We start from the raw sequence: 115343 nt of genomic DNA on the forward strand, positions 1-115343 counted from the left end.
GGCGGCGGGTTACGTCTAGTTCGGCACTCATGCGAAGGTTTTCTACTTTTAGCCGATCGTTCAAAACCAATATTTCTGCATTAGCTTGGGCTAATTGGGCGGTTCTATCTTCTACTTTTTGCTCTAAAGTTCGGTTGTAATCTTCTAATTTTTCGTAGAGAGTTGCATTTTCAATCGAGATCGCGGCTTGAGCGGCAATGATTTTTAAAGTTTCCACTCTTTCCGAGGTAAATGCGCCGATCGCCAAATTATTTTCTAAGTATAAAATACCACCTAGTTTGCCTTGATTGAGTAGGGGGGTGCAGAGGATCGATTTGGGTTGAGTAGCGGTAATGTAAGAATCCCCAGTAAATAGTCCTTCATCGGTGGCGTTATTTAATACTACATTTTCGTGGCTGCGAGCGACGTAGTTAACTATGGCGGTTGATAGCAGGGGAATTCCAGTTGCAGGAGCTACAGAATCTACGGGAAGGGATTGCATAATGGTAATGCTCTCGCATTCTACTGCTGCTTCGGCTTCAATCGCCCAATTCCCGCCTTGATCCAGAATCAGAAAACCTTTTTGGGCGCCTGCGTTTTCAATTACAGTTTTCATCACCTGGTTTAACAATTGTTCGAGAACGATTTCACCGGAGATAGCTTGGGATGCTTTCATTACTGCGGCAAAATCTAGCGCTTCGCCGGAATTGCTACCAGTTGTGGTGATTGGATTGATGATATTATTTTCAGTATCTGTTCGGGTTGAACTAAGCGACTGAATGGCTAAAAATTGCGGGTATCGCGATTCCAAATCTTTGACTTTAGCTACAGCCCCCCAGCGCTGATAAGCATAGTGGGCATCTTGCAGGTAGTGACGGGCAACATGATTTTGATTTTTGGCTAAATAAAACCTGCCTGCTAGTTCGTAGGCGAGGGCTTCTTCGTTGAGATATTCGTTTTCGCGGGCTAAGATGATGGCTTTGTCGTAATATTCTCTGGCATCTTTATCGTTGCCTAATACGCGATCGCGTTCCGCTTCGACTAGATAGAATTTGTGCAGGTAATTCATGGGAGCCTGCTTTGCCCATGTTTCCATTTTTTCTTGTTTAGCAGCTACCTTTGCCAGGATTTCTTCTTTTTCCGTCTCTGAGGAATTAGGATATAGCGCCAGTCGGGCTAACATATCATACAAATAGGCGGTAGTGAGAATAAACGAAGAACCTGCATTAGCTGAGTATTCTTCAAAACGGTCTGCATTCTCCACAGCTTGCTGAAAATCCTCGAAAAGATAACACAGGGGAAGTTTATGGGAATAAGCGTGCATGAGCGCAGTTCGATCGCCACCTGCTTGATGAACTGGTATCATCTTTTGTTCGTCGTATACTTCACCAATCAAACAGCAGGGATTTTCTGCTTGTCCCATTAAGTTCAGGATCGCCTGCATATAGATTTCAGCCCAATGAATGTATGCTTTCTGCTGAGTTTGATAAGTAACTTTAAGGGCTTTCGCCATCTCTTTCTTGGCATCGCTCAGCTCCACACCGCTGAGGTACAAAGTGTAAGCATAGCTATGCCTAACACTAGCAGCACATTCAATATCTCCAGTTTCTATCCCATTTTGATAGGCTTCCATGCAAAAAGAAGATGTGTCTCTAAGAGGTTCATTCCAATGCTTGATAAATCCCTTATATATTGCATAAATTCTTGCTTTAAATGTTCTATCTTTGAATTGTTCTAGTAGCTTCAAAGCAAGTTGACCAAATTGATAGCCAGTGTCAAGCTCTCCTGATAAGCAGAGAATCAGTCCGTAACCTACATACGGAAAAGCCGAGTTAGCAGAATTACCATACTGAATCGATAAATTTACCTGTCGGCACCACATTAACAAGCTCAGTTGATTAAGTGCTATGAACGCAGGGCTCGACAAGTAGTTCATCACCCGCATAGCTGCTAGTTTATACGGATCGGTCATTGGCGGTAAGTGGATTAATTCCTGGGCTTGTCTGCCCGCTAAAGCAGATTTTATCTGCTCTATCTCTCGCATCAGATCGGATTGGTTCGGTCGTTGCGGTAATTCTACTCCAAGTAATTTCAGAACTTCGAGCCCAATGTCGATCGCCTCTAGGAATTTCATTTGGGCGCAATAAGCTTGTATTTTAATTTCATAGACTTTTACTTGGTCTAACAGCGTTTTTGCTTTTTGCAAAACTACCCCAGCTAAGCGCTCCATTTCATCGTAGTTGCCAATTGTATAAGCTGTTTCTGCTGCTTCTAAATACAAATCTAAGGTAAGGTTGTACTGCTGTGACCAACTCTTGTTATTTAACAAACTTAAGCCGATTTGAAGGTAATTAAAAGCTGGTTGGCTAGCTGCTGAAGATTTGGCTTTTTTACCTGCCTGTAAATTTAATCTAGCTAATTCGTATCGCTCTATTTGTCGAGCGATCAGCGCACGACCTTTGTTTAAATGATTGACAATATCAAACACCTTCTGTGCCAATTCTTCAGATGGTGTATTTTGAAGTAACAACCTGCCCACGCGCAGATGTACTGACTGTCTATCTGCGTCCGAGATGAGAGAGTAAACTGCTTGTTGAATGCGATCGTGGGCAAATTTGTATTCTGCAACTAACAGATCGGACAAACCTGCTACATCAAGTTCCGCCAACTGATAGGCATGGCTGAGGGGTATAATTAGACCGGATTGGAGTCCTGAGCGTAAATGGGTTGCTGTTTCTTGGAGAGATTTTTCGTAGATAATCGCCAGTGTTTTCAAGTCAAACTGATTTCCTACGCAAGCTGCTAATTTTAAGACTGCCTGAGTTGCTGTCGGGAGTTTTTTTACATTTTTGCTCGTTAGTTCTAAAACGTTATCTGTAAGTGGTTGCGCTTTGATTTGTTCTAAGTCCCACTGCCATTTCTGAGATTCGTAGTTAAAATACAACCATGCTTCAGAATGCAGTGATTTTAAGAATTCATTGATAAAAAACGGATTACCGCCAGTTTTTTGCTGAAGCAATTCGGCAAGTGGCTTAGCATTTTTTGATTCCGCAAAAAGCGTATCAACTAAAAGTTGCGTAATATCGGTTAAGGCTAAAGGTGCCAGCAATATTTTATTAATGGTTGTTACTTTTGCTTTGGCAATATTTTCCAAAATTTGAGTTAGCGGATGTGCCGAGCTTACTTCATTATCGCGATAGGCGCCCATGAGAAATAGATATTTATTATCTGCTACTGTCATCAGCAGTTGGATTAATTCCAGCGATGCTCCATCTGCCCACTGCAAGTCATCTAAGAAAATTACTAACGGATGTTGGGGCTGAGTAAATGTATTAATAAATTTTTGGAAAACCAGATTAAAGCGATTCCTCTGTTCTGCTGGTGGCATATCTGGTAGGGGTGGTTGCGAACCAATAATTAGTTCTAATTCAGGAATAAATTCAACGATTACCCCTCCAGCTTCCCCTAATTCTGCTTGGAGCTTCTCTCGCCACTTGCTAATTTTGGCATCGCTTTCTGTTAGTAACTGCCGTACTAATGAACGAAATGCCTGAATTAAGGATGCGTAGGGAGTATCTCGTTGAAACTGGTCAAATTTACCAGAAATAAAATAACCGCGTTGTTGAGTCAGCGGCTTATATATCTCCTGGATTAATACTGTTTTTCCAATCCCAGAATATCCTGAAACCAGCATCATTTCACTGGCTCCTTGACTAACTCGCTCAAAAGCAGCTAATAGGGCAGAAATTTCCCGCTCTCGCCCGTACAGTTTTTGGGGAATTTGAAATCGATCGGAAATCTCGTGCCGATCAATCGGGAAAGGGTCAATTTGCTCTTTGCTCTGCCATTGTCTGAGACATTCTTGTAAATCGGCTTTTAGCTGATATGCCGATAAGTAGCGTTCCTCAGCATTTTTTGCCATTAATTTCAACACGATCGCCGAAATAATTGGTGGAACTTCTGGTTTGAGTTCGTGCGGTGGGGTAGGTTGTTTAGCAATATGACAATGGACTAATTCCAAAACATCATTCGTGGGGAAGGGTAACTGTCCGGTTAGTAATTCATAAAAAGTTATCCCTAGCGAGTAAAAATCAGTGCGATAATCGATTGTTCGATTCATGCGACCTGTTTGTTCTGGCGAGATATAAGCCAGCGTTCCTTCTAATACGTTCGGGTTAAAAAAAGTTGGGTTTTCTCGCGACAGTGTTGTGGAAATTCCAAAATCAATTAGCTTCAGCTTACCTGTCTGCTGATTTAAAACAATATTTGATGGATTAATATCTTTATGAATGATGTGCTGCTGGTGAACCTGACCGAGAATGTCAACAATCTCAATTGCCAGATGGAGAAATTCAGCAATTGTAAATTGTTTCTTAGCGATTATCTGATTGAGGGATTCGGCACCAAAATATTCTAACTCAATTACCCACTGATTTTCTAGGTTTTGGAAGCTGTAAACATCTATTACGCCTGGTAAGTTAATGTTTTGGGTTATTTCATACTCTCGCTTAAACCAGGCAATTTTTTCAGGGGAAGGATAGGCTTGTTTGAGCATTTTGAGGATAACAGGCAGATTGTCTGCTTGCCGATATCCGCGATAGACTAACGAGTTACTGCTCTCATGCAGTTTTTCAGTAATTTGGTAATTTTGCATAGTTAGGTTTTTATGACAAAAAACCGCAACAAGTGCGGTTTGAGTTGATGAAATATCAATCTACTTTTCCAAGTGTAGAAAATTATGAGCGATTTGACTTCAATCCCACATCCTCATCAGAGTCAGGTTCGGGTTCTGGCGGTGGAGAAGGAGGAAAAGGGTCTGGATCTGGCAAGGGATCGGGGCCGGGATCGAAAAAAGTAGTAGCAAACGTAACTTGTTCTTCTGCAAAGATTGCGGCAATTTTAGCATTTTCACCACTCATAATTGCAGTCTGTTCTGCTTCAGTTAAACCCATTTCTTCCATTAAGGAACTGGGGTTGTTGAGGAAAGCACTTTGTTTCTTCGTGTCAAGTGCTAAATCTGTTAACAAATCCAATAGGTTACTCATGGGATATTCTCCTAAATCTCTAAGGTCGCGAACAGTGAAGAACTAAACTAATCGTCATTGATTTTTTCAGTTGATTTTCTGGCCATTAAGGGTTTCATTAATTGGGTTCAGAAAATTTTAACACTATTCCATCATCGTGCAACTTTTTAAATATCTTTACTCTGTCTTCATGTGAAAACACTGGAGTTTGATAAAGCCTTTCTGTAACGTAGTAAGGATTGATGAGGAATGCAAGCTCTAGATAAGCCGTTTCTGTACCAATATTACTTTTGTTTCCCAGAAGATGGCTTACTTCGCCAAGAAAGAAAAGAATATAACTCCACATTTCTGTCAGTTCAAAGTTTTTCCATAGCCATAATTGAGGCTCTTTTTCAACACCTGATGTAGGGTTCTTTATCACCTCTTCCAAAACAAGCTTCTTTAATTTATGTCCCTCCTCAGCATGACTATTTATCCATTGCAACTGCTCTATACTAACTGACGGTTTTGGAACATTAATTTGATGTCGTAATACCTTTTTAATTTTTTGACAAAACTCCACTTCTGTATCTTCAAAAAACTGCTCTAATTTTCTTTGAATCTTTTTAATGTCGTTTGGTTTTAATGACCCTCTTTCTTCCTTCTTTTGGTTAGCCTCAATTATGGTGAGAATTAGCTTAGCCATCAAGTCCCCTGGACTAAGTATCAAAGCTTGTTGGAGAAAAGCGATCGCCCTAATGTAGTGTCTTTTTTTATCCTCTGGGTCTGAGTGTTTCTTGGTCAAATAAAAAGACAAGAAAGCGTGTTCGTAAAGATTTACCCTGCCACTTTTCAAGAATGGAACGGGAGAAGAAGACTGTTGCATAATCTCCATACTGGGAGCTATTACAGCTTCAACTCCCAGATCCCAGAATGAATTTTTGTAGTCTTGAGTCAATCTGTAAACTGTCGATCGCATACCCCATGCCCAAGCGTATGTAGGCATGAGTTCAATCGCTCTGTTAAGGCATTTCAAAGCGTCTTCTGCGTGTTGTTGTATTTTTTCTTGTCCGCAAGAATTCTCTGGATTAGGTTGCTGAGATATCGGCTCATGCAGGAATTGGCTGATACCCTTAGTTATATACAGGCGATGGGTTGCCCCCAAGTGAGCTAATGCCCACACATAGTTGCAGTCTTCTGGCGATTTAGCATCAAGCGCTTTTTGGAAATGCTCGATCGCCTTTTCAACATATTTTGGCCTTCTGTTATTTTCCGTAATTGCTCGAAGACGATAGGTTTCACCTAGCTGTGCATGAGCCCAGAAATACCTATCGTTTTTGTCGAGCGCTTTCTTTAAATAATGTTTTGCTTTACCATAATCCATCAAATGGTAATAGGTTGATCCTAAGTGAGCATTAACCCAAGCATTGTCAGGATACATTTGGAGTTGTTCAAAAATCTCGATCGCCTGTTCGTAAGCCCCTGACAAGCGAAGAGTCTCTGCTTGTTGGGCCATCATCATATCGCTGGTATCCATCTGCATAAAATTATCCTGAAAAGACACTTGATGTTTAATTACTTGAAATTTGTTTTCTCAAACACTTAACTAGCGAGTAATGCCTGAGTTATCGGGTCGTCCCGCCAATCCAACCAAGCTGGATCATGACCGACTAACTCAATGGCTTCATCGTTGATAGGAATAGCTTCTCGCAGATATTCCCATGCTTGTTCGCAGTTACCTGTCAAGATTGCTAAACCGCAGAGTCGGTAGAGAATATCTCCCCGATCGCCCGTTTCCCATTGAGCAAGTAATGCTGTCCGCGATCGCTCAATTTCGCTTGCTGCTTTGTCCAATCCCTGCCAACGCGCCTTAGATACTGCGATACAGTACAAAGCTGTAGTCTCATCAGCAATTTGTTGCAACCTCTGTTCGCAACAGGCGATCGCCTCAGAATATTGGCCATCATAACAAAGGATCAACCCTTTCTCAATTTGCCAATTTTTCCCCGCAAATATGGTTTCGTCAAGGGCGATCGCTCGATCGAAGTCAATCAGGGATTGCTTGTAGCACTTCATCAACTCATAGATGCGGCTGCGATAAGCGATCGCCCAAACGTAATCCGGCTGACGCTCAATTGCTCGATCCAAGTCAGCCAGCGCCTTTGGGTAATAGGCTTCCCCCAGAAAGCGGTAGGTTACGCCTCGGTGTGCGATCGCCCAATTATAATCAGGGTTCAGTTCAATGGCGCGGTTAAAATCTGCCCAAGCCTCCTGATAGCGTTTCATCAAATAATAAGTTTCGCCCCGGTGTGCGATCGCCCAAGCATTGTTAGGTTCCAAGTCGAGCGATCGGTTGAAATCATCTAACGCAGCTTCAAAATTTCCCGTCAGCCGATGAGTTTCACCCCGATGAGCCAGAGCCTTCCCATCGTCAGGATTTTCTTCTATATAAAGCGACATTACCACATTTTTTCTCCTCTAACACATACACTTTTTATCTGCTGGACAAAGAATGTAGTTTTTACTACATTCTCTTGGCAAAATACATTAACTTTCCTTAACAAAAGACATACCCAACCGTGCCATCATTTCACTGTCTACAGGTGCAGACGCTTGAGGGGGAACATAAAGTGTCGAAACTAGAGTAACACGACTTTCAGCCAGTTTGGACACAGGAATATGCTGGATAACTGGCTCGCAAACCGGGTAATAAACTGCTGCTTCGTAAACAATTACTTCGTGGTCAGAACCATAGTGCATTTCTAACACTTCAGTTAACACCTTTAGACCGCGCAATTGAATCTCTTCTTGATAAAAACCCAGATTGCCGATCGTCGCAATCTGCCACAAAATTAAAGCACTGGTGGGGTCAAATTTACGCCCCCGAATCAGAAAGTCAGTGGCTTCAAAACTTTGACATCCGTTGCGTCCTGGGTCAAGACCCAAGTCAGCAAATAAGCAATCTTCCGCTGAAATTCCTGGTAACATTTGCGCCCTAAAACCTTCCCGACGCGCCTGTTTAATTGCTTCATGGGTAGGGTAAGCGAAAACGCCGGGATGACCGTAAAAAACTGCACATACATTCAACCCCTGACGAACTTCAGCCAAAATGCGATCGACCATTTCTCGATAAGTTTCTCTACGCCGCTGATTGTTAGTATTGTAAGGTAAGGCTTCTGCCGTGACATTGAGTGTCTGTAGCCATTTAGCAGTAACAGGATCGGCTACGGCGAACAGAACTTTGTCAGCTTGCTCGATCGACGCCTTTGCTGCTAAGGTCAGATGACCAACTAATTGAATTCCCGTCCCGACAACAGTTAAAGATCCCGTTTTCAAATGTAACTTCCTCCAAGCGATCGCAAGACGATTTCACTAGACCTTTTGCAAAAGTCCTTTTCATAAATTTATTGGATGGGCTCTTCGGCCCATCCCACAAGAAAAAATAACTCTTGTGGGATGGGCCGAAGAGCCCGTCCTAGTTATTTTTGCAAGACGATTTCACTGGCGTTTCAGACATGGGGGCAGCCCCTAAAAGAGAATGAAACAGACATCTCCTGTGCGGTGTACTCGCACAGGAGATGTTGTGAACCGGGGTTTAGTCCTGACCAACTTTATTGCTAAATTCTCACTGCAAAAGATGCTGCTAATTCCCGTTCTGGTTCCATACCAACTGTAGGCGGCATGGAACGATTTGCTACTTGCTCGATCAGTTGTAGATGTTGCGGCAGCATTTTAGCTAAACTGTAGCGTTCTAGGGCGGTTTGACGGGCTTTGATGCGAATTTCTGCCATGCGGGTAGGATGGTCTAAAACTTCATCAATGCGATCGGCTACTTGTTTCGGTGAGAAGTAATCGACTAGCAAACCGTTTTCTCCGTCGCGGATAACTTCTCTCACCGGCCCGGTGTCGGAACCGATTACTAAACATCCGGTTGATAGAGATTCAATCATCGACCAAGATAGCACAAAAGGTCTGGTCAAATAAACGTGTACGTCGGATGCTTGAATTACTTTTAAATACAGTCCGTAAGGTAGGGGCCCGACAAAGTGAACTCGCGACAAATCTAGGGGTACTTTTTTGAGCATATAGTCTTTGTAAGACTCGCCGTTGGGTAAAGAACGCCCATAACAAACTCTTTCTGAACCAACGATTACGACGTGACAATTGGGGCGGCGTTCTTGTACATAGGCGATCGACTCAATGAATTCAGGAAAACCCCGGTAAGGTTCCATTCCCCGCGATACGTAGGTGACAATTTCATCAACGCCAGACAAGTCTAAGTTAGGCAAGACCAGTTTAGCACCGGGGTCTGGTTTGAAGTAATCGGTATCTACGCCGTCGTGGAGTGTGGATAATTTTTGTTGTAGTTCTGGCGGAAATTGCGATCTCTGCCAATAAGTGGGCGACAAACCCCAATCACAAGAGTATAAATCGATCAGAATCGGCGCATTTTTGATTCTAATTCTGGCCATATCGTCAACTGTTAAAGGTTCCGCTGGGTCAAAATCTGCGTCGGAACCAATAGCATGATAGAACCACTCGAAATAGCACAAAAGTGGCGTATTTGGAAAAGCTTCTTTGACAAATAATGTCGGGCCCCAACCAGAATGTCCGCAGATAATATCGGGGACAAAACCATCGGCTTTGAGTTGTTCTGCCATTCTAAATACGGCTTGTCCGTAGATGACGGCACTTTCTAAAGGGCGGACGTATTGGTGAGTCTGGGCGTGGGGTTCGCGGCTGGGTGTAAATGCTGCTTTGCGAACGCCGGGAATGTTCCATTCGGGACGCTCGTTTTTAGTGCCGAAAACAATTTGATTTTTGGGATCTGCGCCTAAAGCCGTGATAATGTGGCGGTATTGGGCGGGGAAGTTGGGATGGAGAAATAATGCTTTCATTGTCAGTTGTCTGTTGACTGTTGACTGTTGACTGTTGACTGTTGACTGTTGGAATAAAATATTTTGAAGCGGCTAAAAAGCTTTTCTTTTATTCATTGGGGGTTGGTGCTTTGCAGATCCAGACACAATCTCGCGGTACTGAAGATGTATTTTTCAGGATGATTTCATAGTTTAAATGATGGAGAAATTTTTCCATAATTGTATCAGTCATAACTGAAAATGCTGTGCCGTCTCTGTGTCCTAGCAAGTTTTTGTCCCACTCGCTGGCGAATTTTTGCCACCCTAATTCGCTAAAAATATTTGTGTGGTGAAAAACGCAAATTCGATCGCCCTGCAGCAGTTTGGGAATTCGAGTCAGGTAGTTGAATATATCTACCGGCTCTACGTGTACCATTGTATCGTAACAAAAGCAGACATCGGCTGAACTTGGAGCGATGCCGTCTAATGTTAAACCGTCGAGTTTGACGTAAGAAACGCGATCGTCTCCCAAGCGCGATCGCGCCGCTTGCAGCATTTGACTGGAAATGTCTGCACAAATTAGTCGATCGCAATATTTCAGCAGCAGCGAACCGGTTTTTCCGCCGCCGATACCAATTTCTAAAACCGTATGTTCTTTTTTGATGTACGGTGCAATAAATTGCTGTTCTATTAGCGCTTCGTATTCGGCTAATGAGTTGGCGGCACCGGCAGCTTTACCTATCCATTCGTCGCCAATATGGGCAAGTTCGGCATTAGTTTTTTGCCACTGTTGGGCGTAACTGTCCCAGGCCCTTTCATAATCTACTCTTGGGCGATCGGTCATTTTATCATCGTTCATTTTTGATTATTTTATAGTATTGATGGCTCAATTTTCAATATGTTCCGCAATTCTTGGCAAATTATATTAAATCCTGCCAAAAGTCTACGAGGTGAGTTACTGCCCTTCACTGGGGCCGAGGCTGGCACTGTAAGATGACTAATGACGGCTGAAATATGCTTCGCAGAAAATCTCTGCATAAGCTTGAGTCATTTCCTCAAAAGTATTAAGTGAAGCCAAGACATATTTAGCGTTTTCAGCTAACTGCTGCCGCAACGATTTATCCTCCAATAAACTTATCAAAGCTGCCACTAATTCGTCCGGGCGATCGGGCGTATAAAACAAACCATTAATTCCAGGCCTCACTTGTTCTCTAATTCCAAAAACAGGCGTTGTAATAATTGGCAAATCGCAGGCCATCGCCTCCAAAATCACTCTTGGAAAACTTTCGACGCGAGAAGTGCAAACAAAAATATCAGCCGATTTGTAATATTTTCCCGTCTCCCCAGTTTCCGGGACTACTGTCACCCTTTGTCGCAACTCTGCTGGCAATTCCCCCACCAACTCGGCTAATTTATTGCTGTAAATACTCGGGCGATCGCCCACAATAAAACACCTAATCTTATTGTGCCATTTATCAGGTAAAAGTGAAAGTGCCTTAACTAAATCCTGCTGTCCTTTGCGTTCGCATACCGTTCCCAGCAGCAAAATTACCACCTCTTCCGCTGCAACACCTAAACTTTTTCTAGCCAATTCAGAATTGTCCGAATTTTCCAGTTTGCTCAAATCTAAGCCGTTGTGAATCACGCTAAAATTGTGGTGGCTGTTGAGAGACAAATACCTATCCCGCGTTGCATCCGCCACAAAAATTACCTTGTAAGGATAGCGAAAACACTCTAAAGCTCTCGCCGCAATCTCCGAACCAAACCTGTTAAAATAAGTTTGCCAAGGTTCGCTTTCGTGCACGTTCCACACCACAGGAATTCCGATTTGGTGCGCCGCATCAACTACAAAAAAATTTTCTAAAGTATTGGCATAAATTGCATCTACTTTTAAACTAGCAATTTCTGTGCTAAAACTGCGGATGGCTTCATCATAAGCATCGCGCTGGTAGATGTGTTCGAGAGGATTGTCGCGCACAATTACTTCAATTCCCTGCTGTTCGTAAGCTTGACGCAGGGGCCCGTCTGTTGTGCAAAGTACGATCGGCTTAATCATACTCTCAGCCGCCAATTTCACCGCGATTTCGTACTGATGCAGCGGCGCACCAGTGAAATCCAGCGAATTGCTGCACATCAAAACTTTGATAGGATTAACAAAACCATTGGCTGCTTCCAACCAACCAGAATCACTAAATTTGCGTTCTTCCTTCTCGGTTACATCCGTTACATCCGTTACATCCGTTGCCGAACCTTCTTCTTTCATAAAAACCCGTCGGGGTTGAATATGAAAATACTCATCTTCTAAAGACAAATGAGGACTGTAAAAACTGTCATTTTTCCCCGCATACTTGCGCCTAAAAGCCGCCACTTCTTGAGGATTGTCGGTAAAACCCCTAGAAGTTCCCTCTTTGTGCAACAACTCGGCATCGGGACAATATACGCACCGATAACCCCGTTCTAACAGTCGGTATCCATAATCTGCATCATTGTAAGCAACAGCAAAATTCTCCTCATCAAAACCGCCCAATTCTAAGAACAATTGACGCGGAGTAATCGTGCAAGCGGCTGTTACCGCAGAGTAATTTCGCGTTACCATCGCTTGAGAAAGATAGCCTCGATTATTCTTGTCAATCAGCTTAAAAGCATGACCAGCTAAACCGTGATGCAGCCCGTGAATTACGCCCGCGTGCTGAATTCTGCCGTCGGGATATAACAGCCGCGCGCCGACTGCCCCCACGCCCGCGATTTGAGCGTATCCCACCATTTGACTCAGCCAGCGCGGGTTAATTACTTCAGTATCGTTGTTCAAAAACAACACATATTCGCTGTCAACTTGTTCCGCAGCGCGGTTGTTAATTGCTGCAAAACTAAACTTGCCGCCAGGATTTTTTATCCGCAAAACTTGGCAACTTAATTCCTTTAAGTATTCCAGAGTTTTCGGGTCGTCGCTTTCGTTGTCGATGACGGCAACTTGATAATTTTTGTATGTTGTAGTTTGTAAAGAATCCAGACAGGCTTTCAGCAATTTGAGCTGATTTTTAGTAGGAATAATTACCGTTACTGATGGGCCGTTATCCGGGAAATCCTGGGCAAATATCCCCAAATTTTCTTTAATCGCCCATGCGTGCTGAGCGACATTGCCGTTAATTTGGCGGCGGTTTAGTGCGTCTTGAATGGCTTTTTGACCTGCGGAAAAACTGGCGGGTTTCGCGGCCCCAGATATGGCGGTAGAACCGGGTGCGGTTCGCCAGTGATACAGCACTAGCGGCAGGTGCGCGACGTGGCGAGAAATTTCGGTGGCTCTCAAGGCAAAATCGTAATCTTGGGAGCCTTCAAAACCTAGCCGTAAACCGCCTATTTCTTCAAAAATGTGTCTTCTCACCGCGCACAAATGACCGAGATACATATAGGAAAGCAGCAGTTCCGGCGACCATTCCGGTTTGAATTGCGGGGCGAATCGGCGACCTTTAGTGTCGATTTTGTCGTCGTCGGAATAGAGAAAATCGGTGGCTGGATGGGTGGCAAAATATAGGGCGACTTCGCCTAATGCGTCGGGAGTGAGTTCGTCGTCGTTGTCTAAAAACAGGATGATGTCGCCTGTTGCGAGGGCGGCGGCACTGTTGGTGGCTGCGCTGATGTTGCCGTTTTCTGTGCGAAATGTGATGCGGATACGATCGTCCTTTTGAACCCAGCTTTTCAAAGTGTCAGCAACAGTGAAATCGGTGCTGCAATCGTCGGCAATGCAGAGTTCCCAGTTGGCATAAACTTGATTGATTACGCTGTCGATCGCACTTTCGAGAAAATCTATCTGCGGATTGTAAACTGGCATTACTACCGAAATTTTTGGCAGGGGTTCCCGGCAGAATTTTAACCGAGAAATCAAGTAATCGCGCGCGCGATCGTTCCACTGATTCACCTCCAGCCAAGCGTCGTACCTATCAATGGGTTGAGGCACCACAAAACCTGCAGGTGGCAGTAAATCTCCCGGCGCACTAAACTGTTTTTGCTGCCGATAAATCTTCCCCAACTGGCGGATCACTTTCACAATTTCCCAAGGCATCGGCACAATCCTGCCCAGACGCTGTTTTCTTTCCCTCGCCCGCTGCTGGATTGCGGCTATAAACCTTGATAACTCCTCAAATTTATCAGCACTTCGTTGCCAAATATGGTAGCGCCGCACAGTCAATTTTTTCGGCGCTTGAAAAGACAAAATTTCCCCGGTTTCTAACTCAGCTTGCAGAGAAACGTGCCATTCCCCTGGCAGCAAATCGACAAGGGCCTCAAAACCGCTTTCCGAACTGTTAACCCAGTCGGGAAACACTTCGCCGACATCTTTTCGCCGTAAACCGTAGGCGCATTCTACAGAAGTATCGCCGCACAACAAGCTTAATTTAGCAATTTTGCGATCGTGGTGGCAGCACCAACCTGCAAACAAAATTTGGCCCTGACGCTGTTCCCACACCACTGGTACATCTAACGATGCTTGAATCGTTGAAACTAACAACGGATAAGCTGCCAAAAGATGCCATTTACCTCGATCGTCTTGGGCTTCCAGTAGCACTTCGTGTCGTCCGGCAGGCGCTTCCAATTGAATTGTAAAACCAGATTTCTTCGCAGCGGGAATATTAGAGTGTGCTAGCGCTATATCACTTCTCTCTATGCCGTAAACGCCTACGAAACTCTGGTTTTTAATTCTGACGCGGACTGCTGTAGTCTCTCTTTTTTGGTTAAAAACCCAGCCAACAATTAGCAGGTTGGAATCACAAACTTGCCAAGTAGTGGGTTGATCTAACGAAAAAATAAATTTAGGGAACAAGTCGCGGATTTTTCGCTGAACTTCCCACAACTTTTCTCTCACTTGCCACCATATTGAAGACTTGATTATAGCAAGTTCTGCCCGAAAAATTTCATTTTCATGGCGGGAGTTTTCTAATCTTTCCTGAGTTTGACTTTGTGCTGTTTCTAGCTGAATTAACTCAGCTAACTTTTGCTGCAATATAAATTCAGTCTCTTCAAATTGTACCTGAGTTTCCCCTAATTCTGCTTCTAATTTTAAGACTTTTGCTAAAGCTATTTGAAATTGCGATTCTTTGCCTGCAAGCTGTACCTGAGTTTGTCCTAATTCTGTTTCTAATCCGAGGAGTTTCGCTAACGCTTCTTGAAATTGCGATTCTTTGCCTGCAAGCTGTACCTGAGTTTGCCCTAATTCTGCTTCTAATTTTAAGACTTTTGTTAAAGCTTCTTGAAATTGTGATTCTTTGCCTGCAAGCTGTACCTGAGTTTGTCCTAATTCTGTTTCTAATCCGAGGAGTTTTGCTAAAGCTTCTTGAAAATTTGATTCTTTGCCTGCAAGCTGTACTTGAGTTGCTCCTAATTCTGTCTCTAATCCCAACACTTTCGCCTGGGCCTGGTGAAATTGTTCTTGCCACTGTTTGAGTTCGGAAGAGCTAGTTTTTTGCTGTTTTTCCAGCAAGCGGATTTTTAGCCAATCTTCAAATGGCCAGATTGGAGATGCTGGGAAATGAATAACTTGATCGATCGCACCTTTCGATTCGCTGCTGAGATTGCCAGCTTGGGTTTCCAAAAGTTCATAGAGTTCTAATGCTTCGGGAAAATATTTTTCTATTAAACTCGGTCTGTGACTTTTGACAATATCGTTGACTAATAAAGATTCTTCAAAATTGTCGCCCGGTATCGCACCTAAGTTAACGTTAAATTTTTCGTTGACTCGATCGATGAAAACTTCAGGAGTGTTGCCGATGGGGTAAACGTTGGCTAGGAGACAGCGATGGGGGAAACGTTCGTAAAGTTCTAAAACTTTTTGATTGTAGTGAATCCACATTTTTACTGCCATTTCGGGATTTTGCAGCAAGCTGACATCGGTTCCCCGGCGGTAAAGGGAATCGACTACTTCCCAGGGCGATCGATAAACACAGATAAAATTAGCTTCGGGGAGTAAAGTCAGCCAAAAATCCCAAAAAAGGGCTGTTCGCGGGTCTTTCCAACCCCAATGTTTGTGAGTTTGTTGATTTTGGTCGATCGCCCTTTTGGCGATTTCCACGTATTCTGCTGCTACCGGAATCGTTTTTTCAAACGTACAGCCGAGTTCATCAATACCGTGCGATCGTAAAACACTTTTGTGAAACTCCACAAAATCAACATTCTCGAAATGACCTTTCACATTTCCGTCGGCCGGGCCCACTAACTTTTTGCCAATATCAACCCCAACTTTCTGAAACAAAGAAGCTGTTAAAGACGTACCGGAACGGTGCATTCCGGTAACAATAAAAACCGACGGTTTGCTGTCATTTGTACTCACAATTTATCTCCCTCGCCCTAATACCCACACCAACCAAATTTACTCACTACTCTCCTGCTAAGCCCAGGGAGCGCCTGACTTGAAACCACGCGCTTCTAATCTTCCAGAACTTACTGCTTTCCATTGCTAAAACTCGACACTTTGCTTGCTCTAGTTCTTGCTTGAGATTAATTAGTTGATTTTCAGTTTTTTCCAACTGCATTTGCACAGCTACTAACTGATTTTGAGTTTGCTCCAATTGCGTTTGAGCTGAAACTAATTGAGTTTGAGCTTCTTGCAAACTTGTTTGAGATTCTTCCAACTTTGTTTCAGTAATCATTAACTTACTTTGATTTTGCTCCGATTCTATCCTAGCCGACTCTAACTGAGTCTCAAGTAATTTGAGTTTTGTCTGAGTAGAACCCAACAAAGACTGCGATTGTCTTTGGTTAACCAGCGATTTAACAGTGCAAGTTTCCAGAATCCATTCCCAGCCATAGTTATTGATTGCTTTGACTATTAACACATCCTGCAGCCCTACAGTGTTTTTGGGTAAATAACAGCTCCAACCCGACTGCAAAGCCCCATCAGTTTCAAAATATCCAGCCACATCCGGGCGATCGTAAAAAGGCTCGCACCTCTGTACAACCTCGCCGTTTACCAGCACTTGCAGCTCCTCAATTCGACCGTTGAGGTTCACATCAGCTACCCATCCTTCTAGATACAAATTCTCCTTATTCGTAAAAGCAGCAACATCAATATATCCTTCCGGGTGATGATTGAAATTCAACTCCGAAAAATCTCTAGCTAGCTCATTAGTAACAACATACAAATCCTGAAATCTGCAGATGCCTTTTTTGATGCGATGAACAAAAGCTTTGCCTCCGCTAACTCGCGCGACACATTCTCTCACAAACTTTTCAGTTACATAAGTTGTGCCGTATTCCTCCTTATCTAAAGACTGGCTTTCGCTTTGAGGACTAAACAAAATACCATTGGCCGGCATTTCTATACTGGCTAGGCGCAAACACTCATCGTGAACGCTGAACATTAAAATGCCGTTAGGAGTCAACAAATCGTACAAATTTTGTAACCAATTTGTAAAAGTTCTTTCCGGCATATGGCTGAAAAAAGAATTAGCCAGAATGCAGTCAAACTTGCGGTCAATTAAATAATTTTCTGGTTTCCCAGTTGAGACAATACCGTTAACGCCCAAGTATTCAGTTTGAAACTTAACCGCATTAGCATAAATATCAGAAACCCAAATTCGTTCCGGCGGTATTTCCTGAATCAAAAACCTGGTAAATCTACCGTAACCGCAGGCAAAATCTAGAAAAGAGGGTACTTTTTCAAAACTACCAAAATGCCATTCCACAACTTGTTTAACCGTATCCAAGATGCGACGCCCGATCGAATAATAGCGCACCAAAGCCCGATCGCGATCGTCTTTGACGTTGTTCAAGCTGAACAAATACATTTCATCGTCTTCGCAGATATTCAGTTTAAAATTTTCGGGAAACTTAGTTTGATCTTGAATAAATGCTTTGATTACGGGATTTTCGACTAAATCTAAATTGATATCGCTCATTGTTTTTACAGAATTTTAGATAACCTCTGTTGACTGCTCTTTTACTAGAGCATCAGCATTAACAACAGTTAAACACGGTTCGATCAGCAAGTCAACGATGCCGTTACCGCAAGACTCAGTACAAGACTGAACTCTAAACATCGCCACATCAACACAGCGATCCAGATAAGTTAAATCTCCATCTACCGTTCCCACAACTCCAGCATTCAGAAAATAAACACCGGGATTCAGCAAACATTTAAAATGAAACTTTACTACAATTGTCGTTCCTGCTTCCACGTACCTAACTGACTGAGTAGAAGCCTTCAAAGAAGCACCCGCCAACTCAAAACCGCTAATTGTTTTAATCAACATTCCAAACCTAACCTTGGAAGTTGACCGCGAGAAAGTGACAGAGTAAGTATAAATATAATCTTGACGACCTAGCAAGTGATTTACCACCTTTCCCTTCAGCGTCTCGATGTGGGGGTTGATAATTTCCGCTCCACGAGACGGATACCTTACGGTATTCGACGGTATCATCCCCGGATCGTAAAATTCATCGTAATATTCCTGGGGTTTAGAAAGATGTTGCTCCGGTTTAACTTCCCTCTTTGTGCTTTCTAAATTAGCATCCTGAAGCTGGTCTTGACTTTCCTGTTTTGTCAGTTGGTTCAGAGTTCGAATATCTGACTTCAACCCCAGAACCTGATCCGGATCAGCATAAATCAGCTTTTGATACTTAGAAATTACCACTTTCGGCGTGTGAGCGAGCAGCAATTCACCGCTATCCATTAAAATTGCGGAGGTACAAAGTTGCACAACAGAAGTAGCAGCGTGAGAAACAAATAAAATCGTTCCGCCACCTTCCTGAATGCTTTGCAAGCGGGCAAAACACTTGCGTTGAAAAGCTTCGTCGCCCACCGAAAGCGCCTCGTCAACCACCAAAATATCTGGTTCGACGCTAGTCGCTACGGCAAAAGCTAGTCTGACAAACATACCACTAGAATAAGTTTTGACTGGCTGTTCAATGAAATCGCCAATATCAGCAAAAGCAGCTATATCGTCAAACTTTTCTTCAGTTTCTTTTTGATTGAATCCCAGTAACTGAGCGTTAAAAAACACATTTTGCCGCCCAGTAAATTCCGGGTTAAACCCGCTTCCGAGTTCCAACAAAGCGGAGACTCGCCCTTTAACATCCACGCTTCCTGTGGTAGGAGTCAGCGTCCCTACAATTATTTGCAGGAGAGTGCTTTTTCCCGAACCGTTGCGACCGACGATTCCCAGAGTTTGTCCTTGAGGAATTTCCAGATTGATGTCGTGTAGGGCCCAAAATTCGTCAGCCAGTTTTTTGCTGGGGTAAATAATTTCCTTTAAGCGGTCTCCTGGACGATCGTACCGCTTAAAGCATTTGGAAACATTTTTTAGTGAAATTACATTTTCTGTCATTGGCGGCAGTCAATCGATTTTAGATTTTAGATTTTAGATTTTAGATTGACTTCAAATCTCAAACATATTTACAGCACAATCGATTTTAGATTTTAGATTTTAGATTTTAGATTGACTGTAGATCTCAAACAAATTTACAGTACGTCAGCAAAAGCGGGACGCAAACGCCGATAAACAGCCAAACCTCCACAAAATATAGCAGCAGAAATTAGCGTGGCGACACCCCATTCGCCCCAATGCTTAACTTCTCCAAGCAGTATGAGGTCTCGATAAACCTCCGAGATGGTGGCCATTGGATTCAGCCAAAATATCCACGCTCGCCACTCTTGGGGGATGATTGATGCTGGGTAGACGATCGGCGTCAAATAAAACCAAAAATTTAGAATAACACCTAATGTCTGAGGAATGTCTCGCAAAAATACAGTCAAGCCCGCTGTCAAATATCCCAAACCAGCAGTTATCAGCAACTGAGGTATCCACACCAGCGGCAGTAAGCATAAAGTAGCGTTGAGCTTTTGCGACGACACTGCTACTATCACAATCAAAGCTGCTAAACCCAGAGAACTTTCAAGAAAAGCTGTAAAAATGGGCACTAGGGGCAGCAAACCGAGAGGAAATACCACTTTTTTTACTAAATTCGGCTGCCCCACCACCGATACTGCCGACTTGATCAAACCGCTGGTGAAGGCAGTCCAAGGCAGCAAACCTGCAAACAACCAGACTCCAAATGTAATGTCGCTGTTTTCTGGGAAGCCTGCAAGGCTGAGCTTTACCTTGAGGACGATCGAAAATACGTATGTGTAAATCACCAATTGCGATAGCTGATTCAGCAGCGGCCACAAATTGCCCAGAATCGAGCCTTTGTATTGAGCTTCCAAGTCCCGGCGCACCAATGTTGCCAGCAGATTCAGCTTCGCCCACCGCCGGGGCGTATTTGCCGGCCGCCGGCCGCCCAGCCTTCGGACCTTTTGGGCAACTCCTTTCACAGTTCTCTGCAATTTTTTCGCCCTCGTTCACTAGCTTCACACCTAAATCAACTCAAGCTACAATTATGCAGCTTTTGTTAAACCGCAATTATTCCACAGCCCCGCCGCTTTGATCAAGGATCTGCCACCCTGGCTTGGGCTTCTTCGTTCTTTCTTCTTTCCCCTTCCTTCGGAGGTTATTTTAGCCGATCACCGATCGAACTGCCGAACCCATCGCTAGTTTTTGCTCGTCGTCGTAGCCCCACCGCTGGAAAAACTTTTCATACTTGCCGTTGGCACTCTGCAAACTTTCTAGCATTTGCGACGCTATAGTTTGACAGGCTGGCATTTGCAGCATTTGAATTAAATTGCGCGATCGCTCCTGCACTCTAGCAGAATCGGCCGCCATTTCCTCCTTTTGCTGGCGCGAATGATGTACAACCATTGCCGCCGACATCGCCAAATTTTTCACCAGCAGTTCTGCTACGATCTCAGGAGCCGATCGCAGCGCCTCGACTACTCCGGGTGACGGGTGATCTGCCTCCTGTCGATCGTCCGTTAGATAGGTGACAAAAAACCCCCTAGCACCATTTTGTGTTTTCACCAAAGATGTAACAGCTTGCTGGATGTCGGCTTGTAAAAGTCGATCAGCCTCAATGAACGACAGTAAAGATTGAGTCAGCTCGATCGCCCCCTCAAAAGTTATGCTTTCCGATGCTAATAAAGAAGATGGAATACTCATAACGAACTCAATAATTGTCAAGATTCTGCCAATAATTGTAAACAATTCCCGCTGCCCGAGCGCAGATAAATATGGCTATTATCTCCTCCAAACAACAGCCCTCCGACCAAAATCTACCCGAAGACATAGCCCCAGCCCGTCGCAAAAAAGCCGCCAAACCCCAGGCGGAATCTTTGCTAGAATCGCAAGAACTACCCGACGAAATAAACAGCAAACAAGACGACAAAATCCGACCCCAGCGCTTAGCTGAATACATCGGACAAAAAGACTTGAGAGAAGTTTTGGCGATCGCAATTGCAGCAGCTAAATCTCGCGGCGAACCTATGGATCACCTGTTACTCTACGGGCCTCCAGGGTTGGGAAAAACCACAATGTCGCTAATTCTAGCAGCAGAAATGGAAGTTGAATGCAAAATTACCACCGCCCCAGCGTTAGAAAAACCGCGAGATATTGTCGGATTGCTGATCAACCTCAAAGCAGGCGACGTGCTGTTTATCGACGAAATTCACCGTTTATCTAAAGTAACAGAAGAAATCCTCTATCCGGCGATGGAAGACTGCCGCTTAGATATTACGATCGGTCAAGGCAAAAGCGCCAAAATTCGCAGCATTCCCCTGAAACCATTTACCTTAGTAGGAGCAACCACAAAAGTCGGATCGCTGACATCTCCATTGCGCGATCGTTTCGGCTTGATCCAAAGATTGCGGTACTACGAAATAGACGAACTCAGTCTAATTGTCCAAAGAAGTGCCCAAGTTCTCGACACTCAAATCACCCCAGAAGGAGCCACAGAAATTGCGCGCCGAGCTCGCGGAACGCCCCGGATCGCTAACCGCTTGCTGCGACGAGTTAGAGACTACAGCGAAGTCAAAAAATTAAAGCCAATTAATGGCGAAGTTGCCTCAGTTGCCCTCGAACTGTTCAACGTCGATCCGCTAGGTTTGGATTGGACTGATCGATGCCTTTTGACAGCAATGATCGAAAACTTTAACGGCGGCCCGGTGGGTTTAGAAACTCTCGCAGCTTCCACAGGAGAAGACACTCAAACAATTGAGGATGTATACGAACCGTATTTAATGCAAATCGGATTTTTGCAGCGCACAAGTCGGGGCAGAATTGCCACAGCCGCTGCTTGGAAACACTTAGGCTTCGTCGGCTCAAAGGAGTAGAAACTGCTGAATTACGCAGCCATTCCGTTTGTAGTTGCGCTTTAGGAATTAGAATTAATCTCAACTACAAACTTTGGGGCGTAACGATCGCAACTACGAACCTCTAGGGGTTCAAGCCCAAGTGCCAACGAGAAATATAAATTAAATCTCCCGTTCTTTGATAAGAGTGGCATCAGATTCTACACAATTGGAAACAAACTGCACATTCCGCAGAATTTTTTCTCGTTCCCCTGCAATCTTAATCGCAGTTTCCCAAGTAAAAGTAAAAGATTGAAAAGATTCAGAATCAATCCGATCTTCATCCAAATCCACAATCACTTGATTAAAAATATTAAATAACTCTGCTTGCAACCGATCGATTTCTTCCAAAGCTTTCGCTTGGCGAATTTGTTGGATCAAACTTAAAATATCCAAATTAAATTTATCAGCTCGGTTTTTTTGTTTCTGCAAAAAGCGCGATCGCAACTGCCAAAGCCAAGAAGCCAAAAGAGTGCCGATGGAGACAAACAAACCGATAGCATCAGAATTAGCAGCAACAAAATCCGGCTTTTCGCGATCGTAATAAGCCTGAGCGCCCTCATGAACGGGCAAAGACAAACTCCCGCTGCCTCCCGGCTGACTAATCATAGCTCCCAGGGAATTAGCAGCTACCAAGTTGCGGCGGTAATCGAACAGAATTCGCGTAATTTCCTTGACGATTATCGGATCTAGATCCTCACCAGCCAGCAGATTAGCCTGCACTCCAACGCTGGGTAAATCCGCATCGGGAACCGCAGGATCAGCCTTGTAAGTACCCTTGGGAATCATATCAGCTTCCAGATAAGGTACTTTAATTCTCATCGCAGCTCCTTGGTCAATCGGCACCAACTTGCCCCGGGTATTTTTCAACAAATCTCTAACAACATCGCTCCCCGGAGGTAGCACCCTAAAAATAGCATCAACCTCGCCGCTAGCAAACAACTTAGTAGCATCATCCCAAGAGCCAGCAGTAAATTTAAAATCGCTTTCTTTCAAACCGTAATGTTTGCTGACCAACCAAAAAGAAGTGTAAGAACCGCTACCTTCAGCCATCAGCGCAATATTTTTTCCCTGCAAATCAGCAACATTTTGAATACCAGACTTTTCCGAAACAATTAAGTGAAAAACCTCCTTAAACAAAGCAGCCACTACCCTCGCCGAGGGCCCCCCCTCTGTATTGTTCTGCACGATCGCTAACTGCACCTCATTTGCCTCAAGCCGGCGCATATTTTCCTCAGCACCTTGACTCTCAATAACTCGAATTCGCAAACGCGGATTTTGTTGCGTAACTACCTCAGCAATTGCCTGCCCGAAAGGATAATAATTTCCGCTTTTCGTTCCAGTCGCAAGGGTTAATTCATGGACTCGCTGCTTGTCTTGGTGCAGATTCCACCCAAAAGCTCCAATTAAGACAACACTTAATAGAGCAATGGGAAACAGAAATTTATTTTGCATTAAGGTTGAGACTCCATCAATAATGGCAAAATCAAAAGTATTCTAGTTAAAAATGAAAATTGGACTCGGAGAATTCGACGCGCCCGATAGTGGAGGAGCCAATCCCCGATGCCCGATGCCCGATGCCCGATGCCCAATTCCCGATGCCCAATTCCCGATGCCCGATGCCCGATGCCCAATTCCCAATCCCCCATCTTCCATGTTAATATCCCTCAGAATAGAAAACTTTGCCTTAATTGACTGCCTCGACTTAGAATTTGGCCCGAGTTTGAACGTATTTACAGGGGAAACCGGCGCTGGTAAATCGATTATCCTAGATGCGATCGATGCAGTTTTGGGCGGGAAAGTTGATCGCCGATCGATTCGCACCGGAGCAACGCGGGCAATACTGGAAGCTACCTTTGAATTGGACAAAGCCGCAGCTTTGTGGCTGGGCGAGCAAGAAATTGAACCCATAGACGGAAATTTAGCCGTTTGCAGCCGGGAAATTAACGCATCAAGCGGTGCTCTACGCACCAGATCCCGGTTGAACGGAATTCTCGTCAACCGCCAGTTAATGGACCAACTGCGCGATCGCCTGGTCGAAATTACCGCCCAAGGCCAAACCGTCCACCTCGGACAAGAAACCCTCCAGCGAGAATGGCTCGATTTATACGGCGGCAAAAAGCTCACTGAAGCTCGATCGATCATCGCCTCCGCGTGGCTGGGAGCCAACAACGCCAAAACAGCCCTCAAACGCAGGCGTCAGTCGGAACAGCAGCGACTACAAAGACTTGATTTGTTAGAATACCAAGTCCGAGAACTCGGCGAAGCCCACATCGAAGACGCCGACGAACTCGAACAGCTAGAACACGAATCAATCCGCCTCGGCCACGTCGTCGAATTGCAGCAGCAGAGTTACCAAGTCCACCAAGCCCTGTACCAAAACGATGGCGACACCGCATCAGCCGCCGACTTGTTGAGCAAAGCCGAAGTAATTTTAAGCGACATGGCTGTTTACGATGTGCAGTTGCAACCAATCCTAGAAATGGTCAGCGATGCTTTAGCTCAAGCCACAGAAGCCAGCCGACAAATTAGCAGCTACGGCGAACAATTAGAAGCAGATCCCGAAAGACTCGAAGAAGTAGAAGATCGGATTCGGGAGCTCAAACAAATTTGCCGCAAATACGGGCCGCTCAAAGAAGCGATCGCCTACTACCAAAGCATTCAAAACGAACTAAATGAACTTTTAGAAGGAGGCGAGTCAATGGAAGCCTTAGAACTCGCATATCAGAACGCTTTAGAGCAATTAAAAGACGCTTGCAGCCACCTCACCACCCTGCGGCGCGAAGCAGCCCTCAAACTAGAAACGCACCTCGTAGGAGAACTTAAGCCATTAGCAATGGAAAAAGTGCAATTTCAAGTCGAGATCTCGCCTTGTACTCCAACCGCGACCGGTGCCGACCAAATCGCCTTTTGTTTCAGCCCCAATCCGGGCGAACCTCTGCAACCTCTGGGCGCGATCGCCTCCGGGGGAGAAATGAGCCGCTTTCTACTCGCTATCAAAGCCTGTTTTTCCCAAATAGAAAGTGCCGGTACGCTGATTTTTGACGAAATCGACGCCGGAGTCTCCGGGAGAGTCGCCGGGGCGATCGCCAAAAAACTCTACCAACTTTCAGACAAACATCAAGTTCTCTGTGTCACCCACCAGCCGCTGATCGCCGCCATGGCTGATTTTCATTTTCGCGTCAACAAACAGACGATCGAAGCAGAACCAAGTATCGAGGAACCTGCAGCCAACTCCGAACCAGTCGAACGTACAGTAGTCAGAGTTGCCGCTCTCAACAGTGAGCAGCGGCGGGAAGAACTCGCCCAACTCGCCAGTGGCCGGTCAGCAACAGAAGCCATCGCCTTCGCCGAATCCCTGCTTGTCGAAGCCGCCGGATTGCGCCAAACTCAGTCGGCCCAACCCTGATCAGACCCTCAAGCCGATCGGGGGGTTAAAAGGCGGAGTTTTTTCAGAGTCGGAGGTTACACTAAAAATATCAACCGCAAATTTTACACAAAAAAGCTGAAAACCCCGTTAATTTAGTGGGATGAAAGCTAAGAGCAGCAAAATAGAGAGAAATTCGAGTTAAAAACCACAATTGTGTAGAGAAGGGCACACATCACTAGCAACTGGTAGTGTCACAATTGCAGCGAGTCCCACAAGGCCACCCCTCTTTCAGTAGTCCTCCCGCCAGTACGCTTTCCTGTTCCTGCGGGCGATCGGCTCAAAGCTCGGTAGAACATACTTAAACCAGGCACGCACAATGTCAAAATCAGTTAATAAACCCTTTAAACAAGATTGGCGCTCTGTAAAAAGATTGCAGCACTCCCACCGCCTCGTTACTCTCCCACCCTCCGTTCAGCAACAAGGTCAACTTAATTTCCCTTGTCTTGTGGCCGGAGTTCTGTAAACTGGGAAATACTTTCACACATACTTGAGTCTTGTGCGACAAGTGACTCACTAATCAACTTCCCCGCTCTCTTGGCTTAGAGACTAACCCTTACACTTAAGCTTCTGTAAAGGTCTATGAAATCTGCATCTTCCACCAATTACTCTTCTCTGGACAACGTGATTGATGTCGCTGTTGTCGGCGGTGAAAATCATCATCAGGAAAATTATTCTCCCCCGGAAATTAGGAGCAGTGCAATTATCCCGCGCCAAGGAAACCTCTCTGGCATTCTCGACCTTCTAAATAAGCAAAGTTTCACAGTAGTAGTTAAGGAAGTAGAAGACAAACTTAAGGTTGTCAATCAAACGCTGGGAATGCTCGACAATATCCTGGAGAGCGAGGGATTTGATGCCATACTCAACGAGATGTTGCAGTCGATCACCCTCAAAACAGGGGAATTGCTGAATGCCGATCGCACCACGATATTTTTATTAGACGACGAAAAAAATGAACTCTGGGCGATCGTTGCTAAAGACGAAAATGGCAAAAACCTAGAAATCAGAGTTCCCGCCCATGTAGGCATTGCCGGAGAAGTAGCCACGTTCCAAAAAGTGGTTAATATCCCTTACGATTTTTACAACGACGAACGATCGGCTAACGCCAAAAAATTTGACGAAAAAACGGGCTACCGCACTTATACAATGCTGGCAATGCCCCTGATTAATGAAGACACAAAAGAGTTAGTAGCAGTTGTTCAACTGATTAATAAATTAAGACCAAATCACGAAAAATACCCAACTTTAGACGAACAAATAGACAGGCACGGATTTACTAAAGAAGACGAACAAGTTTTTAAAGAATTTGCTCCCTCGATTCGCCTAATTCTAGAATCGTCCAAATCTTTCTACGCAGCAACTCAGAGACAACGAGCAGCAACGGCGCTGATGAATGCCGTCAACGCTCTTTCTCAGAGCAGTTTAGACTTAGAAGATACCCTAAAAAGGGTGATGGATCAGGCCCAAGAACTCATGAACGCCGATCGCAGCACCCTGTGGCTGATCGACGAAGAGAAAGACGAACTGTGGACGAAAATCCCGATGGGCGGCAACTTGAAAGAAATTCGCATACCCAGAACCGCCGGTTTTGCAGGCATCGTCGCCCAATCTAGCGAACCGCTGCTGATTCCCTTTGACGTGTACGACGACCCCCGCGCCGCCACTTCCAAAGAAGTCGATCAAAAGTCGGGCTACCGCACTTGCAGTATGCTTTGTATGCCAGTCTTTAACTCGGACAAAAAATTGATTGGCGTCACCCAATTAGTTAATAAAAAACGACAAGGAGAATTCCCCCCCTACAACCCGGAAGATTGGCCCCACGCCCCCGAACAGTGGAAAGCGAGTTTCAATCGCAACGACATGGAATTTATGAAGGCGTTTAACATCCAAGCAGGAGTCGCGCTGCAAAACGCCAAACTGTTTGCCGAAGTCAAACAGCAAGAACAAAGACAAAAAGATATGCTGCACGCCTTGACTAACGGCGTGATTTCTACAGATAAAAAAGGCAATATAGTAGCGACGAATCCCAGTGCCCAAAAATTACTGGGTGTCAGCGAGGCAGAATTAGCCGAAGGTCAATCTTTGCGCGAGTTAATTAAGTTAGAAAAAGGCGATTTTGCCAAATGGTTTGATGCGTCTTTGTCTCCAGAAGACGAGAAAGACCGCCAGCAGTATTACCCGGATCAAGTTTTGCTCTCCTGTGAAGCAAAATCCCAGAGTATCAATCTCTCGATTAATTCAATGACCGACGCTACCGACCCCAGCAAGGTCAACGGCGCGTTAGTAGTAATGGAAGATATTAGCAGCGCTAAGCAAGTCAAAAACTTGATGTACCGTTACATGACCCCAGAAGTAGCCGAAGCTTTGTTAGCTTCAGGCGATACTGGATTGGGCGGTAAGCGCAAAAACGTTTCGGTGCTGTTCTCAGATATTCGCAGCTATACCACACTTACGGAAAAATTGCAAGCCGAAGAAGTGGTAGTGATGCTGAATAAATATTTTGAAGTGATGGTAGATGTCGTATTCGAGTACGGAGGGACTCTCGACAAATACATCGGTGACGCTCTGATGGCAGTTTTTGGCTCTCCAGCGCCCCTAGAGGATCATGCTTGGTGCGCCATGCAAACGGCGGTGAAAATGCGGGAAAAACTGGCCCAGTTCAATCGAGAGCGTATGGCACATGGCGAATTGCCGATCGGCATCGGTATGGGCGTACATTCTGATGAAGTTGTCAGCGGCAACATCGGTAGTAGCAAACGCATGGAATTGACTTCTATAGGAGACGGCGTAAACCTCGCCTCTCGGTTAGAAGGCGCTAGCAAGCAGTACGGCACCGACTTGATCATCAGCGACAATACTTACAGAGATTATGCCGATCGGCTGTACGTGCGAGAACTCGACTTTATTACTGTCAAAGGCAAAAGCGAACCCGTAATCGTTTACGAACTCATTGGCATCCGCGAGGGATACTCGCCAGTGGGCAAGTCACTCACCGAAACACAGCAACAAATTGTAGAACATTACACCAAGGGGCGCGAACATTACAAAACTCCAGTTAGCCAAAGACTCTCAGAAAGTGAGGTGAAAAACATCTTAAAGGATGTCGCCGAAATGCCGGAGGCAGAGATTAAGAAACTGTCCTACAATCTAGAGCAACAGTTGGAACACGAACTCAAGAACCTGTTATATCAACTGAAAAAGCTGTCAGAGTACGACCCAAAAAACCTGTCCGAAGCAGACAAACTCATCGTACTGTTGCAGCCAGAAATCCAACTGCTGAAATTGGAAGGCATCAAAAACCTCTCGGAAGACGAAGCCAAAATGCTGCTGCAAGCAAAAATCAAGCCCCTATCAGCAGATGATATTAAATACTTGCAAGAAGGCGAAGTCAAAAAGCTGTTGGAAGCAGACATCTTAGAACCATCAAATCCCCAAATCAAGCGGCTGAAACCGGCAGAGATCAGGCAGCTATTGCAGGCGAAAATTAAAAGTCGGGCTTGCGAGACAGTTGCAGAAATGTTAGATGAGGAATTTGAAAACCTGGGACTTGATCGAGTGAAAAAACTGCTGAGCGAGTTTAAGAAATCCTTAGAACCAAAAGCCAAACAAGCCTTTAAAGACGCTGAACGCGAATTTAACGCCGTTCTGGAAGTTGACCCGAAAAACAAGGCAGCTAAATTGCACGTCGATCGCTGTATGTTATTTCAACATCGGTTTTCAGACGTACTCAACTGGGATGGTGTGTGGAATCTCACAGAAAAATAGCAGTAGCCCACAGCAAATGCTGGCGGTGGCGTCAGGGTTCCGGATGGGGGCGATCGCGATCGGGGGTGCGGCTCCCATCCCACCACCAATTAACCTGAATATCCTATTGAGGTAATGGTAAATAAGCTCCAACAGGTATTATGGTTATATAACCGGATTTGAATTTGCCAGCGAGATGCGGGGGTTTCGCCCTAGGTGTTTCGTTCGCACTACCTACCGCAACAAAATTAGCACTTCTATTATTTGAAGCGCTTAAAAATAGTTAGGACTGGCAGCAGCGTTACCCGGTTTCTGAGAAAAATCTGGGAGAAAGGCGACGAAACATCCGCTCAAAAACCGGGTTTCTCACCCCGCCCGCTTAAGTCTTAATAGCGTTAGCGGCTCCTAAAAAGAGCTGCCTTCGCAGATAGTCAATGTTTTAGTCTTAGATATAGAAAACCACTAGCGTCAGTTATGAATAATTGGAATTCGCAATCGGGAGATGTTGAGTGGGTAGATCAGGTTTACCAACTATTGCTGGAGATTGCTCGGAGCTCCCTGTCAGATATCCCCAGAATCCCGGAAAACATCACTGTTAAGGCTATCCCTCTGATCCAGAAGGTACAAAGCATTCAGCAAAGACCTGACGGGCAAGTGTTCAAATCAGGTTCCTTTTCAGTAAACGATCACGAATGGGTCGATCGAGTCTGCCAACTATTGGTAGAACTAACCAGCGCGTCTTTGTCCGAACAGCCCAAAATGCCGGAAAACCTTGCAGGCAGATCTTTAGCCCTCGCAGATCGAGCACAAAAAATTAAAGAAGATATCGAAGAAAATGCAGCCCAAACCCCAGCAGATGATGAGGACAATTCCTTACAGTCTCCAGACGCGCTGCTTTCCCTCTTGCACCACAGTTTGAAAACTCAGCGCGCCAAAAGCTACAACCCCGATGCCCCCGAATGGCAGCAAGTCTTGAGCCTGCTCGACGTAGTGCAGTCAATTTACAAGCAAATCCAAAATTAAATTCAAGCTTAACTCAGGCCGATCTTTATGGTGTGCGATCGCTGGCTATTAAAGGCAGTTGCTATTTGACATAAAAATTTTTTTGCCCTAGCCCGAACATTTCCGATTATTGCACTTTTGTCAACTACACTAGGTTTAATCGGTTCTAGGGCAAAAGAACATGAGCGGAGAAAACATCGGCGATTTGTCAAAAGAAATATTAGCCGATCGCTATCAGTGCGATCGGCGGCTCGGCAAGCAAGCAGGACGGCAAACTTTACTCGCCCGCGACTTAAAAACGCAACAGCAAGTAGTAGTCAAACTCCTGTCATTCAGCAGCGACTTTAACTGGGAAGACTTAAAACTGTTCGAGCGAGAAGTCGAAACCTTAAAATCCCTATCCCATCCCGCAATTCCCCGATATCTCGACTCCTTTGAAATCGACACGCCCAAGCGCAAAGGATTCGCCCTAGTTCAGAGTTACATCGAAGCCAAATCCCTACAAGAATATCTTTCAGACGGCCGCACCTTCAGCGAAAGCGAAGTCAAACAATTAGCAACAGCATTATTAGACATCCTCGCATACCTGCACCAGCGACAGCCCCCGGTGATTCACCGCGACATTAAACCCAGCAATATTTTACTCAAGAATCGATCGGGCAACAGCGTCGGCAAAGTCTACCTAGTCGATTTTGGTGCAGTTCAAACCCTAGCAACCCAACAAGGAAAAACAGTCACCGTTGTCGGAACTTATGGCTATATGCCGCCCGAACAATTTGGCGGCAGGGCAGTTCCCGCTTCCGACTTGTACAGCGTGGGAGCAACATTAATCGCCTTAATTACCAAGCAGCATCCAGCCGATTTGCCGCAGCAAGATTTGCAGATCGAGTTCGAGCAATTGACCAAACTCAGTCCCGGTTTTACCAATTGGCTGAAGTGGATGACGCATCCGAGTTTAGAATGCCGTCCCGCCTCAGTCCAGAGCGCAAAAGAAGTTCTAGAAAAACCACAGGAAATAAATAAATATTCCCAGACATTGAGACTGGGAAAAACGCTAGATACCTCTAGGTTGTTCAAGAATGCGATCGGGCGCAGCACTTGGATGGGCACTCTAGGTGTAGGAGCTTGTGCAGCAATTTACGGCACCTTTCTTTTGCCGATAGTGGCGACAATTTTCGGAGGATTTATCGGTCTTTTTCTGGGCTTGCTGCTGGGGTTGGGAAACGGAATAATCGTAGGAATTGTGACGCGCTTGTGGTTTTTTCCCCTAACTAATCCCAAACTTCACCGACAGGTTTTAACTGCAATTAGTATTGTACTCTGTACCTCGATAAGCATCGTCTACTTTCGGATAATGGGTTGGAATAAGCTAAACGATTTGAGTTTTGAGATTATTTTCGTGCTAGCACCGTCGCTAATTGCAGGACTGTCAATGGGGGCAAGTAGCAAGTCTATTGCCCGGTGGTATCAAAAAGAAAGTGGACTGTAATCTAAAATTTACAGTTCTGGACTCACTCCGAGCAAATAAACCGGGTTTTTACGAAAAGACGCATTACAACCGCCAGACTCGCTAAACAACCCGGTTTCTGAACCCCGACGCTCCCCTCACACTCAAATTCATGTAAAAAAATATGACTAGCAAAATATTAGCAGAACGCTACGAAGTGCAGCGACAACTAGGAAAACAAACTGGTCGCCAAACGCTGCTGGCTCGTGACTTACAAACTCACGAATTAGTTGTTATCAAACAGCTATTCCTCGGCAGCGATTTTGAATGGCAAGACCTCAAGCTATTTGAACGGGAAGCGGAAACTTTAAAAGCACTTTCTCACCCAGCAATTCCGCGCTACCTCGACTACCTGGAAATTGACGAACTAAACAGTAAAAGCTTTGCCCTGGTACAGACTTATGTAGAGGGAAAAACTTTGCAAGAGCATTTGCGATCGGGGCGTACTTTTAGCGAAAGCGAAGTGAAAGAATTAACTAAATCGCTGTTAGCAATTTTGAATTATTTGCACAAGCAAAATCCGCCTGTTATTCACCGCGATATTAAACCTAGCAATATTTTACTGCATAGCAGATCAGGTAACTCGGTTGGACAAGTTTATTTAGTTGATTTCGGTTCGGTGCAAAACCAAGCTGCAAAATTTGGCGGCACAATTACAGTAGTGGGAACTTACGGATATATGGCACCGGAACAATTTGGCGGGCGCTCGGTTCCGGCTTCTGACCTCTACGGTTTAGGTGCAACTTTAATTTATTTGGTAACGGGTTTGCATCCGACCGAACTGTCGCAGCAGGATTTGAAAATTCAATTTTCCGATCGGGTACCGCAGATCAATCCTACTTTAATAGATTGGCTGGAGTGGATGACAGAACCAAGTTTGTCCAAACGGTTATCTTCGGCTGGGGAAGCATGGCGAGGGCTTAAAAATCCCCGCCTTATCAACAAAAGTCCTATGGTGGTGCTGCAGCCACAAGGCAGCGATATTAAACTTACAAGAAATTCGGAGTTTATAGAAATTGTAATTCCGCCACAAGGCATCGGTTTTGGTTTAATTGCCACGCTTTCGGCTGTGGTATCTGCGAGTCCTGTCTCATTTATAGCAAGGGATATGTTGAGCGATGCGTTAAAGATAAATCCCCAATTTTTTATAATAATATCAGGAAGTTTGTTATGTATGGCAGGATTAAAGTTGATATTTGCACTATTTAGGGAAAGGCGCCTCAGAATTGATCGGCTGCAAATCTCGCATACAAGCAATCTGCTGGGGTTGAGATGGAATCATGCCAAGCCATCTCCCAGAAACGAGATTGGCCAGTTGAAAATTCAACAACGTGAATATAGAAACAGCGGTATTGGTGTAAAAGTTATAAAACTTATGATTTTTGCTTTTTCAATCCCTAGAGAGTTATATCAAACGGCATCATTACTTATGCAGAAGAGCTACTCGGAAGTGAAATTAGGGAAAGTCTATCAGATGATTGTTCAAGCCGGCAACCACAAATATCAGTTAGGACTGAAGGAGGGACTAAGTGAATCAGAAATCAAGTGGTTAGCAACAGAACTAAGCCTGTGGTTGGGTTTGAAAATTAAAATAATTTTGACAGACGGTAAACAGAATAAATGGTTCTGAAAATATCTGTCGATCGCCCAAACAAAGCATTCTCCTCTCAACCTGTGGGATGGGCGTCCAGCCCGTACCTCTCAAACTGTGGGATGGGCGTCTCGCCCGTCGAGTGTATTCTTCCCCCAGCCGGCGACACACTCCCCCGCTTTCGGTCAATCTCATGCAGTATCGATCCCGATCGCCCGTAAAATGCTATCAAAGGGATTTGGCAAGTAGCACTCATCCCAATCATCTGTTAACTTGGAGATATTGTTGTGGACTTATCGCTAATTCCGGCACAGCCGAAACCAGGACTGCTCAACGTCCTCATCGAAATTACCGCCGGTAGCAAAAACAAGTACGAATTTGATAAAGACTTGCAAGCCTTTGCTCTCGATCGGGTGCTTTCTTCCTCAGTCCAATATCCGTGCGACTACGGCTTCATACCCAACACCTTAGCCGATGATGGCGACCCCCTCGACGGCATGGTGATGATGGATGAGCCCACATTTCCAGGGTGCATAATCGCAGCCCGTCCGATCGGAATGCTGGAAATGATCGACGGAGGCGACAGGGACGAAAAACTTTTGTGCGTTCCCGACAAAGACCCCCGCTACGCTCACTATAAGTCCCTCAAAGACGTAGCCCCCCACCGCTTGGACGAAATAGCCGAATTTTTTAGAACCTACAAAAATTTGGAGAAAAAAGTCACGGAAATTCTGGGTTGGCAAGATGTCGATCAAGTCATGCCCTTAGTGGAAAAGTGCATCGCAGCCGATCGCAAATAAGCCCCTAGCCCGCACTCCTCGACTGCAACCCGACTAAAAACTCAGGGGGCCGAACTTAAGGCGCTGCTGCACGTCTAGGGATGTAGTCGAGGAACGGGTAGCTAGAAGGTCAAATCCGTCGTCAATGCTGAGTCACCGGAATAGCATTTCTAAAAACCCCGCCCCGGCCCCAATCTTGAAAAAAATACTACTCCTAGAGTAAGATTAAGCGCAAATTATACCGCTGGGGAATGCGTTCTACGTTTGAGGAAGTTTTACCCGAACAACTCTGGTTCGGCGCTATCTTAATTTCAGAACAAAGAACACGACGGGCAGCCCGCATGATGCAAAAAATAATCTCTCAAGCGTGACATCTCCTACACGAATCGGTAAGGTTGAGAATTCTAACAGCCCAAGTATTAGGTACTCGAATGGTTTCCCGATCAAGGGCTTTATTATAGTACAGATTGCTAAAAAGTAAAAACTAAAAACTAAGATTTCAACTCCCAAGTTCCAGCCCCCAAAGCAAAAAAAAATGCCAGATTCCGCACCCTCTCTACCCAATCCACAGCCTTCCGATCACAAAGCCACTATGGAAAATAGTCCTTTGACCGAGTTTGTCGTTCAGTTTTGGGGCGTGCGGGGCAGCATCGCCACCCCCGGCACCAAAACACTGCGCTACGGAGGCAACACCTCCTGTGTAGAAATGCGCTTGGGCAAAAAACGTTTGATTTTTGACGGTGGTACGGGCCTGCGAGTTCTGGGCCTCAATCTGCTGCGGCAAATGCCGGTGGAAGCCCATATGTTTTTCAGCCACACTCACTGGGATCACATTCAAGGGTTTCCGTTCTTTACTCCCGCCTTTATCCCAGGGAACTGCTTTCACATTTACGGTGCGATCGCCCCCAACGGCACTACAATCAAACACCGTCTTGCCGACCAAATGGTGCACCCCAATTTTCCCGTCCCCATCCAGGTGATGCAGTCAGACCTCAAATTCAACGATTTGACCCCTGGGGATATTCTCGAACTCGACGATGTGAAAATCGAAACTGCACTGCTGAACCATCCCAACACCGCGATCGGATATCGAGTCACCTGGGAGGGACACACAGCCGTCTACTGCACCGATACAGAACACTTTCCCGATCGCCTGGACGACAACGTGTTACACCTAGCTCGCAACGCCGACGTGCTGATTTACGACGCCAACTACACCAACGAAGAGTATTACGACTTCAAAACCCCAAAAGTCGGCTGGGGACACTCGACTTGGCAAGCAGGAGTAGAAATAGCCAAAGCTGCTGGAGTCAAAAAAATTGTGATGTTTCACCATGATCCGGGTCACGACGACAATTTTCTCGATCGTACAGAAGCAGAGGTGCAGGCAGTTTTCGCCAATAGCTGCTTAGCCCGCGAAGGCATGAGCATACCAGTGATTTAACCAAAAATAAATTCAGAATTATGAAACACGAAAAACCCCGCAAACGTCGCAGAGTAGGCTTGCGAGGGCTTTACTCAACGTTGCTAGTATTGATAATTATCTGTTGTACCTGCGGCGGATGGGTTGCAGCTCAGACTGCCTATTCTGGTACTCCCGCGCGACTTGCTCAGGTTTCTTCGATCGAGGATACTGGTACGGTCGATCGTATCCCCGAACGCTACCAACTCGGACAGCAACTGTATTTAGAAAACTGCGCCACCTGTCACATCGCTTTACCGCCGCAAGTATTACCTACAGAAACTTGGCGCAGATTGCTGCAAGATCCCCAACACTACGGACAAACCCTCAAACTGCTAGTAGACCCGCCCCGCATCCTAGTATGGAACTACCTGCAAACTTTTTCCCGTCCCCAAGCAAAAGACGAAGAACTCGCCTACCGAGTCGCCAGTTCTCGCTATTTCAAAGCACTGCACCCCAAAGTCAAGCTGTCACAACCCGCAAATATCAGCAGTTGCGTTACTTGTCACCCCGGTGCATCTCAATACAATTTCCGCAAGCTTACCGCCGAGTGGCAAAACTCTCCGTAACGAAGATTAAGTTCGTAATTATATCCGAGTGCGAGCGAGACGATCGCACTAACCAGAAAACGGCGATCGCATTCTGACCTAGAGACTTATCCAAAGTGTGGGTGCGATCTTTCAATTTGTGCTTACTGGGCATCGCACCTTACAAATAACCTCTGGCTTTACCCTCATCAATAACTCTGACGGCTAACGGTGAAGTTGTGCGACTGCCGATAACGTCTGTTGCCAAACCGACCAAACTTGCTAGTGGATTCCCAGCGAGTGGTTAGCTGCTGCTTGAGTGGCATACAAGTAAAAAATCTGTGCCTTTAACTACTTTTTGAGCAATTGTTATGATATCTTAACTTTACCGGAGGCTAGTTCCGACAATTTAAGAAGCCTGGTTATCAAGTAACCTAATTTATGATTGACAGTAAAAAAATTAAACTGAAATGGGAAAGTTATTGGTTTAAAACCTTTGGGAGATGGCGATCGTGTCCATTGAGCTGCCCCGTAGACAGACCTCATCCTAGGCATATTGTTTGGAGTTGGATTGGCAGTTTTTTGGCAATTACTGCAACGTCCTATCTTGCTGTAAAAACTAATTCTCCTTTACTAATGGCTCCGTTTGGCGCTACAAGCGTTCTGATCTTTGGTGTCCCTGACAGCCCTTTGGCTCAACCCCGGAATGTCATTGGGGGCAATTTCTTCGCTGCTCTCACCAGTTTAATGATTCTGCATTTTCTTGGTTCTTCTCCCTGGGCGATGGGAATGGCTGTTTCTAGTGCGATCGGAATTATGCAGCTTACCAGAACTCTACATCCGCCTTCGGGAGCAGTTGCCTTAGTCGTCATGATGACCCAACCAGACTGGAAATTTTTGCTAACACCTGCTTTTGAGGGCTCAATAATCTTGGTCTTGTGCGCCGTCATCTTTAATAATTTAGCGGCAGAAAGGACGTATCCCAACCACTGGTTATAGCATTGTCTTTAATTTTCTCATCCTTCTCTCGGGAGCACTACCCAAAATCTGGATGCTCCCTCGATTCCGACTTCCTTCTTCCTTCTTTCTTCCATCCGTTACATCCCGATTCACTGCGAGTTGCCGAACTTCCTGCTGCTAGATCAATCAAAAAACACTGATTTGTCCGGCGTTGGTCGAGATCCCTTTTGAAAGCGTTCCCAGGACTCCTTTAACTGAGTCGGCGCTGGATATTCTTTATCGTAAACCACCAGGACATTCGTCAAATTCCGTCCCGGCGGCAATAAAATCTCCCCTTGATGAGCCAAACCCACCGAAGCGCCCCCGTCCAAATTCATCGCTTCAAAACAGCCGATAGCTTGCATAACTTTAGCTTCTGCTTCCAAAGACAAACTATCCAGAAAAGTCACCAACAATAACTTATCTCTGGAAGCCGGAAAGCCGATCGCCGTTCTCGATCCTACGCCCAAAACATGAGAATCTTTAAAACCTTCCGATAAAGGAGACAGCCAAACTTTCCCCCCTTTAACCAATCTTGGCCCGCAAGTCAGAGAAAACCACTGTTGACTCCAATCCGGCTTACCTTCAGTTCTAGCCGTCACCATTTCCAATTGATTTCCCGCTTTAATTCCCAAAGTCGTGCCGTAATTTTCCCATCGACTATATTTCAGATACTTACCGGCCGCCACCATATTTCCCAGCACAGATTTCTGCTCATCTTTACCAAAAAAAGTTCCGTTAGCAACAACAGCAGCCCGGTAACGCGACACCATACTTTCAAAAGGTTCGTCGCCCCGCGTGACTTTAGAAGTATTTGCAAAGTCTGCATTATTAGCTAGCCAAATTGTGATATAAATTTCTGGGTCTGCGAGGTCAATAGTTGTTAGATAAAAACTTGCGCCAGCTACATTTTGGCTGCTGACTTGTACAGATTTTGCTTGCTTAGCAGAACGTTTGATAATTTGAGGTTGAGACGGTTGCGTAGGCGGAGAATTTTCGGGCGATTTTACAATAGGATTACTCGGCAGAGGTTGATGGGTTTTTGCCGATTTTACAATGGGATTGTTAGGGAGATGTGGAGGAGTTTGATTTGATTGTATACTTGATACAAAAGCGAGTGACTTTTGCCACAGTTGACCCGCCAGAGTCAAGAAACTATCTCGGTTTTGGGCGATCGCAAAATAGTCAGCCACAACCCGCGCCAAAGCGATGCCCGTTAAAAATAAAAAAGTGCGCCGCAGCATCGGGCGACAACCTTCAGACTGTTTGGGTTTAGACATAAAAAATCTCAGCTAGGATAGCGAACAGTTTCCTATGGCTGTGACTACAATGGGCGGGCGATCGCCTGAATTCTGAAACTACCAGTAGCAAGGTGCTCCATCGCGCACCTCACCACTAATTCACAACTCAAAACTATTTGCCTAGCCGGTATTCCGCATCCCCGCAGCAATTCCATTAATCGTCAGCAGAGCTCCCCGCAACAATTCACCCTTGCTGTAACGCGAGTGAATCACCCCCGGAACCCCGCCACTACCGTGCTGCCGCAAGCGTTTCAGCAACGAAACCTGCAACAAACCCAAAGGCACAATCGTCGCATTTCGCAACTGCACCGATCGCTGCAGCGATGGATCTTCGTCCAACAAACGTTGGTGTCCGGTAATCGTTAAAACCAAATCGCGAATCAAGTGAAATTCGGCAGCAATTTGATCAAATAAAGCCTTAAAACGCTCCTTATCAGCCGGCAAACCTAACTCCTGCACGTAGTGTTCTGCAATCTGCAAATCCACCTTAGATAAAGTCATTTCCACCTTAGAAATTACCATTCTAAAAAATGGCCATTTCAAGTAGAAATACTGCAAAAGTTTCATGTGTTCTTCCGGTTCCTCCAGCAAAAACTCTTGCAAAGCTGTGCCGACACCGTACCAAGAAGGCAGCAAAAAGCGGCTTTGAGTCCAGCTAAACACCCACGGAATTGCTCGCAAACCGCTGATGTCTTTTTTGCCACCGCGCCGGGCCGGACGAGAACTAATTTGCAACTGGCTGATTTCTTGAATCGGGGTAACTTGGTGGAAGAAATCAACTAAATCCGGCTGCTCGTAGATTAAATGGCGGTAGTGCGATCGCGATTTCGCCGACAACTCCTCCATAATCTCATTCCAAGGGTCGATGCCATCAAAACCAGTGTGCAGCAAACTAGCTTGAATTACCGCCGCCGCCACAGTTTCCAAATTGTAAAGCGCCAACTCCGGCAAAGAATATTTAGAAGCCAAAACCTCGCCTTGTTCGGTAATCTTAATTCGCCCGCTAATACTCTTTCCAGGCTGAGCCAAAATTGCCTTGTAAGCAGGCCCGCCGCCTCGCCCTACAGAACCGCCTCGGCCGTGAAAAATCCGCAACTCTACATTGTATTTTTCCGCAACCATTTGCAAAGCCTTTTGAGCTTTGTGGATTTCCCAATTGCTGCTGAGAAAACCCGAATCTTTATTGCTATCGGAATATCCCAGCATCACCTCTTGCAATTTGAGAATTTCGATTGGGCATTTGAGATTTTCTGCGTTTTTTACCGCTAGTTCCTGCGCGTATCCTCCTGCTAGCAAAGCTCGATAAAGTGGCAAATCAAATATTTGCTGCATAACTTCCGGCGCTTTTTTCAAATCTTCCACAGTTTCAAACAGGGGAACTACTTGAATGCTGCTAATTCCTGTCGCCGGATCGTAAATTCCGGCTTCTTTTGCTAACAACAAAACCGCCAGTAAATCGCTGACATCGTGGCTCATGCTAATGACGTAAGTTTCACAAATTTCAGGACCAAACTCCTGCTGCATTTGCCGCAATATTCGGAAGGTATTGATGGTCTCGCAAGTTTTGGGAGAAAAGGGCAATTCTGCTGGAATTAAAGGGCGGCGAGTTTGCAGCTCCGTTGCCAGCCAAATAATTCGATCGCATTCCGACATTTGATTGTAAGGCTTGGGCAAAATTTGCAAGTATTCAGCAATTTCGCTCAAAGCGTCGGAGTGTACTGTTGACTCTTGGCGGATATCTAGGTAAGCCAAATTAAATCCGTAAATTTCTACTTGGCACAGCAGATTTTCCAAGTCCCGACAGCTCAAACCTGTTTCCACTAAATTGCGCTCGATGAGCTGCAACTCGGTCAAAAACTCAGTACCAGATCGATAAAGCCCCGACATTCCGGGATGTTCTGACAAAGCTTCGCGTTCCCGCTGCAACTCGTCTCCTTTGTAGAGTCGCCAATTGCGATCACGCGTATTTTCCAGTCGCTGCTGCACGTAGGCCAGCTTCAACCGATAAGGTTCTTGGCGGTAGCGAATTGCCCATTGCTCGTAAACCTCCGGGAATTCCGATTTGTCGCGATCGAGAGATTCGAGCAATTCCGGCAGCACGTCGCTCCAGTGCAGCGACAAACTCAAAAGTTCGTTCAGCCGCTTCACGGCGTTGATGTACTTACACAGCACCAAATGGCGCTGATAACAAGCGGTTTGCCAAGTAACTTTCGGAGTCACAGAAGGATTGCCGTCTCTGTCGGAACCTACCCAAGAACCAAATTTGCAAAAATTGTAACTCGGCGGTTTCAGATAAGGATAAGAAGCTTGCAGCGCTTGCTTGAGTCGGTGGTAGAGTTCTGGAATTGCATCAAACAACACTTCATCAAAGTAGTGCAGAGTGTACTCCACCTCGTCAAGCACAGTCGGCTTGAACTGGTGCAGTTCATCAGTGCGCCACCATAGGCGAATTTCTTCCATCAGTTGCTCTTGGAGAGCGGCTGCTTCCCAGCAAGACACCGGATAGGGGCTTTGAGAGTCGGCCCCCAGTACCTGAAATTTCTCGTCAACTTGGTCTAGCTGTTGGAGAATCTTCGCCATTCGTCGCTGTTTGGTGCGGATCGTGTGGCGAACAATTTCCGTCGGGTGAGCAGTGAATACCAAGCGGATGTCTAACTGATCGATCAAGCGCTGGATTTGCTGGCTGGGCACGTTCAAGCGCAGCAGCATCGGGAACAGTTGGTGAAAAGTGCCGGCATCACGAGTGATCATCTCGTTGCTGTCTGCCTTGCTCAAAGCCATTTGAGCTGGGACTGGGCCTTCCCGGTGGCGCGGGCGATCGGGGGCATCAGTTGCTTGTCCGGGCAGCTTAGAAAACATCCGCCCACCAGCATCGTTGCTGCTAACGTAAGCTAGCTGTTGGTCTCGCTGTTCGTAGTGCTGTTCGACAATGTTGATCAACTGAAAATACAGTGCAAAAGCCCTAGCGGCCCGGATGGCGGCGTTGAGGTCGAGCTTTTCGATTAGCTGTACGACATTCGACTCGCGAAAGTGAGTGGCCTGTCCCTCGGCGGAATTGACCGATCGCATTTGTTGGAGCAAATCCACCAATTCCTGCCCGCACTCCTGTCGCAGCACCGATTCCCACAAGTCCTCTACAACTTTGAGGCGATTTCGCAGAAACAGGTCTGATTTTGAGTAAGCGGGAGAATGGGAAATAGATGTTGTATCAATAGCCTGTTCTGAAGACTGGAGGACTGAACTCATCGGGCTGTTCCTCAATAGCTGCGGGTGTCAAGAAAATTGTATGGTTTAGTTTCGCCTAAAACACTTTTGTTTGCAGTCAAATTTGAGACAACTTATTGCAACGTAGAAAGTAGAAGGCACTTATGTAGAAAGTATAAGGAAAGATTAATTTTTAAACCACAGATTGTACCTATTGTCAAGCTTTTATATCAGTTGACTGGCGATTTTAGATTTTAGACGCTCGGCCTGAGACGTTCGGCGAGCGGTCAGTTGAGTCGCGCTAAGTCGAACAATTTGAGATTTACTCCCAAGATGAATCTGGGAAGTTGAAATTGGGTCGAAAATTTTTCTCTCTCCCCGACAAAAGTCGGGGACTGGTATCCGTTTTTGGGCGGGGTCAAAAAAATTAACTTCTAGCAGCAGCATCCTTCCTTGGGCTTTCTAATCCTGTGATTGAGGAAAGTTGAGTACGGGAAGGCGCGAACCCCGAAAGACTTCTTCGCTTTCAACGCCGATCGACGCAACAAACTCAGCAGCAGCTTTAGCCGCCACCAACCCGCCCAGCATGGGTAAAGCGACCAAGCTCAACAAAATATCTGAGGGAACTGGCAATTTTGGACTCTCAGGTGTTTGATTTTTGAGCAAGTCTTGGTTTTCCGACGGCATAAATTCCTCCTGTGTCAATCCATAATCCTCAGTTTACAAGCCAAATAATGATCTTGACCGCTGCTTTCTGACTAATAACTTCTGAGATCAAATCCGGTGACATCCGACGAAAGATATCCTGCAAGCGATCGTCCCCGCGTAGCCAAGTCTATAAATATCTTCTCGCGAGATATTAAGCTCGCACTCGGAAAAAACGCTTTGTATAAAATCGGGATACTCCCCGAATGCGATCGTCGATCGTGCGACTCTCTCCGCGGAGCATGACGAAACCACAGCACTACAGTCGGAAAATAATAGACATTTCCGGAAAAGCCAGTCTTGAACAGGCAGGATGCCTGTTCCACAAGAATTATGAGAGAGATCTAATTATTATTCGGATGCAAACGGAAACGATATGACTAATAACGAATAACTTGTTGCTTGGCTTAATTTGGGCCTATCTGTGCCAAAATGTCGAGGTATTATCAAAAAAATATTCCCCAACGGCTCGAAGCCGAGGGGATAGAAGGCAAGACACTGAGTCCAGCATGGCTTAAACCAGACCAAACGGTTAGGCTCGGCAAATCCAATAATTGTCCGTAAAATCTGTAACTGTGCTATTTCTAGAAAACAAAACCAGCTTTGGCAAAATTTAGAGTTTCATGTTGAATGCGAACGGGAGCATATTGGCAGACAATCCATCAAGCGCCTCGCAGTGGGCGCAAGAAGCTTTAGGGCTTCCCGAAGTTCAAGTACAAGCGCGTTTGCGGGGAAATCACCTGCACATTTTGTGCGAAGCAGCGCAGTGTCCGTCTCAAGAATTGGTGACGGCGAGATTTACCAACGCCCTCGAACACACTGATTTAACGCAACTGCTGCCCGATCGACCTAAAATTTATCAGTTGTTTCTGTGCGGCCGCAAAATCGGTTCGCGACAAAATGACTGGACAGTCCGGCTCGATTGCAGCAGTCCCAAGCGACAGCAACAGCAACAGCCACAGCAACCGGAACCAAAAGTTGCTGAAGTGCCGCCGCCAGCGAGTTCCCCCGACGAACCGCCAGCAAGCCTTAAAAGAGGCGGATTTTTCGGCAAATTTAAGAATGACAACCAGAAACTCAAACAGACACCAAAACCGATAGAAACAGCAGCCCACCCGCCGCAAGTACGGGAAGAACTGGATTTTGACGCCGAAAGTCTGCCCATCGCCTCCCGCATTCAATACCCAGAAGCTTTTGAAACTTCCCCCGTGACGATCGACACTTCCGCTGCTGCGACGAGGGAAGTTGTCGGTTCCGCCGTTCCCCCGCAGCAGAAAGCGAACCGTGGCGCGGTGGCTTTGATTCAATCCCCCCAAGCTGACTCAGGCGAGGGCGATCCTGATGGAACATTGACAGTTTCGCCGGAAACGTTGGCGCGCCGGGGCTATCCAGATGCGATCGCCAGCTATCTCAGCGAAATCCTCGGGCCGATGGGAGTTTCGGTGAAAGTCAGCATTCGCGAAAAAGAACTCAAAACCAGCCGAGAAACCCTGCCGGTGAATGGGCCGGAAAATATCCAGCCCAAAGAACGCCGACTGCTGGTGCTGTGCGAGTCAGCCTACAGCCCCGACCCCTCATTGCTGGCCGAACCCATCGCCGGCCGGCTGCGGAAACTGCAACTAGAGGATTTCCGGGAAGCAGTCATAGCCAGCCAAGTCAGCGGCGAAGCGAAGCCGGACTGGCTGCTGCGAGTGGATTTGACTTCGCCCGACAAAATTCTCAAGGAATGGGCCAGGTGGGGAGACGTACAGTCGATCGCCAAACTGCTAAATCAACACTTGGCTGCATCAAGAGTCGAAGTGCGGGCCACCCTCAAAGAAGCAACCCTCCACCTGTTTTGCAGCAAAACTGCCAAAAAAGGACAAAAGCCTAAACGGCAAGAATACCCCGACAAGCAGCAAACCACCGACGCGATCGCCCCTTTGTTAGCCTCCTTTGCGCCCCAAGGCATCCGCGCTGCTACTATCTACGGCGTAGAACCCGCCAAGGACTCTCAGGCGGCGCCGGAGTCCCCGGTGTGGATAGACTGGGTGGACTTGCCTGCCGCCCACCACCCCGACTTGGCGGCAAACGCTAGAACGCTGGCAGTCGAGGGCGACCAATTGGCTTTGACTTTTTTATTGAACAGGTTGCTCAACCCCAATCTCAGACGCAAGCTCGAAACAGGAGGGATTCGGGCTGTCGTGCTGCAAAAAGCTAACGTGCTGCACGTCATGACAGAAGCTCTGACTTGCCCTTCTCAGTCGAAGGTAGGCCCGCCGGTGGTCAAATTTTTGCGGCACTTACAAATTCCGGGAGTGGCAGGGGTGCGAGTGTACGGACGCCGCGCCGGCCAGAAACTGCCCCTGTGGCGCTACGCCATCGATCTCAGAACGGTTGTTGACGAGGAATCAGCGGCACCTGCACCGGTTCCCTCGCAAGTGGCTGTGTTGGAAAAGGAACCGGTGCCGGAGTTTGCGCCGGCGGAGGATGGGAGTTTTTCGGGCTTGGGCGACAATTTGGTGTTCGATGCTCCAGCGCCCAATTCCTGGCGGCCCCGCTTCAAAATCAGACTCCCCGGATACAATCTGGGCGAGCAGTTAGTTCAAGCTGCGGTGCAACCGCTTGTCGCTTCGGGTTTGTTTGTTCCCAACGATGGTTTATCAACGAATGCTGCTGCGCCCGGTGGCGTGAGAGCCGATCGCGCGGCGCGAATGGCTTTGATTTGGGCGATCGCCGGCTGTCTGCTGACTTTCAATACCGATTGGCTCCTCGGTCAATTTCTGCAATCTGCGACGGTCAGTCAAGCTCCTAGCGCTTCCGAAGTTTGCAGCGGCCCAAATTGTCAAAATTCATCCCCCAAGGCTGTGGAAGACGTTACAGCCCAACTTCCGAAGGCAAACCCGAAACCAATTCCCGCTGCTGAGGAGGTGAATTTGCCTCAAACTCCGTTGCAGCAGTCGCCGGAAGCCAACCGGGAAGAAGCTTTTAATGGCTCTGGGTTTACGAAACCCGGCAATACTAGCGTTCCTGTAGCTGATGTTTCTGCTCCTCCGGTGTTCCCGACTTTGAGGAGCGAGCAGCTTGACGACCAAATAGCGCGCTATCAAGAGTATATCCACCTGCACAAAAAACCGCCGGATATTTTAATCGTCGGTAGTTCGAGGGCGCTGCGCGGTATCGACCCGGCGGTTTTGGAAACCGCTTTGGCAGCTTCGGGCTATCCGGGGCTGAGGGCTTACAATTTTGGGGTTAATGGAGCTACTCTCCAAGTTGTAGATTCGCTCATCCGCCGGATTTTGCCGCCGCAACAACTGCCGAAATTGCTGGTGTTGGCTGACGGGGCGAGGGCTCTCAACAGCGGGCGGCCGGATTTGACTTTTAGTGCGATCGCTTCTTCGGAAGGTTACAGGCAATTGAGCCGGGGTAGTTTTCTGATCCGCACCAATCAATTAGAATCCGAAACATCGAAGGAAAGCGCCAACAATCCGGTGGCGACTGCGACTGAATTGGTGAACAATTTGGGAGAAGCTCAAGCTAATGTTCAGCAATTGGTGAGTCAAAAGTTGGTTGAGGGTTCTGCAACTTACAAAAAGCGCGATCGACTTAAAGGGTTTTTGCGATCGATCGTTAATCCCTCAGCCCCTGTTGCAACCGACAGCCCCCAAACCGCAGCCCTGGGTGAACAAACAAGGGAAAATAATGCCCAGCCAACTGCTGTGAGTAAACCAGTCAGCGAGTATCAACCAAATGGCTTTTTGCCGATCGATATACGCTTCAATCCCGAAACTTACTTTCAGAAGCACCCGAAAGTATCTGGTTATTACGACTCCGACTATCAAAATTTTAAATTGGTAGGGGAACAAGCTCTAGCACTCAAAAATCTGATCGAATTTACCAAAGTTCGCAACATCAATCTCGTGTTTGTGAATATGCCTCTGACTGAAGATTATTTAGACCCTGTGCGGACAGGTTACGAACAAGAATTCCGGCAATATATGCAAGAATTAGCAGCTCAAAGCGGACTAATTTTTCTAGATAAGAGTTTATTGTGGCCCCAGGCGCGGGAATCTTTTTCCGACCCCAGCCACCTCAACCGTTACGGTGCTGTTGCAGTTTCTAAGCGCTTGGCTCAAGATCCCATGATTCCCTGGCCGGCGAAACAGTAGTTTTGACTTTAGAGTTGTGAGTTATTTTAGAAGTTAAATGAACCCAGCGTGTCGAGTGCTGCGCGACTATCTCAAAACTATTCTTTCCTGCGGCTGGATAATGAAAATGAAAAGATTGATATTTCCAGAAAATAGCAAAAATCAACAGATCAAAAGTCTAAGAAAAAATTGGCCTTTGATATTTTTTATATTATCTTTAGCATTTTTCTGTTTCAGTTTGTATAAAGGTTTCTTTTTACCTTTAGCTTTATCATCTGGGCCGCCCAGCAACGAACAAAGTAGCGAACAGCCAACTCTGGCCCCCTTTGAAGAGGTTGTCAAAGACGCGCAAAAGTTAGAGGGATTATTTACTCTTTACCGCAATCAAGCAACTGATAAAGTATATCTGGAAATTAAACCGCAACAACTCGACAAAAAGTTCCTGTGCTTTGTGACATTGGCATCGGGTTTGGGGGAGTCGGGCATTTTGAGCGGAATGCCGATCGGCGATTTCTTGTTTCAACTGCGGCGCGTCCAAAATAACGTGCAGTTTGTGATCCCAAATATAAATTTTCGCACAAGTCCGGGCGACCCGCAAGCAGGTTCCGTAGCGCGGGGATTTAGCGACTCGATTCTCTATTCTTTGCCTCTCAAAAGCATTCATCCGCAAAGACAAACTCTGCTGATCGATTTAGGCGATTTGCTGATGAGCGAAAAACGCGATTTACCAGGGGTAAAAGCGATTTTGCCGATGCTTTTGGGTTCTTCTTACTCGATCGATGCAGACAAGTCTTCTTTTAAAGATGTTAAAGCGTTTCCGCTGAATGTGGAGATTGCTTCTGTCTATGGTTTTTCTAGCGATAATGACAGTGAAGTTAACTATTTACCTTCGATTCCTGACAGTCGGGCTTTTAACCTCCGCATTCACTACAGCTTCTCGGAAGTGCCACTAAATAACGGCTACCGCCCCAGACTGGCGGACGAGCGAGTGGGCTATTTTCTTACAGCATATAAGGACTTTTCTGACAAGAGCAGCCGGGAGCCTTTTGTGCGCTATATCAATCGCTGGCATTTGCAAAAGCAAATCCCGACAGCGCCGATGTCGCCTCCGGTACAGCCGATCGTCTTTTGGATTGAAAATAATGTGCCTCCCGAATACCGAAACGCAATTCGCGAGGGCGTTTTGGAGTGGAACAAAGCTTTTGAAAAGGCAGGTTTTAGTGAGGCAATTCAGGTTAAACAAATGCCGGACAATGCTAAATGGGACCCGGCTGACGTTCGCTACAATACTATCCGCTGGTCGAGTTCTTTTGAGCCTCAGTTTGCCGGCATCGGGCCGTCTCGCACTAACCCGCTGACGGGGGAAATTTTGGATGCTGACATTCTGTTGGATGCTAATGTTGTCCGGGAAATCAAACAGGGTTATCGGGCTTTGGTGGAACAAAATAGATCGCTATCTAAGAGTTTTCAAGGCCGAAACGGTTCTAATACCAATCCCTGTCAGTTTGGGATGTATTCTCGCTATTTAAATGTGCTAGAAAATGGGAATTTAGGAAAAAATGGCGGGGAAAATGATCGAGGTGGAATGGCTGATGATTTGCCGACTTTGGTAGAAAGATACCAAGAGCAAAAGCGCTCGCCTTTATCGCGGTTGATGTCGAGTTCGGATATGTGTTTTGGGTTGGAATCTAGCCGCCAATTTGCGATGGGGGCCATGTCGATGGATCTGTTGCAAAATGCAGCGCCTAGCAGTCCGACAATTGACAATTATGTGAATGAATATATCCGATTTTTGACAGCCCACGAAGTCGGTCACACTCTCGGTTTGAGGCACAATTTTCACGGGAGTACGATGCTGCAACCGGAGGATTTGAACAATACTCAGGTAACTCGCACCCAAGGTATGGTGGCGTCGGTGATGGATTATGTGCCGATTAATTTGGCACCTGCCGGAACTGTCCAGGGCGACTATTTTCCAACGATTGTAGGGCCTTACGACGATTGGGCGATCGAGTACGGTTACAAGGTGATTGGCGGCGTAAACCCGAACAGCGACTTACCAGCGCTGCAACAAATTGCCAGCCGCGCTGCGGAACAGCAATTAGCTTACGCGCCGGATGAGGATTCTGTTGATATTCTCGATCCCGCTGCAAATACTTTCGATCTCAGCGCGAATATGCTGAGGTATTCGCAATGGCAATTGGATAATGCGAGGGCGATGTGGAAGCGTTTAGAACAGCGAACTCCGGTTGGGGAAGACGGTTATAACGAACTGCGGGTGATGTTTGATTCGGTGTTCGGGTATTATGTCAACCAGGTGATGAATGCGACTTTGTATGTGGGAGGACAGTCGTTTAATCGGATTCGCCCTGGAGATACTAATGCGAAGTTGCCGTTTGTGCCGATCGAACTTTCTCAGCAGCGAGAAGCTTTAGCAACCCTTGAAAAGTACGTTTTTGCACCGGATGCGTTTAGTTTTGCGCCGGAGTTGCTCAACAAATTGGCGCCTTCGCGCTGGGAGCACTGGGGAAGTCCGGCTTTGGTGTTTCCTCTAGATTACCCGATCGGCGATCGAATTACTTTTTTGCAGCGGTTTGTGTTGCGGGTTTTGCTATCTCCGATGCGCTTGGCGAGGCTGCGGGATGCGGAGTTGAAATCAGCACCGGAAACTGCTTTGAGGTTGCCGGAAGTGTTGGATACTGTGCAAAAGGATATCTGGCAAGAGGTTTTGCAGCCGGAAAAGAAGATGCAAATTTCGACTTTTCGCCGTTCTTTGCAACGGGAACATTTAGCGATTTTGATCGGAATGGTGCTGCGAAAAACCAGTGTTCCAGAGGATGCGCGAAGTTTGGCTTGGTATGAGTTGCGGCAGTTGCGGGAGGGTTTGAGCAAGAGTATTCGCAATTTGGATCGGAATGCGGATGCTTATACCCGGGCTCATTTGGAGGAAACGCGCGATCGAATTTCTAAGGTTTTGAATTCGCAAATTCAGTCGAATTAATCTTATAGTTAGGTTCTCGTCGCAGTAATTCTGTGACGAGTTCCTAATTCAAGTCCGCATCAGTTTGGTAGCGCACATTCACGATCGCCAATGCGCTTTCGTCGCTTATCGCTTAGCTAGTTGTTGCTTTAAATCCCGGATCGCAGCGCTGGTGTTGCGTTGCTCAGCAATTTCTACACAGCGGGCGATCGCACTTCTCGGTTGCGATACTTCAGACGCGGAATTGAGCCGTCTCCCGGGCGATCGTACAAACTCTGATAATCTTGCCCGGTTTCAGGTAAGCGTATTACAGAACGCGCAAACCATTGAATTTTTTATGGTGAGACGAGGGCAACCATGGTCTAAGCTCGCTTTTACAGCCATTGATTTTAATGATAACAAGAGTGGTGCGGGCGATCGTAAGGCATTGAGTGCGATGGAGCTTCACCTGTCGTTCAAACAGGATCACGGAAAAGGGGAATTTTTTAACCTTCTCCTTTACCGGATGCAGAGAAATTTTGCATCTCAAGGATAGCTTAGATCCATGCCGATGCACCCTTAGAGGTTATCGAACCATTTATCTTTAATTGCCGTCTCGCCCACAGGAACTACTTTAAGGGCAACTTTCTCTTTCATTTTCATCTCAGCAACAGCAACTAAGAATCCTGGATAACTACTAGGGTTAGATGCGATCTCTAGAGCTATTTCGTCCGGAATAGTCCGACTCGTAATTTCTCGGTTAAGCCGATGAAAAGCATAAGGTTCAAATATTACTCCTTTGGCATAACTTCTTTGAATAACATCACGAACTTCATCCCAAAGTGAATAATCATTCACTAAAAACTCTAGAGACATATCTTGGCAAATCTTGAGAATTAATGCGTCTGAGCTATCATACTCCTTCAAGTATTTTGAATAGAGCAATTTGCGAGTCTTAGGTTTTGCTCTAAGACTAATCAAAACAGCCGTTCTCGGAGTCAAAAAATCATCCATTTGATTAGGCTCAAGAGAGACATCTTGATGTGAAGATTGCTTTAAAGTAAGAGCTTCTTCTACAGAACGATAAACATTTTTCCAGATTACATCAGGGAGGTTCTGAATGAACTTATCTAACTGAGGGATTATCTTCTCTAAAGTTTTAGGACTTGCCCATGTAACCAATATAAGTAAAGTAAATGCTCTATCGCTCTCACTCTTAGAACCTTCAATTTGCTTTATCCACCACGCATACTGTCCTGCTCGAAGTCTTGCATATCTTGCTCTCCTACATAACTCTTTTGAGTGATCTAGCAAATCGGAATAATCTACATACGTTTCTGTAGAAGACTTAATTCCACTCGCAATATTAGCCAAATGAAAGCAAACCCACACATCTCCCCAGCATTGACGGATGGTCTCGACTAAGTTATCCCAAGGAGTAAGATTTGTTGCCCATAAATAAGCATCAAGTTGTTTATTCCGTTTGACTACTTCAATAACCTTCAGGCATTTTCCAGCATCTTCAAATTTAGGATAATAGGTATTTTCTGGAGCATCTATACTTTCTTCCAAATAATTTTCTTCAAGATATAAATGACTTGGCCTCACCTTTGAGAGAGGAACAGGACGAGAGTTTTGGAATGCATAAGCATATTGCGTAACATTAACTGCATAACTTACTCTCTCTAAAATAGAAGTCTTTTTCTGATTACGATTATGACGGGGCATGAGGTCTAAACTGCCAGTTAATATTACTTTTAAGGCAGCTTTAAATCGTTCTTCTTCAGCTTCAAAATAATCAAAACGGCGTGCCTTATAAAGCAAGTTTAATCTGCACTGATCTTGAGGTGAATCAGAACAGATATTTTCTAACTGAGTTGGGGATAAAATAGAAGGTTGCGTAAGAAGTCCAAGATAGAGTCCATATTCTAATGCTTTAGTACGTGCCTCTCCATGTTGTGCTACTATTCCGCCAAACCATAAATCGGAAACTTCTTTAGGAGATGAGGTATTTGCCGATATTAAGCTAATAATATCTAAAGCAAAATCGAGAGGGGGCTGATTTCCCAAGAGGCTAAAGCAATATTTTACTAATTCACCACGCCCACATTCTGGAGGAAGAATCATCGGCTCGCTCTGACCCATGCGACGGCTAGCAGAGGGTAAAACGTAGCGCAAACCAATACCATCTAAAATCAAATTCATTACTTTTTTAACTGACTTGGGATGTTGAGAAAACACCCAATCACTCAGAAGAGTTGCAGCCAGGATTCTAGGATGACTGATCAGACAATAGCCTTCTGAGCCTATTAGGTCTTCTAATCGATCTATTAGTGAAGGAAGTTCCCCCACGTCATAACATCCAGCATAAAACCTTGTCACATTTAGCCAGTAAAAATTGCGGGCTATTGCATCGAAACGATCTGGCTTCGTACCCGAATATTGCATTCCTGGTGAAGAGTGGCGAGCTGTTTCATAAAGATATCGTGCTGCGAAATATTCACGTAATGGTTGAACTTCAAATTCATACGTTCCTTCGACACGAGAGACTAATGCAACAATACGCTCAAGTGCCCCAGTAACTAATTCACGAGCGAGGTCAACTTCGTAACCTTGGTCCTCAAGATATACCTGAATACTATTATGAAGCTCAATCTGAGTGATGCGGCCATTCTTATCATGTTGCTCAGCTTCCGAATGAAGCACCCAGGCAATATATTTGTGAATACCTAATAAAAGGTCACGATATTTTTTGACAACTGGTGTTTTTTCTGCTTCACGATTAAAAAATAAATCCACATAATTATCGTATAAAGCAGTTCTTTTGTCGGGCAAAGATGAACCACGATTGTAAATCAAGCTTAAGAAAATGGTAAGTTGCATCGGATTCTTTGCCAGCTCCTTTAGATGTGGCTGATCCAATTTATCTCGCAATATCCTTTTTACTTCTGAACGATCTCGTTGATCGAGTTTCTTTGCATCCATCCATTTGTTTGCATACTCATCAATTAATGGCTTAGTTAATGAGTCCAAATAATATCTAGGAAAGTCACTTTCTGGTAGTCCTGGTGAATTGGCAAAAGCTGCTGGGCGACTTGTAACAATTACTTGAAATGATAATGCGTTAGCTTTTAATCGTCGACATCCTGTATGAATTGCATTGACGACTTCGCGACGTTTCTCAATATCTGCTACTTCATCTAACCCATCAAAAACCAAAAGGACGCGACTTTTTTTAAATACCGCAATTAAATCTGCTGCTGAAAACCCAAGACCTCCTGAGAATTTGTTGACCAAAAAAGCTAAAAACTCCTCAAGGGATTTGTGTGTATTTGAGATGTTGCTTCTCTCATCTTCAGGAGAGAAGGGATTGTATCCCGATAACCAAGATGCTAAATCTCGAAGGTCAATTCTCAATGGAAGACAGGCATGAGAAGTCATATGGTGCTTTGGAATAGCACCCAATCCCTCGGATTCTTTGTAGGCTTCTAGTAAATGTTTTTTGATTTCCTCCGAACCCAAAAGACGCATACGGTGAACTTGGCATAAATATTGCGTAATGGTTGACTTGCCTTGTCCTGGTGCGCCCTCAAGTACAATCCACGGCGTTTCTTTCTGGATAAGAGGATGAAGAAATAGAGTAGCAGAGCCGATTACTCTATTAGTATCGTTAATGTAAGCAAAGTGCTGTTCATCGAACGTAGTTCCTCCTCTATTGCGTAATTTATAAGCAATATATTCATACACCCGATGATAATTCAGCACTTTTTTGCCAGTTTCAGCATTTTGAGGTGGTAAAGCTGGAACATCAATAAATAACTCAAGAAGCCTATTTTGTAAATCTACCTGCTTGAATTTAACGACTTGATCCGCATTGAACTGGTCTATAACAAAAGCCGTTATTGCATTGGCACGTCTCTCTTTATCTTCTGACAAGCCAGATTCTATAATTGACCGAATGAGATCTGGACCTGTCATTAACTCTGGGTAGCTCCATTTTAGATTCCATGCGTCATCCATTTTTCGGTTGAGATCATCCCTCCACCAACATCGTGAGGGAAGACCAAGTTCACTCTCTAAAAGTTGATTCATTTGATCGATTGAACCTACATCAGGATGCGCTGTCCCTGGAACATTCGTAATGAGAAAAAATTGCTGAGCACCTTTTTCGATGAGTGCCTTTACTTTAGGGGCTTCACCCTTAATAATTTCAAGCAGCCACTTGTGAGTATCCTTTTCAGCCAAAGGTCTCCTGACGTATTTGACTTGATAAACAGCAAAGCTATGTGATGGAATCCCATACTCATAAGTTAGGATATCTCTTCCTCCATCTGGCTGTGCTACTGGAAAGCATTGCAAATCAGGAAATTCCTTAACCAATAATGCCTGAGCAAACTCCTGAAACTTTTCGGGATTCAGGTTTTCAAAGGGATAATCCATAGGATGTGTGCGTTGTAGGCTTGCCTTGAAGTTTTTCTACATATTACCTGTAATTTTGACAACACTTTCCCCAGAACGTAAAAGCTCTATCGCATAGGGTAATGTTGCTGTCAGAATTTGGTTGAGACCATTGACAGATGCTGGCATTGGTTAGAAGGGTCTAAAACCTGTGTCTCTAGCTTACTTCATTTATCGCCCCCAACTCACACCGCGATATAATTCCTCGATCGCTATGCTGTAATAGAGATCAGTCCATTCAAACTTCCATAGTTTATGACCGCAGCAGTATCTATTGACATTGGTACGCTCATTACACGCACTCCCGGACTGCATGGTGGATGTCCCCACATCTTCGGTAAAGGCGTTACCGTTCGTCGCATCGTAACCTGATACAAGCGAGGATTGAATGCTGAAGAGATTTGCGATCGCATCCGACATCTCACCCTCGCCGAAGTTTACGCCACACTCACCTACTATCATGCCAACACCCAAGAACTTGAAACTTATTTGCTCCATCAAGCAGCAGAACTTAAGCGTCTTGAAGCTTGGCACAGCAACTTTGGTAAATATGAAATGCTAAGATAATAAATAATACATCGCCAACAGAAAAATCTTCTAGATAAGCACTATCCTCAAACTGGGAAAGAGAAACTGATTTTTACCGGGTAAAATTAGCGGGTGTAGGAGCAATATCGGCAATGAAGTAAAGTTTTATAACAAAACTCAACATCTGTGCTTCTTGAGTAAACCGTAAAGTTCGATCTCTTTAAACTGCCCTCGGTGAAAAACACACTGTTTTTGGCTACCTTCCTGCGTCATTCCCAGCTTTTGTAGCGCCTTAGCCGAGGCTATATTCCGCCTGAGACAAGTTGCATAAATGCGATCGAGCTTTAATGTTTCAAATATTCAAGACTGATTTAGTGTAATTGATTCGTTTTTTTTCTCAAAAATTATGTCTGCTAACACTGCAAAAAATCATTACTTCCGATTGGCATTGTTCTGGGCGTTTCTGGGTAGTTTGGGAAGCTTGGCGGTGTTCCCTTATGCGCTGTCTCTGAATCCGGCACTAAGTCAATTGCCTGCACCACTACCTGTTTTGGGGATCGCCTCCGCCCTGCAAACCGGAATTTTTCTAATTCTCTTTTGTTGGATTGGGCTCCGCCTCGGTAAGTCGATCGCACTTGATTCGCCCATAGCTCGTGCTTTGGTATATCGACAGCCTTTCGGGCTAATATCTAAATCTGCCCTTAACACGGCGCTAATTGTAGGCTGCATCGGTGGAATCATCCTGATAGGATTGAGTTTAGCTTTCCAACCTTGGATGCCCCCCACGGTAACTCCAACAACCCTCGAAATTGACCTCTGGAAACGCATATTAGCTTCCTTCTACGGAGGCATCACCGAAGAGCTCTTGCTGCGACTGTTCGGTATGACAGTGATTGCGTGGCTACTTTGGAAGATTTTTGAGCGAGACAAACCGCAACCCTCTACATTGATTTTTTGGCTGGCAATTGTGGTGGCGGCGATTCTGTTTGGTGTGGGTCATTTGCCGGCCGCTGCCAATCTCTGGGGGCTAACCCCAATCGTCATTTTCCGAACGATTTTGCTCAATGCCCTCTTAGGGATTCCCTTTGGTTTTCTTTACTGGCGTTGGGGATTAGAATACGCTATGTTATCTCATTTTGTGGCCGATTTGGTACTGCACGGAATTGGAGGAAGTTAGCAGGAGATGGAAACAATGCAATGGTACAACGAACCTTTACAATGGCATGAGGATAACGATGTTATCCACATTACCGCAGGCGCAAAGACTGACTTTTGGCGGCAAACTCATTACGGATTCATTCGCGATAACGGCAACTTTTACTACCGTCAAGTGTCAGGCGACTTTACAGCGGAGGTCAAAATTACTGGTTGCTATGGATCGCTCTACGATCAAGCAGGATTGATGATTCGAGAGAGCGAAAATGTCTGGCTCAAGTGCGGCATTGAGTTTGTTGAGGGAGTGCAAAACGTGAGTGCGGTTGTGACACGAGACTATTCCGATTGGTCTGTTATGCCGCTTGAAGTGCCACCAGTTTCCCTGTGGCTGCGGGTAAAGCGCCGAGCTGAAACGGTGGAAGTACAATACTCTTTGAATGGGTCAGACTATTCAATGATGCGATTGGCATATCTAACTGAGTCGCCAATCGTTCAAGTTGGGTTAATGTGTGCGGCTCCCCAAGGTGAAGGCTTTGCAGTCGAGTTTGAAGGGTTTAAGCATAGTAACCTGATCTAATGGGGGTGGTGAAAAACCGATTTCTGCGCCACTCCATATATAAAATTAAAATTAGGGGTGAGTGCTTTTCACTTACCCCTACCATTTTTTTGGCGCTTTTGAACCTACTAAAAAATGTAGCAATAAATTACCACAAAAGCTACGCTCTTTATTCTAAAAATATTTGTCGAGGTTGAGGGTCAAAATCATGAATGCTCCGAGCAAATGACCTGCGCTCATGCAAGCCAGAAATGCTGGTACGCTAACATTGTTGAACAAAGAGGGGAAGGGCAAAGGCATTTTCGGCCCGACGTGGGGATACCAAATGCGGCGGCTGAGAACTAGCAATGCTAAGATATTGCAAACAAACATCACTATTGGTTTTTGCCAATTTCCTGATGCTGTGTCAGCCAGAGTCGATTCTACTACTGCAAGTAAATTTGAGTTAATCATTGTTGATGCTCCTATTTTTCATAAATTATCAGAAATGCTCGATGAGATTTCTTGCCAAAAATACAGCAGGGGCGATCGCCGTTACGCAATAAATATCTGTTGCTGTCAATCTTCACCGCGCCAGCGACAGCGCCCCCACTCCTAATCATCAATTCACAGCAAGAAGTCTTTTAATGCCATTCAAAAGTAACGCAAGATACAAAGGGACAAAATCATACTCGCTGCCATTTGTAACTTTTAGCCTGTCTGGCAGTGGTGGCATTTACTCACGCTGCCAGACAGGAAATACAGCTACTCATTACTGAGCAATGTAGGTAGGCAGAAAGTGAAGTATGTCACGGAGAACACTATATCCAGCGGCGTCCCAAAGCAAATAAGCTAAGAAACCGATCATCGCTAAGCGACCGTTCCAAAGTTCTGCTTGCGGGTTGAAGCCAAACAAAAAGGCATTCCGATCTTTGCCGTTGTAAGCATTAGCTGTAGGAGGCAAGTTAGTAGGACGAGTTTCCATGTTTTTACATTCCTTAACAATGTTTCGCTTCTCATGGTAGCGGCCTAATTTCTGCTTTGCTATCTGCCTGTAGGCTCAAGATAAACACAAGTCTAAAGGAGGATTTTGAAACCGAAAATAAAGTGTTAAGTTTTGTTGAGGGAGATTTTTTAAGCGATCGCCTGTATCTGTAGATACTAAATACAACTGCAAGTTGATATGGCCGCTGTGAAAGGCTCCATCGCCCCGTAGCGACAAACAACGGCGCTGGTGACTCGACAATACTGAATCCGCGAGCTCGTAGATGCAAGAAAATTTAGTAAATTTCAACTCAAAAGCCGAACACATCGCGCGGGAGTTAATTAAAATAGGAGATAAACAGAGCGATCGGGAGAAACAGTTATCGAAACCATCTACGGCAATCTTCAAGGTTTAAAGTCCAGCCAGCTCAAGCAACTCGAAAAGCTGTACCACCAGCGACTACCGGGCGATCGCATCACCACTGCAGAATTCGCCCAGCGCGTCGCGGCGATCAGCACGGAAATAGACAAACCAATCTGCACCTACATCAACCGCCGCGGACAAGTCATTCGCGTCGGCGTGGGTTCACCCCGGCAAACGCAGATTGCGCCCCTAGAATTGCCCCGTTACGGGGGAGGTCGCCTCAGCGGCATTCGCTGCATCGCCACCCACCTGAAGCCAGAAACCCCAAGCGAAGCAGCCCTCACAGCAATGGCAATTCAGCGCCTGGATGCCCTGGTTTGGCTGACACTGAGCGGCGGAGGATTTCAGCGTCGCGGCGGCGGTGCGACTGGTTACATCCAAGAAACTTATCTCGCTCACCTGATACCCCAGGGAGATCAGCCAAATTTTGAGTTCTCTGTTTTGAGCGCTCAGTTAGAACCAGATGCAACTGATGAAATAGAAGAGCCTTCTATTCCAAAGTCACTAATTCAAACTCCACACTTTCCCTGGAAAATATCAGAACCGCTGAATTTGGACGAACTCGCCGACCAAGACTTTCTAGATTTGGTGGAAGGACTCGAAGCAGAGTTTGAAGCAGAGTTTGTCGCTAAGCAGGTCGATGCAGACCAAGATAAAGTGCTGTTGGTAGGTGTAATGACTCAGCACATGACTCAGTTGGAGTTTGAGGACGGACTCGCAGAAATCACGCGGCTGGTTGAAAGCGCTGGGGGTCAGGTGCTACAAACAGTGCGCCAAAAACGATCGCGCCCCCATCCGCAAACCGTAGTCGGCGAAGGCAAAGTTCAGGAAATTTCCCTCACCGCTCAGACGATTAGCGCTAACCTCGTGGTATTCGATCGCGACCTAGCCCCCGCACAAATACGGAACTTGGAAACTCAGATAGGTCTTCGCGTTGTCGATCGAACAGAGGTAATTCTCGACATCTTTGCCCAAAGAGCTCGAACGAGCGAGGGTAAATTGCAAGTCGAACTCGCTCAGCTAGAGTACGCCCTGCCCCGGCTCCGAGGGCGCGGTCAGGCAATGTCGAGACAGGGTGGCGGCATCGGTACCAGAGGCCCTGGGGAAACCAAGCTAGAAACCGAACGGCGGACGATCGCCAAACGCATTTCTCGATTGCAGCAAGAAGTAAATCAACTGCTGGCGCACCGCTTCCGGCTGCGACAGAACCGCCATCATCACGATGTACCCTCAGTGGCGATCGTTGGATACACCAACGCCGGTAAATCGACTCTGCTTAACCTGCTCACCAATTCCGAGGTGTACGCCGCCGACCAGTTATTTGCCACCCTCGACCCCACAACTCGACGGTTGACCCTTCCCGGCACTGTCACCAGGGAGCCTCTGTCGATCGTCCTCACAGATACAGTGGGCTTTATTCGCGAACTGCCCCCCGCCTTGATCGACGCTTTCCGGGCTACCCTCGAAGAAGTCACTGACGCTGATGCTTTGCTGCATCTCGTCGATCTCTCCCATCCCGCGTGGCAGAGCCAAATTCGATCGGTGATGAATATTTTGACCGATATGCCCGTAACTCCCGGCCCAGCCCTTGTAGTTTTTAACAAAATCGATGCCGTAGATGGAGAGACTCTCGCCCTTGCCAGAGAAGAATTTCCTCAAGCAGTATTTATTTCGGCCGCCAAAGGTCTTGGGATGGAAACTCTCCGCGACAGACTTGCTCAGCTCATTCAATACGTCCTCTACCCTCGGTAAATACTTAAATATTCCTTTTGAATAGTTGACATCGGGGAATATACGTACATATACTGAGGACAGATCTAGTCGAACTATGAGATTATAAAAGAGTAGTCAGATTGTGCATTGCAAAGTACAATACAGCATCTCTATTTTGCGCTCGGTTAAATAAATAATTTCCCGAGACCGCGGTCAAGGTAAAAAGACTCTTTGTTAATGGCTGTAAGGGCTGTTGCTTCAGAGGTTGCAAAAAGATGTTGCTTCACTCTGGCCCAACCACGGTACGGAATGTCAAGGTGAAAGAGAATAATATTATTAAAGTGTTTGGGCACTCATCTCAAGCGCTATACTATCTTTTACAGGCGTCCGCGAGAGAATACATCCATTTATTGTAAGAACTCTAAAATCCTTGCCCGTCGTACAGCGCTAATCTCTAGGACTATTTCTATTTTTCGATTTTACCACTGTTTAACTAAATAGTTATGTGTACGCCACTGGCAAAACTAGCAATTGGACTCTCTGCCACAATGGCAACAGCGTTTTACTATCTAGCTGCCGCCCCTCCGGCAGCAGCAGTAGATGTCTGCGGTCCGGGAAATTATTCTACTGCCTGTGCCTCCAGCCAGACATCAACAGCAACGACATCCGACCCGCAATTGGCGACCGAGGGGAGTTTGTCCCAAATATACATCACACCTTCGAGAAGCTCAACTTCTATTCCTGAACCGGGTACTGCGATCGCAGTCCTACTGACAGGTGCAGGAATGATCGGTTCGTGCAGAAAGCGAAACAAGCAGGTTGGTCCGCAGCGCTAGGCAGGCTGATGACCAACCTGTTTGCCTTTACCTGTTTGCCTTTACAATGTCTCCGTTTTTTTAAGCATGGGTATTTGTTTACTTAAATTTATATAAAAAATAAAAAATTGTATAAAAAATAACTTGACACATCGCTTCGCTTGTGAACTGCAAATAGATCCGGATGTTGAAGGAAGAAAGCGATAGCGACTTCAGTCAGGGTAAAAAAATGAAGAAGGCAGATGCACTGCCCGGCAATGGTTTCAGCAATGAATAACCTCCGGTACAAAAGATAAGGTTGCTATATTTTGCTATATATAATAAAAATTAAAATATAAAAATTAAAATAAGATTGGTTAAGATCAATTCTTCGGACAGTTTCTTATATGCAACCGTAGAATAAGGTTTTCAAGGTTCCAAGGCAATTTGGCTACCAAGGAAAAATCGAGGGTTTCAGCCGAGGAACTAAAAACAGTCCGCACTATGGTTAAGATTACAATTAAAAAATATTGTTATTTTTTGAGCGTCCTATGACCCCTAAAGTAGAAATTTACACTTGGAGAACCTGCCCGTTTTGCGTTCGTGCCAAAGCACTGCTGAAGCGAAAAGGGATTGATTTTACAGAGTACGCGATCGATGGAGATGAAGCAGCACGGGCTCAAATGAGCGATCGAGCCAACGGAGGCCGCACCCTGCCCCAGATATTCATTAACGACCAACACATAGGCGGCTGCGACGACATCCACAGACTGGATGCTCTAGGCCAGCTAGACCCCATGCTAGCAGCAAAATGAGCCATTCCCTGTCGAATTTTCCGTTAGCCCAAATTTGCCTGCGACCAATTCTTAATTTTAATTGACAATGAAATTTGCATTCATCATCGATCCCCTCGCGCGACTAATTCCAGGACACGATACCAGCGTAGCCCTGATGGAAGCGGCTCAAGAGTTGGGTCACGAAGTCTGGGCGACTCAAGCCAACGAACTAAGCGTCATCGGCGGCAAAACCTGGGCAATGCTGAGTCGGGTAGCCCTGACCCCAGTAAAAGTGGTAGATGGACGCTGGGAGGCTGCTGAGGCTTGGTACGAGGTGGAACAGCCTACTTTGCAGCCTCTGGAAGCAATGGACGCAGTATTTATGCGGACAGACCCCCCAGTCAACACTGCTTACCTCTACGCTACTTACCTTTTAGATGGCATCGATCCCACTAAAACTTTGGTAGTTAACAGTCCCAAAGGATTGCGGGCGGCGAATGAAAAGATGTATGCTTTGCAATTTGAGGGAGCGATCCCAGAGACAATTGTTTCTCAAAACAAGCAGGTAATTCGGCAATTTGTGGAGAAAAAAGGAGCAGCAGTTCTTAAACCCTTGGGTGGCAAAGCAGGCGAGGGGATTTTGTTCTTGGAGGCGGGCGATCGCAATCTCAACTCCCTGGTCGAAATTAGCACTCAACAAGGGCAAATTCCAGTGATGGTTCAGACTTATCTGCCGGAAGCCAAAGAGGGAGATAAACGGATTATATTGTTGAACGGCAAGCCCATCGGTGCTATCAACCGCATTCCCACCGGCAATGAATTTCGTGGCAACATGGCCGTCGGCGGCCGAGTCGCAAAAACAGAAATTACCGATCGCGAACTGCAAATTTGTGCTCAGTTAGAACCAGTGCTGCAACGGGACGGACTGTACTTTGTCGGCATTGATATTATTGGCGGCTATCTCACAGAAGTTAATGTCACCAGCCCTACAGGGATCAGAGAAATTGACTTGTTTGACGGCGTTAGTTTGGGCAAACAAGTAATTGAATGGGTGGAGAAGGAAGAAGGAAGAAGGAAGAAGGAAGAAGGATGAGGGAAGAAGCCAAGCACGACACAGATTAAGACACGGATACACGGATTAATTATCGACCGTCAGGCAGATGTTGCAGTGATTAGTTATTGGTTAGTTGCTACCAATTCCCAATTCCATGTTTGGCCGATTCCCAATTCCCAATTCCCAATTCCCAATTCCCAATTATTAAATTATTAAATTATTAAATTATGTCAAAAATAGGCGTAGCAGTAGTCGGTACAGGTTTCGGTCAAAAAGTGCACCTTCCCGGATTCCAGGCCCATCACCGGACAGAGGTTGTGGCTGTTTACCACCGGAATTTAGACAAAGCAAAGGATCTCGCCTCTACGCACAATATCCCCTACGCTTGCGACTCGATCGCAGATATAGTAGCGATCCCAGAAGTGGCGGGCGTCAGCATTTCCACGCCGCCATTTTTGCATTTTGAAATGGCAAAAACCGTTTTGGAAGCAGGCAAGCATTTATTATTAGAAAAACCCACAGCCCTGACAGCAAATGAAGCCAGGAAACTTTACCTATTGGCAAACAACGAATCTCCAACCGATTTTAAAAATGGTGGTTCCAGAGCAATTGCCACAATGGACTTTGAGTTTCGCTTCATCCCCGCATGGCAAATGCTAGCAGAATTATTGGCAGCAGAATATGTGGGAGAGAATCGTTTAATTAAGATTGATTGGCTGGTGTCGAGCCGCGCTGATGCTAATCGCCCCTGGAATTGGTACGCGCAAAAAGAACGAGGCGGCGGAGTTTTGGGCGCGACTGGTTCTCACGTTTTTGATTATATTAGCTGGCTGTTCGGCCCGCCCCAAAGGCTTTCTGGGCATTTGATTACAGGAATTTCGCGGCGGCCCGATCCGAATGATTCAGGAAATTTAAAATTAGTTGATGCAGATGATTCGTGCACGTTGATGTTGGAATTAGCCGGGGGAACTCCTTGTCAAGTTTGTTTGAGCTCTGTTACTTATCAAGGGCGGGGACACTGGGTGGAAATATACGGGAGTAAGGGTACGTTGGTGTTGGGAAGTGACAACCAGCAAGATTACGTCCACGGATTTCGCTTGTGGGGTTCCCAAGGTGGAGAACCTTTAGCTGAAATCAAAATTCCTCAAAGATTGGAGTTTCCTCAAGTTTATTCAGACGGGAGGATTGCACCGTTTATTCGAGTAGTAGATAGGTGGGTAGAAGCAATAGATGCCGGTAAATCTTTGATACCGTCCCTCAGAGAAGGGGTTTACTCGCAGTTGTTGATGGATTTGACCCAGGAGTCGAATGCTACGGGAACTTGGGTAGATTTACCTAATATAGATAAATTTTTGGGCACTCAGTAAAAGTAAAAACTGCCAAAGCAATCTCACGCACTCGATCGCACCCCAAACCCGATAAACTACAAATAGAGAAACTCAATCCCACCCTATATCCAGAGTCGGTAGTTGTGAATGGCGCGCCCTGAAAGTCCTTGCCTCAGTATAGCGATCGCTCGCCTGAGAACCGCTGGGGCAAACCATTTTGCCACTTGGGTTCTACAAGCTCCTTATCCCAGCGGGTACGTTCACCACGACTGTATGTGGCCCGATACCCTCTCCCAATCTTGGAAAGCTTGGCAGGAAATGTTTTCGCCCTCCGGGACAATTCACGAATTGCCCCTAAATCCTGATGGCAGTTTCGTCTCGCCGGAAAACAACCAGAATATACTGGCAGAAACTGAACAACGAAGTCCTCAGTCGCTCCACCTCGCTCCAGCGATCCCCTCTGTGCCGCTCCACCTCGGTCAACAGGGGTGGGGCGACAAAGGGGATCAGCATCCGCCTCGGCCACCGGCAAGCTACAGCAGCCGGCTGATGCAGCATTTGGGGATTAATCTTTGGCAGTGGCTGTTTGAAGGGCCGATTCAGGGTAGTCTCCAGGAAAGTAAAGGTATCGCGATCGGGCAAAATCTACCTCTGCGAGTGCGCGTAGACTTGCGCGAACCGTATTTAATTGCTTTACCTTGGGAAATTATGCAGCCTCAAGCCGGTCAACCGGCAATTTCTCTGTCGCAGCAACTGCTGTTCAGCCGAACTACCAGCAATGTTGAACCTTTGCCACCCCTGCAGCCTGCGGAGTCGCTCAACATTTTGCTAGTTTTGGGACAAGCAGAACCCGGCGGCGGTGCTAATTCTCAATTTTCCAAGAGTAATAACGGTCATTTGCAGTTGGGAGAAGAAGCACTCGCCCTAGCTGGCGTTCTGGAAAGTGCTTTTCAAACCGACGACAGCGACAAATATTTTGACATCAGCGTTCCGACTCGCGTCGATACTCTGATCGAACCTACTCCGGCGGAACTCATTTCTCGGCTGGAAACGCAAGCTTACAACATTCTGTTTTACGCAGGCCACGGGATACCGGGCCCCGACGGCGGTTTGCTGTTTTTGGGGCCGGAAACGGCGATTAATGGCACTGAACTGGCTCAGGTTTTAGTTCGGTGCCGCGTGACTCTGGCGGTGTTTAATGCCTGCTGGGGAGCTCAGCCGGCGGTGGAGAGGCTGCACTCAACTAACGGTCAGCAACAGGCGATCGCCCGCAGCAGTTTGGCTGAGGTACTGATCCATCACGGGGTGCCGGCGGTGTTGGGGATGCGGGACTCGATCGCCGATCGCGAGGCCCGGAGTTTTATCCAAACTTTTGCCCAAGCTTTGGCCGGACGGATGTCGATCGATCGGGCAGTCGCCGTCGCCAGACAGCAGTTATTGACCCTCTACAAGTTCAATCAACCAGCTTGGACGCTGCCTGTGCTTTATATGCACCCTGAGTTTGACGGTCAGCTAACTGAGCCGGTAGATGACCTCAAAACAGAATTGCCTTTAAATTCTTCTACTTGGTTGGGACGGTTGCCGTCTTGTGCTTATTTGCGGGGGCGCGATCGACCAAATGCCAAATCCACCGAATCGATTAATCAGGTTTGGCCGATTCGCGCAGGTATGGTTCGAGTCGGACGCTGGGAAGAAAATGACGTAGTGATTCGAGAACAGTGGGTTTCTCAAAAACACGCCGAGATTTTCTGCCGGAACACTATCGGAGATAGCCGGGAAGAACCTAGCTACTTCCTGCGCGATTTTTCTCGCTACGGGACTCTAGTTTTGGGATCTGAGGGATGGCAGAGAGTTCACCACCAAGAATTTCTGCTACGCAGCGGGACTCAGCTAAAATTTGGCAGTTCTCAAGGTCAGATTTTTGAGTTCACTATTGAGGTTCCTAAAACTTCGGGGTACAGTGAGACTGATTGCGGAACGAATTAAGGTGCGGGTGTAGCTAATGAAGACAAGCGGCGAGTTGCACAGCAAAGTTCTGTTGAGTGTCCAGTCTGAATTTAAAAGAGTTACTCACCACTGATGGCTCGCAACTAGCTCTTGGCACAGTCCCCCTTCTGTCTTTTCATTTTCCCACCTAGGTATTACATCATGGCTACCCAATCTACTGATTCTGAATATTTTCGCGACTCACAAACTCAAGCCCAGATGGAACTTCTCGCCACAATTGTTCAGACTGATGTTGCTTATCCCTGGAATCCTGCACAGCTGGAATCCGAATCTTATTTAGCTGCCCTAGAGCAGGAATTTGCGCTATCTGATTCCTTCAGCGACAGCGATATTGCTTTGAAGTCGCAAGTTTTATTCTCGCAATTAGAACAAGTTTGGCTGACGACTGCTCTGCAAAAGTCTTTGCGCGAGAAATTTGCTCGCGTTCCTCAAGATTTTCTGGCCAGCATCGCTCAAAGCGTGCAAAACGCCACTGTTAAGTATCAATCTTTAGCTGACCAAATGGTAGAGTGCGTCTTAGATATTTTGCCTCAGTGGGCTGAGGAAGATTTGCAGGTGTTGGCACGTCCTTTGGCTTATGCCATGCGAGATGTTGATTCGGAAGGGGGGGAATTAGTCATGGCTACTACAAGACCTTGGGCCCAATTGTCGGAAATAGAACAAGCCAGAGTTAGTTTGGCTGTCGCCCGCTATGCAATCTCGCAATTAGAAATGGCTGATTAGTTTTTGGATGGCTAAATTTTTGTGCTGCGATCGCGGTAATTTTTTTAAATTAATATAAAATTAATCTACCTTTAGTTAGATGTCAAATTCATCTAATTGCTAAATTTTCTGGATTGCTATAGTGTGATATAGCAATCCTATTTGATTTGTAGACAAGATATAGCCTTGCTCAGTAATATGAGGTCCACGCTTAATAAGCGGGCATAGGCCTTCGTGGACATAAACCTCCGTGGGCATAGGGCATACCTCACCAAGATAGAGAACTGCTGTAATTTTTTTTGAACTATAGCAAGCGCGCCCGACGTTTATGACCCCGATGTGGCAGTATTTTCAATCAGCTTTTTATGGGGGGCGTTGCAGAAACGGCCCACAAGAATTATTTTTTATTATGGAATAGGCCCGAAAGCCTGTTGCCGACATTGCTGAAATCCTTGCCTAAGATTGCTTCTGATATCTTTTCCGGTTGAGTGGGAATGATAAAGTCAAGGTCAATAATTCCACATTCCCCGACTCCCCACTCCCCATCATTCCAGTGTTACCGGAATTCATATGACTTCTCTCCTTGGTAACTCAAACCTTCTTCCTTCTGCTATATTTTGCCAGGTTTGGACTGGCTAAGCAGTTTGGCAACAGCAAGCAAGATGAATTATCATACAATGGTCAGAATGTTAAAAAATGTAAATATACTAATGGGGGTGTGTCGGAATTTTCCACAGAATTAAAAAGTGGACAGCAGGAAACCCTTACTGTTGCATGCACGATCGGGACTTTAAAATTATTTTATGACAACTTCAAGATTTGATTTTCAAGACTTGAAACGCCGCTTTGGGCGGATTTCGCGGGTGCCGATGGCAACGCTAGTCGTGTTGGGGGCGGTTGCTTTCGCAGGTGCGATCGCCGCAGCCTGGTTTGGCAGTGAAGGTACAGTCAGCGGTATTTTTGCCACAATCAACACTTGGCAGCAAAACCCGCCTGTGTGGCTGCAAGTGCCTGCTACGAGCAAGATGTATTTGTTAGTGCCGACTATCGTGCTTGTCTCCGTTGCTTTAGCTGCAATTAAAATTTCGCCTCAACCGCAGAAATGGTCGCGCGCTGTGGTAGTTGCAATTGTTCTGGCTTTAACCATTCGCTACGTTTTATGGCGATCGCTCGCTACTCTAAATTTAACCGATCCCCTCAACGGTATCTTTAGTTTGGGGCTGTTTTTCCTAGAAATGTTACTAGTTTTCAACACCAGTATTCAACTGTATTTAATGCTGAGAATGAAAGACCGGCGTCGAGAAGCCGATCGCATGGCAGTTGCAGTTGAAGCTGGAAACTTCACCCCGCCAGTAGATATTTTCATCCCAACCTACAATGAACCGGCTTTCATTTTACGGCGCAGTGTAATCGGCTGTCAAGCATTAGATTATCCCAACAAAAAAGTATATTTGCTTGACGATACTAAGCGGTCTGAAATCAAGTTGCTGGCAAAAGAACTGGGATGCGAGTATATAACCAGACCAGATAATATTCACGCCAAAGCTGGAAACATTAATCATGCCACAGCCATTACAAATGGAGAACTAATTGTAGTTTTCGATGCGGATTTTATTCCCACTAAAAACTTTTTAACTCGCACAGTTGGATTTTTTCAAAATCCCGAAATCGCCCTCGTTCAAACACCGCAAAGCTTTTACAATCACGACCCCATCTCTCGTAATTTAGGTTTAGAAAATGTGCTGGCGCCGGAAGAAGAAATCTTTTATCGGCAAATTGAAATCATCAAAGACAGCGCCGACAGTGTGGTTTGTTGCGGTACATCTTTTGTTGTGAGGCGGAGTGCTTTAGAAGCAGCGGGAGGCTTGGTCACAGATTCAATCTGCGAAGATTATTTTACCGGAATTCGGCTGTCAGCAACCGGATATCGGTTAGTTTATTTAGATGAAAAATTGAGTGCTGGTTTGGCGGCTGAAAATATAGAAGCTCATCTAAATCAAAGGCTACGCTGGGCGCGAGGCACTCTTCAGGCATTTTTTATTGATTCCAATCCTTTAACAATTCGCGGTCTCAGATTTGTACAAAGGCTGTCTCATTTGGAAGGATTGCTGCACTGGTTTACCAGTTTAACCAAGGTTTTATATCTGTTGATACCTTTAGCTTATTCGTTTTTCGGCATCATTCCTTTGCGGGCAAGTGCGCGGGAATTGCTGTACTTTTTCCTGCCTTACTATTTGGTGCAACTTACTGTGTTTTCTTGGCTAAACCGCAGATCGGGATCGGCTTTGCTTTCCGATGTTTATTCGTTTGTCCAGTGTATTCCTTTAGCGGTGACGGTGGTGAGTTCCATGCTGAATCCCTTTGGGAAAGGGTTTCAGGTGACGCCAAAAGGAATGGCGAGCGATCGCTTTCGTTTTAACTGGAATTTGGGATGGCCTTTGATTGTATTGTTCGCAGCTACAGCAGTCAGTTTGTGGCACAATTTAAACATTAATTTAGTTAAAAATGTTGGCATAGTACAGTCAATATCCGAAAGTGCACATCTGTCAAAAGGAATGAGTTTGGGATGGATTTGGAGCGGGTACAACCTGCTGATGATCGGGATTGCATTGCTGATTTTGGTGGATATTCCTAAGCCGGACATTTACGAATGGTTCAATTTACGCAGGGTTGTACAATTGAATATTGGCGGTAAAAGTTTTTGGGGTATAACCACTGTAATTTCGGAAAGTGGCGCGGAAGTTGCTTTGACGCAGTGGCCAAGTTTTGCGGTGAAAAACCAAGGCAGTAAAGAAAGTTTTACAGCAGCAGAGATTTCGCAAAAATATGCCTTTGAGACAAGTTTATCCCAGGGTAAAATGAAACCACTCTCTCGCAGTGCGGCAGTCAAACCAAGGAGATCGGTAGCGCCGTCTGTTGTTGAGTTGGGCACAGAGCCTCGTTTAGCCAAAGGTTTAATTGATTGCGATTCTGCGACTGTGGAAATCATGGAAGAGAACTGTTTTATTCCTGTGGCTAAGATTGAGTTGGTGAGCGATAAATCTCAGTTTGAGTCAAGTTTTCGGGATGGAAAAGAGTGCAGTTTTGTGGAATTTCCCACTGTGCGAATTGCGTTCGATCGCCTGAACATTAGCCAGCACCGCTGTTTGATCGAAATGCTGTACTGTCGGCCGGGCCAGTGGCAGCGCCAGGAAACTCCCGGAGAATGGCGAGCGCTGTGGCTATTGTTGAGAATTGCTTTGAAACCGAGGGCTGTTTTTGAGAGGAATAGGTCAGTTAGACCGATCGCAGTTTCGCAACTTTAGCCATATCTCGCTGTTATAGCGCTCGCAAATCATTCGTAAATTAATTAAGGGTTCGATCGAGCAGCAGTTCCCTTGAGTTTTGGTTCAAAAATACCAAATTTGTGTAATACCAATTTAATATGAAGCTGCATAGAACAAAGCTTCCAGAATGAAAGTGTAAGAAGATAGTGAACTCATTTCTTCAGGTGTGATTTGTTGCAGAACCTGATCCAGTCGTTCGCGCAATTCCTTAAGAGTCAGAAACACTTCTTTCTTGAATTGTTGTTTGATAAATTGCCACACTCGTTCAATGGGATTGATTTCAGGGCTATGGGCTGGTTGACAAACGGGAATCAAGTTATCAGGCCAGTGCAGAGCACTGGTCACATGAGCCCCCGCCAGGGGAGAGTTGAATAAGTGCGATGTCATCTCCCAGTTGATGTGAGAGGGCATCAATAAACTCCTGAAATCTTTGAGTATTGAGGCGATCGTATTCTTGACAAAAATGCCAGCCGCTCAAAGGTTCGACCACCCCGTAGAGCCAAAAATTGTCACGTTTCCAGAGTACCAGTGCGTAAGGTTTCACTCCAAACGCCATAATCACTTTCCCTGTTTCTGTTTTAAGTCCCAAGCGGGTCTCGTCTTGACACAAGTAACGCAGCCGTTGTCCCTTTCCTTTCCAAGCGTTGATAGGTCAACAGGGCTGGGGCGATGTTTTTTTAAAACGCTGATCGGCATTGGGTTCTTGCTTCCCGCTTTTGGGGCGTGGCACTTTTAATTTAGCTTTAAGTCGATAGTGTACCCAATGATAGACTGTGGGGTATGTCAGGTTCAGTTGATAAGTCTCATTGAGCCACTCCACGATTTCTCCGTAACTTTTGAAGCCTGGTGGCTGTTCCAGTCTTTTTTGTAATCCGGCAAGAGCCTCTGGACTCAAGTGGGGCAATTTTCCGGGTGCACTCTTGACTGCCAACAATTCGGACAATCCTCCCTGACGATACTTTTGCAACCACCGAGTTACCGTTGAACCATCACGTCCCAGACGTTTGGCCAGGATTTGATGCTGAGTGATTTGTCCAGTTTTTAGCCACCACAACATTTGCAACCGTTCTTTCTGACTGGCGGTACGACTGTTTTTTAGTTGTTGCTCCAAACTCTCTGCACTTTCTGCGATCGCCACCATCAGTTGACGTGCCATAACTCATCACCTCTCAACAGTATCTTTATGCTATGCAACTTCATGTAAAATTGGTATAACTTGAGAAAGTCAAAGCTTTGTGACTGTATGGTAAAATTGAAAAACCATTTAACCCAGGGTAAGCGCATCTCAAAGGCTATTGACAAGCGGGTTGAGAGGCATCATCATGGGGAAATAAACAAGCAGCGAGAATAGTCAGCATATAGTTATTATCCATAGCGGCGCGATTGGATTTTTGGCGATTACTACGTTTGGAAGATTGCTCCAGATTTAAAGCATTAAGAGCAATTCGTCGCAGCAATGCTAAGTTTTGTGGCCCATGACCAGTACGGACGCGACAAGCATCTTCATTCCAGGTGACATCTAAAGTCCCATGCAGACCATTTTCAATACCCCAATGTAGACGTATAGCTTGCCCCAATTTATGAGCATTACATTCCAAACTCGTTAAATAAAACTGAGCTTCATGGGTAGTTTTATTCCAAAGATGTCTGACCCTGACTACCATGACAACACATTGAAGATCAACCCAATCTTTTTGGTTATGTAAAGTTGGTAATTGACAAATAGGAACACACCAACAGGAACGTTTTTCAGTCCGATGGTGACCTCGCTCTACTCGTTGGTCATAACTATGGATAATACCTTCAAACCCTTGAGATAATTGTTGCTCAAACCAATCTTTTACTTGTCCGTGAAGTTTAGGATGATTAGCTTTCAGGGCTAAAATGTAATCAGCTGTGTTCATAAAAAATTTGGGAGGCAATGGCTGTTTGCGTACCCATTTCATCAATCGTAATCATACATCCCGCCATATGTAATAATTCTAATAACGCAGGAATTGCAGTAATTTCATTAGATTTATCTGCTACCTTCACTTGTCCTAAAACAAGACGATATTGACTCGACCAAGCGCTCACTAGATGTAAAGCTGATTTCCCCTGCTCTCTATCATATGAGCCTTTGATAGTCTTACCATCAATGGGAATTACCTGCGCCCCTACTACCTCAACTATCGATTCTATCCAACGTCGAAAGCATTGCTCAAATACTTTGGGATTAATGCGTTAACTCGACGATTCGAAATGTATCTGCACTTGGGATACCTCCTGGTAAAGCTAAAAACTGCTCCAACCATTCACATTTACTTAATCCATAATTTTCCATGTCTTCCCATCCATTACCTCCTGCAATTACTGACAATATTCCCACGCTCAAAATATCTGTTAATATATGGACACGCGTTCTTTCTACACGAGGGTCTTTGATATCACCAAATACTAATGCCATTTTTTCTGTCAGTGCCGTCGCCTGAGCTATACTCAATCTTTTTGAGCTTTTAATCCTGTGTTTTCGAGATTTGAAACCTGATGCCATAAGACTAACCTGTTAAGTAAGATAGACACTTTATTCTTACAAGAATACTACCTAACATCTTTGATACTCAAATTGTCTCTATCAATCTACAAGTGGGTTCAATAATCTGTATTTTTAAATACAAAATTAGATGCGCTTACCCTGCCATTTAACCAAGGCATTGATAGCTGAGCCGATTCCCAAATTTTCTCACCCAAGTCTTGGCATGAAGCCAAATATCTTCGACTGGATTCTGCTCCGGAGCATTAGGAGCAAACAGGACACAAGTTAAAGACCATTCATCCCGCTCCTTACCTTGATTAATTTCTTCTAGGTAAGCTTTCATTTATTTATATTTGTGATAGCTGGCTCCATCCCAAATAATCAAATGTCTGGCTTCGGGATTTAAAGATTGTAAGTCTTTTAAGAAAGCCACTGTATTCTCAGAATTTGCCGTTGCATATTCTCGCAGAACAAACTGTTTTGTTAAATAATTTACTGCGCCATAATAAGTTTGTTTTTCTCTCTGATTCACGCCTTGGTATTTCTATTCTCTCGTTGCACCTTCCCGAAAGATAACCACAGACATCTCCCCACAATAGGTGACACTCATCAATCAAATACACCACAAGCTTTCTCGCTTCTATAGCTGAGCGGTGTTCTTCCAGACTTTCACAGATTTCTTGGTGCTTTTTTTTTGACGAGTTCTTCATCACATTTAGGATTTTTTTTGAGATTTTTTCCAGCTAATTCCCGCTGAATTAAAAAGTTCGTAGTAGCTAGTTTTTGATTGAAATTCAATCTGATATCGCTCGGCTATATAATTAATTTGACAATTCGGATAAATCCCACTGGTTTTTATTGGTTAACTATTGGATGACTTCCGCTCGTTCTTCAGGCTTAAGTTGTCCCCGCGAACCCTGATAATTTAAGCGCAACCCTTCAATTCCATGCAACGCATAATTGATTTTCCACTTACTGATAAATGGAGATAATACTCCCAATATATTTTGAATAGTTTCACGGGGAACTCCTTCAATTAAAATGCCGATAGAAGCAGCTCTTTTAAGTTCTCTTGGGTCGGGATTGCTGGCAATAAAATTTTCGAGTTACAATAAAGCTTTGACTTCATGCTCCACAAATTTTTCTGCCAATTTCTTTTGGGACATCTCAACTCCTACTGAGATTTACGTCCTCATTATTATACATGATTTGTGATTTACAATTCATTTGCGATCGCTATATATCCTGATTAAAACATCACAGTATGAATATTGAGGTAACATAAAGTTAGTTATTTCTCTCTAAATTACCCAATCCATGAAAGTCAACTCATCTTTGTTTTATAAAGCGGTTTTAGTGGCAAATTTGCTCCTAGCATCTGTCACCGGTGTGAGTGTCGGTGTTCAAGCCGAAACCAAAAACCATCCTGAGAATTATCGCTCTAAATACAGTTTTTACGGACAGAATCAACGACAAGCACAAACAATAGGCTGTTCAGTCAAGCAGAATCCCAACAAAATTACAATAGTATCATCTAAAAACACGCTCATTGTTTGGGTCGATATGTGTGACTTTTCCCCAATACTCTAACCTTAACTTCATGACTCTTTCTGTTCCGGCTTGGCTACTTCTCACTGTTTTTTTTTACGATTTAATCCCAACTTTTTTAAGGCGTTACACATAGCTGTTCTACCCACCGAATTTCCCGTCTTCTGGGCCAATAACTCACACAATTCTAGTAAGGTTGCATCGGGATGTGCTGCCACTATTTCTCTCAAAGAAGCTGTGGAATTATTCAAATGACTGTATCTCGGTTTCCCCCTGGGTTTCGGCTGTAAATTACCCTCTATTTTTTGTTGCTTGACCAGTTTTTGAACTAAACTTTTACTGACGGAAAATATCGCTGCTGTTTTTCTGCTAGACAGCTTCTGCTCGATATGGGCTGCTACTATTTTTGTTTGCAAATCTACGGAATATGCTTTCATTGGTGTATTTTTTTAATCTATTCTTATTGTACCTCATAACACCCGGAAGTGCTGTATATAGATTTCCTTTGGGAAAGAATGTTCGTGCAACAGTTGCTGTCATTTCTGGAATTGACGAGCAGTCGCGGGGGTTAAGAGTCATAATAAATTATTTAATAGGCTGCGTGATTACACAACCATTCTGCCTATTCAGGACGGCGATGTCTGAGGGGTGAAACCCCTCAGACATCGCCAACAGTCTCAAAAAATCCACACTACACTGTGCTAAATTCATTAGAAACTATGAACCCTAGTCTAGGAATAAACATCGCCGGCTACATTAACGGCGAATTTGGTATAGGAGAAGGTGTCAGAGCTAATATCAGAGCTGCAGAAGCCGCCGGGATTCCCTTCGCCATAAACAATTTTACCCGCAGTCCTCACCGCAAACAAGACACCACATATCAAAACTTTAGCCTAGACAATCCCCATCCCGTAAACTTAATTCAAGTCAACGCCGATCAAGTTGCAGCCTTTATCAAACATACAGGTTCCACCTATTTTGAAAACAAATACAATATCGGCTTTTGGGCCTGGGAACTTCCCGCATTTCCCCCAGAATGGCAGCCAGCATTTAATCACTTTCACGAAATATGGACTTACAGCAACTATTGCGCCGAGGCAATTTCTGCACTGGCGCCAATTCCCGTCATTAAAATCATGCCAAGTATTGATATTCCCGCACATTCCCTGAACAGAGAAGCACTGAATTTACCGAAAAATAAATTTATTTTCTTGTTTGTATTCGACTTTTCCAGCCGCATTGAGCGCAAAAATACTTTAGCGACAATTCAAGCATTTAAACAAGCTTTTGGCGAAGATGACCGCCTCTTGTTGATTATCAAATCTTCTAATTCAAACAAACATTTAGAGGAGCAAAATTTATTAAAATCTGCCATAGCTAATTATTCAAATATCAAACATCTAGACGGGTATTTGTCCAAAAATAAACTTAACGGTTTGCTGTATAATTGCGACTGTTATGTATCCCTGCACCGCTGCGAAGGATTTGGCTTAACAATGGCTGAAGCCATGTTTTACGGGAAACCCGTAATTGCCACCGGCTATTCATCAAATACAGAATTTATGAATGTCGGCAATAGCTATTTAGTCAAGTATAAGTTAATCCCAATTGAGCAAGATTGCGGGCCTTACAAAAAAGGCAATGTTTGGGCCGAAGCAGATGTCGAACACGCTGCAGATTTAATGCGGTACGTCTTTAACAATTACCGGGAAGCTCAACAAATGGGAGCGGTGGCGGCAGAAGAAATTAAGACTTTACTCAACCCGCAAGTTACAGGTAATAAAATTAGCAAACGTCTCGAATATATTGCCGAGATTACCGATAACTTTCAAAGCATACCTCTGTCAGGAACAGCCAAAGCGAAGTCGGGAAAAATTAGGGCTAACTTGCCACCATCACAGCAACAAAGTCAATTAAAAGGAGAACTGCCAAACGAGCAGCCGAAGGTTAGCATTTGCATTCCGACATACAACGGAGAAGCATTTATTGGGGAAGCAATTCAAAGTGCTTTGGCCCAAACATACCCTAACATAGAACTGATTATATCCGATGACGGCTCCACAGACCGCACAATTGCGATCGCCCAATCATTCCAATTACAAACCTCAGTTGATTTCCGCATCGTACTGCACCGCAACTACGGTTTATCACAAAACTGGAATTTTTGCATATCTCAAGCAAAAGGTCAATACATTAAGTTTTTGTTTCAAGACGACTTGCTCGCACCAGAATGTATTGAAAAAATGGTCGCCGTCGCCCAACAAAACCCAGAAATAGGTATGGTTTTCTCCCCGCGCGGCATCACCATAGCTGACGATGAATCTAACCCGATTTTGCGCCTAGCTTCCCAATCAATTAAAGATTTGCATAAAAGTTGGTCGAATTTAAAATCTATTCAGCCCGGAAAAGAGTTACTGGCTGATACTAACTGCTTGATCAACCCCATAAATAAAATTGGCGAGCCGAGTACCGTCTTAATTGCCGCGCGAGTTTTTGCAGAAATAGGATTATTTGATTCGGGATTATCTCAGTATGTAGACTTAGATATGTGGTGGCGAATCATGGGAAACTATCACATCGGATTTGTAGACGAAAAACTCTCGTCGCTGCGGATTCATCCCGAACAACAAACTTGGAAAAACTTCGCTGCTGGGGAAAATCATAAGGATGTAGTCAGATTTTATAAAAAACTACTAAATAGTCCTGATTACAGTTTCCTGGATCAACAAATCAAACAGACAATCCGCCAAAAGTTGGCATTGAGAACCCAGCCGAGTTTATCCGAATTGTCACCACTGCTTGATCAATACAATAAATTTCCCTCAAAACAGCCTCTGCTCGCGCTGCGCCCATACCGCCAACAGCTAGCTGAATATTGGCTGAATTTGCCAGCGGAAAAATTAGAAACTGCTTACTCGAAAGATATGGGGAAAGCTCATAAATTGCTACTAGATAGCGCCCTCAAAAATGAAAGTTTAACTGAGTCAGAACAAAGTTTTGTTCAGCAGTTATCCTCGAAACTTGATGAAGGAGGAGAAATTGCCGAGAAGATGCAATATCTCCTCGCAGCGATGCTGTACCGCGACGCTTATCAGTTGCCACTTGAATATAACAATGCAGCGATTCCTCAGTGGTTTTTTGACGATTTTCTGAAATTTATATTTCAGTCTCCCGGTTATTTTAAACAAAACTGGGAAGTAGAAAGGTACTCTGAATATTTCCAGCAGTTAATCAAGTACGTCGCTGCTAATATCGCTAGTTTTCCCGATTCAGAAGTTTGGCGTTATTTGGGGGATTTTATTGCGAAAAATGTTAGATTCCAACTTTTGTATTTTAGCGAGGTCAATCTACTCAATATATTGAGTCAGAGAGCTGATATTCTGGAATTTTATTTGAAAAATATCGGCTGTCAAATAGAATGGAATTTTCCTCATAGAGAACCTGAAAGAACTAAAATCCGAGTTGGGTTTTTGCTTGATAAAATTAGTGATGAATGCGAGACTCGTGCTGCCATTTCGAGTTTTGAATATTTAGACAGAAGCAAATTTGAAATAATCGTGTACTATTTCCAGGTACAAGACGAGCGACTGGGGAAATATTGCGAAAATTGCGCCGACAAACTGGTGCAACTGTCAGAAGATTTGCCCAATCAAGTTCGAGAAATGCGATCGCACGATTTAGATATTCTGCTAATCTGCACCAATACTACCGACACTTCCCAACCAAGCGCCCTCCTGTGCCTGCACCGACTAGCGCGAGTGCAAATAGCTACCGGTGTATCAACCCCCGCAACCACCGGAAGCCGAAATATCGATTATTTCATTGCTGGAGATTTGACATTGCCCGCAGGTGCAGCAGCAGAGTATCGCGAAAAATTAATTACTTTAAAAGGTTCGGGAGTTTGTTTAAGCTATACTTTAGGATCAGCACCTGGCAGAGTTGAACCGACTCGCAGGAGTTGGGGAGCTACAGACGAATCTGTAGTGTTCATGTCCGGCGCTCCAGCTTTGACAATTATCCCTGAATTGAGAGAAACTTGGGCAAAAATTATTGCTGCCGTACCGAATTCTATTTTAGTTTTGTATCCCTTTAGTTCGCGCAATGGAAACTATCCGACGGTGCCTTTTTACAACCAAATTCGATCGCTCTTTGCCGAATTTGGGATTGACAAAAAGCGCTTAGTTGTGATTAAGGCGCTGCCATCTCGCGCAGATTGCATAAAATGTCTGGAATTGGCTGATATATATTTAGACTCATATCCATACAGCAGTGCCTGCTCCTTAGCAGAACCTCTGTTGGTGGGGTTGCCTGTAGTGGTAAGAAAAGGGCAAACAACTCGATCGCGACAATCAGCCGCCGTGCTCGAAGAACTGCTATTTCCGGAACTGGTAGCAAACAGCGAGAACTCTTATTTAGAGCTGAGCACAGCACTGGGTACCAACCCAGAACTGCGTCGGCACTACCGCGATCAAATCCAGCAAAAAATGGCGGCAAACCCCAAATATCTCGACAGTCGCGCTTGCTCGACCCAACTCGAAACACTCTTTGAAAGACTATTCCGAGAGTGAAGGAAGAAGGAAGTTCAGCAACTAAGGAGTGTACGGGATTTAACGGATGGATGTTGAGGGAACAAGGAAGATGGCAGAAGTAAAGATTTTCCCACTCTCCCACTCTCGCATCCCGCTACCATTATGAGACCCGTGGGGAACCCCTCGCTAGGCAGAGCGTCAAGAAATAGACAGCAATAGCGCTAGCCCACTGACGGTCTGCTATCATCGGGAAATCGAGGGGTTAGTGGTTGTCGCTCTTTTCCTGCCACAGCTAAATTAAAAGGGGAAGCGCAAGTCAGTTGGAGATAAAAAAATGACAGGACTTTTTCAAATAGGCGATAAATTACTGCAAGCTCAGGATATGCCATCGCTCCTGAAGCGCTACCAGTTGATGCCGCAATTCTTGCGGGGTGTAATAGTAGACCAAGCGATCGCATCCTTTAGTTGCAGCGACGAAGAACGCCAATCCGCCGTCGAGAACTTTCTGGCACAACACCAACTGACAGCCCCCGAAGCCAAAGAAGCTTGGCTGCGCGGCCAAAATATGACGGAAGAAGAACTTCAAGAGATGGCCGTTAGGCCCTTGCTGATCGAAAAATTTAAGCAAGCCACTTGGAGACCTAAAGTAGATAATTATTTTTTAACCCGCAAAGCCAGCCTAGACCACGTAGTCTATTCCCTGGTACGCACCAAAAATCCAGCACTGGCAAACGAACTTTACTTTCGCATCCTCGAAGGGGAACAAACCTTTGCTGAAGTGGCCCGCGACTATTCCGAAGGGCCCGAGTCCAAGTCAGGTGGCTTGTTGGGCCCAGTACCCCTGAGCCAGCCCCACCCGGCAATCAGCAAACTTTTGTCCGTCAGCCAGCCAAATCAACTCTGGACGCCGCGTCCTCTGGCAGAATGGATGGTAATTATTCGACTAGAAAAGTTCATGCCGGCCCAGCTCGATGAATCGATGCGGCTGCACTTGATTAACGAACTCTTTGAAAGCTGGCTCGCCGAACAGATATCGCAAATAGGCCCGCTACAGCCCCTCTCCTCCGTGTCTTCAATATCATGACAATCCAGCAATTGGGTCAGGGGCCCCCGGATTTATCCGTGGAGACTTGAAAAAGCGTAGCATCCTGACAAAAACCCCCTGGATTCATCTGTGGATTCAATCTAAAATCTAAAATCTAAAATCTAAAATTGGATGACTTCTTCCGCTGTTTCCCTCTCCCAAATTCAGGATTTCCTAGCTCAAACACCTCCCTTTGACAGACTGTCAGAGACGGCTCTGACAGCCTTGGTGGCTAAATGCCAACTCCTTGGCTACCGGACGGGGCAACCCCTGTTTGAACGGGAAAAAATGCCGACTCAGGTGGCAATTATCTATCAAGGCCAGGCCCGGCTGCTGGGCTTTGACCAGCGCTCGCAGCGCCACGTAAGTTTACGCTTGGTGCAGTCGAAGGAAATCCTGGGCTGGGCTGGCTTGCTCAGGGGAGTTCCCTGCGAAACGGCGATTGCTTCTACAGATGTGATCGCGATCGTCCTACCCGCCGAAGATTTCCTGAGCGTACTGGAAAAACAGCCGACTTTTGGAGAAGCCTTTCGCGAACACTGTTCCTTGAGCGAAGTATTTGAACTGTTGAGCCTGGAGTTGCAGCGCCAAGCCGACGGCACTTCCAATCTCAAGGAACTCACCCTGCAAGCTTGGCAAGATGCGACAGTTGTCAACGTACCAAACGGCAACAAAAAAACTCAAGACATCGCCAAAGAGCTAGATGCCGATCGAATTTGGCTTGTCAGCAGCGGCGTCTTGGGCGACTTTCCCACCGGCAGCCGCTTCTCTGTGGAAAACGCCGCCAAATCCTTAAAAGTAGAAGGCCGCCTCGGCGCCCGCTTGGTTGGCTTCCGGGAACCCTCAGAACCCCAACCCGAAACAGACTCATTAAATGGCACGACAGATACAGTAGGCTCAGGGAAAAAGCCACCCATCACTTTTGAGGATGTACCCCCCGCCCCCGATCGTCCTCCAGAACGCATAATCGACCAACCAAAGGATGCGGGGAGATACCCAGTTTTCCGCGCCAAAGGGCAGATTGAGGGCCCGCTTGCTTGCTTCCAAATGTTGAGCAAGTATTTTGGCCTCAAATTTCGTCGAGATATCATCCGCAAAGTTCTAGAAAATCAGTTAAAAACGGCTGGTTCTATCAGTATGCAAGCCTGCGGGGCGATCGCCCAAAGCATCGGCCTCACGCCCCAATTGGCGCAAGTGCCCGCAGAAGCAATCAACCGCATCAAAGCTCCCGTAATGATTAAATGGCAAGATAGCTTTGCCATTATTTACAGCATCACCGAGCAAGAATTGGTGATGGCCACGCCCGAACAGGGGCTGATGCGGAAGCGGATACCTCAGTTTAAAGAAATCTGGGGCGAACAGGGAGAAGTCCTGCTCCTGCAAGCTCCGCAAGTCGAACAAAAAGAGCAGTTCAGCTTCTGGTGGTTTGTGCCGGCGCTGATGGAACACAAGACAGTGTTTTTTGAGGTGTTGCTCGCTTCGTTTTTTGTACAGTTATTTGGTCTTGCCAACCCATTAATCAGCCAAATAATTATTGATAAGGTCTTAGGTCAGCGTAGCATTGACACTTTGGATATTTTGGGTGCCTTTCTGTTAGGTGTTGCCCTGTTTGAAGGACTTCTCAACGGTTTGCGTACCTTTTTGTTTATAGATACCTCAAACCGCATTGATGTCAAATTAAGTGCGGAGGTGATCGACCACTTGCTCCGGCTGCCCCAAAATTACTTTGACAACCGGCGCGTCGGAGATTTGGTCTACAAATTCAGCATGATGGGCCAGATTCGGGAATTCATGACGAGTACAGCTCTGACAGTGGTTCTTGATGCGGTATTTTCGGTGGTTTACGTCGCCGTTATGCTCTCCTACAGTGTGCAGCTAACGTTTGTATCTTTGGCAGTGGTACCGATACTGGGGCTGATGATTATTCTAATCAATCCGCTGGTGCTGCGCCTGATCAAACAAAGAAATATGCGTTTTGCTGACTCTCAATCTTATCTAGTAGAAGTAGTCAGCGGGATTCAAACTGTTAAGGCTCAAAATATTGAATTGAAATCCCGATGGGAGTGGTCGAGCCGCTACGCAAAATACATTACAGCCAGTTTTAAAACCATTATCACGGGGACTACCGCCGGTACGATTAGCGGCTTTTTAAACCAGGTGGGTAACTTAGCTCAGTTGTGGGTGGGAGCTTATTTGGTACTGGGAAATGAGATTACTTTGGGTCAGTTGATTGCTTTCCGAATTATTTCCGGGAACGTGACTGGTTCGCTGCTGCGTTTTGTGAGCGTCTGGCAAAGTTTCCAAGAAGTCTCAATGTCGATCGATATGCTTAAGGATGTGGTCGATACGCCGACGGAAACCAGCGATGAAGACCGGAGCAATATCCCGCTGCCGGCAATTCAAGGGCAGGTTACCTATGAGGAGGTTTCCTTCCGATTCCTAGAAAGCGGGGCACTGCAATTAGCTAATGTTAATTTGGAATTTCCCGCTGGCAGTTTTGTGGGAATCGTGGGGGGAAGCGGTTCCGGTAAAAGTACGGCGATGAAGCTGTTGCAGCGTCTTTATCCGCCGTTGTCGGGCCGGATTTTTATTGACGGATACGACATTTCTAAGGTGGAACTGTACTCGCTCCGCAGCCAACTTGGGGTGGTGTTGCAAGATACTTTGCTGTTTAACTGTACTGTGCAGGAAAATATTGCTCTGAGTAATCCCGATGCGAGTACGGATGAGATTGTGCGAGCTGCAAAATTAGCGGTAGCTCACGATTTTATTATGGGCTTACCTGCTGGCTACAATACGGTGGTGGGAGAGCGGGGTTCGTCGCTTTCTGGGGGTCAAAGGCAGCGTTTGGCGATCGCCCGCACGATTTTGCAAAACCCGAAACTGCTGATTTTGGACGAAGCTACAAGCGCCCTCGACTACCATTCCGAACGCCAAGTTTGCAATAACTTAGCAGAAGCTTTTGCCGGCCGCACGGTGTTTTTCATTACTCACCGCCTGACTACCATCCAAAACGCCGATGTAATTATTATGATGGATCAAGGTTCTGTAGTCGAGCGGGGAACTCATAAAGAATTAATGGCTCTTAAAGGGCGTTACTACTGCCTCTTCCAACAACAAGAGTCATCGAATACCTGATCTCTAACAACTCACAACTGATCACTAACGCTTAACAACTGAGAACTAACAAATGGCTATGAAATCGTTAATACTTTCTGAGCAACCAGTCATTCTCGAAAAACCAGCGATTTGGTCGCACTTGTTTTTGTGGATGATCATGCTGATGACCACTTCTGCTGTAGTTTGGGCTTATTTTGCTAGCGTAGAGCAAGCTGTCCCTGCTGTCGGCCAATTGGAACTCAAAGATGGTGCTAGAGACATCCAAGCACCTGCTACGGGCGCTGTGGTGAGACTTCACGTTGAAAATGGCGATCGCGTGGAAAAAAACCAGCCTCTGCTCACTTTCAACCCCCTTGCACCCAGTGCCGATTTAACATCGATACAGAAAACTAAAGAAGCTCTGGAAAAGGAAAATAAATTTTACGAAGATGTTGTCAACGGCAAAATTCAAGGCGCTGTTCCTTCTAACCTAGAATCAACAATCAAGGACAGACAGAGCCTCACGGCACAAAATCAAGTGCTGCAAGCTTTGATTGACGAACTGTACCTCAATCGGGGAGCTAGCGGAAATTTTGATGCTGCTCAGCAAGGACTTTATGTTAATTATCGATCGGAATTTCTGTCTCGCGTCGCTGCAGCTCAAGGCCAAGTTCAGGAGTTGGAAAAACAACTGAAGCAAGCTCAGGATGCTGAGAAAGCCGCCGGCGATCAAATGACAGTGGCACAGCAACAATTGGGTTTTGCCCAGAACCAATTAAATTATGCTCAGCAGCAGTTAGCTTCTTCGCAAGAGCAAGTAAAATCCGCCCTGGCTCAGAGAGATTTGGCTCAAGAACAGTTAGCGAAATCCCAACAAGTATTGAAGTCGAATCAAAACATTCTAGGCAGACTCGCCCCCCTGGTGGAGGAAGGAGCCATCGCTGAACTGCAAAAAGAACGTCAAGAGCAAGATGTTTTCAGAGGCCAAAGCGACGTTCTCAAACAGCAAGATCAAATCAAGCAGCGCGAAGGTGAAATCAACTCTCGCAAAGGCGAAATTAACACACGCCTCGGTGAAATCAATACGCGCCGAGGCGAAATTAACGCGCGTCAAGGTGACATCCAAAAAATTAGTGCTGACATACAGCGCCAGCAAGGAGAGCAAGCGCGCATTCAGGAGTCTATCGCCCGCGCCCAAGAACAGTTAAAAAACACCAAGGATTCCTGGGCAAAAGAACTTTACAGCAAAATTGCTGAAAACGAGAAACAAATTGCCAGCAGCGATTCTCAGCTAAGCCGCTTCAAAGTGGAAAACCTGAAAAAGTTGTCCGAGGTGAACGCTCAGCTAGAAAAGGCTCAACAAAACCGCGACACTCAAGTGATGAAGGCTCCGGTATCGGGGGTAATCTTTGATTTGAAGCCTTCTACGAAGGAGAAAGCTAAGTTGGATATGGCGAAAGATCCGATATGCCAATCCATTATTAATACGGTGCTGAAACCGGGCGAACCGCGCCCAGCACGCTGCGAAGAAGCTTATTACGAAGCGCAGCAAACTGAAAAGCTGCTCAAAGTTTTGGATGACGACAACGGTCTGGAAGCAGTGGTTTACCTAGAAAACAGCAATGTGGCTCTGGTATTGGATGCTTTGAGACAGAAGCGGGCAAAATTGGAGCAGTATCACGGCAAGCAATTAGACGGAGAAAAGATTGACTGCGAAACAGGTAAAAGTTGCGTTTGTCCAGAGAAGGAAGTCAACAGAGAGAAACTGGGTTTGACGAAATACCAATGTGTGCCTGTGGAAGTGAATGTAGAAGCTTTCCCGGCGATGGAGTTTGGTACTGCTGAGGGTGAAGTGATAGAGATTAGCAGCGATGCTGAGCCTCCTACTGAACTGCGGAAATACTACGCTTTCAAAACCAAAATTAAGCTCAAGAATCAGAAGTTTGTTTTGAACAAAGGCAAGGCGAATGAAGTGGAGGTTAACTTGCAGTCGGGAATGTCCGTGAGTTCTAATATTAATATCGGCAAGCGGACTGTTTTGCAGATGTTTATCAACCGATTTACTGGGAAAATGGATACGTTCAAGACTATTAAGTAGCGAACTGTTGACGGTTGACTGTTGACTGTCAGTAGAAAAGCTGATGATAAGCTGTCGCGCATTTAAATTGTATGTTCAGGGCGGGCGGGACGCCCAACCCCTATTCCCCACAAGACTTGGATTTTTTTTGACATACAATTTAAATGCACAGCTTATCATCTCCGGTCGAGCGACCGCGATTTTTGTAGGGGCGCGTTCACCAACAATACCTGCGAATAATTGACAATATCAAAAACCCGCCCCCACCTGGATATTATGGTTAATCGATTCGGACATGATATGACTAGATTTTACAATTCCGATGCTACCGGATTGGATATTAATGAAAAAAATCATATTATTTACTTTATATCTAATTCCTGTCCTCTTATTAATCGGATTTGTAGCGAATTTTAGCGTTAACGTTCCCGTTGATGACGAGTGGAGGTTAGCTAGCCTTTTTGAAAAAATAGCTGCAGGAAATGTAACTTTTAAGGATTTTTGGGCTTTGCACAGCAACCACCGCATACTTTTCCCTAAAATAATTATTGCGGTGCTGGCTTTTGCTTCCCGATGGAATATTAATTCTCAGTTGTGTCTCAGCATAGGTTTGGCTGCGATCACTTTTATTGCTATGTACAAGTTATCCTCGATGCAAGTTAAGAATGTCGCGGATGATTTGTGGCATTTAGCTAATATTTTAACTTGTATTTTGCTTTTCTCGCTAGTTCAGCACGAAAACTGGCTTTGGGGATTTCAATTGGCTTGGTTTTTTGTAAATTTATGTTTTGTAGCTGCGGTTTATGCACTGGTTTCACATCACAAATTATTGCCTAATATTAGAATCTCTATTGCTGCTGTATTCTGCTTTTTTGCGAGTTTTTCGCTCGCTCAAGGCTTGCTGTCTTGGTTGGCTGTGATTCCGGCTGTGGTGGCTTTGGAGGGAAATGCAGCGCAGAAACGAAAAAGACTTATTGTCTGGATGCTGCTCTTTGTGGCAACTTGTGCTGTTTACTCAATAGATTATCATCCGAGTCGGAAAGCAAGTATTATTTCATTGTTGAATAAGCCCTTTGTGGTGATTGATTACTTTTTAAGTTTGCTGGGTTCGCCCATTGTGCGATCGCCTGGAATTTCAGCATTCGTTGGATTGCTAATATTTGCAACTTTCTTATTTTTGGGATTCCACTTTGGGAGAAAGATTACCGAGCACCGTGAGGCTTTACCTTGGCTGTCCATAGGTTTGTTTTCGGTTTTATCGGCTCTGTTTATTACGGCTGGAAGGGCAGAATTTGGGGCGATTCAGGCGATAGAATCGTCTAGATATACGACTAATTCGATTTTGCTGTTAATTGCTTTGTTTCAGCTCGGTCAAGTGTTTGTCCGAGGTAAGATTGCCACCATAAATCGCCACTATAAATTTGTTTATCGGGTAGTTGCAGGGCTATTAATTGCTACAATTATTGTTAACTCTCAACAGGCGATCGCCCAAACTCGATCGGCAATTATTTACAAACAAGGCGCTCAAGATTGTTTGCAGTTAATTAACTATCTGGAACCATCTGATTTTTTCAATAATTCACCGGAAAGCTGTGTGAGGGTGCTGAGCCAAAAAACTTGGCTGGTGAGAGAAGGCGCTGCAATTATCGACAAAATAGGTTGGCTCAAGTTCGCGAAAAATGTAGAGTTTATTTCTAATACGGAGAAAGTTTACGGTTATTTAGACAAACCTCAAACTAGCGATAAATCCTTGACTGTTAAGCAAAATGATGCTGTCAAGGCTGCGGGTTGGGCGGTTTGGCCAGAAAAATTGCAACAGCCGAATATTGTACTGCTATCTGTCGGGGACAAAAAATCTTTTTTTGCTAACGCTTATGTAAATTTGGACAGTCCCGACATTGCTGAGAGTTTAAAATCTGAGTTATACAATAATGCAAGGTGGGCTGTTGATTTGTCGGATAATAATTTGCCGATCGCCCAAACGGAAATTAAAGCTTGGGTGTATAATCCTCTTGACAACCAGTTTGTCCAGTTGCGCGGAGGATGAGGAGTGAAAATTTCTGTGATTATACCAGCCCACAATGAGGAGGGCTGTTTGTACGGTACTGTGCGGGCGATCGCCCAGACGCTCGATTTAGAAGGCATTCCGCACGAAATTTTGATTGTGAATGACAATAGTGTCGATCGAACTATTGATATTTGCCAGGAGTTGTCAGAGACTTTTCCCACAGTTAGATACATCAACAATCAACCTCCCAACGGTTTCGGATTTGCTGTGCGACGGGGATTGGCGGAATTTGACGGAGATGCGGCAGCAATTGTGATGGCGGATGCTTCCGACGATCCGATAGATTTGGTAGCAGGATACCGCAAGTTGCAAGAAGGATATGATTGCGTTTTTGGTTCCCGCTTTATCAAAGGTGGCTTTATAGTTGATTATCCAATTCACAAGTTAGCAATTAACCGATTAGCAAACTGGTTTGTCAAAAGTATTTTCGGCTTGCGATACAGCGATGTCACCAATGCTTTTAAAATTTACCGAAGAGAAGTAATAGAAGGCGTACAACCGATTTTGAGTCATCATTTTAATTTAACCGTGGAACTGCCTTTAAAAGCAATTGTCCGGGGTTTTTCCTATACGGTGATTCCTCTGAGGTGGTACAATCGGACTGCTGGTATTTCTAAGCTGAAAATCAAAGAGATGGGCAGTAGGTATTTGTTTATTGTCTTGTATGTATGGCTGGAAAAACATCTGTCTCGCGGCGACTACCACCGGACTAGAAAGATAGCAAAATTAAAAGTGAATGCCTGAGAGAATTTTAATTGTTGGTGGGGCCGGTTTCATCGGCAGTTGTTTGGCAATTGGCCTGAAGAAACTGCACCCGGAATGGCAAATAATTTGTTTAGATAACCTGCGTCGCCGGGGTTCGGAATTGAATCTGCCTCGGCTTAAAAGTTGCGGGATTCAGTTTGTTTACGGGGATATTCGCACAGCGGCAGATTTAGATCCAGTTGCACTCAATGCTGACTGCATTATAGATTGTGCTGCGGAGCCTTCTGTGTTGGCTGGTTTTAGTTCACCTCAGTACGTTTTGCAGACGAATTTACTGGGTACTGTAAATGTTTTGGAGTTGGCGAGACAAACGGGTGCGAGTTTGCTGTTTTTGTCTACCAGTCGGGTTTATCCGATCGCCAGTGTCAAGTCTGTTAAGCTGTTAGAGTTGCCGAATAGATTTGCGATCGCCCCTGAGCAAACTTTACCCGGTATATCCGAGTTGGGCATATCAGAAGACTTCCCATTAAAAGGACACCGTTCGCTTTACGGAGCAACTAAATTAGCTTCGGAATTGCTGATTGAGGAATACAGGGAAGCATACAATGTGCCCGCAATTATTAACCGCTGCGGGTTAATTACGGGTGCTTGGCAAATGGGTAAAGTAGATCAGGGAGTTTGCGGTTTGTGGGTGGCGGCTCACTATTTTCAAAAGTCGCTGAATTATATCGGTTTTGGCGGCAGTGGGAAGCAAGTTAGGGATTTGCTGCACGTTGAAGATTTGTTGAGGTTAGTTAATTATCAATTAGAACATTTTGCTGAATTTGACGGTGAAGTTTTTAATGTTGGCGGCGGTTTGAGCAACAGTCTTTCTTTGCTTGAGACAACTGATTTGTGCCAAAAAATTACCGGGAAATCGATTCTGATTCATCCTGTTTTGGAGGAACGCGCGGGCGATATTCCGATTTTTATTACTGATTCTTCTAGGGTGATGGAGCGCACAGGATGGCGGCCTGTTATTGGGCCGGAAGCGGCTTTGCAGGATATTTATGATTGGATTGCTGCTAATGAGGTGGTTTTAAGTTCGATTTTGTAGGGATTTTTTAACCGCAGATGCAGGCGGATAAACGCGGATAAACGCAGATGTATCGCTCTGCCTGGATCTGACGGGAAATGCCTGTCATGAGTCTCTACCTCTGGGGTTTTGTTTCGATGCTTTAACAAACATTTGACCTCCCAAAAATCGCCACAAAAAAGGCAATTTTAAGTAAACTTTTAAAAGCCAGGGCGAGGCAGGTCTGCCTTTGGTCGAAAATGGTAAAAATCTGGGTATAATTAGATCTATTTCAAAGCCGATGGTTTGTAAAAGTTCTTGCAGCGATAAGTGGGTAATGGGTAATTGATGATCGATAAAATCATAATATTCTTTGAAAGAATATTTGAAATTTGGTTGGACAACTAAGAGAGAACCCCCTGGCTTAAGCGCTTCAAAGCAAAATGCAATAATTTGGATTAGTTCTTCTTTGTTGCGGAGATGTTCAAAAAAATTAGAGATAAATATCCGGTCAAATTGTTCGCTAAAAGCTGGGTTTTTGCCAATATTTAAAATATCAATATTCAGCACTTTTACATCAGGGTTTGCCAATAACTTTGAATCGGGATTGAGGTCAATTAAACATTTTTTTGCAGCCTTAATTTGATTTATAAACTCGCAGTAACCGCCGCCAATATCTAAAACGGTTGATTCTGGAGGAACATAATTTTGTAAAAACTCGTCAATTAAAACTTTCCAGAGTGCCACCTTTGCTTGCATTTGTCGGGAATCAAATCGATTGGCGTACAAATTTTTGAGATATGCGTCGGCTTTCATAGTAAAATAGCAGAGACTGAGTATGAGTTTATCACTTTCACAGCTAACTATGAATGTTATATCTACCGAAATACCGGAAGTTCTGATCATTGAGCCGAAAATTTTCGGGGACGATCGCGGTTTCTTTTTTGAGAGTTTCAATCACAAAGCTTTTGTCGAAAAAACAGGCGTGACGGCCGAATTTGTTCAAGACAATCATTCCAAATCTTCTAAAAATGTGCTGCGCGGTTTGCACTACCAAATGCAGCAGCCTCAAGGGAAATTGCTGCGGGTAGTTGCAGGCGAAATATTTGATGTAGCGGTGGATATTAGAAAAAATTCGCCGACTTTTGGGCAGTGGGTGGGCTGTTTGCTGAGTTCAGAAAATAAACAGCAACTTTGGGTTCCAGCGGGATTTGCACACGGTTTTTTAGTAGTATCAGAAATTGCTGAAGTTTTGTACAAAACTACAGACTACTATGCACCGGGACACGAGCGGTGTATCCTGTGGAATGACCCCGATTTGGCGATCGACTGGCCGCTAGATGGTGCCCAACCAATCTTATCAGCTAAAGACCAAGCTGGACAAACGTTGAAAAGAGCTCAAGTGTTTTGATCATGAAAATTTTACTCGCTGGTGGCAGCGGACAGCTAGCTCAAGAATTGCAGCCGATTTTATTATCTTTGGGAGAGGTTATTGCGCTCGATCGCACTCGCCTCGACTTATCCCAACCCGAAAGCATCCGTCAAGCAATGGCTGAAATTCAACCGGATTTAGTCGTCAATTCGGGTGCTTACACTGCGGTAGACAAAGCCGAAAGTGAACCAGAATTAGCATATGCAGTCAACGCTATTGCCCCAGGAATTTTTGCCGAAGAATGCGAAAAACTGGGAGCAAGTTTGATGCACTTTTCTACTGATTATGTATTTGACGGCAGCCACGGTTCTGCTTATCTGGAAACAGATTCTACGAATCCACTGGGAACTTACGGCAAGTCGAAATTAGCAGGCGAGGCAGCAATTCTAAAATCGGGAAACCGACATATTATTATTAGAACCGCGTGGGTTTACGGCAACGGTGGCAAAAGTAATTTTGTCAAAACCATGCTGAGGTTGGGAAAGGAAAGGGAAGAAATTCGAGTAGTAGCCGATCAGATCGGAAGTCCTACTTGGACTGGGGATTTAGGTGCGGCGACTTCACAAATTATTCCTCTCCTTGGGCCAGAAACTTTTGGAACATACCAGTACACTAACAGCGGTGTTTGTAGTTGGTACGATTTTGCGATCGCCATTTTTGAGGAAGCAGCACAACTCGGCTTTCCCCTAAAAGTTCAGCGCGTAATTCCCATCACCACCGCCGAATATCCGACGCCCGCAAAACGTCCGGCTTTTTCTGTCCTCTCTACGGTGAAAATATCAGCACTTCTGGGTACGTATCCTCCCCACTGGCGGCAAGGACTCAGACAAATGCTGGCAAGAGAAGTGAAATAAAAATTCGAGTAAATCTGTAAAGTAGCCAGAAACCGGGTTTTTTAACCAAAATACTTGGTTCTAACCCTCAATCAAGTAAAAAACCCGGTTTCTTTAATCCCAGCGCGTACAACTTAGCCCAAATCGATTACAAATATCGCCATCTCCCCATCCATGAAAATCAAGCAACAATATATTTTAATTGCCGCATCAGTTCTCGGCATTCTAATACCAGCGTCATATATTTTGTACTTGATATCGCAAGCGGGAGACTTGTCTAATTTTGATTATTGGTGGATGACATGGAATTTTTATTCAGTAGACGGTTTCTCTACAAATCCTTTTAATTGGATATTTCGTGCCAACGAGCATTTTGTCTTGATTCCGGCAATTATTTATGGCTTGAATATAGCTGTCACCCAAGGTTCAAATATTGGTTTATGTTTAGTTGCCTGGTTCTTGGCTTGGATTCAGTGCTACGTATTAATTGCTCTGCTGCCGTTAAATTTGAGGCGTTTTCCGCTGCAATTTATCTCGCTACTCCTTTGCATTTCTATTTTTAATTTTACTCCGGCGGCGGCTCACAATTGGATGCGGGGATTCAGTGGCGTTCACTGGATAATTGCTAATTTATTTGTGATTTGTTCGATATTTTGTTTGCAATCCTATGCGACGCTTTTGTCAAGTAAGAGGGAGGCAGAGCCTCTGGATACTCATTCCCAGGCAGAGCCTGGTAACGAGTTTGTAGGGGCGGTGCCCCCGTGCCCGCCCCCGCATTTAAAAAATAAGTGGGTAATTGGCAGCATTGTTTTTGGCGTTTTAGGCTGTATTAGTTACAGCACTCCTTTAGCTTTGTGGCCGATATTGTGTGCTGCTGCTGTTGTGCTGCGGTTTCCTCGGCGAATAACTTATTTGTATTTCATTGCTTCGATTGCCGTGATTGGCATTTATTTTTTAACTTATAAAACTCCATCTCATCACCCTTCTTTAACTAAAATTAACCCGCTCAAAACTCTTGAATATATTCCCACTTATATCGGCGGAATTTTTAGTGAAAATATTATTGTTGCTTCAATTATTGGTATAATTGGTTTGATAGCAGTGACTGGTTTTGTGGGTTATTGGCTATTTGTAAAAAAGGTCGATCGCCCGGATTGGCTGCCTTGGCTATCAATCCAACTTTACACGCTGCAAACGGCGTTAATGGCCGCGGTTAGTCGATCAGGATTTGGCGTCGAACAAGCCACAGCTTCCCGCTACGCCACACTCCCAGCCTTGTTTTGGATGAGCACAATTGTGCTGACAGTATTGTGGGTGCGCGAGTTGCAGCCAACACCGAGAATTCAAGGGCGTTGGCTGACACCCCTGTTTGCAGTCGCCACAGTTGCGATTATTTTAATGTACGGGGTGGGAGGCGAAACTGCAATGGCGATCGCCCGCAGAGCAACCTATCAACCGTTAGTAGCATTATCACTGCAATTAGGTATCACCGACGTAACGCTAATTAAAGACCGCGTAGGCAACAAACCCGCCGCTTTTGTCGGGTTAATCGACGCATTAAAAACTAACAACTTAGTGCCATTTAACCGAGACATTACAAAACACAATTTCTGTGCAGCATTAGACACAAAAATAGACCCAAATTTACTGTCAGCACCCAAAGACGGAGTACCCGGATATTTTGATACCGTAACTAAACTCGCGCCCGCCGCCTCCAGAGTAATTGGCTGGGTAGGAGACCCCGAAAACAATGTAAAATGTATTGCCATTCTCAATCAAGAAAATATCGTTCGAGGTTTCGCCATGTCAGGATTTCCCCGCCCAGATTTAGTTAAATTATTTGGCCCTTCCTACGAATTCGCAGCTTGGAGAGGATACATTCAATCATCACCAACAGATAAATTATTGACAGCCTATGCCTCCTTTAAAAACCGCAAAGATTGGGTAGCCTTGCGAAACTCCCAAGTTATCAATAAAAACTAAAAAACCTTTCTGTCTCCTCCTCTGCGCCCTCTGCGCCCTCTGCGGTTAATAAAAAAAATCTCATTGACAACAAAAATGAAATAAAATATCCCTATGCCAAAACACCTCAGCTTCGTAATCCCAGTTCACAACGAAGAAGCTACCATAAAATTGCTGTTTGACAAAATCCAACTTGTCATGTTCCAAACAGAAATTGACAGTTACGAAGTCATTTTCATAGATGACGGTAGCCGTGATTATTCCTGGCAAGAAATCACAGATTTAGCCAGCCAACATCCCAAACTAATTAAAGCGATTAAAATGCGCCGCAACTTTGGCAAATCCGCCGCACTTTCAGCAGGATTTCGTAATGCAGCAGGGATAATTATCTTTACTCTCGATGCCGACCTTCAGGATGATCCCGCTGAAATTCCCAAATTTTTACATCATTTAGAATCGGGATTTGATTTAGTTTCTGGTTGGCGAAAACAGCGAAACGACCCGCTTTCTAAAACTTTACCTTCCAAGCTGTTTAATGCCGTTGCGTGTTTGCTGACAGGGGTGCAAATGCACGATATGAATTGCGGTTTTAAAGCTTATCGTAGGGAAGTTTTGCAGTCGATTAAATTGTACGGGGAATTGCACCGCTACATTCCGGCTTTAGCAAACAATTTAGGGTTTAGAATTGGGGAAGTAGTTGTCGAACATCATCCGCGAAAGCACGGAAAATCAAATTACGGCTGGGAACGTTATGCGCGGGGTTTTATTGATTTGTTGACGGTGTTAGCCACGACGCAGTATTTGCACAAACCGGGTCATTTGTTTGGGGGTTTGGGATTGTGTTTTGGCTTGGTTGGAACTGTTTCGCTGAGTTATTTGATAGTTATTTGGTTTCTGAATTTGGCGGGGATGAATTTTGGGCCGATCGGGAATCGACCTTTGTTATTTTTTGGGATTTTGTGTACAATTCTGTCGGTGCAGTTGATTTCTTTGGGGATTTTAGCTGAGTTGATGGCGCGGAATGTGGATGCTGATTATGTGGATAAGCAAATTAGCGAAATTATTGATGATTCTGGTTTTGATATTTAACCGCAGATTAAGGCGGATTAACGCTGATTAACGCAGATAAATCGGATATTGAAATTGCTTATAGACAAGCAAAGTCTGTTTCTGCTGACTAAGATAAAATTATAATTGGGATTTAACAAGTTTTACCAATTACGTATTACCTAATTTTATAAAGTATCCATTTGCCTTGTTTGTCGGCGATTTCCCCTGGAATATTTGGGTGCCAGTCAGTACGAGTCAGGATATAATCGGCATGATATTTTTTGGCTACTTTGAGTAAATCCGCACTGCTGCGGCGGATGAAAAAGTCATTTCCTCCCCAAATCATTTGCGGGTTTAATGGCACTCCTAAAACGGTTTCCATGCGACTTTGCCATTCTTTGATGCCTTTTTCGGTAAAGGGAAAGTTTTTGAAGTTGACTACAATCGCTCTTTCGGAGAAAAACTGAAAGCTGGTAACTGAAGGTGGAATTAATACGAGTGAATCGGGGCTGCTACTTTGCGAAAATCGGATAGCTAATTTGCTTAAGTCGTCTCTGGGAACGGCATTAATATTAACTCTTGTTTGAAATACATTTAATATAGGTTTGGGCAGAATTCCTGCTATTCCAAAAACTAATGTGGCGGTAGTTATTAAGGCTAATATGTGAGTTATAGTCTGTTTTATAGATGTAGCTAGGGATGTTTCTTCTAAAATGAATGGGAAGGCAAGGATTGAGAAAAGGACGGGGATGTTAATTATTCGATCGCTAATTATTTCCCATGAATCAGTCACCGGATATATCAAGCTGAAAATTACCGTGCCTGCTGCTAAAATCCACAACAATATATTATATCGTTTGGGAAATACGTATTTTTTTGTTTGCCACACTGATAATCCTAGGAAAATGATACCACGAAAAGGGAAAGTTAGTACAGCTAACAGCAACAAACTAACAGCTATTTGTTTGTCTCTGTAAAGTTGATAGACCGTCAAAGCTACAGCAATAAATATAATTATTTGAGCAAAAGGTACGGTTCTAGCTAACTGTAGTTTGGCGATAAAAGCCAGCGGGTAAACTTCGACAAATACGTAATTTATAAATAATGCAAAAATTGATGTGCCAACAATTATATAAAAATTAATCTGGTCTTCTTTGGGCAATAAACCGGAGTTTTTGATGCAAAGCAAGCCACCAATTATGAAACATATAAAGTTGAACCAATTCCCCAAATCCCAATTTGACGGGAGGATGTGGTGGGGGTTGCGGACTTTCGCGTGAATGTAGACAAACTCGGCGTTGTCGATAGTGTGAGTGCTGGTAGTACCTGTTAATAACATCGGTACGTAAACGATACTTGCCATTGCTGCTAAAAGTGCGATCGCCAAAATCAATGTTTTAAACTTCCGCTGTCTTACAGATTCAATAACTAAAACGGGAACCATCATCAATCCCGGCAACAAACCAACTAAAAATTGCAGCAAACAGCCCAGTCCAAAAAAGAAATATCCGGTCAGCCATTTCTGGCGCAAACTAAAGTAAATTCCCCAGATTGCGAAACCCATTGCGAAGGTACTGGGTACTGATTTGGTGGAAAATATCAGGGTGTTACCAACATCTGTAAATGAAGCGGCTATACATAAAAAAGCCATCGCTGCGGCAGGCAGTTTGGAATTAGTATAGATATTGAGAATTGCGTAGCAAGCGAGGATAAATGAACCGAAGGCGAGGAATTGATAAATAAAGTGCGCTAGGGGAATGCTTGTTCCTAAGTTGGCGAGCAAATAGATAATATAATAATAGTAATATCTCGGATTAAACTTAACCATTTCCTGAACGTAATAGTCATTTTTGTACAGTTCAGGATTTAACATAAATTGAATGGGCGGCACTTCGGGAAAGTTGCCTCCTATCGGGAAAATATACCCAGTGGCCATCAGGGAGCCGATGATGACAAAAGTATAGAGAGATAGATTAAAATACCAGTGGGATTTTTGATGTTTTTGCATTGACGGTTCAATTTACCTACTGACAGCTAAATTGTTAATCTCCAGTTGGCATTGCTTTGTTAAATCCTGTTGGCTGCTACTCAATACCTCAAGCAGCAGATAAATGGGATTTTTGCCCTCAACTAATAGATTTAAGTCGATCGCACTTTTTTGACTATAAGCCATCTCTGCTGAGTCTACTAATTTACCTCGCTTGTCCCACAAAGTCAAGCGCAGGGCAATTCCCGGACATTGTTTGTTAGGTAAATTGAGTTTGCCGGTAACTTTCGCTTTGTCTGAGATAGAACCTAAATACAGGAAAGATGTATCGAGTTTCTTGCTGTTTTTAATTGGATGAGTTACAATATGATATAGGTTATCCGATTCTTGACTGACTGAATAATTGGCACTTGTGTAGATTGATTGATGCAAACTAATCCAATCTAACTGCGTGCCTGGTCGATCGACTATTTGCCGCTGCATCGCATCCAGAGTCCTAACTGCCGTTGCTGTATCAGTCGGCCGCACCCTCCGGTAAACGCTGACAGTCACGCCGTTTTCTAGCTTAAACTGTTCCGGTAGCAATTGGAAATCGCGGGCAATTTCCCAGTTTTGAGTAAAGGCATCGTACACAACTTTAACAACATCTTGTTCGTGCGATCGCAAAACTTGTTCGTCAGTCGGTAACACCTGCTGAAAAGGCACAGCAACCACCGCATATTGTGACTGCAACAACTCCGGTAGCGGGTAAGTATCGCGCGAGTCAATTTGCGGTCTCCCGATTGTATTTAATTTCCACCAGCCCTCCGGCGGGTTTAATTTTCGGTTGGCTTGTCGCAGGATATTAGCATTAAAACTGTTAGAAGCACCGGCAATATAAATCGGTTCTTCATTCGGTGCTAATTTTCGCAGAAACTCTACTAATTTTACAACTTCGTCGTAGTCCGATCGCACTAACGGCGGAAAATTACCCACAAACAGTCTTGGCAAATCAACCTTGAGAGGAATTAACCCGACTGCGGCATTGACAACTAGGTACAAACCCGCCGCGCCCAGCATGAAATACCGGATTTTTCCCTTGAGTGTCAGCCAAGTTGTCCAGAAAAATGTGGATAATCCTAAAAGTGCGATCGGTGTAATATGAATTGTATAGTGCAAGTAGCCGTAACGCAACACTAACAGCCATTCAATCAGCGACAAAACCCCAAACAACGAAACAAAAATAGTCGCTGCCGGAACCATAATTCGGGTGAGAATTCCCGCAGAAAAACCAATCAGTACCAGCAGCCAAGTTCCCAAACCGTAAAAATCCGCATAACGAGTTAAAATATCATTTACAGGCAAACTCCAAGCGACATACAAATTGCGGTAGTCAACCGTCAGAGCACTGCGAGTAAAATCTCCTGCTACCAACATTAAAATAGTCAAGCTAGTTGCCGCTATTAAACCCAATTTAAAAGCGGATTCAAACAAGCTTCTGTAGGCAAACTGCAATGTTGCGTCCTTTTCTTTTGGAGAGGACAACGCCGTTTCCTTACGGTATATTAGTACAATAAACTCGATGAAAGCCTGTAAAGTCGCTGCACCCAAAAATGCGATCGCACTATAAGCAAAATGGCGCCGCAACAGAATCGCCCCCGCCAGCAAAAACCCAATTAACGGGATTTTCCACCAAGATTTCAGCTTAAAATCCTGCAAATAAACCAAAATTGCCAAGGCTACAAACACACAGCCGCCAGTATCCAGATATCCCCGCAGAGTCGGTATCCAACTCATCGGAATTAATAAACTCAGCAGCACAGTTGACCAAAACACCCGGCGGGGATAAACTGGAATTAGCTTTGCAGAAATTGCCCCCAGCAACAGGCGAAACGGCAGCACATAAATCAGGGATACGCTGAGAATGTAACTTAGGCGAGACTCGCCAAATAATAGAATAAACGGCACTAACGGCAGAGAGATTAACAGGTTTTTTTCCTTAGATAGCGATTCTATAACTCCGCGCCATGCTTTATCTGGCGAGCCTCGAAATAAATTTGCTGTGTTGACTGTAGCAGTGTTGTAGCCCGCGTAATCCCACCAATAAAAAGTATGTTCGCTGGATACATAGATTGATGTTACTGCAACTGTTACAAGAACAAGTAAAAACAGAAAAAAGCCATCAATCAAACTCTTGCGAGGCAATTTAAAAGAAACAAAATCCAATAATCCCATCACTCTCGCAACCCTAAATAACTTATAAACTTCTTCTTTCTCTCTTCCTTCGCGCCCTTTGCGCCTTCGCGGTTCGTTAACTTACCTTAAAACAGTACCTTGCAAAAAACCTTCCAACTTTTCTGCATATTGCCGATTCGCGATCGCACTTGGATGAAGGTCATGAGGTAAATTATTATTGGCAGGTATTTTCAAATCAACCGAAATATCCGCTGTCGCAATTCCCTCCTGACTTAACTCCTCCAACATCTTAGCAGAACCTGTATTAATTCCCGCCACAACTAACTTAACACCATTAGCCTCAGCCACGCGGTTAAACTCTTCAATAATTGCCTTAGAAACCTCGTGACTTTTGTACAATCCCTCTTCAAATTGATTGTAATTAACCTCCAAAAAATGGCTTAATGCAGAAATCGGCATCAGCGGGAACTCGTGATATTCAAGTTTTGCCATTTTGTAGGTAAAATTATTTTCTCTATTCAGCCTAGCATCGGGCTGGAATAAAATACCGAGTTTATTCCAAGCAGCCATTTGCTTTCTTCTCGCCCTTAACAAAGTATTGCGACGGTCGTGAAATCCCGCATAAGCAATCACGGCAATTTTTGGTTTATTTCCTTGTTTGAGTGCTTCTTTGAATTGAATCAACGAGTGCAGCGTGCCGTAGCCGTTAACGCCAAAATTTACTATTTCATACTTGGGTAATTTCTCTTGCAGCAACCAAGCATAAGTTTCGCTATCATTCAATGACCAACCGTAGGTAAAAGAACAGCCAAATATCCAAATTTCTGGTTTTTTTGACGATAAATTGTAAGTATTGAGGGGATGAGTTATTCTTAAACTATTATTGAGATGAGTGGCATTAAATGAGTAATTGCCGTTAAGTGTTACCTTGAATTTACCCGGCAAATGCTTGTAGCCTAGTTCCGAGTCTTTGGTAAAAAAGTTACCTTTTGGTTCGACTGCAACATCAACATTTTCTATTTGCCAGGGTTTGTATCCCGCAACTCGCAAGACAATTTCAGCCGTGGTTGTGGATAAAAAAATTGGAAAAATTAGATATGTTATTAATCTGAAAATAAAGGTTTTAATAAAAGTTTTTTTCATAATTTAGCGTAGGGGCGGGTTTTACAAACAATATTTGAGGTTCACCAACAATTTAGATAAACCCGCCCCCACACAGCCAATAATCTAGATTAACCAGATGTTCGAGATAGTCCAAAAAAATTTAGATTCCGATTATTCGTTGGGCGGGAGCGGGTTTATTATATTGTTGGCTTTACGCCGATATGGTTGGTGAAACACGCCCCTACAAGCCATTGTAGGGGCGGATTTCACCAACTATCTATGTCTAAAACAAACAATCTCGTAAACCCGTCCAATCGATGGATTAATTCCTAATAACCAGGCTCCTCCTCATACTCAGGAGTCTTAGTTTTCTCAGGGATATTCACCCGAGGAGCCTGGTAAGGCTTCGGTGCCTCATCGTCAGCCCAAGCATCGGCCTCCACATCATCCTCGTACTCGTACTGCACCACCGGCTGCTTGGGGCGAGAAATCTCAGGGCGAGTGTATTGCGGCTTCTCCTCGTACTCCTCCTCTTCGTAATCGTCCTCCTCGCCACCCCAATTATCCTCTTCGTAATCCTCGTAATCGTCGATGGGCTGCGGCTGTGCCTGCACCGCGCGCATCGGCGGCTGGCGAACCGCAGGCCGATTCCACTCTAAATCCTCATCCCAAGGAACTTCCTCCACCGCAGGCGCAGCTACCCGGCTCCGCATTTCCGGTGCAGGTATCCGCACGCCCGGGCCCAATTGATTTCCCGTAGCCACGGGTTTAGGATAATAACCTGCCTCGTCCTCTTCTCGTTCCCAAGGTGCTTGGCCCAAACCGACGCGCTCCAGCAAACCCACACTAAGCTGCCTGAGCCTTTCCTCGGAACCTTCAAACACAATCAAGCGATTCGGGCCACTGCTGACAATTTCTTCAATCCCCAACTCGTAAGTGCTGAGAACTTGGTCAGGGATTTGGGGGATTCCCAGAGAAGCGATAATTATAGAAACTAACTTACCGTCTTCGGGATCGAACCTAAAGCCTCGCACCCTACCCAAAAGTTCGCCGGTTTCGGTAATAACTTCGCTGTTAATCAAAATGCTGTAGACTTCAACATCAACATCATCTTCGATCGCGCTCTCATCTTCCACCAACAGCACGTCGCCGATTTCACTGACATTGCTGAGGAACATAAACTTCGGCATTCCAGCGACCGCAAATATATTATCACGCAGACCGATCGCCACAACTTCCCGTCTGTCAATGTCCACCCACAATTGACTAACCACCCCCAAGCGTTTACCTCTGTCGCGGGTGATGACCTGAGTGCCTAGAATGTCTGAGCGTTGGCAGATTTGTTCGGATGTCATTCTAACTTTAATCCTGATTTATTAAGTACATATATCACTCAACACGAGCGTTAACATAAACTCCGGGACTACAACTTCAGTCCTATGACTTGAGTATAAGCTCCCCGCGCTTGAGTAACACCAATTGTACGCTCAGCCGATTGAATCATAGGTCGCCGCAAACTCACAACAATAAACTGGGCTTGTTCCGACTGTCGTTTTATCATTCTAGCCAATCGCTCCACATTTGCCCCATCCAGAAACATATCCACTTCATCAAAAGCGTAAAACGTAGATGGGCGGTAGCGTTGCAGCGCAAAAATAAAACTCAGCGCCGTCAAGGACTTTTCGCCTCCAGACATGGAAGCCAGCCGCTGTACGGGTTTGCCCTTCGGGTGAGCAACCAAATTCAAGCCGCTGCTGAAGGGGTCTTCCTGGTCATCTAGCTGGAGATAGCCATCGCCTTCGGAAAGTTCCGCAAAGATAGTCTGGAAGTTCTCGTTAACCGCGTCGAAAGCTTCCTTAAAAGCGCGCCGCCTCAGCGTGGTAAAATTTTCAATTCTCAACAGCAGTTCAGTGCGTTCTCCTTCCAATGTCGTCAACTTTTGACTCAATTCTTGAAGGCGTTCTTGAGTGCGGTTGTACTCTTCCAAGGCTAGCATATTGACTGGTTCTAAAGCTTGAATGCGTTTGGCGATCGCCTTTACTTCCTGCTGCAATTCCGTTAAATTGGCTTTCTCGACATTTTCAGGAATCGACGGCACGGGGTCGGGCATTTCCGCCCGCTGCGCTTCCAATAGAGTGCGGACTGCACTCAATTGTTCCCGGCGTTCTTGCTGGGTTTCGTGGAGTTTTTGCAACTGCCATTGTAACTGCTGTTTGGCTAAATGCTGTTCTCGCAGTTGAGATTCCGCCCGATCGCGCTCTCCCTTCTGCACGCCCAATTTTTCCTCAATTTCCCCCAAAGCCGCCTTAGCTTCAGCAATTTGCCGATCGAGTTCTAACTGCTGCGAAACAATGCGATCGAGTGCATCCGCCCCCGCGTTTTGCTGCACTTGCCATTCCTGCAATTTCTCGCTGCCTTCCTTAATTTTGTCTTCCAAACGCCCGAATTGATTTTCCAAGTCTACAAGGCGCTGCTGGACGTTTCTCAGAGCCACTTCTCGCTCTTGGAGCTGCGCTTCTAGAGCGCGCAAACTCGATTGCATTTGCTGCCATTCGCTGTGACTGTTGGACTCTTCCAACTGCGCCAAAGTTTGGCGGTATTGCTGCAATTGAGTTTCCTGTGCGGGCAATTCTCGTTCCAGCAACTGCAATCTCGATCGCGAATTAGTTAATTCCTGTGTATTTTTCGCAATTTGCGATCGTACTTGTTCCTGTTGCCCTTGCAAATTCTTAATTTCTGAATCCAACTGTTCCAAGCGCAACTGATGTTCGCGCAAATTCTGTTTCGCTTCCATCAATTCTTGGCTGCGAGTTTTGACTGCAACAGAAGCGCGATCAATCGCAATTTTGCACCGTTCCAAAATCCGCTCAATTTCCTCCAACCTTTCTTGCAAAGAGGCGATCGTCCGGGCTTCACTAGCAGCCTCGCTAGCATCAACCGTGCCAAAATGCAAGGTAGATCTATTAGTAGAACTCCCCCCAGTCATCGCCCCGCTAGTTTCCAAAATTTCCCCGTCCAAAGTGACAATCCGGTACTGTCCCAAATAGCGGCGGGCGTCGCTGAGGTTACTAAACACAACCGTACTGCCAAAAACGTAAGCAAAAATTTCCTGATACCGCGAATCGCAATCAATCAAATTAACAGCCGCATCCACAAACCCAGCCGCGCGCCGCAAATTTTCATTCACCGAATATCTGCCGCCCCTAATCTTATTCAAAGGCAAAAACGTCATCCTTCCCGCCCGTTTTTGTTTCAACAATTCGATCGCAGCAGCAGCCACGCTGTCATCTTCCACCACCATATTTCCCATGCGCCCGCCCGCCGCAATTTCCAGCGCCAACTGATAGCGCGGTTCCACCCTGCCCAGTTGAGCCACCAAGCCGCAAACTCCGCCAATTCCGCTTTGCGCGACAATTTTTGCAGTAAACGTTCCCGTCGCTTCTTGCAGTGCTTGAAACTGCACTTCTAGTTTGTCTAATTTGCGCTGTCTTTCGCGCTGTTCTTCCAACAAACGAGTTTGAGTTTCCTGTTGCAGTTGCAATTCTTGTTCGGCTTCGACTAAAATCTGATTCAGCGATTCTACTTGCAAAGATGCAACGCCTTTGGTTTCCACAAGGCGAGATTGCTGCTCTTTTTTCGCTGCAATTTCCTGTTCCAATACTTGCAGCGATTGGTTTTGTTCTTGAATTTGACTTTGCAGGCGATCGGCTCTTTCGCCAATGGTAGCTTGTTCTGTACGCTGCGGTTCCAAAGTTTGTTGAATTGTTTCGATTTGGCGGTGCAGTTCCGTTTGCTGCTGTACCCAAACTTCGGCCGTCGAGGCGATCGCATTTGCAACTTCCCGACTTTCATCTAAACTTTGCTGGGCTGCATCCCGCTGTTCCTGCAAACTTCCTATTTGAGATTTAACATAAGATATTTCAATCTCAATTTGCTCCAAACTTTGCTTAAATTGCCGAACTTCTTCCTCGGTTTGTGCTATGTTAGCCGCCATTTGCCCAGCAGTTGTTTCCAAATCCTGTTTGCGGTTTTGCAGTTGTCGCCGTTCCGCTTCCTGAGTCGCAATCGTCGCTTGCAAAGCCAACAATTCCGACTCTCCCAAATCTTTAACGCGGGCATTGAGGGCGTCAAGTTCGGCGGTTGCTGCTTGAATTTGGGTGCTAATTGCTTGCAGTTGTTCGGTGAGAGATGCCGAAGTGCGATCGCCTGTTTCGATTTGTTCTCGCAGCTTCCATTCTTGTTGCTGCAATTGCCGGAATTTCAGCACAATTTCCCATTGCGACTTTTCTTGAAATTCCGCCCGCAATTTTTGATATTTTTCCGCTTTTGTGCGATCGGAAGCAAGTCTATCGCGCTGAGACATCAGCTCTTTTTCCACTATTCTGCTGCGTTCTTCCACCTCCTTAACTTCATCCAACTTCTGCCTAGCTAAAGAGATTTTGCGATCGAACTGAGCCACACCAGCTAATTCGTCAATGATTTCTCTGCGTTCCTTAGAATTCATCGAAATAATGCTGGTAACGTCTCCTTGCAGCACGACGTTATAGCCTTCGGGATAAATTCGCAAGCGGTTGAGTTGTTCGTGAAGTTGAGTCAGCGTGCAAGGTGCGCCGTTAATATAATAAGTTGAAGTGTAAGTACCTTGGCGAGTTACCCGAAGTTTCCGCGTCACACTCCACTCATCCGATTTTGGATTTGGGATTTGGGATTTTTTATTACTAGCGAGTAGTTGTCCGTTGTTGTCTTGAGTTGCTGCGATTTCAATCTCTTCTACGTCTTCAACAGATAACTCTTCCGATTTTCGATTTTCGATTTTCGATTTTCGATTGACAGGAAGTGATTGGCCGTTGTTGTCTTGAGTTTCGGCAATTTCTATGCTTTCGGCTTCTGCAACAGATAGAGGCGATTTTCGATTGTCAGGTGATTGGCCGTTGTTGTCTTGAGTTTCGCCAATATCTATCCCTTCAACTTCCTCTGCTGCAACAGATAACTCATCTGCTGCATTTTCATCCTCATCTTCATCCTGGGCGAACCATTCCTCCCCCACATCTTCCAGGGCAAAAGTCGCAGTCACGCTAGCTTCGATCGTACCGCGTTTGTTTTGGGCGCTGTTCACCAAATCGGGCAAACGTTCAGCCCGCATTCCCTTAGAACTCGAAAGTCCGAGACAAAACAGCAAAGCGTCGAGGATGTTGGACTTCCCAGAACCGTTGGGCCCGGAAACCACAGTAAAACCGGGCAGCACGGGAATGGCCGTCGTGCCGCCAAAAGATTTAAAGTTCGTCAGTTCGATCCGTTTAATGTGAACCATATGCTAGGAGTAGCTTTGGCTCTAGGTTGTTGTCACAGGGTAGCACAGGCAATGGGGCGATCGACAATGTGTAAACTTTCTGGCATAGTCGATCGAACCGATATCTTACACCTTTGTCAACAACCGAGTCGCATTTTACTTCAAAAGCTCGTTGACAAAAGTACAATATCTCCGATCCGAGCGAGCGCTACAAATTAACGTAAATTTTGATACAGATAACTCCATGAAACTCGATCGGCATTATTTGTGCGATTAAAGATGAAAGCCATGTCCAGAGGGTATTCCAGCAAATATAATTCCCGCAATTCCTAATGTTACCCCTAGACATATAAAAACTTTCCGGTAAAATCGAACCAAAATTAATAATGTATAAAGTAACGAAGCGCATTATGGAGGGCAAACCCATTACACCAGCTCAGAACTCATCTAACCTGCCAGCTTCACCTGAAAGCGACGAACAACAAGTATTACAAATTTGGGGTCGCGAACCCCTTAAAGGACACGTTAAAATCAGCGGCGCCAAAAACTCGGCCTTAGTCGTCATGGCAGGAGCCTTGCTCTGCCCAGAGGATTGCCGTCTCCGCAACGTTCCCGGTCTAGTCGATGTCGCCCGCATGGGGCAAATTCTCTCGGCTGTAGGAGTCAAATTACAGCAGCACGGCGACGTTTTAGACATCAACGCCAGCAACCTCATAGACGCTCAAGCCCCCTACGAATTAGTCAGCCAACTGCGGGCGAGCTTCTTCATCATCGGCCCACTGCTAGCGCGTTTGGGATTTGCCAAAGTGCCCTTGCCCGGTGGGTGCGCCATCGGTGCCCGACCCGTTGAACTTCACGTTCGCGGTCTGCAAGCCCTCGGTGCCGAAGTCCACATCGACCACGGCACTGTTCACGCTTACGTCAAAGGGCCGAACCGCCGCCTGAAAGGAGCCAAAATTTATTTGGACTACCCCAGCGTCGGCGCAACTGAAACTTTGATGATGGCGGCGACTCTGGCGGAAGGAGAAACCATAATTGAAAATGCGGCTCAAGAGCCGGAAGTCGCTGATTTGGCGAATTTCTGCCGCGCTATGGGAGCAAAAATTCAAGGCGCTGGCACGAATACGATCGTCATTTCGGGAGTGCCCAAGCTGCACGCGGTAGACTATTCAATTATTCCCGATCGCATTGAAGCCGGAACATTTTTAGTAGCAGGAGCCATCACTCACTCCGAAATCAGTTTGTCGCCGGTAATTCCCGACCACCTGACGGCAGTCATTGCCAAATTGAAGACAATTGGGGCAAAAATTATTGCAGAATCCCCCGACATTTTGCGGATAGTTCCCGGCCAAACTCACTCGGCTACAGACATCGAAACTCTGCCTTATCCAGGTTTCCCCACAGATATGCAAGCTCAGTTTATGGCTTTGCTGACGCTGAGTGAAGGCGACAGCTTGATCAAAGAAACCGTGTTTGAGAATCGCTTGCGCCACGTAGCAGAGCTCAACCGCATGGGCGCGGACATTCGCCTTAAAGGCAATGTAGCCATTGTGCGCGGAGTGTCGCGGCTGTCGGGTGCGCCGGTAGTGGCAACAGATTTGCGGGCTTCGGCGGCGTTAGTGCTAGCAGGACTTGCAGCCGATGGTGTCACAACCATCAGCAGCTTGCAGCACTTAGACCGCGGCTATGAGCAGTTAGAGGTGAAACTGCAAAAATTGGGAGCTAAGTTGCGGCGCGTCAAAGAGGGTACAGACCCGGCGACTGCTGAGGCTCCTGTCAATCCCGTGCGATCGGGTTTAAACTGTTAATTAGTCATTAGTCAGCAGTCATTAGTCATTAGGAAGAAGGAAGAAGGAAGAAGGAAGAAGGAAGAAGAAAGAAAAATAATTCAACCTTTTTCAATTGCCAATTCATAATTCTCATTTCCCAATGACCAATGACTAACGACCAGTGACTATTGACTAATGACTCAGGATTAAAATGTCGAACATACCGCTCATCGGTTTGAAAGCAGACCAGTTTCGCCACCCGCTAGACTTGGAAGCCACCAACACGCTCAAACAACTGCCCGGCCTGGATTTGATGGTGCGGCAGTTGCTCGGACAACTGGGCGAACAGTTTTTCATGCTGGAAAATCTGGCTTCCAGCGTCCAAGTCGGCGAAAATCAATTGCCCCACCTGCATCAATTGCTGTTGGATGCCTGCAAAACTCTTGATTTGGAACCGCCGCAGCTTTATGTCCGCCAGCATCCGATGCCAAATGCTTACACCTTTGCGATGCGGGGAAAACAGCCTTTTGTGGTGATGCACACTTCTCTGATTGATTTGCTCACAGACGAGGAAGTTAAGGCAGTAATTGCTCACGAGTTGGGGCATTTGAAGTGCGAGCACGGAGTTTACCTGACTCTGGCTAATTTAATTGTGTTGGCCGCCGGCCAAATTTCCCCTGTGGGAACCGTGCTCGCGCAGGGTTTACAGGCGCAAATGTTGGAATGGTTGCGGTGTGCGGAATTTACGTGCGATCGCGCCGCCTTGCTCGCCACTCAAGACCCAAGAGTGGTAGCATCCCTGTTGATGAAACTGGCCGGAGGTTCGCCGACTTTAGCTCCGAAACTGAATGTCGATGCGTTTTTGGCGCAGGCGCGGGCCTATGACGACCTCAGCACCACTCAACTCGGAGAAATGCTAAAACAAGCTCAGACGGCTCAGTTGTCCCATCCTGTACCAGTATTGCGCGCCAGAGAGATCGATCGCTGGGCAAGTTCAAAAGATTATGAATCTCTTGTGCAAAATCGATCGGTGTATTATGATGCTGAAACCAACAAAAAGGGCGGGTGGCGAAATTGGTAGACGCATCAGACTCAAAATCTGACACCGAAAGGTATGAGAGTTCGATTCTCTCCCCGCCCACTGCAAAAAAAGCTAGTGATGTCTTAATAAAGAACTGTCTGCTAGGTAGCACAGTAGCTCCAAGTGCATATCTCCTCACTTGATATCGCCCTTGCTGGTGGCTGTCGTTGCTAGCTGAGTATTTTCCCAAATTCAGTTCAAATAACTGATGACCAACCGCACTATTACTTTCATCTGCTTTTTTATGTAATAAAAACATAAAAAGATGAGTAATCGGGCAAGCAATATACCTTCTTTGGATTTAGCGATCGTTCCAGGCACAGTTTATATCCAAGATTGTGTCTCGCATCAGTTAAGTAAACTGTATACTCTTGATTTAGCCTACATGTAAAGCAACATTCATCGGTGAGATCATTACAGAAGTGTATGATATTGCCTTTGTTGATTCACAACTCTATGGCATGGAGCGAGTACGAGCTCGATAAAATGCTCGTTGCTTCTGACTTCCCACCACTGAAAGAAGAGAAAGATGTTGCGTTTTATTACGAAAATACAAATTATCTAGGCCTTTAGATAGACTAATAGTCATCCTCGGAGCAGTCCAACTGGCGACCAATTCTAGCAGATGCTGAGTTTATCAGCACTACGGGAAATACCGTCATCCGCAACATCGAGTATGATTTCTTAACAGTTTTGCAAAACAAGTCTAGTAGCATATATCACATTAAGTGATTACCAAAAACTGAATAATGTAGATGCGTTTTTGGCGCAGGCGGGAGACTAAGACGACCTCAGCACCACTCAATTGGGAGAAATTCTCAAACAAGCTCAGACGGCTCAGTTGTCCCATCCTTAATACCAGTATTGGGCGCCAGAGAGATCGATCGCTAGGCAAGTTCAAAAGATTATGAATTTTTGCTTGGAGCCAATCGATCGGTCTGTTATTATGATGCAACCAAAAAGGGCGGGTGGCGAAATTGGTAGACGCATCAGACTCAAAATCTGACACCGAAAGGTATGAGAGTTCGATTCTCTCCCCGCCCACTGCGAGGAAAGCTAGTGATGTCTTAATAAAGCGCTCTATGCTCAATAGCCAAGCAGCTCCAACTGCATTTCTGCTCGCTTTATCTCGCACTCGCTGGTGACTGTCGTTGCTAGCCGAGTATTTTCCCAAAATCAGTTGAAATAACTGATGACCAACCGCACTATTACTTTCATCTGCTTTTTTATGTAATAAAAACAGAAAAAGATGAGTAATCAGGCAAGCAATATATCTTCTTTGGATTTAGCTATGGTTGCAGGGACAGTGTATATCCAAGATTGTGTCTCAAATCAGTTAAGTAAACTGTATACTCTTGATTTAGCCACAGGTAAAGCAACATTCATCGGTGAGATCATTACAGAAGTGTATGATATTGCCTTTGTTAATTCACAGCTCTATGGCATTGATCGAGAAGGCGACACAACGCAGCTCGTAAAAATTGACATCAAAACGGGCGATACGGCTGTCATTGGGGATACGGGCTTTGCTACAGCCGGCTTGGCTTATAATCCCCAACGTCAAACCCTTTATGCCAGCACAGCTAAACAACTGATTGCCCTTGATATCAAAACAGGAAAAGGTACACCAGTAGCTACAGTAGCTAATAAAGACTACAACTGTGGCGAAGTTGCCTTTGATAGCAATGGCATAGCATATATCACATTAATTGGTTACGAAAAGAAGAAATTACTTGCTAGATGCAATCTCGATACTAGCGAAGTTAAAACTATTGGTGATACCGGATTTCCTGGTATTGGCAGTATGGAATTTGTTGGTAATGTCCTTTATGGCGTTACAGGCAGATTTTTTAACTTGGGAAAAGACGGCCAATTAATCCGCATTAATACCCAGACAGGTAAAGGCACATTAGTGGCTCAAACCAAGCCTAGCGGTCGTTGGGCAGGAATAGCGGTTTATCAACCAGCAGCAGAAGCGATCGCCACGATCGCTTCAAAAGTTAAGACTGAAACTACACAAGGTGCACAAACAACTACTACAACTGGTGAGAAAACTATGAAACTGTTAACGATTGATACAAAAGAAAACTGTTACGTTATCAATACCGCTCAGATGAATAACTTGCAACAAAATGTTGCTAAGTCTCTGACATTAGACAAAGGAACTTTTGACATCCAAATTACCAGTGGTAGCTACAGTTATAGTGCCGACAATACTGTCGGTGAGCCTTTTGTTTTTCTCTGGATTTATGGACTTGATGGCAGTACCTTTATCAACACAAAGACAGGTGTTGAGACAGGTGGAACTTGGGCAACTTTAAACGGCTATAACGACAAATTGCAGTTTGAAATCAAAGAAAAAGCTGTAGTCTGTGCTTTATTCTTTGATACCTATAGTGATGATAATGAAGGGCAAGTAACTGTTTCAATCACTGGCAATCAACAGAATCCCCAAACTTTAACCGTTGATAGCAAGACAAACTGCTATCCGCTTGATGGCAATTATCTCTCAACTCTTAAAAAAGCCAATGCTAATTCTATCGAGTTAGCCGCAGGGAACTATCGCGTCAAGATTCGGGAAAGCAATGCCACTTATGGAGCAGAAGCAAAAAATTTCCAATTAGAACCTTGGGCGTTACTCTTAATTCAAGGGGGAAAATTTATCTCCAAGTTAACAGGAAATGAAGTTAGCGAAAGTTGGTGTTCATTAAATGGCTTCAAAGATGACGTTATTTTTGAAGTCAAACAAAAAACCACCATCTCCGGCTTCTTTTTTGATACATACATAGAAGATAACGAAGGCCAAGTTGTTTTAGAAATCAACAACATCAGTGATGAAGAAGTAGACCGAGAAAAGGCAGAGTCATCATTACAACCTGGTACGGGCAGCAGCGAAAGCACTGTTAATATGGGCAGCAGCGAAAGCACTGTTAGTGTAGTTGGTGGTGGTCGCACAACTAGCTCTAGTAATACAGCAGTTACCACTGGTGGTACAACTAGCTCTAGTAATACAGCAGTTACCACTGGTGGTACAGCTAGCTCTGGTACTGAAAATATCAATATTAGTAGCAGTGGATTTAACTTCACTTTTGACCAAGATCAGATGGAACAAATGTGGCAGCAAATGGCAGCCCAAATCAATACTTCCATCACAGTAACAGGTGACCCGAACGAGAAAAAAGAAGCTTATTGGGACAATTTGGAAAAATGGCTGCTTAAAGGCTATCAAACTCAAGCTAAAGACTTAGCGATGAAGGTAGCACGGCTGGAGTTTATGCTTAAGACTGTTACCCAACAAATGGAAGTTAGTTTTAATCAGAATTTCCACAATTGGTCGGGATACTTCAACAAAAATCTCAACGACTTATTTATTTCCCGAATTCCCCGAATTGTTAGCGAGCAGGTGAATTTAAGAATCTCTGAACAAACCCAAGAGATTAAAAGCTTAGTGCTGCAACAAATGCAAACCGAACTCAATGAGCGTGTTGAGGCCGTCGTTAATCTCAAAGTGGCTAATCAGACTCAAGAAGTTAAGAACCTCGTAGTTCAGCAAATGCAAACTGAACTTGAGCAACGGATTGAGAATGTAGTTAACATCAAAATTGCCAATCAGTCTACAGAGATTAATACCCAGGTAATTAATCAAATATCGACTGATATTGATGAGCGCATTAGTAACTCCGTTAATGTCCAAATCGCCAATCAATCTCAAGAGATCACTAATCAGGTAATTCAGCAAGTCCAACATACTATTGATGAGCGTGTTGAGAATGTGGTGAGCATCAAGATTTCTGATCAAACCCAGAATGTGAAGAATCTGGTGATTCAGCAAATGCAAACTTACATCGATCAACGCATCGATAATGTCGTGAACCTCAAAGTGTCTAATCTATCTCACGATATTAACACTCAAATTGTTCAGCAAATTCAACACGACATCGATCAGCGGATTAATGCGGTAGTTAATCTCAAAATTGCTGACCAAAGCCAAAACATTAAAAATCTGGTCATTCAGCAGATTGAATCTAACATTGATGCTCGCATCAATACGGTTGTTAATCAATCTAGCACTAGCAACGTGCAGTTAGTGACTAATAATATTGTCAACGATCTTGACAATCGCATTAATGTTAGCTTGGATAACAAGATTCTCAACTTCCGTAATGATGTCTCTAGTATCGTCAAGAATGAGCTGAACCAAAACTTCACCCAGAACCTCAAAAATACGATTTTTGCAGAATTGAAACAGCAACAATTCTACCTGGATATGAACTTGATTAAGGCAGAAGTTGAGAACTTCTACTCTAATCTTGCACAGTTTGAGAATCAGTTCTATTTACGCATTGAACAAGGGGACACTCAACTTTATAACTGGACGCTGGAACAACTTATTGCTCTCCAAGGTTGCTTAACAGATCGTCAGGCGTTAGTCGATATGTTTGAATCTTTCGCCACTAAACTCAAAGACGAATTAGAGAATGCTGAATGCGTTCGTCCAGATCGTTTTGGTTCTTGGGTAAGAACAGATATGCGGTCACAATTTCAACCTAGCCAATCTCCGCAATTACCACCACGTTAATCAGTAGGTAGACATATATCTTGGGTGTCCGAAGAAAGGAACGAAGCCATCTCAAACCGCAAGCGAATTCGTTCCTCTATTCGGACATGATGGTATTGATTTATGTTCACCGCCCACTGCTAAAAAAGCTTAATAAATCTAGGGTTCCAGGTAGGCCACCGGGAACCCTAATTTATATGGCATGGGGAATCGGGCATGGGGAATTGGGAATTGGGCATGGGGAATTGGTAACAACAGTCAACAGTCAACAGTCAACAAATTTTATGGGTGAAATCGCCGCTTTAGGCGCTGCATTTGTCTGGGCTCTATCTTCCACCATCTGGCAGCGAGTGGGACAGCAAACCCCCGCAGTGGTGCTCAACTTGCTCAAAGGCGCGATCGCCCTTTTCATGCTCCTTGCCACTGTACTAATTTTAGGCAAACCCTTACCCGCAATCAACTCCAATATTTTAGCAATGCTGTTGATTAGCGGCGGCCTAGGAATTGGCATCGGAGACACCGCTTTCTTTATAGTATTAAAATATTTAGGCGCGAGGCGAACGCTGCTTTTAGAAACCCTATCTCCCCCTTTAACAGCTTTATTGGGCTTAATATTTTTGCAAGAAAAGTTATCGCCCATTGCTTGTACTGGCATTCTTTTAACAATTTGCGGCGTAGCGTGGGTAATTGCAGAACGAACAGCCGAAACAACCTTATCATCAAAACATATTTGGCAGGGATTAGGTATTAGTTTATTAGGACAAACAAGCCACGCCGCTGGAGCAATTTTATCCCGCGCCGCCTTCACTCAAATAGATATCGATCCTCTGTGGACGGCGGCCTTGCGTTTGATCGGTGGTATGGCAGTCATGCTGTGCTTTTTGAAGCCAACAAACCTTGACAGTTTCAAACAATTAAAATCCTCAAAAATATTAGCTGCAATAATTATGGCAGCTTTTTTAGGAACCTATCTCGGGATTTTTTTGCAACAGACTTCGCTGAAATATGCACCCGCAGCAATCGCTCAAACACTCAGTTCTACCAGTCCCCTATTTATACTGCCTTTAGCGGTGCTGGCGGGCGAAAAAGTGAGCATTCGGGCTGTTTTGGGGGTAGTTGGTGCGATCGGCGGAATCGCCTTATTATTGGGTTTGAAGTGATGAGATGTGAGACAGAAGTGTTGAGGCTTGCTAAAAAATAAAAAAATAGGCGGTTTCGTACTTACTGTCCTTAAATATTAGTTTAAGTATCCAAAAACGGGTCTTCCATACTTAGTATGCTCAAATATAGCAATCATTGTAGGATTGGTGAATAAGATTTAAAGGAAACTCTCTTAACGCAGACCAAGAGAATAGAAAAGAAAAAAAGTTCGCAAGTGAGAATTTAAGGCTTGACAAATGTGCCGATCGCCATTGTATACTGGCATCGCAATGCTAACCTTCGGCTGGTTGTCGGTCGGCATGGGTTGCTCTGTTTTATTTTACGATCAACTAATCAGGAATTTTAGACAAAGTGATCGATCGCGCCAACCACGACTTCTTGAAGCTGCTACCGCCGGATGCTAAAGTCATTGTTGAAATTGGCTGCGGTACGGGATCGACGGGCGAACAGTACAAGCTGATCAATCCCCATTGTCAGTATATTGGCATTGAATGCGATCGAGAAAAAGCTAAAATAGCAGTCGATCGGCTAAACTGGGTGACGGTGGCCGATATTGAAGAAATTGCTCTCGAAAGTCTCGACGTCGCCCCAGGAACCGTCGATTGTTTGGTTTTTGGCGACTTGCTACCCTACCTCAAAAACCCTTGGGAAGTGCTCAAGCAGTACAGTGGTTTGCTGAATCCAGAGGGGCAAATTCTCGCTAGAATCCCTAATGTTCAATACTGGCGGCGAATTGTCAATCTGTTGCGGGGACAGTGGGAGAATCCCGACAACAAGATGCAGCACTGGTTTACCCTAGAAAGTATTAAATCACTATTTGCTCAAGCGGGATTGCAGGTTTATGAATTTCAAGGGAAGGGACACAAAACCGAAAATTTTGTCCACTTTCAAGAATTACTGCATCCAATGGTAAAGGCTTTAGAACTCACATCGAGCAGTTTTGCTACGGAAACCGGTGCTGAACATTATATCGTGCGATCGACCAAATCGACCGTACCTACGCGCAGACTGCTGATTCAGACTATCATTATGGCTCCTACAGGGTGCGATCGTGTGCGAGTTTTGGAACCCGACAAATTTAGCGCTACAATTCCCGGTGTCCGCACCGTATCCGGCGTGAAAACAGCAGAGTTAATTCCGCCGCTGTCTGGAGAAGAAAAAGTCTTTATCTGGCAGCGGACAATTATGCAATATCCCGGCTATATTCCCCAACTCAAAGAACTGTTGCAACAAGGCTATTTAATAGTAGCTGAAATTGACGACAATCCCATCCGCCGCCGCGAATACGCAGATAATAATTACCTCAGCTATCGCGGCTGTCACTGCGTGCAAACTTCTACAGAACCGCTAGCAAAAATATTGCGGTCTTACAATCACAATGTTGCTGTATTTCCCAATCAATTAGCCTATATACCTCCCCCACGAATTTACCCGGCAGAAGATACAGTCACCATCTTTTTTGGTGCGCTTAACCGCGAAAAAGATTGGCAGCCGATTATGGCAGCGCTAAATCGAGTTTTAGTTGCACAAAAGCACCGGATTCAAGTTAAAGTAATCCACGACCGCCGTTTTTTTGAAGCGTTGGAAATACAGCAAAAAGAATTTGAACAATTTTGTAGTTACGAACGGTATCAAGAAATCATGTACAGTTGCGATATAGCTTTGCTGCCGCTCGTTCCCAACCCAGTTAACGAAATGAAATCCGACTTAAAATTTATTGAATGTGCAGCACGGGGAGTAGCGGTGCTGGCAAGTCCCACCGTGTACGAACATTCGATTGTCGAAGGTGAAACAGGATTGATTTATAGATATGAAAAAGAGTTTGAAACCAAACTAAATTCGCTGATTTCTGACACTTCTATGCGCCGGAAAATAGCCGCGAATGCTTACGAATGGGTGCGGGACAACCGCTTGCTGTGCGGACACTACCGGCAGCGGCGAGATTGGTACTTACAGATGCGGGACGAGTTGCCACGTTTAAATGCTGAGTTGCGCGATCGCCTGCCGGAGTTATTTGGTGACTAAATGCGGTAAAATTTATAGGCTATTGTGCGATCGTTCTGTTTTATTGTTTAATTTCTAATAGTTACTCCACACCAATGCGAATTCTATTCACTATTGCTCACTTTTACAATCCCAGCGGCGACGGGAAACACGCTTCCCAACGAAATGATCCGCAACCACGACTAAATGCTTTAACCGCTTGCGTGACATCGCTGCAAGCTTTGTACGGCAAATCTCAGTCCATGATTGACATTAGCGAATGTGCAACTATCCCAGCCAATCAATCTCAACAGCACGAAATTGACATTGTTGTTTGCACTACTCAAGGTTATCATCTGTTGCCTCAACTGCCAGTGCAGCCCAGATGTTTTATGCACCATGCTACAAAATGCGAACCACTGCTGTTGGGGTTTGAGTGTCAAGCAGTTTTGCGAGCGTGTCTTAACAAATACGATTATTTCTGTTACTTGGAAGATGATTTAGTTCTGCATGATCCGTGGTTTTTTAGTAAATTAAAGTGGTTTACGCATCACGGAGGAAATGGGAATTTGCTGCAACCTAATCGCTATGAAATAGCGCCTAAAGGCGCGGTTTTTAAAGCATATGTTGATGGTGATTTGGCAGACTCAGCGACTTCTCCGTTTCAAAATGTAGAGGAGCAGCGGCAGTTAATGGGAAAAATTATGGAACAAACAGTTGCTTTTGAGCGGGCGTTGAATCCTCATTCCGGCTGCTATTTTTTGAATGCGGAACAGATGGCACACTGGGCTAAGCAGTCTCATTTTTTGGACCGAGATACTAGCTTTATCGGCCCGCTGGAAAGTGCCGCCACTTTAGGAATTATGCGGACTTTTAGAGTTTACAAGTCAACTCCTACTTATGCTAATTTTTTGGAGGTTCAACATTTTGGCACGAGTTTTCTGAACTTAATTGGTAATAAGGTGAGGGTGCCGGAAGCAGGATGAGTCGCTGGGTTGGGGCGGGTTTTGTGTTAATATTGTCTGCTGTTGGTTCAAATTGTGGACTCGGGCACGCCTCTAAAGGCTTCGGATATATAACAACGCATCAACTGATTATTTTAGGGATGCAAAACA

The 115343-nt window shown here is 45.2% G+C and carries 77 protein-coding genes, 2 tRNA genes and 2 pseudogenes (1 of these 81 running past the window's edge); 46 read left to right on the top strand and 35 right to left on the bottom strand.

Annotation, left to right across the window (positions count from 1 at the left end; translation table 11 throughout):
- From QUA10_RS00965 to QUA10_RS01020, 12 genes are all read right to left on the bottom strand, one after another.
- Positions 1–4633, bottom strand: a 4633-nt coding sequence (locus tag QUA10_RS00965) for an AAA family ATPase (protein WP_333086139.1), incomplete at its 3' end; no start/stop codon positions are given.
- Positions 4634–4715: 82 nt separating this feature from the next.
- The gene (locus QUA10_RS00970; RefSeq protein WP_333082272.1) at positions 4716–5024 is read right to left on the bottom strand and encodes a hypothetical protein; all 309 of its coding nucleotides are present in this window, start codon (positions 5022–5024) and stop codon (positions 4716–4718) included.
- A 97-nt stretch (positions 5025–5121) separates the two neighbouring features.
- Positions 5122–6525 (bottom strand): tetratricopeptide repeat protein, encoded by a 1404-nt coding sequence (locus QUA10_RS00975; RefSeq protein WP_333086140.1) that lies wholly within the window; start codon positions 6523–6525, stop codon positions 5122–5124.
- 59 nt (positions 6526–6584) lie between these two features.
- A complete protein-coding gene (locus tag QUA10_RS00980; RefSeq protein WP_333082270.1) occupies positions 6585–7442 on the bottom strand; it encodes a tetratricopeptide repeat protein in 858 nt (285 codons plus the stop codon).
- A gap of 87 nt (positions 7443–7529) precedes the next feature.
- Positions 7530–8318: an SAM-dependent methyltransferase gene (locus QUA10_RS00985; protein ID WP_333082269.1), complete on the bottom strand. Its 789-nt coding sequence runs from the start codon at positions 8316–8318 to the stop codon at positions 7530–7532.
- A 281-nt stretch (positions 8319–8599) separates the two neighbouring features.
- Positions 8600–9880: a glycosyltransferase family 4 protein gene (locus tag QUA10_RS00990; RefSeq protein WP_333073645.1), complete on the bottom strand. Its 1281-nt coding sequence runs from the start codon at positions 9878–9880 to the stop codon at positions 8600–8602.
- Positions 9881–9968: 88 nt separating this feature from the next.
- Positions 9969–10697 (bottom strand): class I SAM-dependent methyltransferase, encoded by a 729-nt coding sequence (locus QUA10_RS00995; protein WP_333082268.1) that lies wholly within the window; start codon positions 10695–10697, stop codon positions 9969–9971.
- Between the two features lie 138 nt (positions 10698–10835).
- Complete coding sequence (locus QUA10_RS01000) at positions 10836–16157, bottom strand: glycosyltransferase (RefSeq protein ID WP_333082267.1); 5322 nt, start codon at positions 16155–16157, stop codon at positions 10836–10838.
- A gap of 46 nt (positions 16158–16203) precedes the next feature.
- Positions 16204–17724 (bottom strand): methyltransferase, encoded by a 1521-nt coding sequence (locus QUA10_RS01005; RefSeq protein WP_333082266.1) that lies wholly within the window; start codon positions 17722–17724, stop codon positions 16204–16206.
- A 15-nt stretch (positions 17725–17739) separates the two neighbouring features.
- Positions 17740–19152, bottom strand: coding sequence for an ABC transporter ATP-binding protein (locus tag QUA10_RS01010; RefSeq protein WP_333082265.1), 1413 nt, complete (start codon positions 19150–19152; stop codon positions 17740–17742).
- 134 nt (positions 19153–19286) lie between these two features.
- Positions 19287–20138 carry an ABC transporter permease gene (locus QUA10_RS01015; protein ID WP_333082305.1) on the bottom strand — a complete coding sequence of 284 codons (852 nt, stop codon included), beginning with the start codon at positions 20136–20138 and terminating at the stop codon, positions 19287–19289.
- A gap of 181 nt (positions 20139–20319) precedes the next feature.
- The gene (locus QUA10_RS01020; RefSeq protein ID WP_333082263.1) at positions 20320–20859 is read right to left on the bottom strand and encodes a hypothetical protein; all 540 of its coding nucleotides are present in this window, start codon (positions 20857–20859) and stop codon (positions 20320–20322) included.
- Between the two features lie 71 nt (positions 20860–20930).
- Here QUA10_RS01020 and ruvB point away from each other — a divergent pair, with 71 nt between their 5' ends.
- Positions 20931–22028, top strand: coding sequence for a Holliday junction branch migration DNA helicase RuvB (ruvB, locus tag QUA10_RS01025; RefSeq protein WP_333082262.1), 1098 nt, complete (start codon positions 20931–20933; stop codon positions 22026–22028).
- A 141-nt stretch (positions 22029–22169) separates the two neighbouring features.
- Here the strand turns inward: ruvB and QUA10_RS01030 are convergent, their stop codons facing one another.
- Positions 22170–23501 (bottom strand): TAXI family TRAP transporter solute-binding subunit, encoded by a 1332-nt coding sequence (locus QUA10_RS01030; protein WP_333082261.1) that lies wholly within the window; start codon positions 23499–23501, stop codon positions 22170–22172.
- A 199-nt stretch (positions 23502–23700) separates the two neighbouring features.
- Here QUA10_RS01030 and recN point away from each other — a divergent pair, with 199 nt between their 5' ends.
- From recN to QUA10_RS01075, 9 genes are all read left to right on the top strand, one after another.
- Entirely contained in the window at positions 23701–25455 is a 1755-nt protein-coding gene (gene recN / locus QUA10_RS01035; RefSeq protein ID WP_333082304.1) for a DNA repair protein RecN, read from the top strand.
- Between the two features lie 600 nt (positions 25456–26055).
- On the top strand, positions 26056–29238 hold the full coding sequence (locus QUA10_RS01040) for a GAF domain-containing protein (protein ID WP_333082260.1): 3183 nt from the start codon (positions 26056–26058) through the stop codon (positions 29236–29238).
- A gap of 453 nt (positions 29239–29691) precedes the next feature.
- Positions 29692–30240 (top strand): inorganic pyrophosphatase, encoded by a 549-nt coding sequence (locus tag QUA10_RS01045; protein ID WP_333082259.1) that lies wholly within the window; start codon positions 29692–29694, stop codon positions 30238–30240.
- Between the two features lie 160 nt (positions 30241–30400).
- Positions 30401–31708 carry a serine/threonine-protein kinase gene (locus tag QUA10_RS01050; RefSeq protein ID WP_333082258.1) on the top strand — a complete coding sequence of 436 codons (1308 nt, stop codon included), beginning with the start codon at positions 30401–30403 and terminating at the stop codon, positions 31706–31708.
- A gap of 142 nt (positions 31709–31850) precedes the next feature.
- Positions 31851–33356 carry a serine/threonine-protein kinase gene (locus QUA10_RS01055; protein ID WP_333082257.1) on the top strand — a complete coding sequence of 502 codons (1506 nt, stop codon included), beginning with the start codon at positions 31851–31853 and terminating at the stop codon, positions 33354–33356.
- Between the two features lie 248 nt (positions 33357–33604).
- Positions 33605–34117 (top strand): inorganic diphosphatase, encoded by a 513-nt coding sequence (locus tag QUA10_RS01060; protein WP_006634582.1) that lies wholly within the window; start codon positions 33605–33607, stop codon positions 34115–34117.
- A gap of 514 nt (positions 34118–34631) precedes the next feature.
- Positions 34632–35540: an MBL fold metallo-hydrolase gene (locus QUA10_RS01065; RefSeq protein ID WP_333082256.1), complete on the top strand. Its 909-nt coding sequence runs from the start codon at positions 34632–34634 to the stop codon at positions 35538–35540.
- Positions 35541–35560: 20 nt separating this feature from the next.
- Complete coding sequence (locus tag QUA10_RS01070) at positions 35561–36127, top strand: diheme cytochrome C (RefSeq protein ID WP_333082254.1); 567 nt, start codon at positions 35561–35563, stop codon at positions 36125–36127.
- 399 nt (positions 36128–36526) lie between these two features.
- Positions 36527–37084 (top strand): HPP family protein, encoded by a 558-nt coding sequence (locus QUA10_RS01075; RefSeq protein WP_333082253.1) that lies wholly within the window; start codon positions 36527–36529, stop codon positions 37082–37084.
- A 143-nt stretch (positions 37085–37227) separates the two neighbouring features.
- On the opposite strand, the gene QUA10_RS01080 is transcribed toward QUA10_RS01075, so the two are convergent.
- The 3 genes from QUA10_RS01080 to QUA10_RS01090 all read right to left on the bottom strand — a co-directional run bounded on the left by QUA10_RS01080 (position 37228) and on the right by QUA10_RS01090 (position 42294).
- On the bottom strand, positions 37228–38364 hold the full coding sequence (locus QUA10_RS01080) for a phosphodiester glycosidase family protein (protein ID WP_333082252.1): 1137 nt from the start codon (positions 38362–38364) through the stop codon (positions 37228–37230).
- Positions 38365–38505: 141 nt separating this feature from the next.
- Entirely contained in the window at positions 38506–41631 is a 3126-nt protein-coding gene (ppc, locus tag QUA10_RS01085; protein ID WP_333082251.1) for a phosphoenolpyruvate carboxylase, read from the bottom strand.
- Between the two features lie 420 nt (positions 41632–42051).
- On the bottom strand, positions 42052–42294 hold the full coding sequence (locus tag QUA10_RS01090) for a hypothetical protein (RefSeq protein WP_333082250.1): 243 nt from the start codon (positions 42292–42294) through the stop codon (positions 42052–42054).
- Positions 42295–42372: 78 nt separating this feature from the next.
- Between QUA10_RS01090 and QUA10_RS01095 the strand changes: the two genes are divergently transcribed.
- The 4 genes from QUA10_RS01095 to QUA10_RS01110 all read left to right on the top strand — a co-directional run bounded on the left by QUA10_RS01095 (position 42373) and on the right by QUA10_RS01110 (position 49936).
- On the top strand, positions 42373–42540 hold the full coding sequence (locus QUA10_RS01095; RefSeq protein WP_333086141.1) for a hypothetical protein: 168 nt from the start codon (positions 42373–42375) through the stop codon (positions 42538–42540).
- A 377-nt stretch (positions 42541–42917) separates the two neighbouring features.
- Complete coding sequence (locus QUA10_RS01100) at positions 42918–46442, top strand: hypothetical protein (protein ID WP_333082249.1); 3525 nt, start codon at positions 42918–42920, stop codon at positions 46440–46442.
- A gap of 106 nt (positions 46443–46548) precedes the next feature.
- Positions 46549–49422 carry a zinc-dependent metalloprotease gene (locus tag QUA10_RS01105; protein ID WP_445243568.1) on the top strand — a complete coding sequence of 958 codons (2874 nt, stop codon included), beginning with the start codon at positions 46549–46551 and terminating at the stop codon, positions 49420–49422.
- Positions 49423–49486: 64 nt separating this feature from the next.
- Positions 49487–49936: a hypothetical protein gene (locus QUA10_RS01110; protein WP_333082247.1), complete on the top strand. Its 450-nt coding sequence runs from the start codon at positions 49487–49489 to the stop codon at positions 49934–49936.
- Between the two features lie 23 nt (positions 49937–49959).
- Here QUA10_RS01110 and QUA10_RS01115 read toward each other — a convergent pair whose 3' ends face one another.
- Positions 49960–53820, bottom strand: a complete 3861-nt coding sequence (locus QUA10_RS01115) for a hypothetical protein (RefSeq protein WP_333082246.1) — start codon at positions 53818–53820, stop codon at positions 49960–49962.
- 402 nt (positions 53821–54222) lie between these two features.
- Between QUA10_RS01115 and QUA10_RS01120 the strand changes: the two genes are divergently transcribed.
- The 3 genes from QUA10_RS01120 (at position 54223) to QUA10_RS01130 (ending at position 56098) form a co-directional block, all read left to right on the top strand.
- Entirely contained in the window at positions 54223–54405 is a 183-nt protein-coding gene (locus QUA10_RS01120) for a hypothetical protein (RefSeq protein WP_333082245.1), read from the top strand.
- 367 nt (positions 54406–54772) lie between these two features.
- Positions 54773–55543: a CPBP family intramembrane glutamic endopeptidase gene (locus tag QUA10_RS01125; protein ID WP_333082244.1), complete on the top strand. Its 771-nt coding sequence runs from the start codon at positions 54773–54775 to the stop codon at positions 55541–55543.
- 15 nt (positions 55544–55558) lie between these two features.
- Positions 55559–56098: a DUF1349 domain-containing protein gene (locus tag QUA10_RS01130; RefSeq protein WP_333086142.1), complete on the top strand. Its 540-nt coding sequence runs from the start codon at positions 55559–55561 to the stop codon at positions 56096–56098.
- A gap of 153 nt (positions 56099–56251) precedes the next feature.
- Here the strand turns inward: QUA10_RS01130 and QUA10_RS01135 are convergent, their stop codons facing one another.
- The 4 genes from QUA10_RS01135 to QUA10_RS01150 form a co-directional block, all read right to left on the bottom strand.
- Complete coding sequence (locus QUA10_RS01135) at positions 56252–56530, bottom strand: Photosystem I reaction center subunit PsaK (protein WP_333082242.1); 279 nt, start codon at positions 56528–56530, stop codon at positions 56252–56254.
- A 298-nt stretch (positions 56531–56828) separates the two neighbouring features.
- Entirely contained in the window at positions 56829–57041 is a 213-nt protein-coding gene (locus tag QUA10_RS01140; RefSeq protein WP_333041855.1) for a chlorophyll a/b-binding protein, read from the bottom strand.
- 75 nt (positions 57042–57116) lie between these two features.
- Complete coding sequence (locus QUA10_RS01145) at positions 57117–57449, bottom strand: hypothetical protein (protein WP_333082241.1); 333 nt, start codon at positions 57447–57449, stop codon at positions 57117–57119.
- Complete coding sequence (locus QUA10_RS01150; RefSeq protein ID WP_333063759.1) at positions 57446–57571, bottom strand: hypothetical protein; 126 nt, start codon at positions 57569–57571, stop codon at positions 57446–57448. Before QUA10_RS01150 ends, QUA10_RS01145 begins: the two co-directional genes overlap by 4 nt.
- Before the next feature lie 49 nt (positions 57572–57620).
- Between QUA10_RS01150 and hflX the strand changes: the two genes are divergently transcribed.
- The 8 genes from hflX to QUA10_RS01190 all read left to right on the top strand — a co-directional run bounded on the left by hflX (position 57621) and on the right by QUA10_RS01190 (position 69143).
- Positions 57621–59216 carry a GTPase HflX gene (hflX, locus tag QUA10_RS01155; protein WP_333082240.1) on the top strand — a complete coding sequence of 532 codons (1596 nt, stop codon included), beginning with the start codon at positions 57621–57623 and terminating at the stop codon, positions 59214–59216.
- Between the two features lie 464 nt (positions 59217–59680).
- Positions 59681–60013 (top strand): PEP-CTERM sorting domain-containing protein, encoded by a 333-nt coding sequence (locus QUA10_RS01160; RefSeq protein WP_333082239.1) that lies wholly within the window; start codon positions 59681–59683, stop codon positions 60011–60013.
- A 509-nt stretch (positions 60014–60522) separates the two neighbouring features.
- The gene (gene grxC, locus QUA10_RS01165; RefSeq protein ID WP_333082238.1) at positions 60523–60786 is read left to right on the top strand and encodes a glutaredoxin 3; all 264 of its coding nucleotides are present in this window, start codon (positions 60523–60525) and stop codon (positions 60784–60786) included.
- A 67-nt stretch (positions 60787–60853) separates the two neighbouring features.
- The gene (gene gshB / locus QUA10_RS01170; protein ID WP_333082237.1) at positions 60854–61840 is read left to right on the top strand and encodes a glutathione synthase; all 987 of its coding nucleotides are present in this window, start codon (positions 60854–60856) and stop codon (positions 61838–61840) included.
- Positions 61841–62028: 188 nt separating this feature from the next.
- Entirely contained in the window at positions 62029–63168 is a 1140-nt protein-coding gene (locus tag QUA10_RS01175; RefSeq protein ID WP_333082236.1) for a Gfo/Idh/MocA family oxidoreductase, read from the top strand.
- A gap of 108 nt (positions 63169–63276) precedes the next feature.
- The gene (locus QUA10_RS01180; RefSeq protein WP_333082235.1) at positions 63277–65115 is read left to right on the top strand and encodes a CHAT domain-containing protein; all 1839 of its coding nucleotides are present in this window, start codon (positions 63277–63279) and stop codon (positions 65113–65115) included.
- A gap of 162 nt (positions 65116–65277) precedes the next feature.
- The gene (locus tag QUA10_RS01185) at positions 65278–65859 is read left to right on the top strand and encodes a hypothetical protein (RefSeq protein WP_333082234.1); all 582 of its coding nucleotides are present in this window, start codon (positions 65278–65280) and stop codon (positions 65857–65859) included.
- Between the two features lie 782 nt (positions 65860–66641).
- On the top strand, positions 66642–69143 hold the full coding sequence (locus QUA10_RS01190) for a glycosyltransferase family 2 protein (protein ID WP_333082233.1): 2502 nt from the start codon (positions 66642–66644) through the stop codon (positions 69141–69143).
- Positions 69144–69257: 114 nt separating this feature from the next.
- On the opposite strand, the gene QUA10_RS01195 is transcribed toward QUA10_RS01190, so the two are convergent.
- From QUA10_RS01195 to QUA10_RS01215, 5 genes and pseudogenes are all read right to left on the bottom strand, one after another.
- Positions 69258–69509, bottom strand: a complete 252-nt coding sequence (locus QUA10_RS01195; protein ID WP_333082232.1) for a transposase — start codon at positions 69507–69509, stop codon at positions 69258–69260.
- Entirely contained in the window at positions 69484–69774 is a 291-nt protein-coding gene (locus tag QUA10_RS01200) for a transposase (protein WP_333086143.1), read from the bottom strand. Before QUA10_RS01200 ends, QUA10_RS01195 begins: the two co-directional genes overlap by 26 nt.
- A 42-nt stretch (positions 69775–69816) precedes the next feature.
- The gene (locus QUA10_RS01205) at positions 69817–70320 is read right to left on the bottom strand and encodes a helix-turn-helix domain-containing protein (RefSeq protein WP_333086144.1); all 504 of its coding nucleotides are present in this window, start codon (positions 70318–70320) and stop codon (positions 69817–69819) included.
- A gap of 136 nt (positions 70321–70456) precedes the next feature.
- Positions 70457–71697, bottom strand: a pseudogene (locus tag QUA10_RS01210) (ISAs1 family transposase).
- Positions 71698–71863: 166 nt separating this feature from the next.
- Positions 71864–72845: pseudogene (locus QUA10_RS01215) on the bottom strand (IS630 family transposase); the annotation flags it as partial.
- Positions 72846–72996: 151 nt separating this feature from the next.
- Between QUA10_RS01215 and QUA10_RS01220 the strand changes: the two are divergent.
- Positions 72997–73269, top strand: coding sequence for a hypothetical protein (locus QUA10_RS01220; protein ID WP_333086145.1), 273 nt, complete (start codon positions 72997–72999; stop codon positions 73267–73269).
- Positions 73270–73310: 41 nt separating this feature from the next.
- On the opposite strand, the gene QUA10_RS01225 is transcribed toward QUA10_RS01220, so the two are convergent.
- Complete coding sequence (locus QUA10_RS01225) at positions 73311–73664, bottom strand: IS630 transposase-related protein (RefSeq protein WP_333081293.1); 354 nt, start codon at positions 73662–73664, stop codon at positions 73311–73313.
- Between the two features lie 282 nt (positions 73665–73946).
- On the opposite strand from QUA10_RS01225, the gene QUA10_RS01230 reads away from it, so the two are divergent.
- The 7 genes from QUA10_RS01230 to QUA10_RS01260 all read left to right on the top strand — a co-directional run bounded on the left by QUA10_RS01230 (position 73947) and on the right by QUA10_RS01260 (position 87885).
- Positions 73947–77795 carry a glycosyltransferase gene (locus QUA10_RS01230; RefSeq protein ID WP_333081292.1) on the top strand — a complete coding sequence of 1283 codons (3849 nt, stop codon included), beginning with the start codon at positions 73947–73949 and terminating at the stop codon, positions 77793–77795.
- Positions 77796–78090: 295 nt separating this feature from the next.
- Positions 78091–78840, top strand: a complete 750-nt coding sequence (locus QUA10_RS01235) for a peptidylprolyl isomerase (protein ID WP_333034840.1) — start codon at positions 78091–78093, stop codon at positions 78838–78840.
- Positions 78841–78972: 132 nt separating this feature from the next.
- A complete protein-coding gene (locus tag QUA10_RS01240; protein WP_333081291.1) occupies positions 78973–81978 on the top strand; it encodes a peptidase domain-containing ABC transporter in 3006 nt (1001 codons plus the stop codon).
- A 52-nt stretch (positions 81979–82030) separates the two neighbouring features.
- On the top strand, positions 82031–84037 hold the full coding sequence (locus tag QUA10_RS01245; protein WP_333086146.1) for a chromosome partitioning protein ParA: 2007 nt from the start codon (positions 82031–82033) through the stop codon (positions 84035–84037).
- A gap of 322 nt (positions 84038–84359) precedes the next feature.
- Positions 84360–86063: a hypothetical protein gene (locus QUA10_RS01250; protein WP_333081289.1), complete on the top strand. Its 1704-nt coding sequence runs from the start codon at positions 84360–84362 to the stop codon at positions 86061–86063.
- Between the two features lie 3 nt (positions 86064–86066).
- Positions 86067–86828, top strand: coding sequence for a glycosyltransferase family 2 protein (locus QUA10_RS01255; protein WP_333081288.1), 762 nt, complete (start codon positions 86067–86069; stop codon positions 86826–86828).
- On the top strand, positions 86821–87885 hold the full coding sequence (locus QUA10_RS01260; RefSeq protein WP_333081286.1) for an NAD-dependent epimerase/dehydratase family protein: 1065 nt from the start codon (positions 86821–86823) through the stop codon (positions 87883–87885). Before QUA10_RS01255 ends, QUA10_RS01260 begins: the two co-directional genes overlap by 8 nt.
- 84 nt (positions 87886–87969) lie before the next feature.
- Here QUA10_RS01260 and QUA10_RS01265 read toward each other — a convergent pair whose 3' ends face one another.
- On the bottom strand, positions 87970–88659 hold the full coding sequence (locus QUA10_RS01265) for a methyltransferase domain-containing protein (protein ID WP_333081284.1): 690 nt from the start codon (positions 88657–88659) through the stop codon (positions 87970–87972).
- A 49-nt stretch (positions 88660–88708) separates the two neighbouring features.
- Here QUA10_RS01265 and rfbC point away from each other — a divergent pair, with 49 nt between their 5' ends.
- The 4 genes from rfbC to QUA10_RS01285 all read left to right on the top strand — a co-directional run bounded on the left by rfbC (position 88709) and on the right by QUA10_RS01285 (position 93159).
- Positions 88709–89254, top strand: coding sequence for a dTDP-4-dehydrorhamnose 3,5-epimerase (rfbC, locus tag QUA10_RS01270; protein ID WP_333081301.1), 546 nt, complete (start codon positions 88709–88711; stop codon positions 89252–89254).
- Between the two features lie 2 nt (positions 89255–89256).
- A complete protein-coding gene (gene rfbD, locus QUA10_RS01275) occupies positions 89257–90129 on the top strand; it encodes a dTDP-4-dehydrorhamnose reductase (protein WP_333081283.1) in 873 nt (290 codons plus the stop codon).
- A 153-nt stretch (positions 90130–90282) separates the two neighbouring features.
- On the top strand, positions 90283–92091 hold the full coding sequence (locus QUA10_RS01280) for a hypothetical protein (RefSeq protein ID WP_333081282.1): 1809 nt from the start codon (positions 90283–90285) through the stop codon (positions 92089–92091).
- A 93-nt stretch (positions 92092–92184) separates the two neighbouring features.
- The gene (locus QUA10_RS01285) at positions 92185–93159 is read left to right on the top strand and encodes a glycosyltransferase family 2 protein (protein ID WP_333081281.1); all 975 of its coding nucleotides are present in this window, start codon (positions 92185–92187) and stop codon (positions 93157–93159) included.
- 136 nt (positions 93160–93295) lie between these two features.
- Here QUA10_RS01285 and QUA10_RS01290 read toward each other — a convergent pair whose 3' ends face one another.
- The 5 genes from QUA10_RS01290 to smc all read right to left on the bottom strand — a co-directional run bounded on the left by QUA10_RS01290 (position 93296) and on the right by smc (position 103697).
- Positions 93296–95128 carry a DUF6798 domain-containing protein gene (locus tag QUA10_RS01290; protein ID WP_333081280.1) on the bottom strand — a complete coding sequence of 611 codons (1833 nt, stop codon included), beginning with the start codon at positions 95126–95128 and terminating at the stop codon, positions 93296–93298.
- 12 nt (positions 95129–95140) lie between these two features.
- The gene (locus QUA10_RS01295) at positions 95141–97321 is read right to left on the bottom strand and encodes a hypothetical protein (RefSeq protein ID WP_333081279.1); all 2181 of its coding nucleotides are present in this window, start codon (positions 97319–97321) and stop codon (positions 95141–95143) included.
- Between the two features lie 81 nt (positions 97322–97402).
- The gene (locus QUA10_RS01300) at positions 97403–98425 is read right to left on the bottom strand and encodes an SGNH/GDSL hydrolase family protein (RefSeq protein ID WP_333086147.1); all 1023 of its coding nucleotides are present in this window, start codon (positions 98423–98425) and stop codon (positions 97403–97405) included.
- 290 nt (positions 98426–98715) lie between these two features.
- Positions 98716–99741, bottom strand: a complete 1026-nt coding sequence (locus QUA10_RS01305; RefSeq protein WP_333081276.1) for a PRC-barrel domain-containing protein — start codon at positions 99739–99741, stop codon at positions 98716–98718.
- A 68-nt stretch (positions 99742–99809) separates the two neighbouring features.
- Positions 99810–103697 (bottom strand): chromosome segregation protein SMC, encoded by a 3888-nt coding sequence (smc, locus tag QUA10_RS01310; protein ID WP_333081275.1) that lies wholly within the window; start codon positions 103695–103697, stop codon positions 99810–99812.
- A 365-nt stretch (positions 103698–104062) separates the two neighbouring features.
- On the opposite strand from smc, the gene murA reads away from it, so the two are divergent.
- The 7 genes from murA to QUA10_RS01345 all read left to right on the top strand — a co-directional run bounded on the left by murA (position 104063) and on the right by QUA10_RS01345 (position 112244).
- Entirely contained in the window at positions 104063–105484 is a 1422-nt protein-coding gene (murA, locus tag QUA10_RS01315; RefSeq protein WP_333081274.1) for a UDP-N-acetylglucosamine 1-carboxyvinyltransferase, read from the top strand.
- Positions 105485–105656: 172 nt separating this feature from the next.
- The gene (locus tag QUA10_RS01320; RefSeq protein ID WP_333081273.1) at positions 105657–106526 is read left to right on the top strand and encodes a M48 family metallopeptidase; all 870 of its coding nucleotides are present in this window, start codon (positions 105657–105659) and stop codon (positions 106524–106526) included.
- Positions 106505–106586 (top strand) — tRNA-Leu (locus QUA10_RS01325). The genes QUA10_RS01320 and QUA10_RS01325 overlap by 22 nt, the downstream gene beginning before the upstream one ends.
- A 205-nt stretch (positions 106587–106791) precedes the next feature.
- Positions 106792–106917 (top strand): hypothetical protein, encoded by a 126-nt coding sequence (locus QUA10_RS01330; protein WP_333086148.1) that lies wholly within the window; start codon positions 106792–106794, stop codon positions 106915–106917.
- A 571-nt stretch (positions 106918–107488) separates the two neighbouring features.
- Positions 107489–107570 (top strand) — tRNA-Leu (locus QUA10_RS01335).
- Between the two features lie 205 nt (positions 107571–107775).
- On the top strand, positions 107776–111105 hold the full coding sequence (locus QUA10_RS01340; RefSeq protein WP_333081272.1) for a hypothetical protein: 3330 nt from the start codon (positions 107776–107778) through the stop codon (positions 111103–111105).
- 263 nt (positions 111106–111368) lie between these two features.
- Positions 111369–112244, top strand: coding sequence for a DMT family transporter (locus QUA10_RS01345; RefSeq protein ID WP_333081300.1), 876 nt, complete (start codon positions 111369–111371; stop codon positions 112242–112244).
- Between the two features lie 173 nt (positions 112245–112417).
- Here the strand turns inward: QUA10_RS01345 and QUA10_RS01350 are convergent, their stop codons facing one another.
- Positions 112418–112546, bottom strand: coding sequence for a hypothetical protein (locus QUA10_RS01350; protein WP_333086149.1), 129 nt, complete (start codon positions 112544–112546; stop codon positions 112418–112420).
- A gap of 50 nt (positions 112547–112596) precedes the next feature.
- Between QUA10_RS01350 and QUA10_RS01355 the strand changes: the two genes are divergently transcribed.
- Positions 112597–114270 (top strand): methyltransferase domain-containing protein, encoded by a 1674-nt coding sequence (locus QUA10_RS01355; protein WP_333081271.1) that lies wholly within the window; start codon positions 112597–112599, stop codon positions 114268–114270.
- Between the two features lie 74 nt (positions 114271–114344).
- Complete coding sequence (locus QUA10_RS01360) at positions 114345–115214, top strand: calcium-binding protein (protein ID WP_333081270.1); 870 nt, start codon at positions 114345–114347, stop codon at positions 115212–115214.
- A 113-nt stretch (positions 115215–115327) separates the two neighbouring features.
- Here QUA10_RS01360 and QUA10_RS01365 read toward each other — a convergent pair whose 3' ends face one another.
- Positions 115328–115343: the final stretch of an MOSC domain-containing protein gene (locus tag QUA10_RS01365; RefSeq protein ID WP_333081269.1), read on the bottom strand. The gene runs 788 nt beyond the window's last position; the window shows 16 of its 804 coding nt (coding positions 789–804); its start codon lies beyond the right edge, outside the window — the gene reads right to left on this strand; the stop codon is at positions 115328–115330.

This window comes from Microcoleus sp. Pol8_D6, from assembly GCF_036700965.1.
Classification (GTDB): Bacteria; Cyanobacteriota; Cyanobacteriia; order Cyanobacteriales; family Microcoleaceae; genus Microcoleus.

What these genes read in the sequence shown, in the direction of transcription:
- QUA10_RS00970 (WP_333082272.1), bottom strand. Translation starts at nt 5,024, where the DNA reads ATGAGTAACCTATTGGATTTGTTAACAGATTTAGCACTTGACACGAAG.
- QUA10_RS00975 (WP_333086140.1), bottom strand. Translation starts at nt 6,525, where the DNA reads ATGCAGATGGATACCAGCGATATGATGATGGCCCAACAAGCAGAGACT.
- QUA10_RS00980 (WP_333082270.1), bottom strand. Translation starts at nt 7,442, where the DNA reads ATGTCGCTTTATATAGAAGAAAATCCTGACGATGGGAAGGCTCTGGCT.
- QUA10_RS00990 (WP_333073645.1), bottom strand. Translation starts at nt 9,880, where the DNA reads ATGAAAGCATTATTTCTCCATCCCAACTTCCCCGCCCAATACCGCCAC.
- QUA10_RS00995 (WP_333082268.1), bottom strand. Translation starts at nt 10,697, where the DNA reads ATGAACGATGATAAAATGACCGATCGCCCAAGAGTAGATTATGAAAGG.
- QUA10_RS01005 (WP_333082266.1), bottom strand. Translation starts at nt 17,724, where the DNA reads ATGAGCGATATCAATTTAGATTTAGTCGAAAATCCCGTAATCAAAGCA.
- QUA10_RS01010 (WP_333082265.1), bottom strand. Translation starts at nt 19,152, where the DNA reads ATGACAGAAAATGTAATTTCACTAAAAAATGTTTCCAAATGCTTTAAG.
- QUA10_RS01020 (WP_333082263.1), bottom strand. Translation starts at nt 20,859, where the DNA reads ATGAGTATTCCATCTTCTTTATTAGCATCGGAAAGCATAACTTTTGAG.
- ruvB (WP_333082262.1), top strand. Translation starts at nt 20,931, where the DNA reads ATGGCTATTATCTCCTCCAAACAACAGCCCTCCGACCAAAATCTACCC.
- QUA10_RS01030 (WP_333082261.1), bottom strand. Translation starts at nt 23,501, where the DNA reads ATGCAAAATAAATTTCTGTTTCCCATTGCTCTATTAAGTGTTGTCTTA.
- recN (WP_333082304.1), top strand. Translation starts at nt 23,701, where the DNA reads ATGTTAATATCCCTCAGAATAGAAAACTTTGCCTTAATTGACTGCCTC.
- QUA10_RS01040 (WP_333082260.1), top strand. Translation starts at nt 26,056, where the DNA reads ATGAAATCTGCATCTTCCACCAATTACTCTTCTCTGGACAACGTGATT.
- QUA10_RS01045 (WP_333082259.1), top strand. Translation starts at nt 29,692, where the DNA reads ATGAATAATTGGAATTCGCAATCGGGAGATGTTGAGTGGGTAGATCAG.
- QUA10_RS01050 (WP_333082258.1), top strand. Translation starts at nt 30,401, where the DNA reads ATGAGCGGAGAAAACATCGGCGATTTGTCAAAAGAAATATTAGCCGAT.
- QUA10_RS01055 (WP_333082257.1), top strand. Translation starts at nt 31,851, where the DNA reads ATGACTAGCAAAATATTAGCAGAACGCTACGAAGTGCAGCGACAACTA.
- QUA10_RS01065 (WP_333082256.1), top strand. Translation starts at nt 34,632, where the DNA reads ATGCCAGATTCCGCACCCTCTCTACCCAATCCACAGCCTTCCGATCAC.
- QUA10_RS01070 (WP_333082254.1), top strand. Translation starts at nt 35,561, where the DNA reads ATGAAACACGAAAAACCCCGCAAACGTCGCAGAGTAGGCTTGCGAGGG.
- QUA10_RS01075 (WP_333082253.1), top strand. Translation starts at nt 36,527, where the DNA reads ATGATTGACAGTAAAAAAATTAAACTGAAATGGGAAAGTTATTGGTTT.
- QUA10_RS01080 (WP_333082252.1), bottom strand. Translation starts at nt 38,364, where the DNA reads ATGTCTAAACCCAAACAGTCTGAAGGTTGTCGCCCGATGCTGCGGCGC.
- ppc (WP_333082251.1), bottom strand. Translation starts at nt 41,631, where the DNA reads ATGAGTTCAGTCCTCCAGTCTTCAGAACAGGCTATTGATACAACATCT.
- QUA10_RS01100 (WP_333082249.1), top strand. Translation starts at nt 42,918, where the DNA reads ATGTTGAATGCGAACGGGAGCATATTGGCAGACAATCCATCAAGCGCC.
- QUA10_RS01105 (WP_445243568.1), top strand. Translation starts at nt 46,549, where the DNA reads ATGAAAAGATTGATATTTCCAGAAAATAGCAAAAATCAACAGATCAAA.
- QUA10_RS01115 (WP_333082246.1), bottom strand. Translation starts at nt 53,820, where the DNA reads ATGGATTATCCCTTTGAAAACCTGAATCCCGAAAAGTTTCAGGAGTTT.
- QUA10_RS01125 (WP_333082244.1), top strand. Translation starts at nt 54,773, where the DNA reads ATGTCTGCTAACACTGCAAAAAATCATTACTTCCGATTGGCATTGTTC.
- QUA10_RS01130 (WP_333086142.1), top strand. Translation starts at nt 55,559, where the DNA reads ATGCAATGGTACAACGAACCTTTACAATGGCATGAGGATAACGATGTT.
- QUA10_RS01135 (WP_333082242.1), bottom strand. Translation starts at nt 56,530, where the DNA reads ATGATTAACTCAAATTTACTTGCAGTAGTAGAATCGACTCTGGCTGAC.
- QUA10_RS01140 (WP_333041855.1), bottom strand. Translation starts at nt 57,041, where the DNA reads ATGGAAACTCGTCCTACTAACTTGCCTCCTACAGCTAATGCTTACAAC.
- QUA10_RS01160 (WP_333082239.1), top strand. Translation starts at nt 59,681, where the DNA reads ATGTGTACGCCACTGGCAAAACTAGCAATTGGACTCTCTGCCACAATG.
- grxC (WP_333082238.1), top strand. Translation starts at nt 60,523, where the DNA reads ATGACCCCTAAAGTAGAAATTTACACTTGGAGAACCTGCCCGTTTTGC.
- gshB (WP_333082237.1), top strand. Translation starts at nt 60,854, where the DNA reads ATGAAATTTGCATTCATCATCGATCCCCTCGCGCGACTAATTCCAGGA.
- QUA10_RS01175 (WP_333082236.1), top strand. Translation starts at nt 62,029, where the DNA reads ATGTCAAAAATAGGCGTAGCAGTAGTCGGTACAGGTTTCGGTCAAAAA.
- QUA10_RS01180 (WP_333082235.1), top strand. Translation starts at nt 63,277, where the DNA reads ATGGCGCGCCCTGAAAGTCCTTGCCTCAGTATAGCGATCGCTCGCCTG.
- QUA10_RS01185 (WP_333082234.1), top strand. Translation starts at nt 65,278, where the DNA reads ATGGCTACCCAATCTACTGATTCTGAATATTTTCGCGACTCACAAACT.
- QUA10_RS01190 (WP_333082233.1), top strand. Translation starts at nt 66,642, where the DNA reads ATGACAACTTCAAGATTTGATTTTCAAGACTTGAAACGCCGCTTTGGG.
- QUA10_RS01205 (WP_333086144.1), bottom strand. Translation starts at nt 70,320, where the DNA reads ATGGCACGTCAACTGATGGTGGCGATCGCAGAAAGTGCAGAGAGTTTG.
- QUA10_RS01220 (WP_333086145.1), top strand. Translation starts at nt 72,997, where the DNA reads ATGAAAGTCAACTCATCTTTGTTTTATAAAGCGGTTTTAGTGGCAAAT.
- QUA10_RS01225 (WP_333081293.1), bottom strand. Translation starts at nt 73,664, where the DNA reads ATGAAAGCATATTCCGTAGATTTGCAAACAAAAATAGTAGCAGCCCAT.
- QUA10_RS01230 (WP_333081292.1), top strand. Translation starts at nt 73,947, where the DNA reads ATGAACCCTAGTCTAGGAATAAACATCGCCGGCTACATTAACGGCGAA.
- QUA10_RS01235 (WP_333034840.1), top strand. Translation starts at nt 78,091, where the DNA reads ATGACAGGACTTTTTCAAATAGGCGATAAATTACTGCAAGCTCAGGAT.
- QUA10_RS01240 (WP_333081291.1), top strand. Translation starts at nt 78,973, where the DNA reads ATGACTTCTTCCGCTGTTTCCCTCTCCCAAATTCAGGATTTCCTAGCT.
- QUA10_RS01245 (WP_333086146.1), top strand. Translation starts at nt 82,031, where the DNA reads ATGGCTATGAAATCGTTAATACTTTCTGAGCAACCAGTCATTCTCGAA.
- QUA10_RS01250 (WP_333081289.1), top strand. Translation starts at nt 84,360, where the DNA reads ATGAAAAAAATCATATTATTTACTTTATATCTAATTCCTGTCCTCTTA.
- QUA10_RS01260 (WP_333081286.1), top strand. Translation starts at nt 86,821, where the DNA reads ATGCCTGAGAGAATTTTAATTGTTGGTGGGGCCGGTTTCATCGGCAGT.
- QUA10_RS01265 (WP_333081284.1), bottom strand. Translation starts at nt 88,659, where the DNA reads ATGAAAGCCGACGCATATCTCAAAAATTTGTACGCCAATCGATTTGAT.
- rfbC (WP_333081301.1), top strand. Translation starts at nt 88,709, where the DNA reads ATGAATGTTATATCTACCGAAATACCGGAAGTTCTGATCATTGAGCCG.
- rfbD (WP_333081283.1), top strand. Translation starts at nt 89,257, where the DNA reads ATGAAAATTTTACTCGCTGGTGGCAGCGGACAGCTAGCTCAAGAATTG.
- QUA10_RS01280 (WP_333081282.1), top strand. Translation starts at nt 90,283, where the DNA reads ATGAAAATCAAGCAACAATATATTTTAATTGCCGCATCAGTTCTCGGC.
- QUA10_RS01285 (WP_333081281.1), top strand. Translation starts at nt 92,185, where the DNA reads ATGCCAAAACACCTCAGCTTCGTAATCCCAGTTCACAACGAAGAAGCT.
- QUA10_RS01290 (WP_333081280.1), bottom strand. Translation starts at nt 95,128, where the DNA reads ATGCAAAAACATCAAAAATCCCACTGGTATTTTAATCTATCTCTCTAT.
- QUA10_RS01295 (WP_333081279.1), bottom strand. Translation starts at nt 97,321, where the DNA reads ATGGGATTATTGGATTTTGTTTCTTTTAAATTGCCTCGCAAGAGTTTG.
- QUA10_RS01300 (WP_333086147.1), bottom strand. Translation starts at nt 98,425, where the DNA reads ATGAAAAAAACTTTTATTAAAACCTTTATTTTCAGATTAATAACATAT.
- QUA10_RS01305 (WP_333081276.1), bottom strand. Translation starts at nt 99,741, where the DNA reads ATGACATCCGAACAAATCTGCCAACGCTCAGACATTCTAGGCACTCAG.
- smc (WP_333081275.1), bottom strand. Translation starts at nt 103,697, where the DNA reads ATGGTTCACATTAAACGGATCGAACTGACGAACTTTAAATCTTTTGGC.
- murA (WP_333081274.1), top strand. Translation starts at nt 104,063, where the DNA reads ATGTATAAAGTAACGAAGCGCATTATGGAGGGCAAACCCATTACACCA.
- QUA10_RS01320 (WP_333081273.1), top strand. Translation starts at nt 105,657, where the DNA reads ATGTCGAACATACCGCTCATCGGTTTGAAAGCAGACCAGTTTCGCCAC.
- QUA10_RS01330 (WP_333086148.1), top strand. Translation starts at nt 106,792, where the DNA reads ATGAGTAATCGGGCAAGCAATATACCTTCTTTGGATTTAGCGATCGTT.
- QUA10_RS01340 (WP_333081272.1), top strand. Translation starts at nt 107,776, where the DNA reads ATGAGTAATCAGGCAAGCAATATATCTTCTTTGGATTTAGCTATGGTT.
- QUA10_RS01345 (WP_333081300.1), top strand. Translation starts at nt 111,369, where the DNA reads ATGGGTGAAATCGCCGCTTTAGGCGCTGCATTTGTCTGGGCTCTATCT.
- QUA10_RS01350 (WP_333086149.1), bottom strand. Translation starts at nt 112,546, where the DNA reads ATGCCGACCGACAACCAGCCGAAGGTTAGCATTGCGATGCCAGTATAC.
- QUA10_RS01360 (WP_333081270.1), top strand. Translation starts at nt 114,345, where the DNA reads ATGCGAATTCTATTCACTATTGCTCACTTTTACAATCCCAGCGGCGAC.